109 protein-coding genes, 3 tRNA genes and 2 pseudogenes (1 of these 114 only partly in view) are annotated in these 112,905 nt (G+C 66.1%); 55 read left to right on the forward strand and 59 right to left on the reverse strand.

The genetic code is table 11. The features are described from left to right. A pseudogene (locus DVK07_RS23580) lies at positions 1–235 on the forward strand (IS6 family transposase); the annotation flags it as partial. Between the two features lie 319 nt (positions 236–554). Here the strand turns inward: DVK07_RS23580 and gfcR are convergent. Further along, on the reverse strand, positions 555–1,187 hold the full coding sequence (gene gfcR, locus DVK07_RS05810; RefSeq protein ID WP_121596184.1) for a transcriptional regulator GfcR: 633 nt from the start codon (positions 1,185–1,187) through the stop codon (positions 555–557). Further along, entirely contained in the window at positions 1,174–2,244 is a 1,071-nt protein-coding gene (locus DVK07_RS05815) for a glucose 1-dehydrogenase (RefSeq protein ID WP_121596185.1), read from the reverse strand. The genes gfcR and DVK07_RS05815 overlap by 14 nt, the downstream gene beginning before the upstream one ends. Positions 2,245–2,349: 105 nt before the next feature. On the opposite strand from DVK07_RS05815, the gene DVK07_RS05820 reads away from it, so the two are divergent. The 4 genes from DVK07_RS05820 to DVK07_RS05835 all read left to right on the forward strand — a co-directional run bounded on the left by DVK07_RS05820 (position 2,350) and on the right by DVK07_RS05835 (position 4,971). After that, on the forward strand, positions 2,350–3,129 hold the full coding sequence (locus DVK07_RS05820) for an NRDE family protein (RefSeq protein WP_121596186.1): 780 nt from the start codon (positions 2,350–2,352) through the stop codon (positions 3,127–3,129). Between the two features lie 124 nt (positions 3,130–3,253). After that, on the forward strand, positions 3,254–4,138 hold the full coding sequence (locus DVK07_RS05825) for a metallophosphoesterase (protein ID WP_121596187.1): 885 nt from the start codon (positions 3,254–3,256) through the stop codon (positions 4,136–4,138). Positions 4,139–4,211: 73 nt separating this feature from the next. Beyond that, positions 4,212–4,565 carry a hypothetical protein gene (locus tag DVK07_RS05830; protein ID WP_004598213.1) on the forward strand — a complete coding sequence of 118 codons (354 nt, stop codon included), beginning with the start codon at positions 4,212–4,214 and terminating at the stop codon, positions 4,563–4,565. Between the two features lie 49 nt (positions 4,566–4,614). After that, positions 4,615–4,971, forward strand: coding sequence for a hypothetical protein (locus DVK07_RS05835; RefSeq protein ID WP_121596188.1), 357 nt, complete (start codon positions 4,615–4,617; stop codon positions 4,969–4,971). A 53-nt stretch (positions 4,972–5,024) separates the two neighbouring features. Here DVK07_RS05835 and DVK07_RS05840 read toward each other — a convergent pair whose 3' ends face one another. From DVK07_RS05840 to DVK07_RS05900, 13 genes are all read right to left on the reverse strand, one after another. Beyond that, positions 5,025–6,803 (reverse strand): Na(+)/H(+) antiporter subunit D, encoded by a 1,779-nt coding sequence (locus DVK07_RS05840; RefSeq protein WP_121596189.1) that lies wholly within the window; start codon positions 6,801–6,803, stop codon positions 5,025–5,027. Beyond that, positions 6,800–8,926: a proton-conducting transporter membrane subunit gene (locus tag DVK07_RS05845; protein ID WP_121596190.1), complete on the reverse strand. Its 2,127-nt coding sequence runs from the start codon at positions 8,924–8,926 to the stop codon at positions 6,800–6,802. Before DVK07_RS05845 ends, DVK07_RS05840 begins: the two co-directional genes overlap by 4 nt. Then, positions 8,923–10,572 carry a proton-conducting transporter membrane subunit gene (locus DVK07_RS05850; protein ID WP_121596191.1) on the reverse strand — a complete coding sequence of 550 codons (1,650 nt, stop codon included), beginning with the start codon at positions 10,570–10,572 and terminating at the stop codon, positions 8,923–8,925. The genes DVK07_RS05845 and DVK07_RS05850 overlap by 4 nt, the downstream gene beginning before the upstream one ends. Then, positions 10,565–11,116 (reverse strand): cation:proton antiporter subunit C, encoded by a 552-nt coding sequence (locus tag DVK07_RS05855; protein ID WP_121596192.1) that lies wholly within the window; start codon positions 11,114–11,116, stop codon positions 10,565–10,567. Before DVK07_RS05855 ends, DVK07_RS05850 begins: the two co-directional genes overlap by 8 nt. Continuing rightward, the gene (locus DVK07_RS05860; protein ID WP_121596193.1) at positions 11,116–11,859 is read right to left on the reverse strand and encodes an MnhB domain-containing protein; all 744 of its coding nucleotides are present in this window, start codon (positions 11,857–11,859) and stop codon (positions 11,116–11,118) included. Before DVK07_RS05860 ends, DVK07_RS05855 begins: the two co-directional genes overlap by 1 nt. After that, positions 11,856–12,446 carry a DUF4040 domain-containing protein gene (locus DVK07_RS05865; protein ID WP_121596194.1) on the reverse strand — a complete coding sequence of 197 codons (591 nt, stop codon included), beginning with the start codon at positions 12,444–12,446 and terminating at the stop codon, positions 11,856–11,858. The genes DVK07_RS05860 and DVK07_RS05865 overlap by 4 nt, the downstream gene beginning before the upstream one ends. Then, complete coding sequence (gene mnhG, locus DVK07_RS05870) at positions 12,443–12,775, reverse strand: monovalent cation/H(+) antiporter subunit G (protein WP_121596195.1); 333 nt, start codon at positions 12,773–12,775, stop codon at positions 12,443–12,445. The genes DVK07_RS05865 and mnhG overlap by 4 nt, the downstream gene beginning before the upstream one ends. Continuing rightward, complete coding sequence (locus DVK07_RS05875) at positions 12,772–13,077, reverse strand: cation:proton antiporter (protein WP_121596196.1); 306 nt, start codon at positions 13,075–13,077, stop codon at positions 12,772–12,774. The genes mnhG and DVK07_RS05875 overlap by 4 nt, the downstream gene beginning before the upstream one ends. Then, positions 13,074–14,354 (reverse strand): monovalent cation/H+ antiporter subunit E, encoded by a 1,281-nt coding sequence (locus DVK07_RS05880; protein ID WP_121596197.1) that lies wholly within the window; start codon positions 14,352–14,354, stop codon positions 13,074–13,076. Before DVK07_RS05880 ends, DVK07_RS05875 begins: the two co-directional genes overlap by 4 nt. A 220-nt stretch (positions 14,355–14,574) precedes the next feature. Further along, positions 14,575–15,744: a bifunctional phosphopantothenoylcysteine decarboxylase/phosphopantothenate--cysteine ligase CoaBC gene (gene coaBC, locus DVK07_RS05885; RefSeq protein ID WP_121596198.1), complete on the reverse strand. Its 1,170-nt coding sequence runs from the start codon at positions 15,742–15,744 to the stop codon at positions 14,575–14,577. 541 nt (positions 15,745–16,285) lie between these two features. Continuing rightward, on the reverse strand, positions 16,286–17,443 hold the full coding sequence (locus DVK07_RS05890) for a DUF63 family protein (RefSeq protein WP_121596199.1): 1,158 nt from the start codon (positions 17,441–17,443) through the stop codon (positions 16,286–16,288). 101 nt (positions 17,444–17,544) lie between these two features. Continuing rightward, complete coding sequence (locus DVK07_RS05895; RefSeq protein ID WP_004598227.1) at positions 17,545–17,994, reverse strand: Lrp/AsnC family transcriptional regulator; 450 nt, start codon at positions 17,992–17,994, stop codon at positions 17,545–17,547. Positions 17,995–18,049: 55 nt separating this feature from the next. Then, the gene (locus DVK07_RS05900) at positions 18,050–18,814 is read right to left on the reverse strand and encodes a 4-phosphopantoate--beta-alanine ligase (protein ID WP_121596200.1); all 765 of its coding nucleotides are present in this window, start codon (positions 18,812–18,814) and stop codon (positions 18,050–18,052) included. A gap of 165 nt (positions 18,815–18,979) precedes the next feature. On the opposite strand from DVK07_RS05900, the gene DVK07_RS05905 reads away from it, so the two are divergent. Next, positions 18,980–19,216: a hypothetical protein gene (locus tag DVK07_RS05905; RefSeq protein ID WP_121596201.1), complete on the forward strand. Its 237-nt coding sequence runs from the start codon at positions 18,980–18,982 to the stop codon at positions 19,214–19,216. A gap of 48 nt (positions 19,217–19,264) precedes the next feature. On the opposite strand, the gene DVK07_RS05910 is transcribed toward DVK07_RS05905, so the two are convergent. The 16 genes from DVK07_RS05910 to ribH form a co-directional block, all read right to left on the reverse strand. Then, positions 19,265–20,965 (reverse strand): methylmalonyl-CoA mutase, encoded by a 1,701-nt coding sequence (locus tag DVK07_RS05910; protein WP_121596202.1) that lies wholly within the window; start codon positions 20,963–20,965, stop codon positions 19,265–19,267. Positions 20,966–21,046: 81 nt separating this feature from the next. Then, positions 21,047–21,919: a universal stress protein gene (locus DVK07_RS05915; protein ID WP_233565383.1), complete on the reverse strand. Its 873-nt coding sequence runs from the start codon at positions 21,917–21,919 to the stop codon at positions 21,047–21,049. Between the two features lie 56 nt (positions 21,920–21,975). Beyond that, entirely contained in the window at positions 21,976–22,425 is a 450-nt protein-coding gene (locus tag DVK07_RS05920; RefSeq protein WP_121596203.1) for a universal stress protein, read from the reverse strand. Between the two features lie 70 nt (positions 22,426–22,495). Continuing rightward, positions 22,496–24,034: a TrkH family potassium uptake protein gene (locus DVK07_RS05925; RefSeq protein ID WP_121596204.1), complete on the reverse strand. Its 1,539-nt coding sequence runs from the start codon at positions 24,032–24,034 to the stop codon at positions 22,496–22,498. Between the two features lie 610 nt (positions 24,035–24,644). Next, positions 24,645–26,147 (reverse strand): TrkH family potassium uptake protein, encoded by a 1,503-nt coding sequence (locus DVK07_RS05930; RefSeq protein ID WP_004598234.1) that lies wholly within the window; start codon positions 26,145–26,147, stop codon positions 24,645–24,647. Between the two features lie 7 nt (positions 26,148–26,154). Continuing rightward, positions 26,155–27,492 (reverse strand): Trk system potassium transporter TrkA, encoded by a 1,338-nt coding sequence (trkA, locus tag DVK07_RS05935; protein ID WP_121596205.1) that lies wholly within the window; start codon positions 27,490–27,492, stop codon positions 26,155–26,157. Positions 27,493–27,597: 105 nt separating this feature from the next. Beyond that, a complete protein-coding gene (locus tag DVK07_RS05940; RefSeq protein WP_121596206.1) occupies positions 27,598–28,491 on the reverse strand; it encodes a mechanosensitive ion channel family protein in 894 nt (297 codons plus the stop codon). Further along, positions 28,491–28,736: a YhbY family RNA-binding protein gene (locus DVK07_RS05945; RefSeq protein WP_121596207.1), complete on the reverse strand. Its 246-nt coding sequence runs from the start codon at positions 28,734–28,736 to the stop codon at positions 28,491–28,493. Before DVK07_RS05945 ends, DVK07_RS05940 begins: the two co-directional genes overlap by 1 nt. An 81-nt stretch (positions 28,737–28,817) precedes the next feature. Then, on the reverse strand, positions 28,818–29,261 hold the full coding sequence (locus tag DVK07_RS05950) for an SHOCT domain-containing protein (RefSeq protein WP_121596208.1): 444 nt from the start codon (positions 29,259–29,261) through the stop codon (positions 28,818–28,820). 78 nt (positions 29,262–29,339) lie between these two features. Beyond that, positions 29,340–29,846 (reverse strand): DUF5797 family protein, encoded by a 507-nt coding sequence (locus tag DVK07_RS05955; protein WP_121596209.1) that lies wholly within the window; start codon positions 29,844–29,846, stop codon positions 29,340–29,342. Beyond that, positions 29,843–31,147, reverse strand: coding sequence for an Asp-tRNA(Asn)/Glu-tRNA(Gln) amidotransferase subunit GatA (gatA, locus tag DVK07_RS05960; RefSeq protein WP_121596210.1), 1,305 nt, complete (start codon positions 31,145–31,147; stop codon positions 29,843–29,845). Before gatA ends, DVK07_RS05955 begins: the two co-directional genes overlap by 4 nt. Beyond that, complete coding sequence (gene gatC / locus DVK07_RS05965) at positions 31,148–31,450, reverse strand: Asp-tRNA(Asn)/Glu-tRNA(Gln) amidotransferase subunit GatC (RefSeq protein WP_121596211.1); 303 nt, start codon at positions 31,448–31,450, stop codon at positions 31,148–31,150. Between the two features lie 75 nt (positions 31,451–31,525). After that, positions 31,526–31,954, reverse strand: a complete 429-nt coding sequence (locus DVK07_RS05970) for a DUF5788 family protein (protein WP_121596212.1) — start codon at positions 31,952–31,954, stop codon at positions 31,526–31,528. A gap of 163 nt (positions 31,955–32,117) precedes the next feature. Next, on the reverse strand, positions 32,118–32,642 hold the full coding sequence (locus DVK07_RS05975; RefSeq protein ID WP_121596213.1) for a universal stress protein: 525 nt from the start codon (positions 32,640–32,642) through the stop codon (positions 32,118–32,120). 102 nt (positions 32,643–32,744) lie between these two features. After that, complete coding sequence (locus tag DVK07_RS05980; protein WP_121596214.1) at positions 32,745–33,899, reverse strand: pyridoxal phosphate-dependent aminotransferase; 1,155 nt, start codon at positions 33,897–33,899, stop codon at positions 32,745–32,747. A gap of 29 nt (positions 33,900–33,928) precedes the next feature. Then, positions 33,929–34,333, reverse strand: a complete 405-nt coding sequence (gene ribH, locus DVK07_RS05985) for a 6,7-dimethyl-8-ribityllumazine synthase (RefSeq protein ID WP_121596215.1) — start codon at positions 34,331–34,333, stop codon at positions 33,929–33,931. Between the two features lie 592 nt (positions 34,334–34,925). Here ribH and msrA point away from each other — a divergent pair. Together msrA and DVK07_RS05995 are read left to right on the forward strand one after the other, a co-directional pair. Then, entirely contained in the window at positions 34,926–35,465 is a 540-nt protein-coding gene (msrA, locus tag DVK07_RS05990; RefSeq protein WP_121596216.1) for a peptide-methionine (S)-S-oxide reductase MsrA, read from the forward strand. A gap of 471 nt (positions 35,466–35,936) precedes the next feature. Next, entirely contained in the window at positions 35,937–36,617 is a 681-nt protein-coding gene (locus DVK07_RS05995; protein WP_121596217.1) for a metallophosphoesterase, read from the forward strand. On the opposite strand, the gene DVK07_RS06000 is transcribed toward DVK07_RS05995, so the two are convergent. Further along, on the reverse strand, positions 36,618–38,789 hold the full coding sequence (locus DVK07_RS06000) for a prolyl oligopeptidase family protein (protein ID WP_121596218.1): 2,172 nt from the start codon (positions 38,787–38,789) through the stop codon (positions 36,618–36,620). A gap of 81 nt (positions 38,790–38,870) precedes the next feature. Beyond that, positions 38,871–39,188: a hypothetical protein gene (locus tag DVK07_RS06005; protein WP_121596219.1), complete on the reverse strand. Its 318-nt coding sequence runs from the start codon at positions 39,186–39,188 to the stop codon at positions 38,871–38,873. A gap of 251 nt (positions 39,189–39,439) precedes the next feature. On the opposite strand from DVK07_RS06005, the gene DVK07_RS06010 reads away from it, so the two are divergent. Together DVK07_RS06010 and DVK07_RS06015 are read left to right on the forward strand one after the other, a co-directional pair. After that, complete coding sequence (locus tag DVK07_RS06010) at positions 39,440–40,489, forward strand: OmpH family outer membrane protein (protein WP_121596220.1); 1,050 nt, start codon at positions 39,440–39,442, stop codon at positions 40,487–40,489. 108 nt (positions 40,490–40,597) lie between these two features. After that, complete coding sequence (locus DVK07_RS06015) at positions 40,598–41,674, forward strand: NAD(P)/FAD-dependent oxidoreductase (protein ID WP_121596221.1); 1,077 nt, start codon at positions 40,598–40,600, stop codon at positions 41,672–41,674. 279 nt (positions 41,675–41,953) lie between these two features. Here DVK07_RS06015 and DVK07_RS06020 read toward each other — a convergent pair. Continuing rightward, positions 41,954–42,024: transfer RNA gene (locus DVK07_RS06020), tRNA-Gly, on the reverse strand. 218 nt (positions 42,025–42,242) lie between these two features. Between DVK07_RS06020 and DVK07_RS06025 the strand changes: the two genes are divergently transcribed. Both DVK07_RS06025 and DVK07_RS06030 read left to right on the forward strand, forming a co-directional pair. After that, complete coding sequence (locus tag DVK07_RS06025; protein WP_121596372.1) at positions 42,243–42,767, forward strand: DoxX family protein; 525 nt, start codon at positions 42,243–42,245, stop codon at positions 42,765–42,767. A 13-nt stretch (positions 42,768–42,780) separates the two neighbouring features. Then, positions 42,781–43,065, forward strand: coding sequence for a hypothetical protein (locus DVK07_RS06030; RefSeq protein WP_121596222.1), 285 nt, complete (start codon positions 42,781–42,783; stop codon positions 43,063–43,065). A gap of 62 nt (positions 43,066–43,127) precedes the next feature. Here DVK07_RS06030 and DVK07_RS06035 read toward each other — a convergent pair whose 3' ends face one another. Genes DVK07_RS06035 through DVK07_RS06050 form a run of 4 tightly spaced genes read right to left on the reverse strand, consistent with a single transcriptional unit; the run spans position 43,128 to position 50,231 of the window. Beyond that, positions 43,128–45,596, reverse strand: coding sequence for a methyl-accepting chemotaxis protein (locus DVK07_RS06035; RefSeq protein ID WP_121596223.1), 2,469 nt, complete (start codon positions 45,594–45,596; stop codon positions 43,128–43,130). A 60-nt stretch (positions 45,597–45,656) separates the two neighbouring features. Further along, entirely contained in the window at positions 45,657–46,307 is a 651-nt protein-coding gene (locus tag DVK07_RS06040) for a class I SAM-dependent methyltransferase (RefSeq protein ID WP_121596224.1), read from the reverse strand. Between the two features lie 40 nt (positions 46,308–46,347). Next, positions 46,348–48,525 (reverse strand): type II secretion system F family protein, encoded by a 2,178-nt coding sequence (locus DVK07_RS06045; RefSeq protein WP_121596225.1) that lies wholly within the window; start codon positions 48,523–48,525, stop codon positions 46,348–46,350. Beyond that, positions 48,522–50,231 carry a type II/IV secretion system ATPase subunit gene (locus DVK07_RS06050; protein WP_121596226.1) on the reverse strand — a complete coding sequence of 570 codons (1,710 nt, stop codon included), beginning with the start codon at positions 50,229–50,231 and terminating at the stop codon, positions 48,522–48,524. Before DVK07_RS06050 ends, DVK07_RS06045 begins: the two co-directional genes overlap by 4 nt. A gap of 213 nt (positions 50,232–50,444) precedes the next feature. On the opposite strand from DVK07_RS06050, the gene DVK07_RS06055 reads away from it, so the two are divergent. Continuing rightward, the gene (locus tag DVK07_RS06055) at positions 50,445–50,936 is read left to right on the forward strand and encodes a DUF5793 family protein (protein WP_017342773.1); all 492 of its coding nucleotides are present in this window, start codon (positions 50,445–50,447) and stop codon (positions 50,934–50,936) included. A gap of 140 nt (positions 50,937–51,076) precedes the next feature. Further along, positions 51,077–51,403 (forward strand): HalOD1 output domain-containing protein, encoded by a 327-nt coding sequence (locus DVK07_RS06060; protein WP_158603128.1) that lies wholly within the window; start codon positions 51,077–51,079, stop codon positions 51,401–51,403. 23 nt (positions 51,404–51,426) lie between these two features. Here DVK07_RS06060 and DVK07_RS06065 read toward each other — a convergent pair whose 3' ends face one another. From DVK07_RS06065 to DVK07_RS06075, 3 genes are all read right to left on the reverse strand, one after another. Continuing rightward, a complete protein-coding gene (locus tag DVK07_RS06065; RefSeq protein ID WP_086220703.1) occupies positions 51,427–52,155 on the reverse strand; it encodes a bacterio-opsin activator domain-containing protein in 729 nt (242 codons plus the stop codon). 110 nt (positions 52,156–52,265) lie between these two features. Continuing rightward, entirely contained in the window at positions 52,266–53,141 is an 876-nt protein-coding gene (locus DVK07_RS06070; RefSeq protein WP_121596227.1) for an S-adenosyl-l-methionine hydroxide adenosyltransferase family protein, read from the reverse strand. 672 nt (positions 53,142–53,813) lie between these two features. Then, positions 53,814–54,344 carry a nicotinamide-nucleotide adenylyltransferase gene (locus DVK07_RS06075; RefSeq protein WP_121596228.1) on the reverse strand — a complete coding sequence of 177 codons (531 nt, stop codon included), beginning with the start codon at positions 54,342–54,344 and terminating at the stop codon, positions 53,814–53,816. A 170-nt stretch (positions 54,345–54,514) separates the two neighbouring features. Here DVK07_RS06075 and lonB point away from each other — a divergent pair, with 170 nt between their 5' ends. The 8 genes and pseudogenes from lonB to DVK07_RS06105 all read left to right on the forward strand — a co-directional run bounded on the left by lonB (position 54,515) and on the right by DVK07_RS06105 (position 67,585). After that, a complete protein-coding gene (gene lonB / locus DVK07_RS06080; RefSeq protein WP_121596229.1) occupies positions 54,515–56,803 on the forward strand; it encodes an ATP-dependent protease LonB in 2,289 nt (762 codons plus the stop codon). A gap of 128 nt (positions 56,804–56,931) precedes the next feature. After that, positions 56,932–57,714, forward strand: a complete 783-nt coding sequence (locus tag DVK07_RS06085; RefSeq protein WP_121596230.1) for a CBS domain-containing protein — start codon at positions 56,932–56,934, stop codon at positions 57,712–57,714. A gap of 120 nt (positions 57,715–57,834) precedes the next feature. Then, a complete protein-coding gene (locus DVK07_RS06090) occupies positions 57,835–58,068 on the forward strand; it encodes a glycine zipper domain-containing protein (RefSeq protein WP_121596231.1) in 234 nt (77 codons plus the stop codon). 87 nt (positions 58,069–58,155) lie between these two features. After that, positions 58,156–58,506 (forward strand): annotated as a pseudogene (locus DVK07_RS06095) (nucleolar); the annotation flags it as partial. Positions 58,507–58,780: 274 nt separating this feature from the next. Beyond that, positions 58,781–61,000, forward strand: coding sequence for a DrmE family protein (locus tag DVK07_RS22040; protein ID WP_147441080.1), 2,220 nt, complete (start codon positions 58,781–58,783; stop codon positions 60,998–61,000). A gap of 114 nt (positions 61,001–61,114) precedes the next feature. Further along, positions 61,115–64,708 (forward strand): DEAD/DEAH box helicase family protein, encoded by a 3,594-nt coding sequence (locus DVK07_RS06100; protein WP_121596232.1) that lies wholly within the window; start codon positions 61,115–61,117, stop codon positions 64,706–64,708. Continuing rightward, positions 64,708–66,717, forward strand: a complete 2,010-nt coding sequence (locus DVK07_RS22045) for a hypothetical protein (RefSeq protein ID WP_147441081.1) — start codon at positions 64,708–64,710, stop codon at positions 66,715–66,717. Before DVK07_RS06100 ends, DVK07_RS22045 begins: the two co-directional genes overlap by 1 nt. Position 66,718: 1 nt before the next feature. Beyond that, on the forward strand, positions 66,719–67,585 hold the full coding sequence (locus DVK07_RS06105) for a phospholipase D-like domain-containing protein (protein ID WP_121596233.1): 867 nt from the start codon (positions 66,719–66,721) through the stop codon (positions 67,583–67,585). 7 nt (positions 67,586–67,592) lie between these two features. Here DVK07_RS06105 and DVK07_RS06110 read toward each other — a convergent pair whose 3' ends face one another. The 3 genes from DVK07_RS06110 to DVK07_RS06120 all read right to left on the reverse strand — a co-directional run bounded on the left by DVK07_RS06110 (position 67,593) and on the right by DVK07_RS06120 (position 71,743). Further along, a complete protein-coding gene (locus DVK07_RS06110; protein ID WP_255410467.1) occupies positions 67,593–69,587 on the reverse strand; it encodes a DNA cytosine methyltransferase in 1,995 nt (664 codons plus the stop codon). Between the two features lie 147 nt (positions 69,588–69,734). Next, positions 69,735–70,907 carry a hypothetical protein gene (locus tag DVK07_RS06115; RefSeq protein ID WP_121596235.1) on the reverse strand — a complete coding sequence of 391 codons (1,173 nt, stop codon included), beginning with the start codon at positions 70,905–70,907 and terminating at the stop codon, positions 69,735–69,737. Further along, a complete protein-coding gene (locus DVK07_RS06120; RefSeq protein ID WP_121596236.1) occupies positions 70,904–71,743 on the reverse strand; it encodes a hypothetical protein in 840 nt (279 codons plus the stop codon). The genes DVK07_RS06115 and DVK07_RS06120 overlap by 4 nt, the downstream gene beginning before the upstream one ends. Positions 71,744–72,458: 715 nt before the next feature. On the opposite strand from DVK07_RS06120, the gene DVK07_RS06125 reads away from it, so the two are divergent. The 6 genes from DVK07_RS06125 to DVK07_RS06145 all read left to right on the forward strand — a co-directional run bounded on the left by DVK07_RS06125 (position 72,459) and on the right by DVK07_RS06145 (position 75,357). Next, positions 72,459–72,668 carry a hypothetical protein gene (locus tag DVK07_RS06125; RefSeq protein ID WP_121596237.1) on the forward strand — a complete coding sequence of 70 codons (210 nt, stop codon included), beginning with the start codon at positions 72,459–72,461 and terminating at the stop codon, positions 72,666–72,668. Continuing rightward, positions 72,668–72,892, forward strand: coding sequence for a hypothetical protein (locus DVK07_RS22050; RefSeq protein ID WP_147441082.1), 225 nt, complete (start codon positions 72,668–72,670; stop codon positions 72,890–72,892). The genes DVK07_RS06125 and DVK07_RS22050 overlap by 1 nt, the downstream gene beginning before the upstream one ends. A 121-nt stretch (positions 72,893–73,013) precedes the next feature. Then, the gene (locus DVK07_RS06130) at positions 73,014–73,238 is read left to right on the forward strand and encodes a hypothetical protein (protein WP_121596373.1); all 225 of its coding nucleotides are present in this window, start codon (positions 73,014–73,016) and stop codon (positions 73,236–73,238) included. Positions 73,239–73,290: 52 nt separating this feature from the next. Beyond that, the gene (locus DVK07_RS06135; protein WP_121596238.1) at positions 73,291–73,752 is read left to right on the forward strand and encodes a hypothetical protein; all 462 of its coding nucleotides are present in this window, start codon (positions 73,291–73,293) and stop codon (positions 73,750–73,752) included. A gap of 53 nt (positions 73,753–73,805) precedes the next feature. Beyond that, complete coding sequence (locus tag DVK07_RS06140; RefSeq protein WP_147441083.1) at positions 73,806–74,261, forward strand: hypothetical protein; 456 nt, start codon at positions 73,806–73,808, stop codon at positions 74,259–74,261. A gap of 4 nt (positions 74,262–74,265) precedes the next feature. Further along, the gene (locus DVK07_RS06145) at positions 74,266–75,357 is read left to right on the forward strand and encodes a site-specific integrase (RefSeq protein ID WP_121596240.1); all 1,092 of its coding nucleotides are present in this window, start codon (positions 74,266–74,268) and stop codon (positions 75,355–75,357) included. 201 nt (positions 75,358–75,558) lie between these two features. On the opposite strand, the gene DVK07_RS06150 is transcribed toward DVK07_RS06145, so the two are convergent. The 4 genes from DVK07_RS06150 to DVK07_RS06165 all read right to left on the reverse strand — a co-directional run bounded on the left by DVK07_RS06150 (position 75,559) and on the right by DVK07_RS06165 (position 80,690). Continuing rightward, entirely contained in the window at positions 75,559–76,026 is a 468-nt protein-coding gene (locus tag DVK07_RS06150; RefSeq protein WP_121596241.1) for a hypothetical protein, read from the reverse strand. Positions 76,027–76,201: 175 nt separating this feature from the next. Then, on the reverse strand, positions 76,202–76,960 hold the full coding sequence (locus DVK07_RS06155; RefSeq protein WP_233565385.1) for a GIY-YIG nuclease family protein: 759 nt from the start codon (positions 76,958–76,960) through the stop codon (positions 76,202–76,204). A 173-nt stretch (positions 76,961–77,133) separates the two neighbouring features. Beyond that, positions 77,134–78,516, reverse strand: a complete 1,383-nt coding sequence (locus DVK07_RS06160; protein ID WP_121596242.1) for a hypothetical protein — start codon at positions 78,514–78,516, stop codon at positions 77,134–77,136. A gap of 2 nt (positions 78,517–78,518) precedes the next feature. Continuing rightward, positions 78,519–80,690, reverse strand: a complete 2,172-nt coding sequence (locus tag DVK07_RS06165; RefSeq protein WP_233565386.1) for an AAA family ATPase — start codon at positions 80,688–80,690, stop codon at positions 78,519–78,521. A gap of 388 nt (positions 80,691–81,078) precedes the next feature. On the opposite strand from DVK07_RS06165, the gene DVK07_RS22055 reads away from it, so the two are divergent. The 3 genes from DVK07_RS22055 to DVK07_RS06175 all read left to right on the forward strand — a co-directional run bounded on the left by DVK07_RS22055 (position 81,079) and on the right by DVK07_RS06175 (position 84,290). Further along, the gene (locus DVK07_RS22055; RefSeq protein ID WP_147441084.1) at positions 81,079–82,452 is read left to right on the forward strand and encodes a hypothetical protein; all 1,374 of its coding nucleotides are present in this window, start codon (positions 81,079–81,081) and stop codon (positions 82,450–82,452) included. A gap of 307 nt (positions 82,453–82,759) precedes the next feature. Continuing rightward, positions 82,760–83,659, forward strand: a complete 900-nt coding sequence (locus DVK07_RS06170; RefSeq protein ID WP_121596244.1) for an NOP5/NOP56 family protein — start codon at positions 82,760–82,762, stop codon at positions 83,657–83,659. Then, positions 83,652–84,290: a fibrillarin-like rRNA/tRNA 2'-O-methyltransferase gene (locus DVK07_RS06175; protein WP_121596245.1), complete on the forward strand. Its 639-nt coding sequence runs from the start codon at positions 83,652–83,654 to the stop codon at positions 84,288–84,290. The genes DVK07_RS06170 and DVK07_RS06175 overlap by 8 nt, the downstream gene beginning before the upstream one ends. Here the strand turns inward: DVK07_RS06175 and DVK07_RS06180 are convergent, their stop codons facing one another. From DVK07_RS06180 to DVK07_RS06190, 3 genes are all read right to left on the reverse strand, one after another. Beyond that, complete coding sequence (locus tag DVK07_RS06180) at positions 84,291–84,485, reverse strand: helix-turn-helix transcriptional regulator (protein ID WP_008365549.1); 195 nt, start codon at positions 84,483–84,485, stop codon at positions 84,291–84,293. Between the two features lie 7 nt (positions 84,486–84,492). Then, positions 84,493–84,909: a DUF2178 domain-containing protein gene (locus DVK07_RS06185; protein WP_121596246.1), complete on the reverse strand. Its 417-nt coding sequence runs from the start codon at positions 84,907–84,909 to the stop codon at positions 84,493–84,495. Positions 84,910–85,052: 143 nt separating this feature from the next. Then, positions 85,053–85,361, reverse strand: coding sequence for a transcription initiation factor IIB family protein (locus tag DVK07_RS06190; RefSeq protein WP_121596247.1), 309 nt, complete (start codon positions 85,359–85,361; stop codon positions 85,053–85,055). Positions 85,362–85,485: 124 nt separating this feature from the next. Between DVK07_RS06190 and nth the strand changes: the two genes are divergently transcribed. From nth to DVK07_RS06210, 4 genes are all read left to right on the forward strand, one after another. Further along, positions 85,486–86,187 carry an endonuclease III gene (gene nth, locus DVK07_RS06195; RefSeq protein WP_121596248.1) on the forward strand — a complete coding sequence of 234 codons (702 nt, stop codon included), beginning with the start codon at positions 85,486–85,488 and terminating at the stop codon, positions 86,185–86,187. A 42-nt stretch (positions 86,188–86,229) separates the two neighbouring features. Further along, entirely contained in the window at positions 86,230–86,802 is a 573-nt protein-coding gene (locus DVK07_RS06200; protein WP_121596249.1) for a phosphatase PAP2 family protein, read from the forward strand. A 69-nt stretch (positions 86,803–86,871) separates the two neighbouring features. Continuing rightward, a tRNA-Leu gene (locus DVK07_RS06205) sits at positions 86,872–86,956 on the forward strand. Between the two features lie 236 nt (positions 86,957–87,192). After that, a complete protein-coding gene (locus tag DVK07_RS06210) occupies positions 87,193–88,479 on the forward strand; it encodes a sulfatase-like hydrolase/transferase (protein WP_121596250.1) in 1,287 nt (428 codons plus the stop codon). 9 nt (positions 88,480–88,488) lie between these two features. Here DVK07_RS06210 and DVK07_RS06215 read toward each other — a convergent pair whose 3' ends face one another. From DVK07_RS06215 to DVK07_RS06225, 3 genes are all read right to left on the reverse strand, one after another. Next, positions 88,489–88,971: a hydrolase gene (locus DVK07_RS06215; protein WP_121596251.1), complete on the reverse strand. Its 483-nt coding sequence runs from the start codon at positions 88,969–88,971 to the stop codon at positions 88,489–88,491. Positions 88,972–89,061: 90 nt separating this feature from the next. After that, a complete protein-coding gene (locus DVK07_RS06220) occupies positions 89,062–90,084 on the reverse strand; it encodes an NADP-dependent oxidoreductase (RefSeq protein WP_121596252.1) in 1,023 nt (340 codons plus the stop codon). Between the two features lie 160 nt (positions 90,085–90,244). Next, positions 90,245–90,445 carry a hypothetical protein gene (locus DVK07_RS06225; RefSeq protein WP_121596253.1) on the reverse strand — a complete coding sequence of 67 codons (201 nt, stop codon included), beginning with the start codon at positions 90,443–90,445 and terminating at the stop codon, positions 90,245–90,247. Positions 90,446–90,650: 205 nt separating this feature from the next. Here DVK07_RS06225 and DVK07_RS06230 point away from each other — a divergent pair, with 205 nt between their 5' ends. Together DVK07_RS06230 and DVK07_RS06235 are read left to right on the forward strand one after the other, a co-directional pair. Further along, positions 90,651–91,760, forward strand: coding sequence for a GTP-binding protein (locus DVK07_RS06230; protein ID WP_121596254.1), 1,110 nt, complete (start codon positions 90,651–90,653; stop codon positions 91,758–91,760). A 538-nt stretch (positions 91,761–92,298) separates the two neighbouring features. Further along, on the forward strand, positions 92,299–93,486 hold the full coding sequence (locus tag DVK07_RS06235) for a redox-regulated ATPase YchF (RefSeq protein ID WP_121596255.1): 1,188 nt from the start codon (positions 92,299–92,301) through the stop codon (positions 93,484–93,486). A 79-nt stretch (positions 93,487–93,565) separates the two neighbouring features. On the opposite strand, the gene DVK07_RS06240 is transcribed toward DVK07_RS06235, so the two are convergent. Then, positions 93,566–94,033: a GNAT family N-acetyltransferase gene (locus tag DVK07_RS06240; RefSeq protein ID WP_017342746.1), complete on the reverse strand. Its 468-nt coding sequence runs from the start codon at positions 94,031–94,033 to the stop codon at positions 93,566–93,568. 145 nt (positions 94,034–94,178) lie between these two features. Here DVK07_RS06240 and DVK07_RS06245 point away from each other — a divergent pair, with 145 nt between their 5' ends. From DVK07_RS06245 to DVK07_RS06285, 9 genes are all read left to right on the forward strand, one after another. Continuing rightward, positions 94,179–95,009: an amidohydrolase family protein gene (locus DVK07_RS06245; RefSeq protein WP_017342745.1), complete on the forward strand. Its 831-nt coding sequence runs from the start codon at positions 94,179–94,181 to the stop codon at positions 95,007–95,009. A gap of 79 nt (positions 95,010–95,088) precedes the next feature. After that, positions 95,089–95,574 carry a DUF371 domain-containing protein gene (locus DVK07_RS06250; protein WP_121596256.1) on the forward strand — a complete coding sequence of 162 codons (486 nt, stop codon included), beginning with the start codon at positions 95,089–95,091 and terminating at the stop codon, positions 95,572–95,574. Positions 95,575–95,687: 113 nt separating this feature from the next. Next, positions 95,688–95,945: an MTH865 family protein gene (locus DVK07_RS06255; protein ID WP_004598292.1), complete on the forward strand. Its 258-nt coding sequence runs from the start codon at positions 95,688–95,690 to the stop codon at positions 95,943–95,945. Positions 95,946–96,050: 105 nt separating this feature from the next. Beyond that, entirely contained in the window at positions 96,051–96,821 is a 771-nt protein-coding gene (locus DVK07_RS06260; RefSeq protein ID WP_121596257.1) for a J domain-containing protein, read from the forward strand. Continuing rightward, on the forward strand, positions 96,818–97,591 hold the full coding sequence (locus DVK07_RS06265) for a metallophosphoesterase (RefSeq protein ID WP_121596258.1): 774 nt from the start codon (positions 96,818–96,820) through the stop codon (positions 97,589–97,591). Before DVK07_RS06260 ends, DVK07_RS06265 begins: the two co-directional genes overlap by 4 nt. 98 nt (positions 97,592–97,689) lie before the next feature. Continuing rightward, positions 97,690–98,730 (forward strand): NAD(P)-dependent alcohol dehydrogenase, encoded by a 1,041-nt coding sequence (locus DVK07_RS06270; protein WP_121596259.1) that lies wholly within the window; start codon positions 97,690–97,692, stop codon positions 98,728–98,730. Between the two features lie 63 nt (positions 98,731–98,793). After that, the gene (locus tag DVK07_RS06275) at positions 98,794–99,276 is read left to right on the forward strand and encodes a hypothetical protein (protein ID WP_121596260.1); all 483 of its coding nucleotides are present in this window, start codon (positions 98,794–98,796) and stop codon (positions 99,274–99,276) included. Positions 99,277–99,298: 22 nt separating this feature from the next. Next, positions 99,299–100,459 (forward strand): thiamine pyrophosphate-dependent dehydrogenase E1 component subunit alpha, encoded by a 1,161-nt coding sequence (locus tag DVK07_RS06280; protein WP_121596261.1) that lies wholly within the window; start codon positions 99,299–99,301, stop codon positions 100,457–100,459. A gap of 74 nt (positions 100,460–100,533) precedes the next feature. Next, complete coding sequence (locus DVK07_RS06285) at positions 100,534–100,716, forward strand: hypothetical protein (protein ID WP_121596262.1); 183 nt, start codon at positions 100,534–100,536, stop codon at positions 100,714–100,716. Between the two features lie 31 nt (positions 100,717–100,747). Here the strand turns inward: DVK07_RS06285 and DVK07_RS06290 are convergent, their stop codons facing one another. Beyond that, positions 100,748–102,070 (reverse strand): NAD(P)/FAD-dependent oxidoreductase, encoded by a 1,323-nt coding sequence (locus DVK07_RS06290; protein WP_121596263.1) that lies wholly within the window; start codon positions 102,068–102,070, stop codon positions 100,748–100,750. Between the two features lie 98 nt (positions 102,071–102,168). Between DVK07_RS06290 and DVK07_RS06295 the strand changes: the two genes are divergently transcribed. Continuing rightward, positions 102,169–102,735: a hypothetical protein gene (locus DVK07_RS06295; protein WP_121596264.1), complete on the forward strand. Its 567-nt coding sequence runs from the start codon at positions 102,169–102,171 to the stop codon at positions 102,733–102,735. 473 nt (positions 102,736–103,208) lie between these two features. Beyond that, positions 103,209–104,456 carry a pyridoxal-phosphate dependent enzyme gene (locus tag DVK07_RS06300; RefSeq protein ID WP_121596265.1) on the forward strand — a complete coding sequence of 416 codons (1,248 nt, stop codon included), beginning with the start codon at positions 103,209–103,211 and terminating at the stop codon, positions 104,454–104,456. A 48-nt stretch (positions 104,457–104,504) separates the two neighbouring features. Here DVK07_RS06300 and DVK07_RS06305 read toward each other — a convergent pair whose 3' ends face one another. Beyond that, positions 104,505–105,770 (reverse strand): PGF-CTERM-anchored ABC transporter substrate-binding protein, encoded by a 1,266-nt coding sequence (locus tag DVK07_RS06305; protein ID WP_121596266.1) that lies wholly within the window; start codon positions 105,768–105,770, stop codon positions 104,505–104,507. A gap of 62 nt (positions 105,771–105,832) precedes the next feature. Here DVK07_RS06305 and btuC point away from each other — a divergent pair, with 62 nt between their 5' ends. The 7 genes from btuC to DVK07_RS06340 all read left to right on the forward strand — a co-directional run bounded on the left by btuC (position 105,833) and on the right by DVK07_RS06340 (position 111,044). Beyond that, the gene (gene btuC, locus DVK07_RS06310; RefSeq protein ID WP_121596267.1) at positions 105,833–106,999 is read left to right on the forward strand and encodes a vitamin B12 ABC transporter permease BtuC; all 1,167 of its coding nucleotides are present in this window, start codon (positions 105,833–105,835) and stop codon (positions 106,997–106,999) included. Further along, a complete protein-coding gene (locus tag DVK07_RS06315; RefSeq protein ID WP_121596268.1) occupies positions 106,996–108,255 on the forward strand; it encodes an ATP-binding cassette domain-containing protein in 1,260 nt (419 codons plus the stop codon). Before btuC ends, DVK07_RS06315 begins: the two co-directional genes overlap by 4 nt. 64 nt (positions 108,256–108,319) lie before the next feature. Further along, on the forward strand, positions 108,320–109,315 hold the full coding sequence (locus tag DVK07_RS06320) for a class I SAM-dependent methyltransferase family protein (RefSeq protein WP_121596269.1): 996 nt from the start codon (positions 108,320–108,322) through the stop codon (positions 109,313–109,315). Between the two features lie 83 nt (positions 109,316–109,398). Beyond that, entirely contained in the window at positions 109,399–109,620 is a 222-nt protein-coding gene (locus DVK07_RS06325) for a hypothetical protein (protein ID WP_121596270.1), read from the forward strand. Next, positions 109,607–109,996, forward strand: coding sequence for a peptide ABC transporter ATP-binding protein (locus tag DVK07_RS06330; RefSeq protein ID WP_121596271.1), 390 nt, complete (start codon positions 109,607–109,609; stop codon positions 109,994–109,996). The genes DVK07_RS06325 and DVK07_RS06330 overlap by 14 nt, the downstream gene beginning before the upstream one ends. Before the next feature lie 569 nt (positions 109,997–110,565). Next, a tRNA-Thr gene (locus tag DVK07_RS06335) sits at positions 110,566–110,638 on the forward strand. Between the two features lie 274 nt (positions 110,639–110,912). Continuing rightward, a complete protein-coding gene (locus DVK07_RS06340; RefSeq protein WP_121596272.1) occupies positions 110,913–111,044 on the forward strand; it encodes a rubrerythrin-like domain-containing protein in 132 nt (43 codons plus the stop codon). 42 nt (positions 111,045–111,086) lie between these two features. On the opposite strand, the gene DVK07_RS06345 is transcribed toward DVK07_RS06340, so the two are convergent. Both DVK07_RS06345 and DVK07_RS06350 read right to left on the reverse strand, forming a co-directional pair. After that, complete coding sequence (locus tag DVK07_RS06345; protein ID WP_121596273.1) at positions 111,087–112,331, reverse strand: hypothetical protein; 1,245 nt, start codon at positions 112,329–112,331, stop codon at positions 111,087–111,089. A 106-nt stretch (positions 112,332–112,437) separates the two neighbouring features. Next, a protein-coding gene (locus DVK07_RS06350; RefSeq protein WP_121596274.1) for a hypothetical protein crosses the window boundary here: on the reverse strand, positions 112,438–112,905 show its 3' portion. The gene runs 789 nt beyond the window's last position; 468 of the gene's 1,257 nt are visible here — the last part of the coding sequence; the start codon falls outside the window, past its right edge; it ends in the stop codon at positions 112,438–112,440.

Below are 112,905 nucleotides of genomic sequence, written 5' to 3' on the forward strand. Positions count from 1 at the left end.
CGATAACGTCGAATTTCTCGTCGATGACGCAGACTATCTCGGATCAGTTCTCGCTGAGGACGGCTATCGATTTCAAGTCATTCGTCATGGAAATCGGAATGCCATCGAACGTGTCTTTTGGGAAATAAAACGACGAACATCATCGTTTGCGAATAGTTTCAGCAATGTCGCGCTCGAGACAGCTCAAGATTGGCTCGAAGCCGTCGCCGTCTACCACAACTCACGCCAAACTTAACGCGACCGATCGACGACGGACGCCTCCAAAGCCCCAGTCGCGAGGCGGGCGCACGCTCGCTGCGCGCTTCAGTCGCTCGCGTTGCTCGCTCCTTCCAGTGCTTACTTCGCCTGCGCCCGCCTCGCGACTGCCCCTTTGAGTCCCGCCCGCACAGCAACCGCGCCTCACGCCTCCCCAGCCTCGTCGGCCTCCCTACGGTCGGCCGACTCCCTCGCGCGTGCGGTTCGCGGCCCTGCGGGCCGCTCACCGGCGCACGCCGTTGTGCGGAGTCGTCCGGCAGGTCTGTATTTATAAATAGGCGACCGCACTTGTTGCGGTCTTACTCGTCGCGGTCGACGCGGACGACGTCGACGAGCGAGTAGACGGGGACGCCGTCGATGTCGTCGTACCCCATCTTGTCGACGAGGACGACGCACGCGACGGGCTCGCCGCCCTGCTCGCGGATCGCGTCGATCGACTCCCGCATCGTCGTCCCCGAGGTGATGATGTCGTCGACGACGTAGCAGTCGCGGTTCCGGATCGCGGCGAAGTTCCGCGAGAAGCCGCCGCCGTGCTCGTCGATGTCCCCCTCCTCCCACTGGTGTTTCGCGGGCGCGTACGTACCGAGGTCGGTGTCGAGCCGGTCCGCGACGGCGGTCGCGAGCGGCGCGCCGGCCTTCTCGATGCCGACCGTCAGGTCGACCTCCTCGCCCTGCTTGGCGAGCAGGTCCGCCATCGCGCTGGCCGCGTAGCCGAGGCGGGTCGAGTCGCGCCCGAGCGCCGACCAGTCGACGTGGATGTCGGCGGAGGCGGTCGCGTCCGCGGCCTCCGGGCTCTCCGCCCCGCCGCCGCGCTCGACCAGCCAGCTCGCCGTCTCGCGGGAGACGTTCAGCTCGTCCGCGATTTCGCCCTTCGAGAGCCCCCGCTCCGCGAGCTCGGCCGCGCTGTCGATGAGGTCGTCAACGTTCTTCATATGCGCCGAATTCGACCGCCGTTTTAATAGTCGTGTCGTCATCCGCGAACGCGGCCTCGAACTCGTCGAGCCCGTGGACGCCCGTCACGAGATCGCCGAGGAACGACTCCGAGAGCCCCGCGAGCGACTCGACGGCGGACTCGAAGTGGCCGTACCCGGAGTTGACGCTGCCGACGAGCGCCTTGTTGTGGAGGACGAACTCGCGGTGGAGCCGGCCGCCGTCGATCTCGAACTCCCAGTCGCCCGGGACGCCGAGGAGCGCGCCGACGCCGTTGGGCGCGAGCGCCTCGATCGTCTCGAAGGCGTGCGGCGCGTAGCCGGTCGCCTCGAAGACGAAGTCCATCGGCTCGTACGCCTCGGGGACCTCGGGGACCGCCGTCTCGTTCGAGTTCACGTACGTCGCCCCCAGCGACTCGATGATATCGATCGTCGGGTCGGGGCGCTCGCGGCGCCCGAGACAGTAGATCCGGTCGAACTCCTCGTCGAGGGTCGCGACCGTCAACAGGCCGAGCGAGCCGTTGCCCAGCACGAGCGCCGACTCGGGCTCCCAGTGGAACGCCGACCGGCTGGCGTACGCGTGGTCGATCGCCTTCTCCGCGATCGAGACCGGCTCGACGAGGAACCCCCACTCGGCGAGTTCCGACGGGATCTCGACCAAGAACTCCGCCGGGCTGGTGAAGTACTCGGCCATAAACCCGTGCGCGCCGACGATGCCGCGCTCGTGGTACTCGCCCTCCGGCGCCATGTCGGGCTCGCCGCGGGCGAAGTACTCGTTGGCGCCGTTGGGCGGGCGACGCACCGTCGGGACGACGACGTCGCCGACCTCGAACGGCGTGTCGTTCGGGTCCTCGATCACGCCGACGGCCTCGTGGCCGAGGACGAGGTGGTCCTCGCCCGCGGGCGCCCCGCCGTGCCCCCCGGCGATGACCTCGTGGTCGGTCCCGTCCACGCCGACCCGCAGGGTCCGGACCAAGGCCTCGCCCGGCGCGGGCTCCGGTCGCGGCTTCGCTGTCACGACCGGTTCGTCGGCTCCCTCGTAGACGGCTATCGCGTTCATATCCGGACCAAAGCGGTCAGTCACCAAAAGATTTCTTTTGTTGCGAGTAAACGCGTGCGGCGGATCCCCCGTGGAGTTTTCAGTCGCTCGGGCGTACTCGAGCGCGTGTGTACCCTGACCCTCGCGTGGCGGGCGTTCGGCGACGCCCCCGTCGCGCTCGCGGCCACCCGCGACGAGGCGCTCGACCGCCCGAGCGAACCGCCGGCGCTCCGAACGGACGACGGCGACGAAGTCCGGTACGTCGCCCCGCGCGACGCCGAGGCCGGCGGGACGTGGATCGGCGTCTCCGAGGGCGGCCTCGTCGTCGCGGTCACGAATCTCTGGCTCGACGCCGACCGCGAGGGCGACCGCTCGCGCGGGCTGCTCGTTCGCGACTGCCTGACGGCCGCCTCCGCCGAGGACGCGGTGCGAGCGGTCGAGCGCGAACTCGACGAGCGCGCGTACGACGGCTTCAACCTCGTGCTGGCCGACGAGCGGGCGGCGTTCCTCCTGACGCACGACGGCGGCCTCGCCGTGACCCGACTCGACCCGGGCGTCCACGTCGTCGGCAACGTCGGCGGCGTGGTCAACGGCGCGGAGCGGTTCGCGATCCCGGAGCGGCGACACGAGTTCGGCGAGGAGCGCGCGGACAGCGCGAGGCGGATCGCGGCCGCGCTCGTCCCGGAGCCGGGCGAGACGGGCGCGTTGTGGCTCGACCGCGCGAGCGGCGTCCTCGCCGACCACGACTACGGTGCCTGCCTCCACGGCGACGAGTTCGGCACCCGGTCGTTCACCCGGATCCGGACCGGCGACGACCCCGCGGTCGCGTACGCCGACGGGCCGCCCTGCGAGACGCCGACGGAGGCGGTGTCGCTTCCCCCCAACTTCGCGGTCGGCGACGCCTGACCGGGAATCCCCGGCCCGCGACGCGATTCCGTGCGGGATCGGTGCCTCCGAGAGACGGAACGAGGATGAGCCGCGGTACCGAGCCGCCCGGAACGTTTTCCCCACGGGCGCGAACGTGAGGACGATGCGGCTCCTCGTCTGCGGCGACCTCCACCTGAAGCCCGCGGCCAGCGACTACGACCTCGACGCGGTGTCGCCGCCCGAGGACGTCGACGCCGCCTTGGTCGTCGGCGACCTCACGCACCGCGCTGGCGACGACGACGCCGACCTGGCGCGTCGGTTCGTCGAGCGGCTCGCGCCGGACGTTCCGGTCGTCTACGTGCCGGGGAACCACGACCCCGATCCGATGCCGGCCGAGGTGGTGTCCCCCGTCCCCGGCGCCACCGCGGAACACCTGAGCACCCGGACGCTCGGCGAACTCATAGTCGTCGGCTGGGGGTGCGAGCGCCGATCGCTCACCCCGCCGCTTCCGCAGACCGAGTTCGACGCGCTCGACTCCCGAACGGCCCCCCGCGAGGACCGCCGGTACGAAGCCGACCGGACCGCCGACGACCTGCTCGACGCGTGTCACCGCGTCGTCAGTGGATCGGCGTCGGTTGAGGACGCCGCGGCGTCGCTGGGGATCGCGGACGACGAGGCGGCCGCGTTCCACCGGGGCGTCGAGGCGATCGAGGCGACGTACGACCGGTTATCGGACCGCCTGCGCGGTCGCTCCGACGCGCTGCTCGCGACCCACCAACCGCCGTTCGGCGCGTCGTTCGACCGCCACCACGCGGTCGGCACGCGCGAGACGGACCGCGAGCGTCTCCACACCGGGTCGATCGCGCTCGCCCTCGCGATCCGGGACCACGACGTGTTCGCCGCGTTCAGCGGCCACTCGCACGCGTTCGGATACGACACCGGCGAGGGGAGAGACGGCCGACCGCACCTGCTCAACCTCGGCTTCCGCGGCGTCGGGGTCGTGACGGTCGATCCGGATCGCGGGGAGTTCGCGTTCGCCCGCCGGTAAGACGACGGCCGTGCGGCCGCGAGGCGTGCGACCGGAAAGCCAGTTTTAAGCGATTCGGGAGGCGTGAGAGTGTATGAGCGCGTCCGAAATCGAGTCCGACCTGTCGGCGGACGAGCGCGCCGGCCTCGAACTCATCCGCGAGACCGGCGGCATCCACCAGAGCGACTTCTGGAAGGAACTCGACGTCTCCTCGCGGAAGGGGAGCCGCATCGCCGAGTCGTTGGAGGAGGCCGGGGTCATCCAGCGGGAAGACACCGTCTACGACGGCCACAACACCTACTACTTGGAGCCCGCGCCGCGCGACCTCGATTTCTCGCTTTTAATGGCCGACGACATGCTCTCGCCGTTCATCGGCGAGGAGGAGGTCGACGCGCAGGCCGACGCCTTCTCGCAGTGGATGATGAATCTCGCCTACGAGGAGTACTGAGCGGCGACCGCTCGCGGCTTTTATCAGTCTTCTCGCGCATCGGGCGTTCGTGAACCGCGCCCTTCCGCTCGCGGCCGGCGTCGGCCTCCTCGCCGCGCTGGGCGTCTACCAGCTCGTCCCGTACCTCCCGACCGCCCTCGGCACGGCGGCCGTCTACGCCGGAGCCGCCTACTTCCACCTCGCGTTCGACGTGTCCCTGCTCGCGGAAGCCCCCCGGTTCGAGGACCGGACCGACCGGATCGGGTACGGACTGGGCCTCTTCGGCCTGAGCGTCACGCCGCTTCTGTTCGGCCACTACGTCGGCGGAGACGCCGCATTCTTCGGATTCGTGGTCGCGTTCTTCGGCGCGGTCGCATTCCTCACGCTCAGCGAGCAGGCCCGACGACTCGGCAACGAGACGGGGTGACGACGGAGAGACCGAGTGGTCCGGCGCGGGCGCGGGACAACCGCGCCGCGGAGTCAGACCAGCAGGAAGGCGAACAGCGCGACTCCGGCCGCGAGCGTCAGGAACAGCACGCTCCGACCGATGCCGGCGCGGATCTCCACGTCGACTCCGGCCCGCGAGAGCGCCTCGCGCGGGTGACTCGCGGTCCGCATCGTCGCGCCCGCCAGCGCCATCGTCGCGCGGTCGACCGCGGCCCACAGCTCCGTGACGCCCCACACCGAGCCGCGCCCGAGGTAGAACGCGGCCGGGAAGATGACGCGGTCGACGTCCGGCATCCGGTGGGCGAGCCAGCCGAGCGGGCGCTTCAGCGAGAAGAACCCGACGAACCCGGCGATCAGCAGCGCCGCGCTCTCGACCAGGTGACTCCGACTGTACGGCTTGAAGTAGACCTCGTCGCTGAGGATGAGGTCGGTGAACGGCATCAGCTCGATCAGCTGGGTGTAGAAGACGCCGAAGAAGACGCACGCGCCGGCCGCAAGCACCATCCCGACCGTCTGGAACGGCGTGGCGTCGTCGGGCGTCAGCGTCGCCGAGCCGTGGAAGAACACGTAGTAGCCGAGCTTGATGAACGACATGAACGTCCCCACGCCGCCGAGGACGAGCAGCCACCAGAGCAGCCCGCTGTCGAGGAGCAGGACGTAGTTGTGCACCTCGTGGGCCGAGTCGAGCACCATCCCCTTCGAGATGAACCCGTTGAACCCCGGCACCGCCGTAATCGAGGCCGCGCCGACGAGGTAGACGAGGAAGGTGACCGGCATCACCCGCCACAGCCCGCCCATCTCGCGGATGTCCTCGACGCCGGTCCGGTACACGACGACGCCGACCGCCATGAACAGGAGGCTCTTGTAGAGGACGTTGTTGAACAGGTGCGCGAACCCGCCGACGACGGCGAACTCCCCGACCGCGGTCGCCAGCCCGAACCCGGCGAGCATGTAGCCGAGCTGGGCCTGGATGTGGTACGACAGCAGCCGACGCGGGTCGTACTGGAGCAGCGCGAAAAAGGCGCCGTAGACGGCCATGAACCCGCCGAGGTAGGCGAGCCACATGCCGCCCTCGGGGAACGCGCGGTACATCACGTACGCCGCGGTCTTCGTCGTGAACACCGAGAGGAACACCGACGCCGCGACGTGCGGGCGCGGGTAGGTGTCGGGGAGCCAGCTGTGTAGGAAAATGAACCCGCAGTTGATCCCGATGCCGATCGCCGCGAGCACCGTCGCGGCCGGGTCGATGCCGGTCGTCTCCGAGAACAGGAACGTCCCGGCGTTGGCGAAGTGGACGACGACCGCGGCGAGCAGGAGGGTCCCGCCGGTGCCGTGGAACAGCGCGTAGCGGTAGCCCGCCCGCACCGCCTCCCCGCCGTGCTGCCAGACGAGCAGCGTGGAGGTGACCGCCGTCAGCTCCCAGAAGAAGACCAGCGTGAGCCAGTCGCCGGCGTAGATCGTCCCGAGGGTCGTGGCGACGTAGGTCAGCGCGAACGCCGTCACCCACGTCGGCGCCTCGCTGCCGTAGGCGTACAGCACCGCCGCGGTCGCGAGGAAGCCGACGACGACCCCCATCAGAAGCGAGAACTGGTCGACGTTGAAGAACACCACGTCGAAGCCGAGGAATGTCGTCGCGAGGTGCGCGCCCGTCCCGCCGTCGCCGAGCAGCACCGCCTGCGCGAACGTGAACGCCGTCGCCAGCGCGGCGACCGCGTGCCCCGGCCGCCGCGGCAGCGCCAGCACCGCGAGCGCCGCGAACGCGAGCAGGACGTACGGCGGAACCGCCGTGAGGAGGCTCGTGGGCACCGTCACGGGCGCACCACCCCCTCGGGGAGCCGCGTGTCGACGATGAGCTCGATCAGCTCTAAGAAGCCCATCTCGTAGGGGATGACTCCGAGCAGCACCGCGAGCGTCATCGACGCGAGGATCGGGCCGAGCGTGAACCACGTCGACTCGCGCCCGCGGAGCGCGTCGAGCCCGGCGATATGCTCCCAGCCGCCCGTCGGCGGCCCGCCGTGGTGGCCGTCGTCGTGCGTGTCCGCGTCGTGTCCGCCGTGCGGCTCGTCGTCGTGGTCGCCGTGCGGGTCGTCGGGGCCGCGACCCTCGGCGGCAGCGAGGTCCGCGTCGCCCTCGCTGACCCCCTCGTCATCGGCTGCGTCGCTGTGTTCCGTGGCGCCGCGCCCGGGACCGAACGGCACGTCGGCGTCGGACGGGCGCTGGTCGACCGCGTAGTCGCCGGTGTCGACGCGCTCGGCCGGCTCGGAGAAGTCGCGCTCGCTCGCCGCGAAGTCCGGCCGGACGACGCCCTCCTCGTCGGTCGGGAGGTCGTCGAGGTCGGCGTCGGGCACCTCGGACTCGTCGACGCCGTCGGCGGCGTCGGGCGACGAGTCCTCCGCGTCGCCCGCGTTCGCGACGATGTCGTCGACCGACTCCTCGTCACCCTCGCTCTCGTCACTATCGTCACCTGTCCGACCGCCGTCGGTCGCCGCCACGATCGACCGCGACTCGCCGCCGAGCGGGAAGTCGACGAGCGGCTTCGCGTCGTGGGCGTCCTCCGCCTCGAAGAAGGCGGTGTAGATCACCGGCCAGAAGTATGCGATGTTGAGCACGCCCGACAAGAGGAGCGCGCCGGCGAGGTAGTACGCGACCGGGGTGAAGTTCATCCCCATCCGCACCCCGCCGATCAGCATGTAGTACTTGCTGACGAAGCCGGCGAGCAGCGGGATCCCCGCCATTCCCAGCGAGGCTATCGTGAACGCGCCCATCGTCAGGGGCATCCGCTTGCCGATCCCCGCCATCTGGGAGATGTAGTCGGTGTGGGTCGAGACGTGGATGTTGCCCGCACAGAAGAACAGGGTGAGCTTCATGAACGCGTGCGCCGGGATGTGGAGGAGCGCGCCCACGAGCCCGTACCAGCCGAAGAGGCCGAGCCCGAGGATGATGTAGCTCAGCTGGCTGATCGTCGAGTAGGCGAGCCGGCGCTTCAGGTGGTCCTTCCGGAGGGCGATCAGCGAGGCCGCGGTGAGCGTGATCGCGCCGATCGTCGAGAGGACGAGGCCGGCGGAGAACCCGAAGGGTAGCGAGAGATTGTAGACGAGCTCGGGGCCGAACACGTCGAGGACGACCCGCGAGACGCCGAACGCGCCGGACTTGACGACCGCGACCGCGTGAAGCAGTCCGGAGACCGGCGTCGGCGCCACCATCGCCTCGGGGAGCCACTGGTGGAGCGGCATGATCCCGGCCTTCACGCCGAACCCGATCGCGAGCAGGAAGAAGGCGAGCATCGCCAGCCCGGGGTCGGCGTTCGCGAGTTCGGCGATCCCGCCCGCGGTGAAGTCGACGGAGCCGGCGAGCAGGTAGACGAGCGCGGTGCCGGCGAGCACGAGGACGCCGCCGCCGAACATCGTGTACGCGAGGTACTTGCGGCCGGCCGAGCGCGCCTCGGCCGTCTCGTCGTGCGCGACGAGCGGGTACGTCGCGATCGAGAGGATCTCGTAGAAGACGAAGATCGTCACGAGGTTCCCGGCGAACGCGATCCCCATCGTCGCGGCCAGCGACACCGCGAACGCGGCGAAGTACCGGGTCTGGTTCGGCTCGTCGAGCCCGCGCATGTAGCCGATGCTGTAGAAGGAGGTGATTATCCACAGCCCGCTCGCGAGGAACGCGAACAGCATGCCGAGCGCGTCCGCGCGGAGCGCGAACTCGATCGGCGCGCCGATCCCGGGGAGGAACGCCCCGGCCGACCACTCGAACACCGCGCCGTCGAGGACGGCCGGCAGCATCGACGCGACGATCCCGAACTTCGCGAGCGACGCGACGAGGGTCCACCCCTCGCGGACGTTCGGCGAGCGGTACGACGCGACGATGAGGAACGCCGCGACGAACGAGACGAGGACCGCCAGCAGAGGACGTATGTCGGGTGTAGCTTCTATCATGCGAAGGCCTCCGTGAGGAACGGACCGAACCACTCAGCGAGCGCGAAGCCGCCGAAGCCGAGCGCGACCGTCGCCAGCGCCGCCAGCCCGAGCGCGAGCAGCGGCGCCGTCGGCACTCGGTCGGGAACGAGCGAGGAGCGCGGCGCGCCCTCGACGGGCGCGGGGAGACCGTCGGCGGTCTTCGCGGGGGACGACTCTCCGCCGTCCGTCGCCGCGTCATCGCCTGCGCGGCCACCGTCGGTCGCGGTCGCGTCGGCCGCACCGTCACCGCCGCCTCCGGGTACCTCGCCGTGGTCGCCCGGGAGTCCCGCGCCGGCGAAGTAGAACCGCTCTAGCAGCCGCGCGACGTACGACAGCGTGAACAGCGTGCTGACGAAGATCGCGGCCGCGACCGCGATCCCGACCGCGCCGCCCCCGTCGAGGCCGGCGTCGACCGCGCCGACGCCGATGTACCACTTGCCGAGGAAGCCGATCGAGGGCGGGATCCCGACGAGGGCGAGCCCGAGGACCGCGATCGCGCCCGACGTGTACGGTGCCGCCCGCGCGGCGCTCGCGAGGTCGGCGAACTCCCGCGTCCCGTAGCCGAGCGCCAACAGTCCGATACCGAGGAACAGCCCGAACTTCATCACGCCGTGGCCGATCAGGTGGACGATCCCGCCCAGCAGCGCCGTCTCGTTCGCGAGCGCGACGGCCGCGCCGATCATCCCGAACTGCGCGACCGAGGAGTACGCGAACATCCGCTTGAGGTTGGACTGCATCGCGGCGAGCGCGGAGCCGGCGACGATCGAGACGGTCGAGACGACGAGCAGCGCGGTCGCGATCCCCTCGTTGGCCGCGAGGAACTCGACCGTGAACACGGTGTAGGTCACGCGGATCAGCGCGTAGGCGCTCGCCGTCGAGACCAGCGCCGCGACGATCGTCGTCACCGAGTCCGGCGCCCGCTGGTAGGCGTCCGGCTGCCACGAGTGGACCGGGAAGATGGCGATCTTCAGGGCGAGCCCGGTCACGATGAACGCGTAGCTCGCGCGGACGAGCGGGTCGCCGTAGCCGGCCTGCGCGACGATCTGCTCTTGGACGGCGATCATGTTCAGCGTCCCCGTCGCGAGGAAGACGTAGCCGACGCCGAGCAGGTACAGCGAGGCGCCGACGGTGCCGACGACGAGGTACTTCAGCGAGGCGTACGCGCTCGCTCCCGACCGGTCCGAGGCGATGAGCGCGTACGTCGTCAGCCCGGTGATCTCCAGGAAGACGAACAGGTTGAACAGGTCCCCGGTGAGCGTCATCCCCACGAGGCCGCCGACGAGCAGGAGGTAGGCGCTGTAGAACGGGTTCCCCCGCGGCCCGGCGACGCGCGCGAACGCGAGCGTCGCGACCGAGACCGCGGCCACGAGCAGCAGCACCGCCACCGAGAGCCGGTCGGCGACGAGCTCGATCCCCACCGGCGGGAGGAACCCGCCGAGCGCGTGGTCGAACGGGCCGTTGACGACCACCTCCGCGGCGATCGCGGCCGCGATCCCGGCCACGGCCGTCGTGCCGACCGCGGCGATCGGCCAGCCGACGCGGTCGTACCGGAGGCCGAGCGCCAGCGGCAGCGTCGCCGCCACGATGGGGACGACGACCGCGAGCGGCAGGAGGACGTCAGTCATCCGCCTCACCCCCCGCGCGGGACGCGTCGGTCGCCCGCTCGGCGTCCGGCGTCCCCGACGCCCCGTCGGTGCCCGACGCCTCCGCCGACCGCCGCGACGGGATCGACCCCTCGTCGCGGAGCAGCTCGCGGAGCGTGTCGGTCCGGAGCGTGCCGTACTCGTCGTAGATCCGGATGCACAGCGCGAGCCCGACCGCGGTGAGGCTCACGCCGACGACGATGGCCGTCAGCACGAGCACGTGCGGCAGCGGGCTGACGTAGAGCCCGCCCTCCGGCCCGCCGGTCGGGACGATCGGAATCGATCCGCCCTCGACGTACGCCGAGGCGATGAACAGCAGGAAGATCGCCGTCTGGAACAGGTTGAGACCGATGATCTTCTTCACGAGGTTCTTGTTCGCGATCATCATGTAGAGGCCGATGCACAGCAGCAGCGCGAACGCGACGTACGCGTGTCTCGTCGCGAGGATCTCGACGGCGCCGACGGTCGATGCGGGCGCCGAACCAGCGGTTCCGGCGAGGTCAGCCGCGCCGGTGAGCGCGGACACTACCGCTCACCCCCGTCGGTCGCGGCCGGACCGGGCGTTCCCGGTTCGGTCGCCTCGTCGTCGGTCGCCTCGTCGCCTTCCTCGGTGCCGGGACCTTCGCCGACCTCGTCGTCGAAGGCGTCCGCGTCGGCGAACCCGCCCGCGTCGCTGAACCCCTTCGCGAGGACGAGGAACAGCCCGATGAGGACGCCGGCGACGATGGTGCCGATGCCGAGGATCTCGACGCCCTCCATCCCGTACTTGACCGGGTCCGGGATCGGGAGCAGCTCGTACTGGAGGAACGCGCCGCCGAGCGCGATCGGGACGAGTCCGATGCCGGCGAACACGAGCGCGCCGCCGACGGCGAGCGCGACGACGACGGTGTTCGCGAGCCACTGCCGGGTGGCCTCGATGCCGAACGCGAACGCGATCATGAACACCACGGCGGCCACGATCGCGCCGCCCTGGAACCCGCCGCCGGGCGAGCCGGCGCCGTGGAAGGTGACGAACAGCCCGTAGGTGAACGCGAACGGCGCGACGATCTTCACCGTCGGCATGATCACCTGGCTCTCCGTGTACGGGGAGCCCTGCGGGCTGTCGGAGTCGAGGCGGCCGTCGCTGCGCGGCGGTCGGTCGCGGCCGAACCCGCCGCCGGAGGCGAACTCGGAACCGCCGGTGTCGCCGGCTTCTGCTGCGTCGGTGTCGGCAGCGGCGCCCGTGTCTGAACCGGCGTCGACGTCAACACCGGGGTCTGTGCCGCTCATGCGAACACCTCCCGGTGGAGGACGATGAGGGCGGCGATCCCGGCCGCGAACACGACGACCGCCTCGCCGAACGTGTCGAACCCGCGGAACGCCGCCAGCACGGCCATCACCGTGTTCTCGACGCCCGTCTCCGCGTACGTCTCCGCGATGTACCACTGGGTCACGTCCGGGTTCGACCAGATCGGCGCGTCCTCGGAGCCGACCGCCGGGATGTCGCCCATCGTGAGCATCAGCCCGGCGAACAGCAGCCCGGCCGCGCCCGCCGCGGGCAGGTTCACCGACTCGAAGGCCGCCTCGTGGTCGAGACGGGTCGTCTTCGCGAGCGTGAGGAGCAGCAGGACGGTCGTCACGCCGGCGGAGATGGCGGCCTCCGTCATCGCCACGTCGGGCGCGCGGTAGAACGTGTACAGCGCGGCCATCCCGAGGCTGTAGGCGCCGAAGATGATCACCGCCGCGAGCACGTCGCGCGCCAAGGCGGTGAACAGCGCCGTCAGCACGACGAAGGCGAACAGGCTCGCCTCGACGGCGGTGATCTGCGCCACCACCGGCGCGCCGAGGGGACCGACGGACGCGAGCGCGCCCGTCATCGGCGGTCGTCCCCCTCGATCCACGGCACGATTCCCTCCTCGAACGCGGCCCGGGCGATCGCGTGGGCCGCGGTCGGATTCGTCACGAAGATGAAGAACAGCAGGAGCACCGACTTGAAGCCGGCCCCCGCTAACCCGACGGTGAGCGCGACGGCCGCGAGCCCGAAGCCGGCCCCCAGCGTGTCGGCCTGCGAGGCGGTGTGCGCCCGCGAGTAGACGTCCGGCAGCCGGAGCACGCCCACCATCGAGACGAACGAGAAGAACAGCCCGAGCAGCGTGAGCGCGACCACGAGCCAGACGCGGGCCGTCTCTATCGGGGCGGCGGTCACAGCACGCCACCCCGCTCGACGGTGAACTTCGAGATGGCGATGGCCATCAGGAAGTTGAGCAGCGCGTACACCAGGGCGATGTCGAGGAACGTCGGCTCGCCGAGCGCCGCGCCGAGGATCGCGAGGATGACGACGGTGTTCGTCCCGAGGACGTTCACCGCCAGCACGCGGTCTTGCATCGTCGGCCCGACGACCGCGCGGTACAGCATGCCGACCGCGAGGACGGCGAAGCCGGCGGCCGCGACGAGCAGGAAGTCGCCGAGGGTGTAGCCGACTGCGAGCGGTGCGTCCACGAGGCTCATCGGTCGGTCACCTCGTCGGCGTCGGTCGGGTCGGCAGTCGACTCGGCCTCGACGCTCGCGCCGTCACCCGACTCGGACTCGACGCCCGATCCCGGGTCGCCGCCGTCCGCGGCGGCGATCGGCAGCTCCTCGGTGGCGTCGTCGCCCTGGAGGATCGCGACGTCGTCGCGCTCGCGCGGGGACGGGAGCCGCGCCGCCCGGCGGCCGTAGTAGACGAAACGCGTCCACCGCTCGAGGGGGCCGTCGAACAGCCCCTCGCGGGCCCACGGGACGAGCGAGTGGACGTAGAGGTCGCTGTCGCGGGCGCGGACGGTGAGGGTCCCGGGCGTCAGCGTGATCGAGTTCGCGAGCGTCATCAGCGGGAGGCCGCTCCCGACGATCACCCGCATCCGGTTCAGCGTCGGATCGATCGGGAGCCGCGGGTCGAGGATGACGCGGGCGACGACGAGGTTCGCCTTCACGATCTCGAACAGCAGCACGGGGACGTATATCACCCCCCGGACGATCCGCATCGGCGTCCGCGGGAACGCGGGGTTCGAGTCGAGGCTCACCCGGGAGAGGGTGATCGAGACGACCGCGGCGGTCGCGACGCCAGTCACGACGTCGAACCAGTAGGTCGGGTCGCCCAACAGGAGATAGAATGCCAAAGACAGCCCGAACAGCGCCACGAACCGGCCGGTGGTGGCCTCGGTTCGGAACCGCTCGCGTCGCGTCGGCCGGTCGACCGGCGCGGTCTCGACCGACAGCGACGTGTTCGAGAGCCCGAACTCCAGCGGCTGGAGCAGCGTCGTGTTCCCCACCGGGGTGTACTCGGGGTCCAAGACGACGCGGTCGGCGCCGTTGGCCTCCGCGTACTCCGCGAGGACGCGGACGTAGTCGTCGGCGCCGAACAGGTAGCCGTCGGCGCCGAGCACCGCCGTGACGACCTCGACGTCCGCGGCGCCGGGCGCCTCGGAGTCGTCGAGGTCGGCGTTCGCCCACGCCGCCGCGCGTTCGAGCACGCGCTCGGCGGCGGCGGCCCGCTCGTCGCTCTCCGGGTCTCCGTTCCGCCACGAGGCGATCTCGACGAGGTGGATCGCGGCGGCGCCGTCGGCCGCGGCGGCCTCCGCGACGTGGGCGATCGTCGAGCGCAGCGTGGAGCTCGGCTCGACCGGAACGATGACCGCGCCGGCCGACGCCGATTCGGTCGCGGCGTCCGCGTCCGACGCCGCGGCGGCGTCGGGTGACCCGTCCGCGTCGGGGTCGTCGTCGCCGGACGGCGGGCCGGCGTCAGCCACCCACCACACCTCCCACGGAGCCGTGCGTGACCGTCTCGTTACACATGTGTTTCTCTACCCGTTTGGTCAGCCTACCGCCTCAAAACAGTTTGTATCCGCGGAGACCCTGCCGGAGGCGGGCGATACCGTCCGCGCGGTTCGCGGGCGTCGCAGGCGGGATCACGGGGGTGTCGCGGGGACGCCACTGGAACGTCGCGGCGGCGACCGGGCCGGCCGCCGCTCACCCGCTCACGTCGAGCGCCGTTGCGAGCCGGTCGGCGATGCGCCCGGCGACCGCGTCCTTCGACCCCGCCGCCTCCTCGGGCTCGGTCCCGTCCTCGCCGACCAGCAGGACGCGCGTCTCGTCGTCGCCCATCACGCTCGCGTCGTTCGCGACGACGAACGCCAGCCCCACCCGGTCGCGGATGCGCTCCGCCTCGGCGACCATCGCCGCGTCGTCGCCCGACGTCTCGGCTTTGAAGCCGACGATCGGGAGGTCGGGGTACGCCTCGCGCACCGAGTCGATGAGCTTCGGCGTCGGCTCCAAGTCGACCGACAGCGGCGACCCGGACCGGATCTTCTCGTCGACGGCGTCGGCGGTGAAGTCGGAGATGGCCGCCGCGGAGACCAGCGCGTCCGCGGTCGCCGCGGTCCGCCGGCAGGCCGCCATCATCTCGTCGGCCGTCTCCACCGCGACCACGTCGGCGTACGGCACCTCGGGCCCGTCCTGAACGAGCGTCACCCGCGCGCCGCGGACGTACAGCGCCCGCGCGACCGCCCGCCCGGTCTTCCCGGACGCGCGGTTCGTCAAGATGCGGATCGGGTCGATCCGCTCCTTCGTCGCGCCCGCGGTGACGACGACGTGTGCCCCGGAGAGCGTCTGCGGCGTCGTCGCGCGGGCGACCTCGGTGACGATGTCCGCCTCGGCCGCGATCTTCGCCTTCCCCTCCTCGATCCGCGGGTCGGCGAAGCGGACGCCCCACGACTCCAGTTTGTCGAGCGCGTCGAGCACCCCCGGGTGGTCGTACATCGGCTCGTGCATCGCGGGCGCCATCACGACGGGCACGTCGGCGCCCAGGGCCGTCGTCGCGCAGGTGGTGACGGGGGTGTCGTCGACCGCCGACGCTATCTTCCCGGCGGTGTTCGCGGTCGCAGGCGCGAGCAGGAGTACGTCGGCCCACCCCTCGCGGCCGCAGAGCTCGACGTGTTCCACGTCGCCCGTTATCTCCGTGACGACGGGCTCGTCGGTCGCGAAGTCGACCGCCCAGGGGTGGACGATGTTCGTCGCCGCCGGGGACATGACGGCGCGGACGCTCGCGCCGTGGCGGCGCAGTTCGTGCGCGAGTTCGACGACCTTCACCGCCGCGATGCTCCCCGAGACGCCGAGCGCGACGTTGACCCCGTCCAGCATTATCGAGACCGTTCCGCCCGCGACGGCTTATAAGATGCCGTTGCGGAACGGCGTCGAATGACCAACCCCGGCGCGTTCTCCTGAAAACTGCTTATAAATGGTCGGCGGTGGCGCGTGCCGGTGAGCGGCCGATAGGCCGCGAACCGCACGCGCGAGGGAGTCGCGAGCGACGTGGGCGACCGGAGGGAGCCCCAAGCGAGCGACGAGGCTGGGGAGGCGTGAGGTGCGGTCGCTGTGCGGGGGCGGGACTCAAAGGGGCAGCCGTGAGGCAGGCGCAGGTGACGCAAGGACCGCAGGGAGCGAGTAGCGCGAGCGACTGAGGACCGCAGCGAGCGTGCGCCTGCCTCACGGCTGGGGCTTTGGAGGTGTTCGCCATCGCTCCGTGGTCGACTATTTATAACCAAGCGGCTGGGGCTTTGGAGGTGTTCGCCGGCGCTCTACAGTCACCTACTTATAAACAAGCGACTGCGGCTTCGGACGTGTTCGCAACGCCACCCACGAGAATCGCTTATAAATAACAAACCGAAGCCGAATCGGCTACTTAAACCCCGAACGTCGCGCGCAGCATGTCCCGCGTTCCGGGCCCCAACCCGACCGCCAGCACCGTGATAAGCAGCAGCAGCGTGTACCGCGGCGACTCCTCGTACATCTCGCCGTTGAACACCCAGACGACGAACGTCGCGGCCGCGAGTTTCACGAGGAGGAACGGCCACGCGTCGCCGGTGACGGAGACGATCGACTCGGGCAGCAGTCGCCCCGTCCAGTCGACGATCAGCGCGTTGACGACGTGTTTCGGGACGAGGTTCGCGGTCCCGGTCAGCGCGGGCATCCAGTTGAGCCCGATCACGTTCGCGACGCCGTCTATCGCGTGCCCCCAGATGATCACGATACCCGCCGCGCCGGTCCCCTGCCGGATCGTCGAGATGGACCGGGTCGCCAACGCCCACGTGACCCCGGTCGCGACGGTCGCGATGACGAGCGTGGGCACGAGCACCTGCGGGTAGAACGTGACGTAGCCGGTCGTGGCCGCGAGATACGAGAGGTAGCCGACCGCGAGCGCGAGCCCCGCGGCGCCCGACGCGAACAGCGGGCGGGCGTAGTCGTCGACGACGCCGCGGCGTTCGAGCCCGAACGCCCCCAGCACGCACGCGAGCGTGAACAGGAACACCGTGAAGTAGATGAACGGGCTGATCAGGACCGCGCTCGCCGGGAACGGGATCAGCGGTTCGACGCCGGCCGCGGTCGCGGCGACGCCCGCGTCCTCGACCGTCCGCATCGCCCCGCCGAACAGCATGAACGGGAACAGCGCGTAGAAGAAGCGGAGCTCCGTCGCGATGTCGAGCCGGCGGAGGAGGAAGACGACGCCGATCAGCATCGCCAGCAGGATCACCACGTAGCTCACCGTCGAGAAGGTGGTGTACCCCGGCGCCGCGACGACCTCGCCGGCGCTCCGCGCCGACTGGCACGCCGCGGTGCTCCCCAGCAGCTCCGTGGTGCCGCCCGCCTCGCGGACCGCGCACTGCGCGCCCTCGCCGTCGGCGACCACCGGCCCCCAGAAGTAGCGCCAGAGGAAGCGGTCGTAGACGACGCGGGGGAAGACGACCGATCCGACCGCCAAGAGCGCCGTGACGCCGCCGACGACCGCCGCCCACGCGCGTTCCGGCGACGGGTCGAACCCGTCGGCCACTCCTGTGCTCATGGTCTCCGTTCGGGGAGGTCCCGAGTTGAGCGTTCCGGTCCCGTAGCGCGGGCGGCGCCGCCAGACTGCGAGCGGTCCCGCCGGCCGCGCCGCGCGTCCGCCTACAGCGGCGGCCCGGGCTGCTCGTAGTCGGTGCCGAGGATGACCATCGTCTGCGAGCGCGAGAACCCCTCGGTCTCCGCGATCCGCTCGAACATCAGCTCCCGGAGCCGGTCGGTGTCGGCCGCGACGACCCGGAGGATGACGTCCCACTCGCCGGTGGTGAGGTGGATCTCGCGGACGCCGTCGATGCCGCGGAGGCGTTCGAGCGCGTCCTCCTCGCGGCCCTGCTCGACGCGCAGGCCGACGAACGCGCCGACGCCGTACCCGACCGCCTTCGGGTCGATATCGGCGTGGTACCCCCGGATGACGCCCGCCTCTTCGAGTCGGCTGACGCGGTCGTGGACGGTCGCGCTGGACATGTCGATCCGACGCGCGACCTCCGAGAACGGGGTCCGCGCGTCCTCCTGGAGGATCCGCAGGATCGCCCGGTCCGTCTCGTCGAGTTCCATACCCACCCGTACGGGCGGCGTACGCTTTTGTGTTCCGGCGGGAGCAACGGTCCGGCTACGCCGCGTCCGCGTCCGCGAACGACCCCTCGCGGATCGCCCCCTCGGCCGCGTCGAGCGCGGCGTCGGCGTCGAACTCGTCGACGACCCGTTCCAGTTCCGCGGGCGTCGCGTCCGCGAGGTCCTCCGCGTGCGCCGTCACGTTCGGCACCGCGCGCAGGAGGTTGTCGACGATCGGCACGTCCGCCGTCCGCGGCGAGCGGCTCCCCGGGTTGAGGTCGACGACGATCTCGGTCTTCCCCATGGCGTCGAGCGCGGCGGCGCGGTCGCCGTCCTCCAAGGGGACCACGACGACGTCGGCCGCCTCGATCCCGTCGGCGTCGACGACGCCGCGCGCGTGGTCGAGCCCGGGGATCTCGCCGTCGCCGGCGAGCCCCTTCACCTCGTCGGCGCCGTGCTCGCGGAGGTGGTCTGCGATCCGGCGGACGCGCTCGTCGGTGTGGTTGAAGAGGTTCACCTCCAGCTCGGCGCCGACCGCCTCGGCGAGTTCCACCGTCTCGCCCGGCGCGAGCGCCGCGACGTTGCCGTTGACCGAGATCACGGGCCGGTCGGCGAGCAGGAGCGTCGCGGCCGCGGCGCGCGCGGCGTCGTCGGCGCTCGGGAGGGTGCGCTCGCCGAGGAGGTAGTCGAACGCCTCGCCGCGCCCCTGCGCGATCAGCCCCTGCTTCGAGGTGATCCCCCGCTCGACGCCCGCCTCGATCCGGTGGCGCGTCACGAGCGACGCGTACCGCGGGTGGTCCTCGGGGATCTCCGTCTCCGTCATACCCGAGCGAGGCGGCGCCCCGATTAAAATGGACCGTTCGCCGTCCGGTCGCGGCGGGCCGCGACCCGGCCTCGCGTCCCTGCCTGATCTCGACCCGGAAGAGTCGCCGCAGGCGGCCGTAAGGATGGCATAACTAAGTTTCGGGAACGCGAAACGCCTCCCGTGATGAACCGGACTGGCAAGTACACGGTCGTGGAAGCGTGCAACGACCACGGGGCGATCACGCTCCGCGAGTACCCGCGCAACGGGACGCTGTACGTCGTCGAGTACGACGACCCCGACGTGGAGGCCGAGCTGTCGTCGCTCGACGCGGGGTCGGTCGTCGAACTCGACCTTCGGCGAGCGGGCCGCCGGGGCAACGCGTGGCGCGCGGAGTCCGCTCGCCCGGTCGAGACGGCGTGACGCCGGCCGCTCCGTCCGTCTCCGTCTCCGCCTCTCGCGTTCGCTCGGTCAGGCGACGCCGATCCGCTCGCGGTAGCTCCCGTGTTCCGCCTCGAACACGTCCATGATCTCGCCCATCGTCGCGTACGCCTTCACGGCGGTGACGATCGCCGGCATGACGTTCTCGCCGGCCTGAACGGCGTCGCGGAGGTCGTCCAAGGCGGTCTCGACCGCCTCGTCGTCGCGCTCGTCTTTCACCGACTCCAACCGGTCGAGCTGTCGCTCGCGGGTCGTCTCGTCGACCTTCAGCAGGTCCGGGCGGGTGTCCTCGTCGATCTCGTAGGCGTTGACGCCGACGACCGTCTCCTCGCCCTCGTCGACGCGCTCCTGGTACTCGTAGGCCGACTCCTGGATCTCGCGGTGGAAGTACCCCTGCTCGATGCCGCGGAGGACGCCGTCGCGCACGGAGCCGTCGCCCATCTCTTTTATTTCCTCGATGTACGCCATCGCGTCGGCCTCCGTCTCGTCGGTGAGGCTCTCGACCGCGAAGGAGCCGCCGAGCGGGTCGACGATGTCGGCCGCGCCCGACTCCTCGGCGATGATCTGCTGGGTCCGGAGCGCGACGCGCACCGCCTGCTCGGACGGGAGCGCGAGCGCCTCGTCGAAGGAGTTGGTGTGGAGGCTCTGGGTGCCGCCCAGCACGCCCGCTAACGCCTGAACCGTGACGCGCGCGACGTTGTTCAGCGGCTGCTGAGCCGTCAGCGACTGCCCGGCGGTCTGGGTGTGGAATTTCAATTGCTTCGACGCCTCGGCCTCCGCGTCGTACCAGTCTTCCATGACGGTCGCGTAGATCCGGCGCGCGGCGCGGAACTTCGCGACCTCCTCGAACAGCGAGTTGTGCGAGTTGAAGAAGAAGGAGAGCTGCGGGGCGAACTCGTCGACGTCGAGCCCGCGGTCGAGGCAGGCCTCGACGTACGCGAACCCGTCCGCGAGCGTGAACGCGAGCTCCTGGACCGCCGTCGACCCCGCCTCGCGGATGTGGTAGCCGGACACGGAGATGGGCTTGAACTTGGGCGTCTCGTCGACCGCGAACTCGATCGTGTCCGTCACCAGATCGAGGGAGGGCTCCGGCGGGACCACCCACTCCTTCTGCGCGATGAACTCCTTGAGCATGTCGTTCTGGAGGGTACCCCGGAGCTCCTCGCGCGGAACCCCGCGCCGGTCCGCGAGCGCGACGTACATCGCGTAGATCACCGGCGCGCTCGGATTGATCGTGAAGGAGGTCGACACCTCGGCGAGGTCGATACCGTCGAACAGCACCTCCATGTCGCGCAGGGTGTCGACCGCGACGCCCTCCTTGCCCACCTCGCCGAGCGACATCTTGTCGTCGGAGTCGATCCCCATCAGCGAGGGCATGTCGAAGGCGGTCGAGAGCCCGGTCTGCCCCTCGTCGATGAGGTAGCGGAAGCGCTCGTTGGTCTCCTCGGCGGTGCCGAACCCGGCGAACTGCCGCATCGTCCACGTCCGGCCGCGGTACATCGTCGGGTAGACGCCGCGGGTGTAGGGCGCCTCGCCCGGGAATCCGAGGTCCTCGTCGTAGTCGAGGTCGGCGACGTCGTCGGGCGTGTAGATCCGGTCGACCTCCCGGTTCGACACCGTCGCGAACCGCTCGTTCCGCTCGCCGTGGCGGTCGAGGGTGGGGTCGAGCGTCTCCGCCTCCCACGACGCCTTCGCCTCGCGGATCTCGGAGAGCTCCTCGTCGTCGTACATACCGCCCGTTACCCGCCGGTCGCGTATAAATATTCATTATATTCTGAAAGGGGCGGGTGACAGTCGCAGCGTCCGCTCGCCTCAGCGCCCGCCGAACAGCCGCTCGCGGAGCGACCGCGGCGTGGGGCGCTCCGCGAGCAACACCGGCGTGTCGAGAGCCTCGACGGTCGCGAACGCGAGCGACCCGCGGACGATCCGGGAGAGGAGGCCGCGCTCCGTGGCGCCGACGATCACGAGGTCGTACCCCTCGCCGACGCGACCGATCGCCGCCTCGACGTCGCCGGTCTCGACGCGCAGGTCGGCGTCCCCGAGGCCGTGGCCGTCGGCCCAGCCCGCGAGGAACTCGCGCCCCGACGCCTCGTCGCCCTCGTCGACGACGTGGAGCAGCGACACGTCCGCGCCGCTGACGTCCCGGAGCGCCAGCGCGACCTCGGCCGAGAGGTCGGAGGAAGGGCCGCCCGCCGTCGGCACGAGCACGTCAGAGAGGTTCAGCTGCTGACCGTCCAACACGAGGAAGTCGCAGGGGAGGTCGCGGGCGAGCTCGTCGAGCGAGCCCTCGACGCGCCCGCCGGCGAACCGCGCTCCGCCGTAGCCCATCACGACGGCGTCGGCGTCGTTCCGCCGCGCGGCGTCGAACACCTCCTCGATCCCGCGGTGCGAGAGGACCGTCTTCGTCGCGACCGGCGCGTCGAATCCCTCTGCGTCGTCGACGGCGGCCGAGAGCAGCTCCGCGGAGGACTCGTCGAGCTTCGCCCTGTTCTCCGCGGCCTTCTCTAACGACGTCTGGTCGGGGACGGTGACGACGTGGACCGCGAGGAGGCGGCCCCCCCTATGCTCGGCCAAGGCGCCGGCGAGCGCGACGAGCGCCGCCTCGGTCCGCGGGTTCGAAAGCGCGACCATGACCGTCGGTCGTCCCCCGCTGCCCGGCGTCGGTCGGTCGTCGGTCGGAGCCATCGGTCGGGCCCCGAGTCAGCGCCCGTCTGAGCCGGCCCCACGAGGGCGGCGACGGCTCATTCGTCCGAATCCGCGCGGGGGAGCGCGACCACCGGCACCGGCGCGTCGGTCGCGAGCTCGGTCGACAGGTCGCCCGAGAGCAGTTGGACGAGCCGGTTCCCGCCGCGCGGCCGGTAGGCGATCGCGCTCGCGTCCTCCTCCGCCGCGGCGTCGAAGATCGCCTCGACCACGTCGCGTGCGTACGCGGTGTGTTCGCCCGCGTCCGGGAACACCGTCCGGACCGCCGCGTACGACTCGGCCGCGAGCTCCTCCGACTGCTCGACCGGGGTCTTGTCCGGGACGCCCTCGCCCTTCTCGACGACGTGGAGCGCGGTCACGCGCCCGGTCTCGTACGGTTCGAGCGCCCGCGCCGTCGCCAGCGCGTCCTCCTCGTTCGCGACCGGGAGGAGCACGTGAGCGAGCAGGTCCCGACCGCCGGTGTCGTCTGTCTCGTCGGTTCCGTTCATACGAGGTACTACGCCCGCCGCCGTTTAAGAAGGTGCCTCCCGCGACCGGGTCCGTAACACGGGCGCCCGCTCACCGCTCGTCGACGCCCGCGACGAACAGCGCGAGCACGGGGACGATCTCCAGCCGCCCGATCCACATCAGCCCGATCATCAGCAGCTTCGTCGCGTTCGGCAGGAACTCGTAGCTCCCGAAGGGCCCGAGCGGCCCGAGCCCCGGCCCGATGTTCCCGATGGTCGCGAGCGACGCCGCGAACGCCTGCGTCCCGGTGAGGCCCTCCCCGACCCGCGTCGTGTCGAGTTCGATGAACACCGCGGAGAGCGCGAACACGAGGAAGTACAGCAGCGTGAACACGAGGATGCCGCGGATCACGTCCTCGTCGACGACCTCGCCGCCGAGCCGCACCGGCCGGACGACGTCGGGGTTCGCCGTGGTGTACAGCTCGCGGTACAGCACCTTCAACAGGATGAGCCACCGGATGACCTTGATCCCGCCCCCGGTCGAGCCCGCGGAGCCGCCGACGAACATCACGAACAGCAGGAAGAACTTGGTCTGGGTGTCCCACTCCGCGAAGTTCGCGGTCGCGAACCCAGTCGAGTTCAAAAGCGACGCGATCTGGAAGGCACCGTGTCTGAGCGCGCTCTCTGTCACGCCCTCCGTAACCCCGCCGATACCCGTCTCGGGCGCGCCGCCGTAGAACAGCCCGACCGCGAGCACCGCGGCGAACCCGGTCACCAGCCCGAGGTACATGCGGAACTCGGTGTTTCCGAACATCTCTCGCGGGTCGTCGCGCAGCACGTACCAGAACAGCGCGAAGTTCACCCCGGCGATCACCATGAACGGGACGAACACCCACTGGACGACGGGCGAGAACGCCGCGATGCTCTCCGCCTGCGGGGAGAATCCTCCCGTCGGCAGCGTCGAGAAGCCGTGGGCGATCGCGTTGTACAGGTCCATGCTCGGCGCGAGCGGCGTGAGGCCGAGGCCGAACAGGATCGCGATCAGCGCGGCCGTGAACCCGGCGTAGATGAGCCAGAGCGCCCGCGCCGTCTCCGCGATCCGCGGCGTGAGCTTCTGGAGGCCCGGCCCCGGCGCCTCAGATTTCATCAGTTCCGCGCCGTTCACGGCGAGTTGGGGCAGGATCGCGACCATCAGCACGATGATCCCCATCCCGCCGAGCCACTGGGTGAGCTGCCGCCACATCAACACGGCGTGCGAGTGCCGCTCGAAGCTGATCTCCGCGGTCGCGGTCGCCCCGGTCGTGGTGAAGCCGCTCATCGACTCGAACAGCGCGTTCACCGGGTGTCCGAGCGCGGAGGGGGTACCGTAGCCCGCGATGACGTACGGGATCGCGCCGACGACCGCGGCCATGAGCCACGCCAGCGAGACGACCGCCAGCGCGTCTCTGGGGCCGAGGTCCGGTTCGTCGTCGAGCCGTTCCATTCCCGCGCCGACCGCGACCGCGATCGTCATCGAGACCGCGAACGTGAGCGCGTCCTCCCCGTAGATCAGCGCCACGACGAGCGGGACGCTCATCGACGCGGAGAGGAGCTTCACGATAGTCCCGGTGTAGCTGAGCGTCGCTCGTACGTCGACCGTCGTTCGTGTCACGAGTGTCCCTCAGAGGTTCCGATGTGCGTCGTAGCTTTCCGATGCGATAAGAAGCCGTCGGTAGGGGTCCGTGGATTCTTAAAAATCGTAAAAGACGGTGCGGTGGCGCGTGCCAGTGAGCGGCCGACAGGCCGCGAACCGCACGCGCGAGGGAGTCGATGGTCCGGAGCGAAGCGGAGGACCATCGACGAGGCTGGGGAGGCGTGAGGTGCGGTCGCCGTGCGGGGGTGGGACTCAAAGGGGCAGCCGGGAGGACGCCGCAGACGACGTAAGCACCGCAGCGAGCAACGCGAGCGAGGAGCGCAGCGAGTGTGCGGCGTCCTCCCGGCTGGGGCTTTGGAGGTGTTGGCGATCGATGAGCAGTTTATAAACTGTAGTGTCGTACAGCCGAGCGGCTGGGGCTTTGAAAATTGCCACCACAGAGCCGTCAGCAACTCATAAACCGCCAACAGCAGCACGGCTCGATTATTTATAAACGACCACTCCACAACTGTGTGATACCTACTCCCGGCATCGATCGCCTACAAGGCATTCGGTTTGAGAATCCAATTTAAAAATGAAGTTATATCGACGCCGACTCCGTCGCTCGAAACTCGGCCGCCGAGGGATGCTACGACGTCCAGAACGCCTTCGTGAACAGCACGAGGACGGGGATGATCTCGATCCGGCCGATCCACATCAGGACGACCATCACGGCGCGGGTGCTCAGCGGGAACGTCGCGAACGTCCCGTACGGACCCGCGTCGCCGAACGCCGGCCCGATGTTGAGGAACGTGGTCGCCGCGGCGCCGAGCGCCTCGAACTCCGTCACGGTGGCGTTCCCTCGCTCGGCGTCGACGACGATGACGATGGCGAGCAGAAAGAAGATCACGATGCTGAGGAGGAGGTACGCGTAGATGTCGCGGATCGCGCCCTCGTCGATCGGCTTCCCCGAGATCCGGACCGGCCGGACGGACTCCGGGTGGATCGCGGTGTAGAGGTTCCGGCGGAACGACTTCAGCGCGACCAGCCACCGCAGCGACTTGATCGAGCAGGTGGTCGACCCGACCATTCCCCCGACGAACATCCCCATGAACAGCATGTGCTTCGCGGCGGGCGCCCACTGCACGTAATCGGTGCTGGCGTACCCCGTCGTCGTCACGATGGAGGCGACGTTGAACACGGCGTGACGCACCGTTCCCTCGGCGCCGAAGGTCGTGCTGGGGTCGAGGAACAGGCCGAGCGCGACGACCGACGCGAGCGTCCCCATCGCGCCGAGGTAGAAGTGGAACTCCTCGTTTCGCAGCAGGCGCATCGGCTCGCCGTTGATGGCGAAGTAGATGAGCACGAAGCTGGTCGAGCCGATCACCATGAACGGGACGACCGCCCACTGGATGAGCGGGTGGAACGCGCCGACCGAGAGCGGCTCCGGCGAGAACCCGGCGGTCGCGACCGACGTGAACGCGTGGGCGACCGCGTTGTACAGGTCCATCTGCGGGTCGACGGCGAGCCCGAGCAGGAAGTAGACGGCGATCGCGAGCCCCGTGAGCCCGAAGTAGATCCCCCAGATCAGCTGCGCGGTCTGCGAGATCTTCGGCGTGAGCTTGTTGACGTCCTGCGTCTGCGACTCCGACTCCATCAGCTGCGCGCCACCCACCCCGATCTCGGAGAGGACCGCGGTCGCCAAGATCAGGATCCCCAGTCCGCCGAGCCACTGGATCACCTGCCGCCACATCATGACGGACTTCGCGTGGAGCGAGAAGTCGCGCAACACGGTCGCGCCGGTCGTCGTCAGCCCGCTCATCGCCTCGAACATGGCGTTCACCGGGTGCGCGACGGTGCCCACGCCCGCGACGACGAACGGGATCGCGCCGACCGCGGCGACGAGGAACCAGATCAGCGCCACCGCGAGGAACGCCTCCCGGGGCCCGAGGTTGACCGACGGGTCCTGGACCGACCGGAACGCCGCGCCGAGCGCGAGCGAGACGGCGATCGCCGCGACGAAGGGCAGCGGCGATTCCCCGTAGTAGAGCGCGATGAGGAGGGGGAAGGACAGGGGAACGGAGAGCGCGGCGAGGACGTCGCCGGTGAGCCCCACGCTCGCCCGCCACCCGACTCGGATCTTGGTGTTCACGAGTTTCTCAGGCCATCGACGCGATCTCGCCCACCGACTCCGACTCCACGAGGAGGATCACGTGGTCGCCCGCTTGAAGCACGGTGTCCCCGCGGGGGGTGACCAGCCGGTGGTCGCGCGTGATCGCGCCGATGACGAACCGCGCCTCGCTCTCGGCGACGACCTCCGAGATGGGTCGCCCGACGAGCCCGCACCCCTCGGTGAGTTCGAGCTCTAAGACCTCCGCCTGATCGTTTTCCAGCACCGCGATGTTCTCCGCGACGCTCTCGTAGGTGAACCGGGTGATCTCCTCGGCGGTCACGGTGCGGGGGTTGATCGCGATATCGATGCCGATCTCCTCGAAGACGGTGACGTAGTCCGGGCTGTCGACGACGGCGATCACGCGGTCGACGCCGAGGCGCTTGGCGAGCACGGAGATGAGGAGGTTCTTCTCGTCCGAGCGGAGCGCGGTGACGACGATGTCGGCCTCGTCGACGTGCTCCCGGGAGAGGAACTCGGTGTCGGTGGCGTCGTGTTCCATCACGACGGTGTTCGGGAGGTTCTCCGCGAGCCACCGCGCGCGGTCGGCGTCCCGCTCTATCAGCCGCGGCTTGAAGTCGCGCTCCTCCAGCAGTCGGGCGGTCTGATACCCGATCTCGCTGCCGCCGACGACGACGATCTCGTCGGCCCGGTCGGGGGTCGTCTCGGGCGCCACGTCGGTCGCGAACGACTGGACGCTCTCTGGGCTCCCGATCACCACCGCGCGGTCGCCGACGGCGATGTCGGTGTCCCCGCGCGGGATGGTCATCTCGCCGTCCCGGAACAGCCCGACGAACGTGAGCGACTCGAAGCGGTCGGCCTCCGAGACGGTCTGTCCGGCGACGGGGCTCCCCTCCGCGATCTCGAACTCCGCCATCTGGACGAGGCCGCCGGCGAACGGGTCGACGTCGACCGCGGCCGGGAGGCCGATGACGCGGACGATGTTCTCAGCGGTCAGGAGGTCGGTACACACCATGAAGTCGACGCCGAAGGCGCCCTCGTTGCCCTGCCAGGTGCGGAGGAAGTCGGTGCTTTTCACGCGGGCGATCGTGAACCCGTCGCCGAGCGTCTTCGCGGTGCCGCAGGCGACGAGGTTCGTCTGGTCGTCGTCGGTACAGGCGATGACCATGTCCGCGCGGTCGACCTCGGCTGCCGACTGGATCTCCGCGGACGTGCCGTCGCCGGCGATGGTGAGCACGTCGAGTTCGTACTTGAGCTGCTCCGCCCGGTCCGGGTCGACGTCGACGACGACGACCTCGTGGTCCGACGCGAGACTCGCGGCGATGCTCGTCCCGACCTCGCCGGCCCCGATGACGACCACGTGCATGGGCACACCCAGTTACCGAGCCCTCAAGTTCGTTACTATCGCCGCACGGACGACGCGGGCCGCGTCGGGGCGGCCGACGGCTCGCCGTCGGGCGCGGCCGATTCGTCAGTCGCCCCCGCCGAACGAGGACGGGTCCGTCCACTCGTTCCGTCCCGAGACGGTGCGCTGCGGGAACGGGATCGAGATGCCCTCCTCGTCGAAGCGCCCCTTAACGGCCTTCACGTAGTCGGCTCGGGCCTTCACGAAGTCGGCGCGCGAGGGGTCGTCGATCCAGATCCGCGACTGGAGGCCGACGTAGGAGTCGGCCAGCTCCGTGAGCCGGACCGAGGGCGCGGGGTCGGCTAAGATCGCGTCGCTCTTCTCGGCCTCCTCGACGATGATGTCCGTCGCCTTCTCGACGTCGTCCTCGTAGTCGATCCCGAAGACGAACTTCAGGCGCAGCGTCTTCTTCGCGACCGGGTTCTTCACCACGTCGCTCGTCAGGGCGTGGTTCGGCACCGTGAGCAGCTCGTTGTCGAACGTGCGGACGCGAGTGACCCGGAAGGAGATGTCCTCGACGACCCCCGAGTTCCCGTTCCACTCGATCCAGTCGCCGATGCGGAACGGCTTGTCCGTGTAAATGAAGACGCCCGCGACGAAGTTCTTGATCACGTCCTGTAAGGCGAAGCCGATCGCGAGCGTCGCCGCGGCCGCGATCGTCGCCAGCGAGCGCAGGAACCCCTGATAGCCCGCCGCGCCGAACGCGACCGTGACGCCCGCGAACAGCACGAGGAACGCCACGATCTTCTGGAGCGGACGCCGCGCGTGCTCGTCGAGCCCCTGCCTGTCGAACACCCGGCGGAGGAGCGACGTGATGACCGATTTATAAATGACGTACGTCGCGACGACGACGACGAGGAAGATCGCGGCGTCGACGACGATCCCGGTCACCGGGCCGAGGTACGGTTCCAGCGTCCCCGCGACGGCGACGGGACCGGCGGCCCCCGCGAGGGCGCTCATCAGTGGAGTACCGCCGTGTTCCCGCGGGTCTCGATCAGGTCGGCGTCGACCGCCTCGGCGAGCTCCGCCGCGAGCTCGTCGGTCGTGGTCCCGCCGCGGGCCGCCCGCAGGAACTTCACCTTCACCAGCTTGCGGTCGTCGAGCTGGTCGGCTAACTCGTCGACGACCGAGTCGATACCGTGCTTCCCGACCCAGACGGTGACGTCGAGGTCGTGCGCCTCCTTTCGGAGCTCTTGGTCGCTCATACGCGGTCGAGTCGGCCGCGCGCATTGAAGCTTGAGGTTCGGCCGCGCCGCCGGGAGACCGCCGCGAGCCCGATCGCCGCGTTACCGTTCGCGCTCGGCGTCGAGCTCGCGCTCGGCGGAGGGGTTACGCTGGGCCCACTCCGCGGCGTCCTCCGGCGTCTCGGTCTCCAGCAGCCGGTCGAGCTTCCGCTCGAACTGCTCGTCGGTGAGGTCGCCGTTCGCGTACCGGGTTCGCAGCCGCTCGAGGGCGTCCGTCGTGTCGTCGGTCGCCTCGTCGCGCTCCGCCGTCTCGCCGTGTTCGCCCCACAGCGGATCGGGGTCGTACTCCTCGTAGTCGGACTCCCCGTCCTCCTCGTCGAACAGCATCGAAACGACCGGGACGATCACGATGTACCCGAACAGCATGAACCCGAGCCACCAGTCGAACTCGAGCAGGAGGGCGGCGAGCCACGTGCCCGTCACCGTCGTGGCGGCGATGCCGCTGGCGTTGCGGCGGAACCGCTCGCGGAGGGTCTCGTCGGCCATCGGCGTGACGGTCTCCGTCGCGGTACAAAATCGTATCGACGAGCGGAGGCGTCGCGCTCGGCGGGACGCGGCCGCCGCCTACTCCCCGGTTTCGACCGTGATCTCGTCGCGGTCGACGGCGAGCCGGAACGTCGGCACGGTGCGGTAGACGACCTCGACGACGTTCTTGCGTTCGAGGCTGCGCAGCGCCCGGCGCACCGCGTCGACCTCCGGGTCGACGTCGTACGCCTCGCGGAGGGCGTTGAGCACGCTGACGACCGACTGCGAGCGCTCGTCGGGGCCGGCGAGGACGTCCACGACCTGCGACTCCAGCTCCGGAACGCGGATCGTCTCGGGGACACCGCCCTTCGCGACCGCGTCGGGCTCGATCCCGGGCTCGACGTCGACGAGGTCGTTCGCCTCCGCCGTCGCGCGGATCAGGCTGTCGTCGTCGCGGTAGTAGTACTCCTTCAGGTGGTTCTCCAGGTAGCCGTGGACCTCGCTGCCGCTCTCCATCTCCCAGGCGTCCTGCAGCTCGCCGTTCTTCGTCGGCTGGAGGCGGACCACGTCCGCGAGCCGCCCGCGTTCCTCGTCGGTGAGGCTCATCGCTCCTCGACCGCGCTCGCGGCGCGAACGATCGTCTCCTCGCCGAACTTCGGCCCGACGAGCTGGAGCCCGACCGGGAGCCCGTCGGCCTCGCCGGCGGGCACCGAGATCGCGGGCAGGTTCGCGAGGTTGACGGGGGTCGTGTTCGCGTCCGCGAGGTACATCCGCAGCGGGTCGTCGAGGCTCTCGCCGAGCTCGAAGGGGAGCACCGGCATCGTCGGCGACGCGATCACGTCGACGTCGGCGAACGCCTCCTCGAAATCCTGCCGGACCCACGCGCGGGCGTCCTGCGCCTTCTCGTAGTACTTGTCGTGGTAGCCGGCCGAGAGGGCGTACGTGCCGAGCAGGATCCGGCGTTTGACCTCCGCGCCGAAGCCCTCCTCGCGCGTCTCCGCGAACGACTCGTTCCAGTTGCCGTCCGACTCGGCGCGGTTCCCGTACCGCACGCCGTCGAAGCGCGCGAGGTTCGAGGAGGCCTCCGCCATCGCGATCACGTAGTACGCCTGAACGGCGTGTTCGACGGAGGGCAGCGAGATTTCGGTCGTCTCCGCGCCCTGCGCTTCGAGGTCGTCGAGCGCGGCCTCGACCGTCTCGACGACGCGCTCGTCGGCGCCCTCGAACAGCTCCGTGGGGACTCCCACAGTGAGACCATCCACGTCGCCGTCGGCGGCCGCGGCGTAGCTCGCGTCGGGGTCGGCGCCCTCGACTTCGGCGAGGTCGCGCGTCGTCCCGTCGTTGGGGTCGTCGCCCGCGATGACGTCGAGCACGGCGGCCGCGTCCTCGACGGTGCCCGCGATCGGCCCGATCTGTTCGAGGGAGTTCGCGTACGCGATGAACCCGTAGCGGGAGACGAGCCCGTAGGTGGGCTTGATCCCGACGACGCCGCAGAAGGCGGCCGGACAGCGCACCGACCCGCCGGTGTCGGAGCCGAGCGCGACGTCGGCCTCGCCCGCGGCGACCGCGGCCGCGGAGCCGCCCGAGGAGCCGCCCGGGACGCGGTCGGTGTCGACCGGATTTCTGGTGGGGCCGAACGCGGAGGTCTCCGTCGTCGTCCCCATCCCGAACTCGTCCATGTTCGTCTTTCCGACGACCGTCGCGCCCGCCTCGGTCAGGCGGTCGACGACGGTCGCGGAGTAGGGCGGGACGTAGTCGGCCAGCATCTCCGAGCCGCAGGTCGTCCGGATCCCCGCGGTGGAGATGTTGTCCTTCACCGCGACGGTCGCGTCCGCGAGGGGGCCCTCGGCGTCGGCGTCGCCCTCGATCCGCTCCTCGGTGACGAAGGCGTTGATGTCGGCCGCCATCTACGACACCTTCGGCCCGACGAAGAAGCCGTCTTCCGTCTCCTCGGCGTTCGCGAGCGCCTCCTCCTGGGAGAGCCCCTCCTCGACCTCGTCCGGGCGCATCACGTTGACGAGCTCCTCCTCGCGCTCCGTCTCCGGGACCTCGTCGAGCGCCGCGAAGTACTCCAGGATGTCGCCGAACTGCGCCGCGAACTCGTCGACCTCGTCGTCGGCGAGCCGCACCCGCGCGAGGTCGGCGACGTGTCTGACCTCCTCGGCGTCGACGGCGGTCTCGCCGTCGTCCGACGCTGCGGTGTCGCTCATACCCGAACGTACCACGCGGGCGGCGAGTAAGGGTTTCGGAAGGGGGCGGCGACGGAGACCGGAGAGGACGGCGGGTCACCGAACCTGATCGACGAAGGCGAGCCAGCGCTCGTGGCCCGCCACCGTGTCGGCGTGGTGTTCGTCGGCGAACCCCGGACGGCGGATCCCCTCTAAGGCGTTCAGCGCGCGATCGATACCGATGACCTGCTCGGCGAGCGCCTCCGCCGTCTCCCGGTCGATCGGCTCCGTCTCCAACCGGTCGAGCCGCCGCTCCCGCTCCGCGCGGAGGGCGTCGCGCGCGGCCGTCACCTTCCGGTCGAGCGCGGGCGGGACGGCGTCGACCTTCCGCGTCTCGACGATGAACGCGGAGAGGTCGAGCGCGGTCCCGTCGACCTCGATCTCGTCGGGGACGCTCGCGCCGACCGTGGCGCTCTGACTGGTCACGCGGTCGAGGAGGGTCTCACGAACGTCGTCGCCGATCGCCGTTCGCTCCGAATCGCTCATACGAGAGCGTGGTCGGCGAAGCCGGAAAAGCCGTCGCCCGGCGGGCCCGAACCGTCGGACCGAGCGTCGTGCGCCCGGGCCGCCGTCACTCGCCCTCGTCCGCTCGGACCGTCACTCGCCCTCGTCCGCTCGGACCGTCACTCGCCCTCGTCCGCTCGGACCGTCACTCGCCCTCGTCCGCCCGTACGGTCACCACCGGCACGTCCGCGAGCCGGACGACCTTCTCCGCGACGCTGCCGAGCAGGTACCGCTCGACGCCGGTCCGGCCGTGGGTCCCCATCACCACGAGGTCGGCGTCGTTCTCGTCGGCGTACTCCAAGATCGCCGAGTGCGGCGTGCCCGTTTCGACGGCGGTGACGGTCTCCGGCGGCGCCTCGCCGTCGCGGAGCGCCGCGGCCGCGGCCTCGACGATCTCCTCGCCGCGCTCGACGAGCGCCGACCGCGTCGCCGCCGCGTCGGTGCCCTCGCCGACCATGCCGCTGTCGTCGTCCGGGGCCGGATCGGCCCGGACGCCCGACCCCTCGTCGGTCAGGAAGGCGCCACTCAGTCCGTAGTTGGCGCCTCGCGCGTCGACGACGTACAGGACGTGGACGGTCGCGTCGAACGCGGCCGCGAGCTCCCGGACGTGGTCGGCGACGGCCGCCGATCCCTCGCTCCCGTCGGTCGGGTAGAGGATTGTCTGGTACATGGTGTGGTCCGTGCGGAATTCGCCGAGCTGACAAAAAACGTTGGCGGCGGAGCGAACCCCGCGGGACCGTCGGGCTCGGGGCCGCGCGGTCGACGCGACGAGCTACAACAGGTCGTTCGCGACGAGCCGGTCGACCGCCTCGCGCAGGCGCTCCTCGCTCGCGGCGTAGGAGATCCGCGCGAAGCCGTCCGCGTTGAACGCGCTGCCGGGGACGCAGGCGACCGACGCCTCCTCGATGGCGCGCTCGCACCACGCCTGGTCGTCGTCGTCGACCGGGATCATCATGTAGAAGGCGCCGTCGCCGACGTCGACGTCGACGCCGTGCTCGTCGAACAGGTCGACGAGGAGGTCGCGGCGGGACTCGAACGCCGCGCGCATCTCCTCGACCGACTCCTCGGTGTTCTCCAACGCCTCGATCCCCGCCCGCTGGACGAAGTTCGTCGCGCAGGAGACGGAGTGCGAGTGGAGCTTCCCCGCCTCGCCGACGAACTCCTCGGTGGCGTGGAGGTAGCCGAGCCGCCACCCGGTCATCGAGTACGCCTTCGAGAAGCCGTTGACGGTGACCGTGCGGTCGGCCATCCCGTCGAGGCTCGCGAGCGAGGTCGGCTCGACGCCGTACGTGATGCGCTCGTAGATCTCGTCGGAGATGACGGCGACGTCGTGTTCGACGGCGAGGTCGCGGACGCCCTCCAGCGCGGCCTCGGAGAACACCGCGCCCGTCGGGTTCGACGGGGAGTTGACGACGAGAAGCTCGGTGTCGTCGGAGACGGTCTCGGCGAGCTCGTCGAGCGCGGGCTCTAACTGGAAACCGTGCGGCGCGAGGTCGACGCGCGAGAGGTCGCCGCCCGCGAGCTTCGCCATCGCCTCGTAGGAGACCCACGCCGGGTCCAGCAGGACGACCTCGTCGCCGTCGCCGATCAGCGTCTGGAACGTCTCGTAGAGGGCCTGCTTGCCGCCGGGCGTGACGATCACCTCGTCGGCGTCGGCGTCGACGCCGTTGCCTCGGAGCTTCGCCGCGATGGCCTCCTTGAGCTCGGGGACCCCGTTCGAGGAGGTGTACCCCGTGTGTCCGGCGTCGAGGGCCTCCTTGCCGGCCTCGACGACGTTCTCCGGGGTGTCGAAGTCGGGCTCGCCGACCGAGAGGTCGACGATGTCCGCGCCCTCGGCCTCCTTTTCGGCCGCTAAGTTCGATATCGCCAGCGTCGCGCTGGGCTCTACGCGTCCGATCCGCTCCGAGAAGTCGTATGCGTCGCTCATGTGTGGTGTGTGTGGTCGGCTCGTAGCTGTCAGTCGAGTTCCTCCGCGAGGTCGACCGCGGCCGCGGCCGCGTCCGCGCCCTTGTCGATCCGCTCGCGCGCCTCCGCGCCGGACATCCCGGGGCCGCTCACGCCGAAGGTGACCGGCGTGTCCCGGTCGAGGCTCACCTGCGTGAGCTTCTCGGCGGTCGCGTTCGCGATGACGCGGTCGTGGTCGGTGTCGCCGGTGACGATGGCGCCGACGACCGCGACGGCGTCGACGTCCTCGCGCCGCGCGAGCCGGTCGGCGGCCAGCGGGCTGTCGTACGCGCCCGGCACGCTCAGTTCGTCGACGACGACGGCGTCGCGGTCGGCGGCCGCCTCCCGGGCGGCCTCGGCCATCGGCTCCGTGACGGAGTCGTTGAACCGCGCCACCACCAGTCCCAGCGAGACCATATCGGACCTGACGCGGGAGGCGGCAAAGGTCTACCGTTCGACCGCAGGGTTGCCGGGCGAACGCGTTCGGGAACAGGGCGCGAACGAGCGGACGCTTATTTATAAGTAGAACTGCGGTGGCGCGTGCCTGCGAGCGGCCGCCCTCGGCGGCCGCGAGGCAGCACGCGCGAGGGAGTCGCTGGCTCCCGAAGCGAAGCGGAGGGTGCCAGCGACAGGGCGAGAGCGAAGCTCTCGCTTGAAACCGGACGTAGTCCGGTGACGAGGCTGGGGAGGCGTGAGGCGCTGTGCGGTGCGGGGTGGGACTCGAAGGGGCAGCCGTGAGGCGGGCGCAGACGACGTAAGCACCGCAACGAGGGAGCGGAGCGACCGAGTGAGGAGCGCAGCGAGTGTGCGCCCGCCTCACGGCTGGGGCTTCGGTGGTGTTCGTGTCGATCAGTTGTTTATAGGGATCACTGTCGTATCGCCGAGCGGTTGGGGCTTTGGCGGTGTTCATCGACGCACCGACATCGACTGTTTATAAATAACCGAACAACTCGACGTTCACGTCTCGCGCCACGCGCCATTAATACGTCTCCGACGCTAACATGAGTCCATGACAGACACCGAGACCGCGACGGTCGGCGGCGGCTGCTTCTGGTGCGTCGAGGCGGCGTTCAAGGAGCTCGACGGCGTCGAGCGCGTCACCTCCGGCTACGCCGGCGGCCACGCCGACGACCCCACCTACCGCGAGGTGTGTACCGGCAACACCGGCCACGCGGAGGTCGTTCAGGTCGAGTACGACCCCGAGGCGCTCTCCTACGAGGAGGTCTTGGAGATCTTCTTCACCGTCCACGACCCGACGCAGCTGAACCGGCAGGGCCCGGACGTGGGGAGCCAGTACCGGTCGATCGTACTCTACCACGACGACGAGCAGCGGCAGGTCGTAGAGAACTACGTGGCGGCGCTCGACGAGGAGGGCGGCTACGACGACGAGGTCGTCACCGAGGTCGAGCCGCTGGAGACGTTCTATCGCGCCGAGGAGAAGCACCAGGACTACTTCGAGAAGAACCCGGCCGACGCCTACTGCACGATGCACGCGCAGCCGAAGGTGGAGAAGGTCCGCGAACGCTTCCGCGAGAAGGTCAAGGCGTAGGGATCGGTAGGGAACGCCTCCGAAGCCTCATTCGTTTGTTTATAAGTAATTGAATACGGACCGCCGGTGAACACCGCCGAAGCCCCAGCCGCTCGTTTATAAACGGCTGACTACGTCTCGACAGGGAACGCCACCGAAGCCCCAGCCGCGAGGCCGCAGTACGCTCGTTGCGCTCCTCGCTCGCTCCGCTCGCTGCGGTGCTTACGTCGCCTACTGCGGCCTCGCGGCTGCCCCTTCGATTCCCACCCCGCACAGCACCTCACACCTCCCCAGCCTCGTCGATGGTCCTCCGCTTCGCTCCGGACCATCGACTCCCTCGCGCGTGCGGTTCGCGCCGCGGTGCGGCGCTCACCGGCACGCGCCACCGCGGATCCCTATTTAAATACTGCTCGAAACAACAGACGTCCGCCACCCGTCCAACGAACCCTCTCGCCGCAACCTATTCCCTGCCGCCGATCGAATCCCCTCGCGATGAAGATCGGCCTCATCTCGGACGTCCACGCGAACCTCCCCGCGCTGGAGACGGTGCTCGACGACATGCCCGCCGTCGACCGGATCTACTGCGCCGGCGACGTGGTCGGCTACAACCCCTGGCCCGCCGAGTGCGTCGAGCGCGTGCGCGACGTCGCGGCCGCGACGGTCAGGGGGAACCACGACCGCACCGTCGAGAGCCCGGAGCGCTACGCCGCCAACCGGATGGCCGAGGCGGGCCTCGAACACGCGAAGGCCTCGCTCTCGGACGACCAGCGCGACTGGATCGGCGCCCTCCCCCGCGCGGAGACGTTCGCGGGCGACCGGTACCTGCTCGTCCACTCCCACCCGGCCGCCGAGCGCGAGGACGCCTACGTCTATCCGGAGGAGTTCCCGAACCTCGACCGCCACATGGGCGAGTACGAGGGAATAATTCTCGGCCACACCCACGTTCAGGGAGTCCGGGGGGTGGCCGGCGGGTTCGTCCTCAATCCGGGCAGCGTCGGCCAGCCGCGCGACGGCGACCCGCGGGCCGGCTACGCGGTCCTCGACACGACGGCCGACGGGACCGACGCCGTCGAAACCCACCGCGTCGAGTACGACGTCGACCGCGTCGCCGAGGCGGTCCGCGAGGCTGACCTCCCAGAGACGACCGCGGAGCGCCTCTACGAAGGCAAGTAGTCAGTCGTCGTCGCGGTCGACGTCACCGCCGGAGTCGCGGTCGCCGATCTCCACGCCCAACCGCTCGTAGAGGAACGCCCACGAGTCCGTCTGCTCGTCGACGATCATCGACGCGGGCTTGCCGACGCCGTGCCCGGTGGCCGACTTCGTCCGCAGCAGGAACGGGCCGCCCTCGGCCTCGTTCTGGAGCCGCGCGGTCATTTTCCGGGCGTGCGAGGGGTGGACGCGCGTGTCGCTCGCGGCGGTGGTGAAGTAGACGGGCGGGTACGTCTCCCCCGACTCGACGTTGTGGTACGGCGAGTATTCGCGGAGGTACTCGAACGCCTCCGGGTCCTCCGGGTGGCCGTACTCCGTCGTCCACGACTCGCCGAGCAGGAACCGGTGGAACCGCAGCATGTCGAGCAGGGGGACCGCGCACTGCGCGGCCGCCCACAGGTCCGGCCGCTGGGTGACGACCGCGCCGACCGAGAGCCCGCCGTTCGACCCGCCGGCGACCGCGAGGCGGTCGGTGTCGGTCAGCCCGGACGCACAGAGCGCCTCGCCCGCCGCGACGAAGTCGTCGAAGGTGTGCTGCTTGTCGGCTAACATTCCGGCCTCGTGCCACGGCTCGCCGTACTCGTACCCGCCGCGGGCGCACACCGCCGCGAACGCGCCGCCGTCCGCGAGGAACGGCAGCCGGAACCGCCCGAACGAGGGCGTGATGCTGTTCCGGAACCCGCCGTAGCCGTACAGAAGCGTCGGGCGCGCCCCGTCGACCTCCACGTCCTCGCGGTAGCAGACGAACACCGGCACCTCGGCGCCGTCCGTCGAGTCGACGAACCGCTGTTCGACGACGAGGTCGTCGGGGACCGGGAGGTCGACCGAATCGATCTCGGTGGATACCGCCGCGTCATCGCCGGACGCGTCGTCGAGGTCGAGCCCGCGGACCGCCGGCGGGCGGTCGAAGCCGGTGAGCCCGAAGAACGCCTCGGGCGCGTCGCGGTTCCCGGAGACCCACGTGACGGAGCAGTACGGCGGCAGCGACACGTCGCGCAGGTGCGTCCCGTCGCGGTCGTGGACGGAGAGCCGGGAGTGCGCGTCCCGCTGCCGATGAACGAGGAGGCGCTCGGGGGTCGGCACCGCGGACCGAAGGATCCCCTCGCCCTCGGGAAGCACCTCTCGGCACTCCTCGAACGAGAGGTCGCCCTCGCGGAAGCGGTCGACGGAGCAGGCGAGCAGCCGCCGCCGGGGCGCGCCGTGGTCGGTCGAAATGAACGCCGTCCCGCCGTGGAACCGGACCGAGGTCTCGGCGTCGGTGTCGGTCAGGACCGGTCGGAGCTCGTCGTCGACGTGGACGTACCACTCGGTGCCGCCGACCATCTCGGAGAAGGCGACCGCGAGCAGCGCCGAATCGGGGTCGACGGTCACCCGCGGCCAGACGTGCTGATCGTCATGTTCGAGCAGGACGTCCTCCTCGTCCGGGCCGTCTGCCAGCCGGAAGCGGCGGATCTCCTTGTCCATCTGGGCGCCGTCGGCCGCGCCGCCGGTGGCGACGTAGACGAACCCGTCGCCGTCCGCCTCCCACGCCAGGCTCCCGGCGTTGACCCGGCCGCGCTCGGGGAGGACCGCGACCTCCTCGACGCCGGGACCGTAGCCGTCACCGCCCGAGGCTTCGGGCGCGGAACCGCTCGGATCGGGCACCGACAGCACCCGCACGTCGTAGTTCTCGTCACCGCCCTCGGTGACGCCGACCGCGACGCGCTCGCCGTCGTGGGAGGGGACGTACCACGCCATCGACCGCGGCGGTGCGTCCTCGTCCCGGTTCGCCGCCCACGCGTTCGGGTCGACGAGGACGTGATCCTCGCCGTCGGGCGCGTCGCGGACGACGAGGCGGGCGTGGTCGGCGCCCGGTTCGCGGACCGTCGCGAAGTACCGCCCCTGGCGGACGGCTATCGGCCCGTAGTCGGCCACCTCGACGAGGTCATCGAAGCGGGGGCGGAGCCGGTCCCGCAGGTCGTCGTCGAGCGCGGCGTCGACGTGGGCGTTCTGCGCGTCGACCCACTCGCGGACCGCCTCGTCGTCGCCTTCGAGCCACCGGTACGGGTCCTCGACGTCGACCCCGTGGAGCGTCTCCGTGACGACCTCGCGCCTTGTCTCCGGCGGGGACGGCACCGGGGCGGACTGTCGTGACATACGAACGAGTGTCACCGACGAGGCAAAACCGCTGGGGTCGCGGTCGGCGCTCAGCGCTTCCCGCGGCCGGCGGTCAGGATCTCACGGCCACAGGCCCGCGACGAACAGGAGGTTCCGCGCGGCGACCGCGAGCGAGAGGACGCCGACGCCCGCGCACATCAGGGTCGCGACGAACCGCCGCGTCCCGCCCGCGACGGCGACCGGAACCCCGATAACCGCCATGCCGACCACTTTCGTGAGGAGCATCCCGCCGAGGAGGCCGAACCGGGAGATGAACAGCCGGCCGACGGGCGACCCCTCGACGTACTCGCTCCCGGTGAGGGCGACGTACGTCGTTCCCACGTCGGCCGCGATGCCAACGAGCAGGAGGCCGACGGCGAGGGCGAGACGGGAAGGCACTGACCGGGCGGACGCGACACGCAGACATAAATCTCCGGACACGCGACCGCCCCGAAGCTATTGACGGGGCGGAGCTGGTGTTGAGCTCGATCGGTTGCGGTCAGGCCGTCCATCGGAACCGAAGTGAAACGGCGCGAAGCGTCTGCGTTGGTCGTCCCCGTCCGAAGTCCGCAGCTTCGAACGTGCTCCCGACCGCCGGACTCCCGTGATGTTTTTAGTATGACTATTTGTAGACGGGAGTATTCACGAAGATGAGCCACGGCCGCATCTGGGTCAGTTCGATCGTCGAGCAAGTCCGGCAGGTCGTCGATAGCCCGGTACTCGCCTCGATACTGGGCATCGGATGGATACCGATCGCACTGACCGTCGCTGCGATCGACGTCTCGGAGGCGACGCCGCTGTTCGTCGTCACGCAGTCGCTCGCGGCGCTGATGGTCGTGTTCGGGCCGTTCGACGTGTGGTACTACGACGAGCGGCTCTTGCCCGGATTTTTCGATCGAGCATCCGAGATCGTCGCTCCCGGACAAGACGAGCTGCTACGGGAGATGGCGACCAAGTACGAGCGACGGTTCGCGAGGTACTGGTGGGTCGTCGTGGTTCCGTGGACCGCCCTCGTCTTGATGGTGTTTTTCGTTTCGGACGGGTATCTCGCCAGTCAGGGGATCACGAGCCCAGTCGCCTACTGGTCGTACTTCGGCTTCTTCACCTACTGGGGAATTTTCTCCGGACTGGGTTTCCACGGCGGTATCACGACCGTATTGGCTATTCGAGAGTTCGCCGAGACGGTCGAACTGTCGATCGATCCGCTCCACCCGGACGGGCTCGGCGGGCTCAGTCAGATCGGGCACTTCGCGATTCGAACGACCTTGATCCTCTCGACGGGCGCGCTGGCCCTGCCGCTCTCGTTTCAGCTCGCGGCGGAAATCGGGCTTTCCGAGCCGGTGTACCTCGGCGTGGGGCTGTACGTCGTCCTGATCGCGGGGATATTCCTGTACCCGACGTTCAGGGTGAATCAGCGCGCACAGGCATTGCGTGAGTCGATTTTAGACGAGTATCGAACCCGCATTCGCGAGATGGAGTCGCGCCTCGACGACCAGATGGAAGAGGTAGAGAGCGACGCCGCGTTACGGGAGAACCAGACACTACAGATGGAGATACAGCGGGTCAGACGGGAGTTCGGCGATTACCGGAACGTACAGTTGTATCCGCTCTCTATCGGGATTCTGATTCAGTTACTGAGTTCATTACTGTTACCGATACTCTTCATCCTCTTCGAGATGATGCTCGCACAGTATCTCTGAACGCACCGCGGGAACCGATCGGATACCGCGTTCCCGAACACCCGTGGCTGGTCGCCCGCCGCGCACAGCACGGGGTCATTTAAACCGACGGGACGCGTGTATCCGGTAATGAGTTCGTCCGACGACGAGTACGAGATCGCGGTGGTCGGCGGCGGGCCGGCCGGGCTGACGACCGCGCTGTACGGGGCCCGACTGGGCCACGAGACGGTGCTGATCGACCGGGGCGGCGGGCGCGCGGCGATGATGGCCGACACGCACAACGTGATCGGGGTCACCGAGGAGGTCTCCGGCAACGAGTTCCTCGCGACCGGCCGCGAGCAGGTTGAGTCGTACGGCGGGACGTTCGAGCGCGGCTTCGTCACCGACGTCGAGCGCACCGACGACGACCGGTTCCGACTCTCGACGAACGACGCCGAGATCCTCGCGGACCGCGTCGTCCTCGGGACCGGCTTCTCCGACGAGCGCCCGGACCCGCCGCTCCCGCGGACGGGAAAGGGGCTCCACTACTGCCTCCACTGCGACGCCTACATGTTCGTCGACGAGCCGGTGTACGTGATGGGTCACGGCGAGGCCGCCGCCCACGTCGCGATGATCATGCTGAACATGACCGACGACGTGGACCTGCTGACCCGCGGCGCGGAGCCGACGTGGAGCGAGGAGACGGCCGCGCAGCTGGAGGCGCACCCGGTCGACGTCGTCCACGAAGAGGTGTCGGGCGTCGAGAACGACCCCGACTCCGGCTGGCTGGCGGCGCTGGAGTTCGAGGACGGGACCCGCCGCGAGTACCGCGGGGGGTTCCCGATGTACGGCTCCGACTACAACACCGCGCTCGCGGAGGGGCTCGGCTGCGAGCTGACAGAGAGCGGCGAGATCGACGTCGACGACCACGGCCGCACCAGCGAGGACGGCGTCTTCGCGGTCGGCGACATCACGCCCGGCCACAACCAGGTCCCGGTCGCGATGGGACAGGGCGCGAAGGCCGGCCTCGCGATCCACAAGGAGATCCGAGAGTTCCCGCGCTCGACCGAGGAGATCGCGCGCGACGGGCCCGTCGGCGACGACGAGGTGCCCGCCATCCCGCCGCACCTCATGGCGACCGCCGTCGCCCACGAGGGGCACGCGGGCGGGCCGCGTGAGGCCGCCGAGGCCGAAGAGGCCGAGGCGCCGGCAACCGACGACGACTGATCGACGACAGGCTTTCAGCGGAAACTCCCGCTAGCTTTTTTTATAAGGCTCGCTGCGCGGGCTGCGACTTCCAGGGTTCAAACCCGGCGGCGATTTCTCTCACTGCGCTCGAGAAATGCGCCGGCCGGGACTCCCGCGAGCGAACGAAGTGAGCGAGTGGGAGTACGGGCGGCGCACGACCGAAGGGAGTGCGCCGGCCGGGATTTGAACCACGGTCGCTCGCTGCGCTCGCTCTCTGATTCAAATCCCTCGGCGATTTCTCTCACTTCGTTCGAGAAATGCGCCGGCCGGGATTTGAACCCGGGCCATGAGCTTGGAAGGCTCAGGTCCTACCACTAGACCACCGGCGCTCGCGTCGGTCGATGACGCACCTACACGTAGGCGGAACGGCTTTCATAAGCGTTCCGTGTTCTGACGGGACGAACCGCCGCGGCGTTCAGGAACTATACTTAAAGAACCACGATACTGCGGACGTCTCCCAGCGCGTTAGAACGCTTTTCAGCCGGTTAGAACACTGTTCGGGACCTATGTGTGTACCCACCCAACGTACACCCGTGAGGTGACACCGATGTCATACCAAACTAGCAATCCGCTGGTCGGCGAGACCGAGTTCGCGCTGGACGGGCCCTGGGCGACGTACTGGATCGCGTTCCTGCGCGTCGTCACCGGCTGGTGGTTCTTCCACGCCGGGATCACGAAGATCATCGAGAGCGGGTTCTCGTACACCTACGGGTCGGCGTACATGCAACAGATGAGCGGGACCGCCCTCGGCGGGATCCCGGTCTGGATGGGGAACAACCTCGCGTGGCTCATCGAGCCCGGGGTTCCCCTCTTCGAGACGCTGATCGGGCTCGCGCTGATGGCCGGAGCCCTGACCCGGTTCGCCGCGTTCGGCGGGGTCATCTTCATGGTCCTGTTCTGGATCGGCAACGCCGGGTTCGGCAACGGCGTCGTCAACAGCGACCTGATGGGACTGCTCCTGTTCCTGACGGTGATCGTGCTCGCGGCCGGTCGCTACTACGGCCTCGACGCGCTCATCGAGGAGACGGAGGTCGTCAAACAGAACCCCAAGCTGCGGTACCTGCTCGGCTGAGAGGTGAACGCAAATGACAGATACTATCGACACGGCGGCGCGGGCGCTGAGCGCGGGACTAATGTTGTTCGGCATCGTCGTCCTCGGGATCGTCGAGATCCTGGCCGGCGAGCCGTACAGTCCGGTCCCGATAACGAACGAGGCCGGTGACGTGGTCGCGACACCGCTGATCTCGCCGGAGATCCGCACGGCGTTCGTCTTGGCGGGCATCGCGGTGCTGGGCCTGTACGCGGCGTACCGGTTCGTGGCCCCGCTCCCGGACGACCGGGACGTCAGCCACGAGACGATGGCCGACTGAACCGCGCGGGAGTCACCGACCGCGACGCGACCGGCGGAACGCACCGTCGCGGACGACGACGGTCACTCTTCTGTTGAACGCGTGCTGTCGTCGAGCGACCGCTCCGACTCGGTTCCTCTCGCCGCACTCGGCTCGCTCACGTCGGTGTCGGTCCCGCCGTCCGTGCTCGCGGGGGCGGCGTCCGACGGGTCCTCGTCCGCGCCGAACGTGAACGCGGTGTCGGCGTCGGTCTCCTCGGTGTCGCCGACGTCGGCGATCGTCGCCCCGTCGCCGCGGGCGGCCTCGTCGACGTCGACGTCGAACTCCTCCGTCGTCTCCCGCAGGTCCCGGGCGCGCTCGTGGAGGTCATGGGCCTGCCCGGAGACCTCGCCGAGCGTGGCGGCCTGCTCTTCCGCCGCGGAGGCGACCGTGGTCGCCTCGGCGGTGGTCTGCTCGCTCACGCCCGCGAGCTCGTCGACCGCGCCGGTCACCTCGTTGACCGACGCCGCCTGCGCGTCCATCGCGCCGGAGATCTCCTGGACGCCGTCGTCGGCCTCGCTCACGCGCTCGCTGACGTCGGCGAGCGCGTCCTCCGCGTCCTCGACGACCTCGACGCCGTCGTCGACGCCGTCGCGGATCGCGGCCATCTCGTCGACGCTCTCGTCGGTGCGCTCGCGGAGGCTCTCGATCAACGCCTCCACCTCGGCGGCGGACTCCTGAGTCTCCTCTGCGAGCGACTTCACCTCCTCGGCGACGACCGCGAAGCCGGAGCCGGCCTCGCCCGCGCGGGCGGCCTCGATCGAGGCGTTCAAAGCGAGCAGGTTCGTCTGGTCGGCGATCTCCGAGATCGTCTCGACGATCGCGTCGACCTCCGCCATCTCGGCCTCGAGCCGCTCGACCGTCTCCGCGGCGGACTCGGAGCGCGCCTCGATACCGTGGAGCTCTTCGACCGCGTCGGCGGCCGCCTCGCGGCCCTCCGCCGTGAGCGCGTCGGCCTGCCGAGAGGTGGTCGCGACCTCGTCCGCGGAGGCGGCGACCTCCTCGACGGTCGCGGACATGTCCTCCATCTCGCCGGCGACCTCGGCCAGCTGGCGGCTCTGTCGCTCCGCGCCGGCGGAGATCTCGTCGACCGCGTCGCTCGTCTCCCGGCCGGCGGCCGCGGCCTCGTCGGTGCCGTCGGTGACCGCGTCGCTCCGCTCGGCCACCTCGACCGCGAACGCGTCGACCTCGGCGATCGCGGCCTCTAACTCGTCCATGGCGTCGTTGAACTCCGCGGCGATGTCACGGAGCGCCTCGGGGTCGTCCGGATCGGCGTCGAGCCGCGCGGTGAGGTCGCCGTCGGCGCAGACCGCCATCGTCTCGCCGAACTCGCTCGCCCGCGACTCCAGTCGCTCGGCGAACGCCTCGCTCTCCGCCTTCGCCGCCTCGGCGCGCTCCCGCTGCGTCTCCGCCGACCGGATCTGCTCGCGCAGCGAGTCGCGCATGGTCGCGAACGCGGCGGAGAGGTCGCCGAACTCGTCGCGCCGCTCCGTGTCGAAGTCGACGTCGAGGTCGCCCTCCGCCAGCGCCGACGCCCGTCCCCGGAGCTGGTTCAGCTCGGTGACGGTGCCGCGGCCGAGCGTCGCGCCGAGCAGCCCGAGCCCGACGATCGCGACGCCGACGATGAGCAGCAGGTTCCGTCCGATCATCCCCGAGAGGGCGTACGCCTCCGAGAGCGGGACGTGGACCGCGACGTACCAGGCCTCGGTCGGGACGGGGGCGTACGCGACGAAGTACCTGTCGCCGTCCGCGAGTCCGAGCCGCGTCGACGAGACGTGCCCGATCGGGTCCTGTCGGTCGAAGAGCTGCGAACGGACCGCCTCGTCGTACCGCTCGCCGGCGACGCCGTCGCGGTCGCTGGCGCCGATCTCGCCGTCAGTTTCCACGATCGTCGTGAACGCGCCGTCAGTCGGCTGCCGGAAGCCGCCGACGAGCGCGTCGAGCGAGACCTCCATCACCGCGTACTCTCGTTTCGGCGTTCCGGCCACGTAGGCGACCCGGCGCTCCCCGTCGACCTCGTACGTCGGCGTCGTCGTGACCGTGTCGCCGAGCAGGAGCCCGTCGTCGAACCACGGCTGGCTCGTGAGGGTCTCGGCCCGGTCGGCGTCTCCCCCCGCCTCGTCGGACGACGCGATCACCGATCCGTCGTCGGGGTCGACGTAGTGGAACGCCAGCACGCCGTCGCTCGCCCGGGACAGGTGCGAGGAGAGGTACGCCGCGACGGCGTCCGGGTTCTCGCTGTAGACGTCGTTGTCGGCGACCGCCGCGGCGGTCGCCCGGCGATCGCTGGTCCAGCCGCCGGCTTCGGTGGCGCTCAGCTCCGCGACGGCCGTGTAGTCGGCCTGCGCGTTCGATTCGAGCTGATCGGTCGTCTCCGCGTACGTGACGGCCCCGACGGCGCCGATCGCGATCACGACGACGACGAGGGCGACGAGGAACTTCGCGAGGTAGCTCCGGGCCAGCGCGCCGGGGGTCACCCGACGCAAGACCCGTTCGAGGACGGTGTCGGCCATTACTATCACGCGCTCGACAGGGGGTCTTTAATTCACCTCCGTCGGTATCGGTGGTGATAATCAGCGGGTTCGGGGAGTCACTTCTGCGTAGCAGTTCCCGCTCGAAACCGTCGCGTGCCGCGGTTCGAGGTCGCTCGCCGCGAGGTCCGCCTCGAACTCCGCGGGCGAGTAGATGTGATAGTACCGCGGGACCGTCTCGCCGCCCGGCAGCGTCCAGCCGACGGTCGTGTCGAACCCCTCGTCGCGGTCGAACCGGTCGTGCGCCGTGCTCCACGCGCTGACGAGCGCGACCCCGTCGGGCGCGAGGACGCGCGCCAGCTCGTTCAGGCTCTCGACGCGGGTCGCCCGCGGCGAGAGGTGGTGGAGCGTGGCGACGTAGACGGCGAGGTCGACCGCGTCGTCGCGCACCGGGAGCGCGGCCGCGTCCCCGTGAACGAACGCGGCCGCGTCCGCGAACCCCCGGTCACGGGCGCGGGCGACCGCCTCGTCGAGCAGGCCGCGGCTGAGGTCGACGCCGACAGCCCTGTCGGCGCGCTCCGCGAGCGCCTCCGTATGGCGGCCGTTCCCGCAGCCGACGTCGAGCGCGACGCTCCCCGACCGGCCCTCCAGGAACGACTCGACCTCGGGCCACGCGTACTCCCGCGTCTTCGAGAAGTGGCTCGCGATGCGGTCGTACGTCGACTGCGGATCGCCGGTCGGCTGCGGGTCCATACCGGGGCCTCGGTCGCGACGGATAAATGCCGACCGACCGTCACACGGCGCCGATCGCGACGAACGCGACGAGCGTGAGCGCGAGCAGCACCACGACGTGTTTCACGCCGTCGCGCACCGACCCCTCCCCGAGCTGGCCGGCGACGAGCCCGGAGCAGACCGCCTGAATCGACGCGGCGTGGAAGAACAGCTGCTCGTAGGCGTCGACGTCGATGTCGCCGATCCCGTCCGCGATCCCTCCCGGGCCGCCGGGGACGCCGCCCCCCGCGTCCGGGAGGCTCCCGCCCGTCCCCGGGACGCCGGCCGACTCGATGGCGGGGATGAAAGAGACGGACAGCGCCGCGATGATCCCGAGGAAGACGAGGAAGGAGATGTAGATGACGATGAGGTACGTGAGCATTACCTGTCGGCGCTCGCGCCGGAGCGACCACGTCGCGCGCGACTCGTCGGCGGCGATCCGGAGGACCGGCCCGACGTCCCCGCTCGCCCGGATCGCGTTGGTGACGAGCGCGACCGCGCGGGACATCATCGGCGATCGAACGCGGCGTTCGAGGCGGCGCAGCGCGGTCGAGACGTCCGCGCCCCAGTCGACGTCGCGTCGGGTCCGCCGGAGGTCCTCGGTCAGCGCCTCGAGGTTCGAGTCGGCGACGCGGCGGACGCTGCCGACCACGGCGGTCCCCGCCTCGTTGACGCTGGCGAGCCGGTCGAGGAAGTCGGGCACCGCGGACTCGATGCGTCGGACCCGACGCTTCCCGAACTCGTAGGCGACCGCGTACGCCGCGAGGACGAACGCCGTCGCGGCGACGATCGGCCCGTCGATCTGGCCGACCATCTCCACGGGCGTCCCGAGCGTGACCGGGAACGCGAAGACGAGCAGCCCGACGACCGCGACCGGGACCGCGACGAGCAGGACCGTTTGCGGGGAGGCCAGCACCGTCTCGGCCGGCGACGCGATCAGCCGCCGCACCCAGCGGAGGCGGTCGTAGACGCGGAGCCGCTCGCGGCTCTCGGTCCAGCGGTCGGCCGGGGGAGGGTTCGCGCTCCCTTCGGCCGCCGCGCCGCCGTCGAACCGGGCGGTATCCCCTCTGTCCCCGGGCTCGTCCGTCGCGTGGCGCACGCCGGTGACCGAGGGGGTGTCCGGGTCGTCGAGCGACGACGCCGCGACGGTCTCGGTGCCGCCGACGCCCTGCGTCACGCTGTCGACGTAGACGACGAAGCCGAAGGTGGCGAGCGGCACGCCGAGGTAGACGACGACGCGGAGGAGCGGCATCGTGTCCTGCAAGACGAGGCCGATGACGACGAGGATGGTGATGAAGAACAGCGGGCCGGCGACCAACGCCGTCACGTACGCCTCGGCGAACGTCGAGAGCAGTTCGAGGTACTGCTCCTGTTTCGCCTCCGCCTCCGCCTGATAGCGCTCGTACTGGTCGTCGAGGAACGCCGACACCGACTGCCCGGTGCCGAGGACGGAGGCGAGGTTCTCCGAGAAGTCCGCCAAGTCGTCGCTGGGCGTCCGCCGCGAGATCCGCTGGAGCGCGGTGAGCGCGTCGGTGCCGAAGGCGTTCATGTCGCGGACCGCGACCGAAAGCTCCGTGGCGGCCTCGCCGTACACCGACTCGTTCTCCGCGAGCGTGTCCATCACGCGCGGGAACGCCATTCCCGAGCGCGAGAGCGCGTACATGAACGCGACCGTCCGCGGCAGGGTGGCGTCGATCTCGGCCGCGCGGGCGTAGGCCCGCTGATCGAGCAGCCGCCAGCGAGCCACGTACGCGCCGAGCGCGAGCCCGGAGCCGACGGTCGCGGAGACGACCGCGAGCAGGACGAACAGCCTGCCGAGCCCGAGGTCGGCGAGCCGCGCGACGACGGCGACGAACTCGACGGAGGCCGGGAGCGCCTCGCGGATCGCCGCCTCGCCGACGTCGAGCGCCGCGAGCAGCCCCGCGGCCGCGTACACGCCGATGACGCTGCCGGCGACGCCGAGGACCGCGGCGTACAGCAGGGTCCGCGAGGCGTACACGCGGTGCGTGGTGCCGGCGACGTGGGCCGCGCGCATCCGGTCGCGCTGCGCGCGGCGTCGCGCCTCGTCCTCGCCGACGTAGTCGCCGAACGCCGACAGCGCGACGCGGGTGACGAACAGGTCCGCGCGGTCGTCGACGAGCGGGAGCGCGAGCGCGAGGCAGACCGCGACCGCGACGGCGAGGGGGAGGTACTCGATCATCGGTCCGCGGCGTCGACCGTCGGGTCCCCCGCGACGGTTCGGCCGTCGCCGACCTCCTCGCCGCCGATGTCGCCGGCGTCGACGCCCTCGGCCGCGTCGGCGCGCTCGTCGAGCTTCTCCATCACCCGGTCGGCGTCGGCGTAGTACTCGTTGACGAGGGCGGTGAACGTGCGGTAGTCGTCGATGCCGAGCGCGGAGAGCAGTTGGAGGAAGCGCTCGCGGCGCCGGACCTCGCGGAGCAGCTCCGACCGGGACCAGCCGCGCTCGTCGGCGATCTCCTCCAACAGCGACGAGTCGTTTCGCCTGAAGGTGTCGGAGTCGGGCACCCACTCGAACGCCGAGGAGTAGTCGAGCTCGCCGGTGCGCTGGTCGATGCCGCCGATCTCGCCGATCGTCTTCGCGCGGCGGACCCGCTCGTCGTCGGAGCGCGTGAGCGTCTGGACCGAGAGCATGTCGAGCGACTGGACCATCGCCCGCGGGACGTTGATCGGCTCGTTCTCCAGCCGGTTGATCACCGTCTCGATCGAGTCGGCGTGCATCGTCGAGAACGTGGTGTGGCCGGTGTTCATCGCCTGGAACAGCGTGATCGCCTCCTCGCCGCGCACCTCGCCGACGACGATGTACTCGGGGCGGTGGCGCAGCGCGGAGCGCAGCAGGTCGTACATGTCGATGTCGGTCCCCTCGTAACGCCGCTCGCGGGTGACCGCCGAGAGCCAGTTGTCGTGGTACAAGGAGAGCTCGCGGGTGTCCTCGATGGTGAGCACCTTCGCGCGCGGCGGGACGAACATCGACACCGCGTTCATCGAGGTGGTCTTCCCGGAGGCGGTCCCGCCCGCGAAGATGAGGCTCTTGTTGTGCTCGATACAGAGCCAGAAGTACGCCATCTGCTCGATCGAGAAGGTGCCGTACTCCACGAGGTCGACGGGCGTGAACGGGTCCTCCGCGTACTGGCGGATGGTGAACGCCGAGCCGCGCGGGGTCACCTCCTCGCCGAGGGCCAGCTCCGCGCGCGACCCGTCGGGCAGCGTCGTCTCGACGATGGGGTCGCCGACGGAGACGTGGCGCCCGGACTGCTGGGCGAGCCGGATCACGTAGCTGTCGAGCGCCTCCTGTCCGAACGAGACGTTCGTCTCGACGTCGGTGTACTCGTCGTGGTAGACGAAGATCGGGAGGTCGTAGCCGTCACAGGAGACGTCCTCGATGTGGCGGTCGTTGAGGAGGGGATCGACCTTCCCGTAGCCGCGGAAGTCGCGGTAGAGGTAGTACGCGAGCGCGTGGAACGTGTCCATCTCGGCCTCGACGCCGTACCCCTCCAGCAGCGTCTCCAGCTCCGACTTGAGCGTCTCCTCGTCCGTCTTGCCGGTCCCCTCGCGGTAGAGGAGCGGGTCGCGGATGTCGTCGACGACGCGGTCGAGGAGCTCGCGCTCGAACGCGTCCAGCTCGGGCTCGACCGCGTAGTACCGGTGTTCGCTCTCGACCTCGTCGTAGGTGATGACGACGTACGCGTACGGGGCGTTCACCCAGTACCGGTCGACCTCGCGCTCGTCGTCGGGGACGACGAACGACGCGAGCGGGCCGTCCTCGCCCGGGCGGAACGGGCGGACGTCGAGCGTCGACCCCTGAAGCAGCTCCCACGTTCGCGAGAGGCGCCGCTGGAGGGCCTCGATCCGGTCGCCGAGGTCGCTCCCGCCGGCGTCACTCGCCATGGATACGGGGACGTAATGGCGGGGGGAAGTTAAACTACCCCCGACGATTATCACGAGCGAGGCCGGGCCCCACGGCCGCGGCGCCGACGCGGCGCGGACGACTGAGGGTACGACGCGGACGCCGGGTGCGCCGTCGACGCGGCGCTGTCGGCTCCGCGCCGCCGATCCGCCCGTTACGTTGATACGGCCGGACCGCAAAGCGTTCGATAGGAAATGCGGCGTGACTACTTCGATCTGACCGTCGAGGGCGTCGACGAGGGCGCCGGCTCCCGATCGCCCCCGCTGGTGCGGATCGACTTCCACGGGCCGGAGGAACTGCTCCGCGAGCGGCTCTCCGGGGGCGAGAGCGACGACATCATCGTCGAAACGGACGGCGACGACCTGCTCACAGCAGACGAGATCGACGTCGCGTTCCGGCTCCGCGAGCCGCTGGACGAGGCGGACGACCCGGAGGGCGTCGTCGGCGTCACCAACCGGTACACCGGCGACTTCGTCCTCGAACTCAACGAGACGGCGACGGACGTCCTCCCCTTCATCCACGCCGCGCGCGACGCGACCGACGACGGCGACGCCCGGTACCGCGTCGAGATCGACGTCGACGGCGAGCGGCTCGTCGCCTACGACAAGGACACCTTCCTCGTGTACGACCACGAGGGGAACCTGCTCCGCAGCGAGAGCCTGATCCCCTCGGGCGTCGAGCTCTGACCGAGCGCGACAGTCACCACGCCGATTCTCCCGTCGTCCGGGGCGCCGAAAGCGGACCGCGACCCTTCACAGATAGGGACCGGGCATAAGGCAGCTTCCCGGCTCCGTCCTAGCGGACGGCAGCGAACCCCTGTGAACCCATGACCCAACGTGACTACGCCCCGCGAGAAGCCGAGGACCCACACACCGATGTCGCGTCAACAGCGGACGCCTCGAAGGCGACCGGTGAGTTCGACGCGTCCCCTTCCGTCTGCGTCGTCGAGACGGTCGCGGACGCTCTCGGAACGGAGCCGAACGATCTGCGGCCGCTCTACGACGTCATCGATCCCGATGCGCTCGACCTGTTCTTCGAATCGCCACACCGGCCCACCAGCGGCCGCGTGACGTTCACGTTCGAGGGGTGTACCGTCGCCGTCGACGCGGACGGACGGGTCGCGGCGTCGCCCGGAGCGGACGACGAGGAGTGACTATCGACGTACCGCCACCGCGGTCACGTCCCGCCGGTCGGACCGGTCTCGTCGGCGGTTTCGAACAGGAACGCGAGGATCTTGCGCTCGGCCGCGAAGACGTGTTCCGAGAACGTGGCGGGTGTGATCCCGAGTTCGTCGGCGACGTCCTGACCCGTACAGGCGCGCGGCCACTCGTAATATCCCATCTCGAACGCGGTCCGGAGGACTTCCCCCTGCCTCTCGGTCAGGTCGTCGAGGACCGACTGCTGGAGCGTGGCGGGGCTCAACATGGACCCGTGCGTGTCCTTCGTCCGTTTCGCTCTCAGTTCGAAATCGGGGTACTCCTCCAGGAACTGTCCCGTGACCGTCGGCGGGTCGTGTCGCATCGGGATCTCGGCGACGATACGCCCCCGACCGTCGACGCCTTCGACGGTTTTCGGGAGCGCTCCGAGTTCGGCGAGACGATACGCCGGGCAGTTCCCCGACACGACGAATTCGAACAGACCGCCGTCGTCGTACTCGCTGAGCAGCGAGGTCTCGACGGTCTCGTACCCCTCCGTGTGCCGCAAGATCCGGTCGGGAGGCGCGCCCACGACGTTGAAGAACTCCGCGTACTTCGCTTCCGGGCGGGGGACGATATTCGCGAGCTCGAACCGGCAGCGCTCTTCTCCCGACACGCCGACGAACGGATACGCCGGTTTTCGAACGGTGAGCTCGATCTCGACCACGGAGTCGGTTCGGTTGTCGCGCTGGGACCCTACTTTGCTCATTGCGCACGATATTTAATGACAGTTAATATAAGTTGTGAGAAACGTATCCCGACTGACATTCCGGCGGTTCGCTGCGTTACACTGCGGTTCCCGAGGCGACAGCCGCGCTACTACAGGCTGACGCTGTCGGGCACGAACCGCACCGAGTCCCCCGGCCGGAGGTCGAACGCGCCGTCCCCGCGTCCGTCGTTGACGTCGCACTCCGCGTAGCCGTGGCTCCCGACCGTGACGAGGCGCTCGCCGGGCTCGACGGCGCCGAACGTCTCCGCGACGGGCGTGAGGTCCCCGTTCACGCGGACCCAGTCGCGGCCGCGGATCAGCTCGCCGGGAACGTTGGTGATCACGTTGCCGAACCGGTCGATCGCGAGCACCTCGCCGTCGACGGCGACCAGGTCACCGTCGCTCTCTTCGCCGTCGCCACCCCCTCCGCCGTCGGCGTCGTCGCGCTCGACCGTCGGCTCCGTGAAGCGGATGTCGACGGGGTCGCTCGCGGGGGTGAGGTCGTCCATCGCCGAGAGCGTCTCGGCGACCGCGTCGGCGTCGGGAGAGCCGTTCGACGTCCCCGAAACCTCGTCGAGCGCCGCTCGGATCCGGGCCGCGGCCGGGGCGAACACGTCGCGGCCGTGGAACGTCTCGCTCGCGGGGTCGTCGACCGCGACGGTCCACGCCTCGACGTCCGACTCCGCGTCCGCCAGCGCCCGCGCCGGCGGCATCGCGAGGCCGTTGTCGGGCGCGACGAGGACGTGCGCCCCGGCGCGAACGACGAGGGCGTCCCGGTCGGTGCCGACGCCGGGGTCGATCACGGCGCAGTGGACCGCAGGCGGGAACTCCGGGAGGACGAATCGGAGCCAGAAGGCGGCCGCGCGCGGGTCCCCGCGCGGCAGGTCGTGCGCGACGTCGATCAGTTCGGCGTCCGTGTGCCGGCGGATCACGCCCTTCATCGCGGCGGGGTACGGCGAGCCGAAGTCCGAGGCGAGCGTTATCATATCCGAACCCGCGGTCGGCGCAGATTTAAAAGGAACGGGCGGTCGCGCCATTCACTCCACCAACTGCGGTGGCGCGTGCCGAGGAGCGCCCGGAGGGCGCGAGTCGCACGCGCGAGGGACGCGGTGAGTGACGGGTGACCGAAGGGAACCCGGAGCGAACCGCGAGGCTGGGGAGGTATGAGGTGCGGTCGCTGTGCGGGGTGGGACTCAAAGGGGCAGCCGCGAGGGCGCCGTAGGCGACGCAAGCACTGGAAGGAGCGAGCAACGCGAGCGACTGAAGCGCACAGCGAGCGTACGGCGTCCTCGCGGCTGGGGCTTTGGAGGTGTCCGCCACCGATCTACGGTCAGTTATTTATATGTAAGCGGCTGGAGCTTTAGCGGTGTTCGCCGCCGGTCCGCTAGCAGCCATTTATAATTGAGCAGCTGAGGCTTTGGCGGTGCTCACCGCCGATCCGCTAACAGCCATTTATAAACGAGTAGTTGGGGCTTTGGCGGTGTCCACCGCCGATCCGTAATCGACTATTTATGACTGAGCAACTGAGGCTTTGAACATGGACACCGTCGATCTGCTGACACTCGTTTATAAACGACCGAAGCCGTCGAAAACCCCTCCGTCAGTCCGTGACAGGCGATTCGCGGCAAACGAACTCCCACACGGTCGTACTCTTCGCCCTATTGATCCGAGGGTTCGTCGTCTAACGAGTCGGTCTCGGCGATCCGGCGGATGCGCTCGACGCCGTCGACCTCGCGGATCACGTCGACGACGGCGTCCGGGACGAGGTCCGCCCAGTCGCGGCCGCGGATCATCCGCTCGCGGAGCTCGGTGCCCTCCAGCACGTCGCGGCGGAACATCGGCGACTGGCGCACCTCGACGCCCGCCTCCTCGAAGAGGCGGACGACGAGCGGGTTGTTCGAGTACGCGACGTCGAACCGCGGGGTCATGCTCTGGACGTGGCTCACCCAGACGGAGTTGCGGTCGAGGTCCTCGATGGGGACGACGTAGGTGGTGGCGTCCAACTCCTCGACGGCCTTCGTCACCATCATCACGCGCTCGCCGGCCGTGAAGGGGTTCCGCGTGGTGTGGGAGTCGCCGGCGGAGCCGATCCCCAAGACGAGCTCGTCGACCTCCGCCGCGATCTCTTCCACCATGTGCCGGTGGCCGTCGTGGAACGGCTGATACCGGCCGATGTAGAACCCCCGCATGAGTCTACGTACCGTCGGCGTCATTTATAAACCCCGTGGGAACGCTTGGACGCCGAGATCGGCGGAAATACGGCTTCAAAACGGCGTTTGCTTCCCTCGGACCGGTGCCTCCGGGGGGAGAAAGTATATCAGTAGCCGACCCGTCCTTTTCGATAGCGACACCCGATTCTATGAGCAACGAGAAGGACACGAACGACCCGACGGCCGACGACCCCGACGAACCGCCTCGCGGCGGCGTCGACGACTCGAGTCCGGCGGGGAACGGCGAGGACGCCGAGCGAGGCGACCCCGAGCCCGACGACGGTCCGGCGAACGAGCCCGGCGCCGACGAGGACCCGGTCACAGACTCCCGCGGGGAGTCGGCCGCGGACCCCGACGACGAGGACGACCCCTGGGACGACGGGGTCGTCGTCGACGACGGAGACGGGTTCGACGACGCCGACGTCGTCGGGGAGGGTCCCGACGGCGGCCGGAACGGCGACGCCGCCGAGCCGGCCGACGACGGCGACATCGACGAGCTCGGCAGCACCGTCGAGGTCGAGGGCGCCGAGATCGAGGAGGACCCGGACGAGGACGACCTCCTCGGCGGGCTGAAGATCGACACGACGGCCGAGATCGAGATTCCCGACCGGCTCGTCGACCAGGTCATCGGGCAGGAGCACGCCCGCGACGTGATCATCAAGGCGGCCAAGCAGCGCCGCCACGTGATGATGATCGGCTCGCCCGGGACCGGGAAGTCGATGCTCGCGAAGGCGATGTCCGAGCTCCTCCCCAAAGAGGAGCTACAGGACGTCTTGGTGTATCACAACCCCGACGACGGCAACAAGCCGAAGGTGCGGACGGTGCCGGCCGGTAAGGGCGACCAGATCGTCGAGGCGCACCGCGAGGAGGCGCGCAAGCGCAACCAGATGCGGTCGCTCCTCATGTGGATCATCATCGCCGTCGTGCTGGGCTACGCGCTCATCATCGTCGGCCAGATCCTCGTCGGCATCATCGCCGCCGGGGTCGTCTACCTCGTCTTCCGCTACCTCAACCGCGGGTCGGACGCGATGATCCCGAACCTGCTGGTGAACAACGGCGACACGAAGACCGCGCCGTTCCGCGACGCGACCGGCGCGCACGCCGGCGCACTGCTCGGCGACGTCCGGCACGACCCGTTCCAGTCCGGTGGGATGGAGACGCCCAGCCACGACCGCGTCGAGGCCGGCGCCATCCACAAGGCGAACAAGGGCGTGCTGTTCATCGACGAGATCAACACGCTCGACATCCGCAGCCAGCAGCACCTCATGACGGCGATCCAGGAGGGCGAGTTCTCGATCACGGGCCAGTCCGAGCGCTCCTCGGGCGCGATGGTCCAGACCGAGCCCGTCCCGACCGACTTCGTCATGATCGCGGCCGGGAACCTCGACGCGATGGAGAACATGCACCCGGCGCTGCGCAGCCGTATCAAGGGGTACGGCTACGAGGTGTACATGGAGGACACCATCGAGGACACCCCGGAGATGCGGCGGAAGTACGTCCGCTTCATCGCCCAGGAGGTCGCGAAGGACGGCCGCCTGCCGGAGTTCTCCGCGGAGGCCGTCGAGGAGATCATCCTCGAGGCCAAGCGGCGCTCCGGCCGGAAGGGCCACCTCACGCTGAAGATGCGGAACCTCGGCGGGATGGTCCGCGTCGCGGGCGACATCGCCCGGGGCGAGGACGCCGAGATGACGACCCGCGAGCACGTCCTTCAGGCGAAGGGCCGCTCGCGGTCCATCGAACAGCAGCTCGCGGACGACTACATCGAGCGCCGGAAGGACTACGAGCTCCAGGTCTCCGACGGCTACGTCGTCGGCCGCGTCAACGGCCTCGCCGTGATGGGCGAGGACTCGGGGATCATGCTCCCGGTGATGGCCGAGGTGACGCCGACTCAGAGCGGCGGGCAGGTGATCGCCACCGGCCAGCTCAAGGAGATGGCCGAGGAGTCGGTCCAGAACGTCTCGGCGATCATCAAGAAGTTCTCCGACGAGAACATCTCCGAGAAGGACATCCACATCCAGTTCATCCAGACGGGCCAACAGGGCGTCGACGGGGACAGCGCGTCCATCACGGTCGCGACCGCCGTCATCTCCGCCTTAGAGGACGTCGGCGTCGACCAGAGCCTCGCGATGACCGGCTCGCTGTCGGTCCGCGGCGACGTGCTCCCCGTCGGCGGGGTCACCCACAAGATCGAGGCGGCCGCGAAGGCCGGCTGCGACCGGGTTATCATCCCCGCGGCCAACGAGCAGGACGTGATGATCGAAGACGAGTACGAGGAGATGATCGAGGTCATCCCGGTCTCGCACATCAGCGAGGTCCTCGACATCGCCCTCGAGGGCGAGGCCGAGAAGGACTCGCTCGTCGCCCGGCTGAAGTCGATCACCGGGTCGGCGCTGAAGGACGGCAACGTCTCCGGCCCGTCCAGTCCGAGCCCGCAGTAAGCGGTTCCGAGGCCTCTCTATCCGCCGTTTCTTCCCTTTTCGCGATCCGGCAGCGAGCGGCCGCTCCGTCTCGTCTCCGGCGAGCCGTCGCCCCGCCCCTTTTATTCCGTGAGCGTGTACGGCGGACGATGACCGGGAAACCGACGGTCGGGGAGTACATGACCCGCGAGGTGGAGACGGTCAGCCCGGACGAGACCGTGGCGACCGTCGCGCGTCGCATGGCCGACAGCGACGGGCACAACGGGTTCCCCGTCACCCAGGGCCGCACCGTCGAGGGGTTCGTCTCGGCCGGGGACCTGCTGCTCGCGGACGACGACGCCCCCGTGTTCACGGTGATGACGGAGGACCTGATCGTCGCGCACCCCGACATGAAGGTGACCGACGCCGCCCGCGTAATCTTACGCTCCGGCATCCAGCGGCTCCCGGTCGTCGACGACGCCGACAACCTCGTCGGGATCATCTCGAACACCGACGTGGTCCGCTCGCAGATCGAGCGCGCGACGCCGGGCAAGGTCGGGAAGCTGATGCGAACCCTCTCGCAGATCCACGGCGTCGAGCTCGACGAGGAGCGCCGCGAGGTGGCGATCGCGGACCTGACGCCGACGCAGGCGCGGGTGTACGCCGACGAGCTTGAGGGCCGACAGTACGAGCTCGAACACGGGCTCGCGGAGCCGCTCGTCGTCATCGACAACGGCGGCACCCTCTACCTCGCCGACGGCCACCACCGGGCGATGGCCGCGCGCGAGGCCGGCATCGAGACGATGGACGCGTACGTGATCGTCCCGCGGACCCCGGTCGACCTCGGAATGGCGAAGACCGCCGAGAAGGAGGGGCTCCGCGTCGTCGGCGACATCGAGGTCGTCGACTACGCTCGCCACCCCCTCGTGGAGACGACGAAGCGGCTTCAGTAAGCGGGAGCGACGGCGATCGCATCATTCGGATCCCGCACATCGATCGGGCTACCGGCGTCGATCGCACTAATTCGTGGTTTTCGCAGACACATTTTTATGAGCAGACAAGAAAGAGGGAGTATGGGATCCCGAATCCGAACGGCGTTGAGCAGGGCGAAGTACGCGGCCGTCGGCGCCGCGGTGGGCGCCGCGGTCGGCGGGCTGTGGAGCCGGAACGCGGCCAGCACCGGCGGCGCGCTCGGCGGGCTGGCGGGCGCGACCCTCGCCGAACTGAAGTCGGGCGCCGGCGGGGTGTTCGCGGACAAGGAGGACGACGAAGCCGACGAGGCCGAAGAGGCCGACGCGGCGGCGTGAGCGGCGCGCCGCGGCGCGACCCGTAGGGCGAGCGGCCGCGGGTCGCATCGGGAACGTCTATACCGCCGGGGCGAGTAGCCGCCGGCAATGAGCGACACCGACGCCGAACCGGACGCGAGCGCCGCGTCCGACGGCGGGGACGGCTGGTTCGAGGCGCTGCCGTCGGACGCGACCGGCAATATCGATACCGAGGCCGAGAGCGACGACGCCGCGACCGCTGCGGCCGCGGCGCGGGTGCGCGACGGGAGCGCCGCGACGCCCGCCGACTGGCCCGCGCGCGCCGTCGAGTCCGGGTTCGCGGACGACGCCGACGACTACTACGACCGGCTCAAGGCCGCGACGACGCGCGCGACCCGCGAGGCGGTCCGGGAGCGGGAGCGCGCCGACGACGCGCAGCTGATCCACGCGATTCGAGCGATGGACGACATGGCCAGAATACTAGTGTAAATTGTCCCCCAATAATCAGCCATATACATCATACATAACAGTATCTTGAGCAGATGTAGGGAACAAAATCATTATGTAATTCGGAATTAAATAGGTGCTAAATACTTAATGATTGTCGACACTATCTCAGCATGGATCGATGGATCCTGAAAATATTGGATCCCTCGCGAGTGAGTGCTACTCTCGTGGGGCTCTAGCTGGCTTTCAGGCTGGAAGTATCCGAGTTGACGGTGATCGGTTTACACTCTCCCCTGTGGAAGCTGCAGTGACAGAGCGTGCAGTCAGAAGAGTCGAGTCTGAGGGGAGTATCCTGATCGAAACTTCATTCCCGTCGAATTCAATCCCTGTTGGACTGGCAGTTGCTCTTGCTTTTGATGAGCATCCAAATCGCGGCGGTGCCAACACCCCTGTTCTCCTCTTTCCCCGCCAAGGGTATACAACCGTTTTTGACCGGTTCCACTATCGGGATACGACAAACCCAACGTACAAGCAGGGGAGTGATCCCATTCCTCGTTATCCGGTGAATTCCTTATCAGAAATGGAAGATAAGTGGGGAATTTTCACCGCGAATAGCCAATTCAATTTCGATATCGAATCAGGGGCAACCCTTCCAGCAGGAATAATCATCGACCTACGAGCTCCGCGGTGGCATGACACATATGCACGCCAATTAGTAGAGCTGTTCGCGGCCGCAGGGAAAGGACGGGTTGCATTTATTGGAGATTCCGACGGCTACGGAATGGGATATGACTTAGCTCGGACTCACTCTGACGAGCAGATTCAGATACGTCCGACTCACCTAGAGTCCTCTCCGATAGAGTCGATCCCCGTCGATCTAGACACCAAATTAGCTATTATTGAGAATCTTCTTGCTGTGGGTGATGTTTCATATGATTACTATAGCATCATCGCTGAGGAAGTAGACCAACTCCATCAACAGTTCGCTGCCAAGAAAATCGAACTACAAGAGCGAGATATTGCTCCCAAAATTGTTGGCGGACTATATAACCGGTTAACGCAATTACCAGTCAAGCCGAAATACTGGAATCGCGTGAGTAAGTCCAACGGATATTTTGACTCCATCCCTCAGCAAGTCGACCGTCTGAACTTAATCGCAGAACAAATTAGTCACGGTGGGGGTCGAATACGTAACTTCACTGAGACAGCTACCCAGTTAGAAGCGACCCTAAACGACGAGCAACCACTTCAAAACTATCTCCTGAATGCAGTGGAGCGGGCACGAGAACTAGACAATCCAACGCGGTTTGTATTCAGCAATAAACGCGTCCAGGAAGCGTTCATCCTAGCGGCGGAGGAGCGGGATCTCACGGTTGGAGAATCCGAGAATATTGTCTTGACAACGAAATCAGACATAGATCCAGTCAAAGACAGTCGGACTGTCTACGCTGGGGTGGCTCCTCGGGATTCGAACCATTATGAGTTCCCGAGGAGTGAGGCTGTTGCATTTGTACACCACGCAATTCTGAATCAGTATATTATTCAGCGAGCTAGGGGTCTTGCTGGGAAGTCTATCTCCCATGAAGAGCACACTGTTGGTGACGGTAGCTTGGACAGAGAGCCTATCGATCTGGATGACATAGAATCTGAAGTGACGAGTGTGGGCCCTGTTACATCTAACTCTACGAATGGAGGTAACGCAAGCGAGTTGATGAGTAGTTCCTCTTTGTGGGATGCCGGCAATGGTTCGGAGGATTCTACTGACGTATCGCCCGTTAATAACTCTACTAATACAGACAGCGACGACGAATCGGAGCCGTCGGAACGACTGAAACTCATATTCGAGGAGGACCACGAACCAATTACGCTTACGCCACTCTCTCGGGTTACGAAATATTCGCCTGCTGAAGGAGATATCGTCCGAACACGAGCGAAGAGCCTGGAAAGTGGCGATACGATCCTTCTTATTGACGATCTCGCAGATGACATCTATGATATCGTCGTTGACCATGCCCGAGAACGTGAAAGCATTCGTGAGGACACTGATCTTGTTGAAGGTTGGAGGGACCAACTAAACCGAACCTTAGAGCAAGAGAATTGGACGGTCAAGGAATTTCAACAACAGCTACAGGATATGGGATCGGATATCACCTCTCCGGTCACGATTAGTCTCTGGCGGTACGGAAACACAATCGCACCTGATGATCCAGAGGATATCAAGCGAGTCTATCAACTGTGCCGGCCTGGCGTCGATGGCAGTATGTTCGAAACTCTAGCCGCTGAAGTCAATAAAGCGGCACAGCGGATTCGCGACCGTCACAACAAGATAGGTCAACGAATTCGACCGCTTATTGAGCATGAGTTGGATGCAACAACGGATAGCTCACAGTCCCAATATTATGATGAGGCAACTCGGCGGCGAATTCGCGAAGATACTAAACGGCTTACCATCAGAGGTATCGATCAACTGGAAACATCCTCTAAACCAAATGGGAACCAACAGGCATCCGAATCAACAAGCGATTAAACACAAAATATAATGTCAACCTTCACAGGCGGGAACACGGCTGAACGATCGATTGGGACTGCATTAGCGGAACGGACACTGCAGCAAGTTCGGGGTCACCATCAACCATATTGTGTGTCCGAAGAGCCCAAACGGGCTTACTATATTTCGAACCTCACTCCCCCGAGTGACCACGAGGAATCTACAAAGAGTGCAGAAATAAAGCCGAATTCCATCGGGCTCGATTTTCAGCCTGTTGCTGAGCAGTACCCGATCTCACTTGAATTTGAAGTCTACTATCAAACCTATCCGACCTACTCTGAATATCGAGACCTAACAGCAACGGAGGAAGAGGGCGAGGATACTGCCGAACGGGAGAACAGAAGCGCGAATTCGTATGCGTTTGATGACCCATTTTACCGACGGGTAGATGTTGCATTTGAGACTGAACTCAGTCTCGAATCGCTTCAAGCCGATGCAGCCCAGATAACTCAGCAACTACATGATGAACTCGAAGATGCACTTGAGGAAGCGAGTACAATCACACAACCGACAATCACGACTTTAGACCCTGAGGAGAGTGATTTAGATCTTCACAACCTCTCCGAATCCGGTTATGAGGATGCAGTTGACCGACTGCGACACCACCCAATCGGTGATCTCACATGGCCGATTGAGTTCACAGCGGAGAAATCCGAAGACCAACTTCGGCTGCGGTTGGAACTCAACTCATTTGGAGATCGATTCAGTATCCCGCATAGAGGTGAGGGAGCACCCGAATTGATTTGGGATCCTGGTGCAGATACACGCGAACCGAAAGAGGAGTGCGTATTTAACCCAATTATCGAGGTTGCTGGCCCAGTAGTAGCGTACGAACTTGATCTTGTGCCGGAGGACTACCGGTTTAGTCAGGAGGTCTGGTCAAAGGGCCACAACTGTTCTGTCGATACTCAGTCTATCGGGGATTCGTCAGAGTTGGATGTTGATCCGGATGAACCGGTGGGACGGTACAAACTTCAAACGACGGCTGTCCCTACAGCAAGCGTCTATGAGTTCGATTTCAGATCCACACATGATACCCGGTTCCTAACGTTAGCTGGCACTACCGGTGGCGGGACGATCGAAGCGCTCCGATCAATTGCTCGCGGGATGCGAAGCTACCACGACGAGTGGACGGGCACCCGGAAAACAGAATTCGAGGAAACACATTCACCTGAAGAAGTTGGGGCATTTGAGGAGGATGCCGAGGCATTCCGTGAGGTAGAAATTGATCGCTTTGAGGCCGGTATTGAGATGCTGGCTGATGATAACGAGGCGAAAAGAGCATTCCAGCTCATGAATCGAGTTAACCATCGAGTCCACAGTGAACTTGCAACTGATGAAGGATTCGATGGATGGCGACTCTTCCAACTCGTTTATATTGTCTCTAATCTCCCAGATATTGTCGCTCGTGATCCTGCAGATCGCCGAGATAGGTACGAAACGGACTTCAGCGATGATGCTGACGTACTGTGGTTCCCGACTGGGGGCGGGAAAACAGAGGCATACCTCGGGATTGTCCTTACTACCCTTTTCTTTGACCGTATTCGAGGGAAGGACCGCGGTGTTTCTGCCTGGATTCGGTTCCCCCTTCGATTACTTTCTTCACAGCAGAAATCACGGTTCCTAAAGGCTCTCCTGGTCGCAGAAGAATTCCGCCGAGCAGATGGGGGCCCAAATTCTGAAGAGTTTGGATTGAACGGAAGCGGTGATGAATTCTCTCTTGGGTTCTTCGTCGGTGGTCAAGATACTCCTAATTCTATCGGTGATGACAAAAGAGAACTATACCTTTCTCGGCAGCAGGCTGTCGAAAATGATTGTCAAGTTGTGTCAACTTGTCCCCTCTGTGACTCTGAGGTCAGAGTAGAGTTTGATGAAGCAAGAAATCTAGTAGAACACTTCTGTACAGGAGAAGATTGCGTTGGTCGCCTCCCACTCTATGTCGTCGACCATGACGTGTATCGTTATCTGCCGTCAGTTCTGCTTGGATCTCTGGATAAGGTCTCTGTGATGGGGTTCCAGCCCCGTTTTACGAATATTTTCGGCAATATGACTACTCAGTGTTCTGCTCACGGCCCAGGTTACAGCGATAGATGTCCAGAAAAAGATGTTTGTGAAGAATCGGACAATCTGTCAGAATTAGATCCTGGAACACGAGCAGACCGGGATGCCACATACTTTGACCCAATTCCGTCTCTTCACCTCGTTGACGAGGTACACCTCCTGAATGAAGAACTCGGAACATTTGCTGGCCACTACGAAACGGCATACCTGGAATTCTGTAAGCTGGCCAGTGCCTGGCAAGACCAAGATGAGCCAGGCATTGAGGGCGGTATTGAGCCGAAAGTTCTCACCTCAACAGCGACGATCTCGAAATACAAACGCCAGATACAAAATCTGTTCCAGAAGGACGCGATTCGATTCCCTCAGGACGGGCCTAAACTTCGAGAAACGTACTATGGTGAGCTTAGCGAAAGCGAGGTCGAGCGAGAATTCGGTGGTGTCACACCGAACAATCGGACCCACCTCTATGCTGTTCTTGACTTTATCAAGCAGTACCACGAGAATATCCGTGATTACCAGGATGCGACTTCAGAGGAGGTAGTTCGAGATACGATAAAAACGTCATACAGCCTTCGTTCAGGAACATCGAAGTCTGAGATTGCAGAATCGGACATCGATCGACTCATCGACGAAGCTGGTTGGACGGACTCATTTGATGCTGAAATACAGACCGATATTCTGGATAAATACGAGACATCGCTTGTATACTTCACAAATAAACGAGAGAAGGACACATATCGGAATAGCATCGGAAAGCAAATCGCCGACGAGATGGCTTCAGAGGGTTACAACCGGCCTCTCAATACCCAACAATTGACCGCTGATACGCAGGGGACAGGAGTACTTGATACCCTCCTTGATCCTCCTGAAGAGTTCGAAAACCGGACTGATACAATTCCGTGTACGTCATTCGTCGGTCACGGTATCGATAATCCACGGTTTAATTTCATGGTCTTCTTTGGATATCCGTCACAGACGTTCCAGTATATCCAAGCCTCTTCTCGTGTCGGACGCTCCAGTGGGACCCCTGGATTTGTCATTGATTTCTTTAGGCCGTTCGACCAGCGAGATCGCCATCGATACAAATACTTTGAGATACTTCATGAGCACCTTGACCGCTCTGTTGAGCCTGTTGCAATCGACCGATGGGCCAAATTTGGTGCGGAACAGACCTTCCCAGGCATTCTCAAGAGTGTCCTCCTACAATACTATCGTCCAAAATACTACTGGCATTCGACTGGTGGAGAGCAATCAATGTTTGTCAATGAAGATGGCGAAGAAGAACGATTGAATGTACAGACTGCGGATCATTTCTATGAGATAATGAATCGTGATGCCAAATATCCAGATGTTACCAAGGAAGAAATGATTGAGATGGTTGAACGACTCTATGGAACTGATACGGCATCACGATCTATTGAGCATATTCGGACGTATCTAGAATCGGAAACACGGCGTCTGTGGGCAATCTGGAATAACGAACTCGGAAGTGAGATGAACACTCCTGGGTTCCCGCGCGATGAAGGTCCTATGCGTAACCTCCGGGACATTGGCGATCAAGGATCTGTTCGACCGTTCGATGACACAGATGATTTCCTTGACGCACTCGTTCGAGGTGGTCAATAATGGTCGAGGAAATGGATCGGTCTCTCTCTAAATTCCTTTATGAGTTTCTTCCAGGAAACACGCTGAACCACGCCCATATTCAGGCAAGTGGACGAATCAGGAGTGTAAATCAACGAACAAAAGCGGGACAATATGTTGAACTCGAAGCTCCAGAAGATTTCCTCATTGGGCGAGTAAAGGAACATCTCTATAGATGGCCAAATTCAGAAGAGTTACTCGACATCGATCTCTACGATGATGTCGATATTGTTGTTCCTGGAGGGGCGGTCTACCATACCTATCCGAGAACGTTTGAGTGTCCACAGTGTGGTATGTTCATTCGGTTTGATTACGAAGATGAGCGCGAAATTGCGAGTCTAGACTCTGATAGCCTCTTTTCATGTGATAACTGTGACGCCAAATTGTCTGTCACAGATCAGCTTCCATTCGTCGCGATCTGTGAATGTGGGGCAATAGACCAACTCTGGGCCCCGACACACTCACATGATGGGACAGAGCTCAATATGAAATTGGACCGTCCCACCACTCGGATGTCTAGCTGGGAATGGCACTGTGTCCACCCTGGCTGTTCAGAGTCAAGACCATTCATGGCCACTCCGGTGAGTTGTCCGGATCCAGCCTGTGATAATGACGATCTAATGATCACGAACCACACTGACTCGAGTGCTTTCTATCCCCAATCTGAAGACTTTGTGAATGCGCAGGAGGGACTAGAGAACATTGATCGAACTCGGTATCGTGCGAAGGTTATCAGTGACTATGTGCTTGCGACAGATATCCAATATCCGAGTGAAAGTGAAATCAAGAAAAAAGCAGCTGAACTCTTAGGAGGGACTGAAGAGTTCATGCTGGCTGATGAGGATGAAGAACGTCGTGCACGAGAGCAAGCAAAAACAGCACTCCTTCCAGATAGAGAAGAGCATCGCAGGCACATCAAGGATTGGTTAGAGAATAGATCTGGTTTCGATGATCGACAAAAAGCCAGTCTCACGCAGGAATGTTATGAATATCTGAGTCTGACTAAAAATGACGAATACCGGCCAACGGGTGATTACACCGCGAATTCGATTCAGGAATTGATTGAATCTCCGGAGAAGACTCACCTCACAGAATCGACATTATCGTCATATCGTGATATTCTCAACTCACTCAATATCGAGGAGCTTCACTTGATCGAAGATATTCCACTGACAACAGTCACTTATGGATACACACGGGTCAAATCTGAGCCTCAAAATGTGAGAGATGCTATTGACACTGAGGCAAGTCCTGCTCAGAATGACGATCCTGATATGGCTAATCCGTCTGATCCTGAGCAAGTCGACCTACAGCTCAACACATTTACGACACAGAGTGATCCGTTCCCGACGTTCTATGCCCAAGAAATGAAAGCAGAGGGCGTCTTGGTCAAATTAGATCCTGAGTTCATATTAGACTGGTTAGTCGAAAACAACGTCATTACAGATAAAAATCGTCCGAGCCCAGACGATGCTCGAATGTGGTTCGTGGATCGTATAGCCGCTCCTAGTCGATATGAGAGCTTAGTGGATGAGCAAGATAAAACTCACTTACGGACTAATGAGAGACAATGTATCTCGCGGCACGTCTATTCGTTGATCAACACCTATGCTCACGTATTCATGAACACAATGGGGAGCTTGTCGGGACACCAGCGTGAAAGCTTGGTTGAGCGGCTTATGCCACACACCCTTTCGTTCCTCGTCTACAAACGCCCAGACACAGATCAAGCCCTCGGCACTGTGTTAACGCTATTTGAAGAGCGATTTGAGCAGTTCTATACGCAGCTTCAGGAACAAGCGACCTGCCCTCTTGATCGGGTCTGCTATGCGGATGAAAATGGAGCTTGTGAGCATTGTCTCTACCTACCAACAATGTCGACAGATAATACGAATCACAACCTTGGACGGGCAACCCTCTTCGGTGGTCGGTTTGACGAAGGGAAACCCGGGCTCAACGAGCAGGAGATAAACGGCTATCTCTCTCTTTGACATGGTCGACTATAACGGATCAATAGAGAGAGAACTACTTGTTGAGACAGCGTCAATATTCCTGAATCTGTCTGGATCGTACGACTACGAGGTTGTTGGAACTACTCTCCGATATCTTCAACAGCAGAATACGGGGGTGAATATCGGTAGTCTGCGCAACGAACTTGAAATCAAGGCGCCTAATCACGAAATAGAACAGTTGCTCGAGCACCTCCGTTATCATAGATACATTGGTTCAGACGCAGTTCGTACCCGAACACGTACCCTCCCGACAGTAGGGTATACCGCGGAGCTGCTCCAGCAGCGTCAAGAAATCTCACCCCCAGTCGATCTGTTGGGGACCTTTCCTGACGATGATGCACTTGCCACAGACGGGTTCAATGACCTACTTACAGGAGTGCTAGACATAATCAAGAATGCATCCTCGCACGTCTGGATTGTCAGCCCGTTTCTTTCTGATGAAGCTTTTGAGCGGTTACGGCCTGCATTGTTATCAGCAGCCGACCGTGGCAGTTCGATATCCCTAGTAACGCGATATCTCACCTATGGTGGGGAAGATGGAGAGTTCAACCGGGAGTTCACACACCATTTGCTAGATTCTCCTTGTGGTAACAGTGTCAGACTATATGAATATATCAACGATGAGAGCTGGTCAACCTTCCATGCCAAGGTTGTGGCTACCGATCAGGAGGAGGCTTATCTCGGAACTGCAAACGTAACCGGGCAAGGTTTTCTTTCAAATCTAGAGCTAGGAGTCAGATTCGAAAGAGCTGCTGCCAGGGAACTAATTACATTGCTCGAATCGCTTCGAGGATCAGACCATTTCCACCAAGTTGAACGAGTAGCCGGCAGATTCGATCGTAAGTAGAGATCTTCTAGTTGTGATTAGCCTGAGAGGTTAGCAAATCCTTCTGAATGTGGTTCCGAACCTCTGTCAACTCGGCATCTATATCGAATGGTGAGGCGGAAACCAAGTTCGGAAATGGATATGTACAGAGGATCTCCGGGGCACCAGATTCAGAATTTTGAATGTTAGTGTGAGTAGAGGGAGTTCTGATGTCGTATCGAAGTTCCCGGAGTCTTTCCAACGTACTTACCAGCGCTGGCCGCGGTATACCCGTACTATTCGCGATTTCACTAATGGAGAAGTATCGATTACAATGGTCTTCATTTGAGAAGAATTCTACAGCCCTGCGTAGTGGGCTTTCAGATATCTCCGTGAACGAGATCTGGGTTGAGAAATTGCTAGGAGCACATGAATAGTGCCCGACAACACTCATTAGTTGCTCATAATCGGTGCGTGCCCTGATGTCTTCTATCAGAACCCCCCAAATCGAAAATAGATCTGGCACTCGGACACCCTCAGCTACCACTTCGATTTCGGCAGCCTCAATCGCAGGTAATAGATAACCCTCGTCGGATACTAGCTCGAGTTCAATCGTTCCTCCGGCGGTATCATTCCCACCAATTATATTCACTGAGAGGGTTCCATCGGTCACTCGAGACTCTACTAGATACTGACGTTCTCGTAACTCTTCGTAAAAGCATCCCCCCTCAAGTAGTTCGATTATGTTCCCCAAATCGAATTCATACTCTCGAGGGGTAATCCGTTCTGGATCAACCTCTTCATCAACTTCCGCTCGGTCACCGAGCCGCTTCTGAGCTCGCTGAGTGCGCACCCTCAACGGAGTCCGCTTCCTGCTCCGGAAGTTTAGTTCGGCATCATCGGAAAGTTCCTCAGGAACAGCCTGTTCAGACAGGGTCTGGTACGGAAGGAAGGGACTTTCCCATTCCATTTCCGGAATCCAGTCAAACAGTTGCGCAGCCATACTGCGTGCGAGGACGCACGCCATCCTTGGCGGGACCGAATTGCCAATCTGCCTAACTACCTTCGAGTAGCTGCCAGCCAGCTGGTAATCATCGGGGAAGGACTGTAGTCGTTTCAATTCCGACTCGGTGAAGCGCCTGTTGTCCCAATGGAACGGTCCATTTGCTCCCCCGGGTTGAGCTTTTAGTGTTCTAACCGGCTCACCCGGAATCGCCTTGTAGAGGAAGTCTGAAAACCGCGACCTCCAAGCGAACCTTGGATTAGGATGGCCCAGTTTCTCAGTGAAGAAGCTGTAATTGAGGCCTGGAGGAACTTCCGGCAATAAATCGGCATATTTCGAATTCATGGAGTACTTATCACCACTTACATCAACTGAGAGGTCAGACAACGCGTCCCCGGCAGTGTTTAGCGTAGGGCCCCCGCCAGATTCTGGGCCATGTGTTGGCTTCGGAAAGTGGAATCCGTGGTTAGTTTCCTTTCTAACCCCGACTATGAACGTTCTTATCCGGTGTTGAGGAACGCCATAATCGGCAGTATCCAGAGTTTTGGGCTTTACTTTGTAACCCGCATCTTTGAAGGCTTGCTTGATTGGTTCCCAATCCTCATCATTTGAGGTTATTCCGTAGACGTTCTCGAAGAGAAACGCAGAGGGTTCCCATTCCTCCAGTAAATCGCAGTAGGCCAGAAACAATTGTCCCTCCTCACTCTCTGTACCGTTTGTGCCCCCCGTTCTGCGAGCAGCTGCAGAAAACGGTTGGCAAGGTGGACCACCGACGAGAATGTCAGGGTCTACATCGAGGTTTTCGTCGGCAGTCCCTTCTTGAAGTTGTTTAACAAACTCTACGATGTCCCGGTCAACGATAGTCGCTTTTGTATCGAACCAATCCTCCTTGTTCTCGCGAAGTGTTCTGATCGCAGTCGAGTCATTATCGAGGTGAAATACAGTTTGAAATATTGGGGGCAGGGCGAAACCTAAGTCGAGCCCTCCTGCTCCTGAAAACACGCTTGCTACTCGAAATTTCGAATTAGCGGGTAACGTCACCGTTGTTGTAGACTCTGGACACGTGCCAATAGTTGTTACTCTCCTCAGATCCATTCATTCAGGGAAGGCAGACGCCTAGTTAGAGTCGATGATTGTGAGGGCAGACTCGAGTTCGTCCGTGTCTGGTATACTTGAGAGACAAATGCCTCAGGTTTGATCCCAGAAGCCCGCGTCGCCGTACTCGACTCGGACTACGTCCTGACGCCCTTCGACTTCCGCCTCAATCTGTTCTCGATCGTCTCCGGTGATACCCTCGATTTCGGTGGTAGTGACTGGGCCGTATTCGCCGACGAGCTGGTTGAGAGTCGATGAGCCGCCGACAGGCAAGACGTCGTTGTCGAGCAAGACGCTATAAACATGACCGTATTCGAGGTGACCGCTCCACGAGATCTCGTGGTCTCCAACCGTTGCCTGTATGATCGGCATCGTCTCGAACTCACCTATATCGTCGATATCCCCGTACCAGTTTTCGTCGAACTCGTCGGTGTCGAATCCGACATCGCCTGCGAGTTCGATGAGCAGGTCACGATCTTCGATATTTCGACCTTCGACTAACGCGGCGATCCGGAGACGGCGAAGGTAATCCCGAAAGATATCCTGGTCCAGTTCTTGGGCGACGTGAAGCGCACTCGTTGATAGCTTTGTGTCGTCGGGAAGTTCGACGACCTGAGTGTAGGGCATGTCGTACCGGGAAGACCCCCAGTCGTTGCTGTCGAGTTCACGTGGTGTGAAGAGCTTGTAGGAGAGGTCGAAACTCAGGCCGAAGTCCTGTTCCAACTTCTTGAGGACGGGTTCGATACCCCAGCCTGTTGCGTCCCAGGCGTCGGTGTAGATGACCAGTTCGGCTTCCTGGGGCTCCTGGTCGTCATCTTCCTCCTCTTCCTCATCGACGTCCTGTTGATCCCCTTCCTCCGATCTCTCAGGTTGCTCTGGTTCCGGGGGTTCGTGTTCTGCTTCAGGCTCGGTGTCCTCAGGTGGTTCTGATTCGTTAGTCTCGTCGCCCCCCGATTCTTTCTCTTCCTCTTCGGTCTCTTCTGGGTCTTTCGTCTCCCCGCTGGAGGATCCTCCGCCTGCTGCGCCTCCGCCTGTTGCGGCAGCCCCACCGACTGCTGCTCCCCCGCCTCCAGAGGCGGCACCACCGCCACCTACAGCAGCGCCGGCAGCTTCTCCCGCTGCGCCAGCCCCACTGGAGTTATCATCGGAGGACCCCTCGTCCACCGACTGATCCCCGATCGTGGTCTGTTCCGGAGGGATCCCTTCGTCGTCATCGTCGCCGTCGTCCGTGTCGTTGCTACTGCCGCTACCGCCTATTCCCATCATTGTTGAGTCACCGTGGGTTTGTCAAGTAGAGTCGTCTCGAGGTCATCCCTCCAGTCGACGAACTGATCTTCAACGAACTGCCCGTCTACCTTACATTCCTTCGCGAACTGTACGATCCCGCACGTGCCCGTGACCTGCGGTGGGAACCGCTCCAAGTGGTTCTCGCTCAACCGGGCGATCATGAAGATATTCTCGGCACCGATTACGTCGATGAGGTTCTGTAAGTGGTTGAGGAGTTTCCGGATGTAGTTCCCGTTGTTCGTGTACTGCTTGGTGTAGAACGCGAAGTTCGTGAACCCGTGTCGCTCGTAGCAGTCACGAAGGTCTTCGTAGTGCCATCGGTACATCCCCTTTGCGAGTGGGAGGACCGAGACATCCCAGTCGTGCTCCGCGATGGTGTCAATCACCCAGTCGAGGCGACGGATGAACGCCTGAATCCCGTGTCGTTGGGAATTTTCGGAGCGATCCCAGTAGACGGTCCCTGCGTCGGGAATGTAAATCGCCGGCTGGATGTGTTCCAGCAAATGACGGATGTCGTCACGCTGCCGGGAGTAAATGTCTATGTCGGGGTCTGTTGCGGTAACGATCGGAACTTGCCAATCCTCTAAAACAGCATGTATTGTCCCATGGTCTCGGATAATCTTCTCTGCGTCCGTGACGTTGAACACGACGTATTGGACGTAGACATTCCCGGCGAGGAACGCTCTGAACGCGTCAGTTGACTCGTAACGGAGAGTAACGCCTTCGGGGAACGTGTCTACCAGCTGCGTAACAGTGGCAGTGTACAGGGTTTGCTGGACTCTACCGTCGCTCTGGGGCGCTAAATGCGAGCTCACTTGACCACCTCATGTTCCCGGCTGGCTTTCTGTCGGGGAACAGAAACTAGTTGGTCAGCATCTTACATAAAAGTGCCGGAGGTGTAGAAACCGAATCAGCGGGTTCGTTGGTCAAAGCGTCCCGGAATCAGAGGGAGTATCGATTAAAATCGAAAATCAACACCCATCAAACCAAATTATCAGCCGACTACTTGAGAGGTCGCTAGAATCAAGTAACAAGCAGTTACGCAGCTATTGGATAATAGATAGAATGCCGAGATAATCCACGTACTCCGGTGTAACGACTTGTTACTTCTCCATGAGAGGCAGACTCAAGGGCTACTCCATTTCGATGAAAGTTCTGATAGTATTACGAAGTGAGTAGAGGGACATGTGAGAAATATGAGATCGAGTACAATCTCATATTGTCCACGATCTGGGAGAGATCAATCTTGAACGCAGATATTCATTCTCACATACTGTCGAGGAAACTAGCCAATACCCCGACGTTGTCCACTGATTCCAGCAAATTGTTAGTCCCGTAATCCCGTTACCAATTCCACCCGCAGAACATCCAGAGTGAATGGTAATGATATTCAGATAGTAAAGTAATTCCTGCCAGAAAATCAAATACATGCGATAATATGCGCATGACATTTACTGAATTGGTGATTGAAGGTCCACCAACCGCCAATTCGCACTAATCTATTTTTACACCACTACCCAGGTGACAAGCGTGGAGACAAGACCGACAAAGGCGGTCGCCACCCGAATTGACGTTTCAGAGGCAGCACAGCTCGAAGACGCACTTGAGGAAACAGACTGGACAAAGTCCGATTTCGTTCGACGAGCGATTCAGTACTACATCGAACAAAATCCGGATGATCTCCGAGCGTTCTACGCGGAGGGGTCGCTGGAGCAGTTCGTTACGGAGTTGGTCGAATAATGGCGACAAACTTGATCCCGGCAATTGTCCGTGAGAATCCAGAAGGTCGAACAGCACGTATCTCACGCGACGCGAAGGGTGATCCTATTGGCGTCGCAGTATTCCTCACGTCAGAAGAAATCGAATCGTTGGGAGTCAACACAGCTGCAGCGGATGCAGTAGAGCTCCAAATCAGGGATGATGGAGCTCACTTCCTCCCGATTAGCTGGAAAGACGATGAGTAGTGGGAAAGGCAGTTCCAGGCCAGTATGGGGAACCATATGTGGTAACATAACCGCATGCGGTTATTTTATCATGGAAGAACCACATATGGTAAGGTACATGGCGATAACTGGCTTCCCACCAATGGCAGACGAACGCAGGGGTCTGTTGACTACACGGGAGCGTGAGATTATCTCAGGCGATGCGGACGTAAACGACGAGTACTACTACTCAGTCGTAAGTCGGGTCCGGCGAAAAATCGACAATCTCGCTCAGGACGCAGCACTTCTTCAGGAACACCATCCGGAGCTCGGTGAAGAACTTCGAGAGGCTGTCTCGGGCGACGACAGTGAGGAAGACGATGAGTAACTTCTACAGAACCACCATCGCGCACCTGCTTCAGTTACCCCACAGATAGACGATGGGGGACGACTACAAACAGGCCGCGACCTACCCATCTGAGGAGCAATACGACCGATGGGAAAGTCAGTGCGAAGAACTCGGGATGCGGTCAATGTCAGAGTTCATGGAGGCGATGGTCGAAGCCGGACTGAAGAAGTTCGACACCAGCAGTGTAGAACCAGACGAAACAAATCGGGAACTACGTCAGCAACGGAACGAACTGAAGGCCGAACTGGACCGAGCCCGTGAGAGAATTGGCGATTTGGAGGAGGCAGTCTACAACAGCGAGCGGAGAGAAGTCAAGGAATACGTTGCTGAGAATCCGGGAGCAACCTACGACGAAATTATCCAACACCTAGTCGAGACAGTCCCCGCCCGAGTTACGACCCACTTGGATGAGATGGAGGGTGATGACCTCCGCGTAGAAAATGAACAGTACTATCTCCGAGATGAGATCGCCCGAGACTTCGAGGAAGCATAGTCATGACTACACCAAAGAATCGTCCCAGACTTTCGAACGACGTACGCCAGCGTATGGGCGTTTACAAGGATATTGATAGCGTCCCGACGAAATATCGTCTCCAAAACCACGAACCTGCCTATACAGGTCGGGATGTGTGGGCGGACTACTTCGAAGAGAAGACTGCGGTATTCAACGCCAAATCTACTCGGGACCGCTACGAGAAAGCTGGTCGGTACCTCCAGAACTTCATGCGGGAGGCTGGGCGACATCACGCGTTGGCCGCTCCCGAACATATCGAGCGATATCTGACTGGCCTACGCGACGGAGATATTGGGAGGCGGAATCAATCTCGTAAGCTCCAGACAGTGTATTTCGAGTACTTCCAGCCGCTGGAAGGGTTCTACACCTGGCTCCAGTGGCATACCGAACACCCACACGTGTACCATCCCGTGTTGATGGCCGTCGTAGAAGGCGGGTTCACTCGTGAGGTGTGGGATCGAAAGTTAGAGCAAAACGATAAGCGTTGAATCCATGTCCGAAAACGACCGCCAAGCACTAGCAGACGCCTTCGACCGAGAGATAGACCCATTAGCAGACCACGCTTCGACGTTCGATCACGTCGATGTCGACGTGTTCGGCCTGTTCATTGAGGACGTACTAAGACCAAAGGATCCCGCAGAGGGTACGATAGTCTCCTATGAGCGAACGATCGAGGAATGGAGCGAGTTCATGCGAGGGGAAGGTCGCCACCCTGCCTGTCCCCATGAGGACCACGTGAAGCGATTCGTTCGTCGGGAACTGAATGAGAAAGGGAACACACGACGGACGGCGAAGAAGAAGCTCTGGGAACTGAACAAGATCTACAAGTACTGGCAGAACGGGGCCGAGTTTCCGCATCCAGTGGACTACAACCCGTTCATGATCGCGAAAAAGAAACTGTCTCTCTCAACTCGGCGGGTGAAGGAACCGCCCCGAATTCCGGTTGAGGACTTACGGGATGTAGTCCGAGACGTGAAGCACATTCGAGACCGCGCGTTCATCGTAACGCAGCTCAAACTGGGTCTGCGCGCTAGCGAGATGGCGAATATCAAGATTAGCGAACTGAACATCACCAACAGAGAGGTGGCCGATCATTACCCGGAGATGGGAACCTCACCGCATGTCTCTCGCTTTGAAAACGCTGTCTACATCCCCCACGATCGCGAGGGGAACAAGTCAAAGCGTCCGCGTATTCTCCCCGTCGACGAAGAACTCCGGCGACTCTGGATGAACTATCTGCTGATCCGACCAGATAATGAGGAATCCTGGCTGTTCTTATCTCGGACGAGCCATACACAGATCGACGATGAAGCGATTAACCTCGCTTGGAAGCGTCACTTCCATCCAGAGTATGAGGAAACACAGCAGCACAGAGCTGTGACATCCCATTACGGTCGCCACCGATTTACTACGTTCTGGCGTGTTGAGCAGGACCTGAATCGGGAGCTGATCAAATATATGCGTGGGGACACTTCAGCTGGTGGAACTACCGATCCCGCAGGAGGGATTGACCACTATATCCATAGCTACTATGAAGACATTGAACCGCTCTACCGAGAGCAGATCTACAAACTCGGAATATAGACAAACTAACCTCTGTTGGAATCCTCTAAACCTAATACAAACGGCATGCTGGATATAGGGCGCTTATCGGTCGTCCGTTTTCCAGCCACTGATGTGGAGGCAGACCAGTAGAATCAGGTGTTCTCGCATTTTTTAGACGGTCTATACAACAGCAGAGCCTCCATTACAACTCCAACAAACAGATTACGAGTCTCATTCAGATCACGGTGAAACACCAATCAGCCAGATCGGTAAATCGATCACAGATCGATATTTACTGATTTCCTGTTTTGCCCATCCTCTCGTCTTAAACCAAGATTTCCCACCCCAATCTGACTTGTTCTCCGGAACGATGAGAATTGCCTCGTTAATGTACCCCTGTTCATACTCCACTTGGAGCGTTAAGAGATTAGTCAGGACAGCTGTTCTCTTGGATCCAATATCAATTTCTATCGGAGTACCATCAAAATAGACATCGACCCGTTTATTCGGGAGGGTCTTTGGACGAACCTCAGTCGGATGGCCTCTATCACGGAACGCGCGTTGAATCGGCTTTGAGAGCGATCTATCACCTCGATCGGAGGTGTCCAAATTGATCGAAATGTCCTTCTGGAGTATACCTCTCACTCTTCCTTTCACTTCTTCATCACGAACACCGCCGCCAAGGCTCGTTTCTTCTTTAATCTCCATTATCTGTAGTCAGTGTATCAGTTAGGATACGGGCCCAGGATAAAAATGAGTGCTGTGTTCAGTCCCTATATTAGCACGAGATCTGAGATATATTAGCTCCGGAGGATTTCAACAGAGCCGAGTGGGCTAGTTCTTGTTCGCAATCTTTCACTGAGGAGAACAGTAGATTTCTTTCTCAAAACTGATCTCGCGGCGCCGAGTCAGCCGCCAACCAGTGCGCGCCGATCAGGTCAGTCTCGATTTGCTCGCGTTTGTGTTTCACGTCGCCCTCGCCGATGAGCGCGTAGCTGAACACGAGATCCTCGTCACGGTTCCGCCGGTGCTGATACAGCCGGTTCTTCAGGTTCCCACTCTGTCCGATGTACTCTAGCGGCTCTGGCTCCTCCCGGTCCCAGATCCGATACACGCCCGGTTCAGTCGGGAGTCCGTACGCGTTCGCAAGTGGCTCCGGTTCAGTCCAGTTGAGTCCCATCCACGAGGGACTTGTCGGCTCCTCGGCGTCCGTCCACAGGAGTGGCCCAGCGCCGGGTTCCGTGTTCGGTTCGGTCTCTCCCTCAACGAGCTTCCCACCCGTGAACCCGTTCTCGCGCCGGCTCGACCGCTTGTAGCCCTCGATGATGCGCCCGAAGTTTGCCGTCGTGTTCTCGCCCGACTCACGGCGGTACACCGCGATCAGCGCCTCCTCAATCGCGAGGCGTCGCCGTCGTTGGTCAACGTCAATAGGCTCGGTGACCGACACCTGAAAATCAGGCCCGTACTCCTGTCGCACCGCCCAGAGGCTCGGCGCCGCGACGTGCGGGTCCGTGTACGGCATTTCCTCGTCGTAGCAGCCCGCGAGGGCACGGAGGCGACCGCGGAGGCTGCGGCCCGTCTGTCCGATGTACGAGAGCCCGTCGCGGTCGGGATGTCGAACGCGGTAGAGTCCGGGATTCATGGAAATCTCCGAGAGTTCGCCGTCGGCTGGGTTCAGACTCCGCCACGGTGACCACTCGAAACCCATCCAGTCCGGTGCGGTATAATCGCTGACGTTGACCCGTTCCATTTAATGCTCTTACTTCTCAGTCGTTCCTGAAAACGACTACTGTTTGATTATTTTGGTTTCTACACTCAGAGATCGGGAGAATCCGGGTACTCCACTAGCCGGATACTGTCAGAAGTCTCCCCGGTCTCGTGATCGAGGTCGTCTGTGAACAAGAGCCCTCGAACAGCGACCGATTCGAGGATGTGTTCCGTCTCTTCAACGTATTCTCCGTTCTCATCGGCGTGCCTGACGAACGCCATATATTCCAGTAGTTCTCGTAGTCCACTGGCTGCGTACTGGACGTCTTGTGTGTATTTGACCTCCCCAATGAGGACGTCGTCAAGCATCCACTCTCGGTCCCCGTCCTGCTCGAAACGCTCCAAGACGATATCCGGACGACCACCCCAAAGCGAGTCGCTTTGCTCTCGTCCGAACAACTCCTCCGAGAGCGAACTCCACTCCTCGAGGACCTTGCTAAGCCGGTACAGATACCCGTCTGGTTTGATCGTTTCGCCCTCGATTCGTTCGCGGAACGTGAGCGCTTCACCAGTCGAATTGTGAGACAGTACGTATCTGGACCCGTCCTGCTCCCACTCCGCAACTGCCGACGGACGATCACGCCAGTCTGCTAACACCCGATACCGAGCGGAATCAAATTCGTTCAACACGCTGAAAACCCAATAGAGTTCGAACAGTTCCTCTGCCTTCTCCGGGGCGATCAGGGTGTGGTTCAGAATCTCTCGTGCTTCTTCCGTATCGAGTTCGTGACGCATTAACTGCCGGTACCGACTCAGTAGCTCCGCTGCTTCCCGGTAGAAGGCTGACCGCGACCGCTTTACTGACTCGATCATACGCTCCGTCACTGCGTCCTCTTCAATATCGATCCGCTGGAGATACACATTTCGCTCGTAGACACGCTCTAAGACCTTCGTCGCAGGTTCCGCACTACGATCAGGATCCTCGATTGATGACGTCCATGCCGACAACCAGTCGTACCCTTCCGGATTCTCTAATGCGTATTCGAGGTTCCCGGTCACGATCTCATGAATCACGGTCAGAAGCCGTTTGAGAACCAGATTCTCGTCGATGTTGTAGTGTTCCTCCGGCTCAGAACACACGAACACCGGTTCATCCAATCGCCCCTTTCGTGCCCGGGATTTCACAGTTTTTTGCCAATCGATGCGTCCGCGAACCTCTCCACGATATTCCTGTGACTGCGGAGCCGTCGTGGTCTTCATCCTTCGGATCCGGTCCTCCAACTGTCGCACGAAATCCACAACACCGACTTCTCCGTCCTCTCTCGTCTCTGTTAACACAAAATGAATACGCAACAGTGTCTCAAGATCATCAATATTCAGCTCAGCATGCGCTGAACCGATGACTTGATCGAAGCGTACACCGCGCCGTAGATAGGTATGAAAGTCGGCCGCAACCGCATCGAGCAATTCCTCCGTACTAGCTTTCGCCACGGTCAGCCACTCTCGCGTTGTAACTCCACTTGGAAGAAGTCCCTCGCGACCGCCCACAGTTCGTCCGTGTTGTCCTCGAGGGCTGCGTCAAGATCCCGAAGCACCTGCTCCAGCCCATCGTGACGTAAACCCTCCAGTTGGGGAAACACGTACATGATGATCGGAGACACGAGATCAGGCTCGCTTTCCGTCGGTGTCCCGCTAACGTAGTCATACACGTCTTCAACGATCGCGGGGCCGACAGCCCTGGATCTGTTCACTGCCCGCCAGACCCGACCAATCGCCTCGTACAATTCGTCGTTTTCCGGCGCTTTTCCTTGATTCCATACAGTGACGTACTGCTCGACGAGGTCCGCTAACTCTTCACCGTCACCTTCCACGTCGGGTGGGAAGTCTGGAACCCCGACTGGGATAAATGCCCACCGGCGCATGAACGCGTAACTCATCTCGTATAGGGACGTCTTGTCTAGCGTGTTCATGGTCGCGAGCATCCGCCAATCTTCCGGGATGAAAAACTTGTCCGGTGCGACCTCTACATCTCCCCGTGATGAATCTAGGATCTCTATGGGGTCCCCGTCTGACCCATCGAACGGCAACGTCACACTCTCGCCTGTCAGCGCCGAGAACAACGACCCGAACGCCTTGTCGATGTCCGCGCGATTCAGTTCATCAATGATCAGCCACTCGTTCGACGGAGTTCCTTGTTCATCCTTCTGGAACCTGTCTAAGACGATCCCTGGCTGAAATTCCAGTCTGTTCTCAGTAGTGGTTTGATATCCACCGACTGTATCAAATGTCGACCAGTCCGCCGAGGCAGTCACCAGCTCAAACTGATCAGAACCGACTGTCTCCTCACAGACCTTTCGAGCTAATTTGGTCTTCCCGGTTCCTGGCGGTCCGAATAGGAGTACGTGATTTCCCGAGATCAGTGCCTCTCTGATCCGGGTGCGGATCCGATTCCATTCCTCATTTGGAAAGTGTAGACCGCTTTGTTTGACAGTTACATCAGAGTCAGGAACCGAGAGTTCTTCTCCGTAATCCGAATATCGCGATTGTTTATCGTTGCCGCCAGGTGAATCTGGATACGTATTCAGCAGATAGTTTGCGGCCTCAGGTGTGAGATTACTGAGATACGATGACTGAATTCCGGTTGCGTTGATCGGGTATTTTCCCTTGCCTTGTTTAATCTCATCTCGACGTAGAATCGGGGCGACTACGTCGATATCCCGGGGGAGATCGAACACCTCCATGTCAACGTCCACCCGCCAGTACGTCTCATCATCCTCCGCATTCTCTAACTCTGAACCAGATACCTCATACGCCTCTGTTTGAACCACAGAATGCGCACGGACGGCGCTATCCCAGTAATGAAAGAGAACATCTCCCGGTTCGAGTTTCGTTAGATCCCGTGTCCAGTAGGTGTCAGGGGAGCGAAGGTACCCTTTGTTCCTCTCAGCCGGGTCGTTTTGACTCACCCAATAGTAGTTCGTACTGGTTATATCGTTACTCTCGACCCAATTGAAGAAGCTATCAAGGTGTCTAAAATTCGGTTCGAACGAATACATGTCGCGCACTTCGTAGAAGCGGTCTACCTCGTCTAGATACCCTGAAAGTCGACCGGACATCTCGTAGTCGAAAATATTCTGCATTCCTGTACGCGAGCGGTCATTGCTGATTGGGTATTTTGTCGGATGTAGGAAGTAGAGAATCGGTGACAGAATTCCATTTTGAATTCCTTCAATTCCCTGAGCAGCAAAGTCTTCGATCGCAGCGTCGATTTTGTTACGATCGTCAGACTCGATCGCTGTCGATAGTAAGTCGAAAGCAACCTCTTCATGTCCTTGGATAGGAACAGTATACTTCCCTTTGCCGACTATTCCAGTACCGTCTTCAATTCGATCCTCGATCGCTTCTTTGGCGGCGTCATCGATATTGAGGTCCTCTATTCTCTCTCGCTTGTTTTCCGGTGAAAAGGCATCGTCATTCTGGCACAGATTGTAGATAGTTCGCATGTCATCTTCATCAATAGAGCCGGTATCAACGAGACCGCGAACAAGACGACGGACAGCTCTCGAGGTGTTTTGAACGTGAGCCTTGTCCTCCTCCCAATCGTGTTCCTTCAGATAGCGTTCGACCAATCCGTCCAAATCAGTCGACGAAGGGAGTTCATCCATACTATCTGTTACCATCAGAGTGGGATAATAAAATCATACCGGAGGGCTAGTTGCCAGCGACCACTGTCGTGGGGAGACACCTACTCATCAAAACGCGCTCTTCGAGGCGCTCGAGGTTTTTGAATTAGGATACTGGCAACGACAAACTATGTCTCGACTCGTCCGCTTCACAAATCCAAGTGTCTAATATGAGATATACACCAGAAAAACGCATTAGTTTCGTAGCTTCAAGTGATACCAGCCTGAGACTGAGACGACGCGTGCCCACCGAAGCCCACTTTATAAGGACTATGGCTCACCCTGTTGGCCGTCTCATCATAAAGCGTTAGGCGTCGTGTGAAGATGGGTCCATATGACGATTATCTATCGGTTTCGTTCAATGGAAAATTTGGTCCACGAACACAGTGAGCTTGAGAATCAGGAACTCGTTCTTTCCTCACCACGATACTTTAACGACCCACTTGAGGGATATCAAGATGTTTTTTGGGAAGGAGATGAGGTCCTGTGGGAGAACCTTCTCCGACATTATTTATTGAACCTACATCAGGCAGCCATTGTCTGTGCGTTATCTGAGGATGACGAAGCTCTTGAGGAATATGCTATAGACCCTAAACTCACCCGTAGTGATCTTAGCACGGATAAACTTCGCCAACAATTTGATTCCATCTGTCAGTCTTTTTTTGAGGAGAGAGGATTCGAGAAAATCCCATCAAGTCTAGCTTCCCTGCCAAAGCCGCTGAAGAGGAACAATCTCCAACAAATTTTGTCGACTATCCACAACTCGGCACTTGAGTCTGTATTGGAGAAGATGAGGACCACGGGAATGGTGTCCGGGTGGCCAGAGGCTACGACTTCAGGAGATCTTGAAACCGTTGATGATCTGCTGGTGGCTCTTTCTGGCGCTATGGACAATGGGAATGAAGAACTGTTAGAACCTGCGGCATCGCTAGTCGGCCCCCTCGAATCGCACATGTACTTAGAGCAGATGGTTCAGACGGAAGCAGAGCAGTTTGAACTTCCCCATAAGAAACATCACCTACTATACAAGTCGTTCCCCAGCCGGTATATTAGAGAGATAACTACTTCGCTAATTCACACAAATTGGCACACATTGTGTTTCGCAAAGGAATGCGCAAGTCCTCCGATGTGGGCCACGTATGCAGACGAACATAGAGGGGCCGCATTAATGTTCCGCGCAGACTGCCAAACTGACGAATCATGGGGCGAAATAACGGTCAATGGGAGAACGGGTTGGAACGGTACGGAGCCTATATTTGGGGACATAACAGCATCATTACATTGTGTTGACTATGAATCCCCGCCGCCAGAAGTGAACTTTTTCCGTTTTTTAAGTACGATCCCACTCCCAAAGCTTGAGTCCGCGTGGCATTCCACTCCAGATGGAAAAACTAGTGAGATCATAGATGAAATTATAGAAGATCAGGATGCTTGGAGAGAAGATCTTTGGGACCATTTCCACAGCATGTCAACGAGGAAGCTAGGCCAATGGGAACATGAACAGGAAGTTCGCATGGTACTACCCGACCTCTCGGGCTTAGAGGACTCCCACCGGAAGGTCACATATGATATATCTCAGCTTGAAGGAGTTGTATTTGGCCTACGTACCAAGCTGGAGGATCGTTTTGAGGTAATGCGAATTATCTCCGAAAATAATCAAGGAATCGATTCTTCGCCTGTCGATTTTTACCAGATGATTTTCGATGGAACCGAATTTAAGAAGGTGAAACTGAACATCGCATAGTTATGTTATATACTAGGCCAGCAAAGCGGTTAAAAATATCAATTATATTTGTCCGCCTCGATTGATTCGATACCAGATCCAGCCAAAGCCAGATCGTATGTAAAGAGGCATTCTGCCAAACCCATCTGCTATATTTCACAGGCAGTTTTTGATAGATATGAGAGAAGCCAAACTCCACCGTGATAAGTAAGCCAGCTGTATTGAGCGATCCCTGACTACTGATAATTTGTTGAGATAAGGTTTCAGTTCGGTTTCAGAGGCAAGAACACCGGGATACATATACGAATTCGAATCCAGCGTTTTGTATATGAGTAACACCGATGCCAATTCAGGTTGGTTTGAATCGGTCCCACCTGACAATCTTGAGGCTGCTCGGAAAGCCATCGAGAAAGGAAGCGCAGAATCGCCAAAGGATTGGCCCAAAAAGGCTGTTGAGGCTGGATTCGTGGAAGACAAAGAGAAATACTATGATAAACTCCACGAAGCAGCAAATTACGCTGCCCGAGAAGCCGTCAAAGAACGGGAAAGGGCAGATGATCAACAATTAAAGCATAGTATTCGTGCTATGGACGACGCCGAGCGCGTCGCCAACGAGCTCGCCGAGCGCGCCGTCGAGTGGGCTGGGAGCCTCTTCGACGACGTCGGCTCCGGCGTCGACGGCGCCCGGGCAATCGCGGCGCGCGAGCCGGAGAGCGAGGTCGAGCACCGGGCGGTCTCCCTCGCTGAGCGCGCCGCCGAACTCGACGACGAGCGCGCCGAACTCGCCGACACGATCGGCCGGATCGCGCCCGCGGTCGCCCCGAACCTCGCCGAGATGGCCGGGCCCGAGCTCGCCGCGCGCCTGATCGCGCTCGCGGGCGGGTTAGAGTCGCTCGCGAAGAAGCCGTCCGGCACGGTTCAGGTGCTCGGCGCCGAGGACGCGCTGTTCGCGCACCTCTCCGGGCGCGCGCCCTCGCCGAAACACGGGATCATCTACACCCACGAGTTCGTCCGCGGCACGCGACCCGAGGACCGCGGCTCCGCGGCGCGGGCGCTCGCCGGGAAGCTGACGCTCGCGGCGCGCGCCGACCACTACGCCGGCGAGCGGCGGGCGCGACTCCACGACGACCTCCGCGAGCGGATGGCGACGATCCGGGCGCGGGCGGACGATGAGGGGGCGGGCGACGGCGAGGGAGCGGCGACCGACGGGGGGTCCGCCGATGAGTGACTCTGCCCTCCCCGACGGCGTCGAGCGCCGCGAGTTCGACGGCGAGGAGCGCTTGGCGACCCGCGGCGAGCCGGTGTACGGCGAGCCGACCGCCGACGGCTGGCGCGCGTGGGACCCCGAGCGGTCGAAGCTCGGCGGGATGCTCGAACTCGGGTTCGAGACGGGCCTGTCGGGCGGCGAGACGGTGCTCTACCTCGGCGCCGCGAGCGGCACCACGGTCAGTCACGTCGCCGACTTCTCGGGTCCTACCTACGCGGTCGAGTTCGCTCCGCGGCCGGCGCGGGACCTGCTCGACGCGGCGGCGCCCCGCGAGCGGCTGTTCCCGCTGCTCAAGGACGCGCGGAAACCGGAGACGTACGCCCACGTGGTCGAGAGCGACGTGGACGCGGTCGTTCAGGACGTGGCCACTCGGGGACAGGCCGAGGTGGCCGTGCGCAACGCGGAGTTTTTGGCCGAGGGCGGGCGGCTCCTGTTGGCGATCAAGGCGCGCAGCGAGGACGTGACGGCGGCGCCGGAGGCGATGTTCGAGGGCGCGCTCGACCGGCTCCGAGACGCGTACGAGGTGCTTGAGACCCGGCGACTGGACCGGTTCCACGAGGACCACCTCGGCGTCGTCGCGACGCCGAAGTGATCACTCGTCCGGGTCGAAGATGTCCTCGATCCGGCAGTCGAAGTGATCCGCGAGCGCGAACGCCAGCTCCAGCGACGGGTCGTAGCGCTCGCGTTCGATCGCATTGATCGTCTGGCGGGTAACCTCGACCGCGGCGGCGAGGTCGGCCTGGCTCTCGTCGGTCTCGTCGCGCCTGTCGGGGATATCGTTCCTCATGTGCGGTTCACAGCCGGTACTTGTGGTAGATCACGAACGCGCCGTACGCGACGAAGACCGCGAACAGGGTCCACATCGCGCCGTAGAACTCGCCCGGAAGCGTGACAAGGCCGCTCTCCTCCAGCACCAGTCCGCCGGGGGTACCGAAGATGAACACGTACGCGAACAGCTTCATCGTGTAGTGGCCGGCCTCTCGTTCGATGGTCGTGTCGCGCTCGTCGTACAGCTCGACGGGGCTGAACCGCTGGACGAGTCCCATGCCGAGACCGCCGGTCCAGTACAGGGCGACGCCGAGGACGAAGCGGTCGACCGCGATGCCGACCCACAGCGCGAGGATGCCGGCGCCGAGCAGTCCGTAGGCGATTCGCTTGTACCGTTTTCGGGTGGAGGGCCGAGTCGTCGCGGAGGTCGTGTGTTCGCTCATGGTGGAGGGTAAAGCGAGCGCGCGTTGTGTGTAAAGCCCGCTTTACAGTAAAGGACACTTTACATTTACTAATAAAACTATCGCCGGCGAGGATTCTGGCGGAAAATCGCGCGAGAGCCGTTCGTACGCCGTGTTTCCCGGGATCACCACGACGGCGGTGAGAAGCCGGCGTCTTCGAGGATGGGCTTCCACCGCTTCTGGACCGAGAGCCGGGAGACGTCCATCGCGTCGGCGACGGCGGACTGCGAGCGCTCCTCGCCGCGGATCAGGCCGGCGGCGTAGAGGCTGGCCGCGGCCGCGACGCGCTTCCCGCGGTCGTCCTCGGGGGCTCGCGAGAGGAAGAGGTCGACCGCGGTCGAGCGCGTCTCCTCGTCGAGGTCGAGCGAGACGCACGCCTCCTCGACCAGCTCGATCCACGCCTCGTTGTCGACCCGGTCGCTCGCACGGTACACGCGCCGGAGTAGTCGAGGGAGGGATATAAACGGTCCCGTCCGTCATCGCGGAATCACCCGCAGTCACAGCCCCGGATCCGCGCGCGGTCGCCGCCCTCAAGTCGCCCGCTCCCGTAGCGCGCGTATGTCGACACAGCAGTGGGACGAGACGCGGGTCGGGGCGCTTCACGACGACCTCGTCGAGCTGTACGAGCCGGTCGATCGGGTGGCGGAACACGGTGCGGACCCGACGGCCGAGCCGGGCGAGGGCGTCCGCCAGCTGGTGACGACGATCCTCTCGCAGAACGTCGCCGACGAGAACACGCGGCGCGCCTCGGAGGCGTTGTTCGAGCGCTACGACGACTTCGCGGCGATCGAGGCCGCCGACCACGAGGAGCTGAAGGAGACGATCCGCGTGGCGGGCCTCCCGGACCAGAAGGCCGCGCGGATCCAGCGCGCGCTGACCGCGATCCGCGAGGAGACGGGCGGCGCGTACTCGCTGGCGTTCCTCGACGCGATGCCGACCGACGAGGCGAAAGGCTGGCTCACCGAGATCAAGGGCGTGGGCCCGAAGACCGCCAGCGTCGTGTTGAACTTCCACTTCGGGAAGCCGACGATGGCGGTCGACACGCACGTCGAGCGCGTCTCGAAGCGGTTCGGCCTCGTCCCGGAGTCGGCGTCGAACGAGCGCGCTCACGAGGTGTTAGACGAGCTGGTCCCCGACGAGCTGATCTACCCGCTTCACGTCCTCCTGATCCGGCACGGTCGGGAGCGCTGCTCGGCCCGCGGCGCCGACTGCGACAACCCCGTTTGCGACGCGTACTGCGACTGCGAGTTCTGCCGGTGAGCGCGGCCTCTATGGTCGTCGCGTCGATAGGATCGGTCACGCATGTTCGCGCTTCTCGGAGCGGTTCTGAACGCCGTCCAGACGGTCGACCATCTCGCCGTTGAGTTCGTCAGCGCGATCCGCACGTCGCTTCTGACCGTGATGATGACCTCGATGACCGGGCTCGGCTCCGTCACGGCCGGAGTCGTGTTCGTCGGGCTGTTCTACCTCGCCGGCTGGCGCGAGGAGTTCGTCAAAAGCGTCGTCGCGCTGTCGCTGCTCGGCGTCGTCGTCTGGGGGCTGATGTCGCTCGTCGAACGCCCGTTCCCGCCGAATCCGATCTGTATCACCGAGGGGGACACCGGCGTGACGAGCTCGTTCCCCTCGGGACACGCGGCCGCCGTGACGGCGTACGCGGCGATCGCGCGCAACTCCGACGAACTGCCGTTCGCGATCGCCGCGGGCTTCGCCGGGCTGATCTCCTTCTCGCGGATCTACCTCGGGACGCACTATCTCTCTGACACCCTCTTCGGGATGGGGCTCGGGGTCGCCGCGGTGCTGTTCGCGGAGCGGCTCCTCGGTCGGGTCGGTGAGGACGCGGTGCTCGACCTGTTGCCGTTCGAGACCGACATCTGAGCGGAGAAGCGGGTGGCCGCGGGTCGGTAGCGACAACTATTTTTGAACCACTCGGGTACGGTAACTCGCGCGCGGGTTGCCGAGCCAGGCCAAAGGCGTAGCGCTTAGGACGCTATCCCGTAGGGGTCCGCCGGTTCAAATCCGGTCCCGCGCACTGAACGGAAGCCGACGAGCGAAGCGAGTCGGCTGGAGTGAGGGAGCAGGAGCGGATTTGAGCCCAGCGAGAAAGGCGCAGCGAACGGAGTGAGCGAGCATTTCTCGCCTCGGTTCGAATCCGGTCCCGCGCATTTTGCGGCGAACAACTCTTGAGCCGCAAATGCGTGCTGAGGATTCGAACCAGGGAACGAGGCAACAACAATTATAACCTCAGTCACGGCGTAACGCAGGCAGATGCCACGCCCTCCGAACGTCTTTCTCCTGTCCGCCGACGCGCTCAGAGCGGATCACGCGACCGAACTCGTCGAGGCGGTCGCGGAACGGACGGGCGGAACCCGGTTCTCGAACGCGGTCGCGCCGGCCTCGCACACGGCCAGTTCGATCCCGGCGCTCGCGACCGGGAAGTTCATCGACGAGGAGGGGGCGGTCGACGACCCGCTGCTCCCGTCGTCGCTCTCGGCCGACGGCTACCGCACCCAGCTGTTTACCGACAACCCCCTCGCCGCCGACGCGCTGACCGAGCGGTCCGTCGGGGAGGCCGGCGGGCTGAGCAACCTGTTGGACGACCTGCTTCCGCGCGGGGTGACCCGACCGGTCGAGCAGGCGTATTTCCGGCGACTCTGGCCGACTTTGCGCCGCCTCGGGCTCGCTGACCCCTACTACCGGCCGGCGGCGCGGCTCCACGAGCGCGCGCTGGAGGCGCTGTCAGGGGAGACCGACCCGGTGTTCTGCTGGCTCCACTACATGGACACCCACAGTCCCTACTACGTCCCGAGCGACGGCGGGGCGGCCGGGTCGCTCGACCCGGACCGGGCGGCCGCGATGAGTCGGAGTCTCACGATAGGAGACGCCGCGGACGTGGACCGGGCCGAGGCCGAGACGGTCGCGCGGCTGTACCGGCGGGCCTGCGAACACCTCGGCGGGTCGGTCGTCGAGTTCGTGAGCGAACTCCGGGAACGGGGGCTGTACGAGCCCGACCGAGACGTGCTCGCGGTGACGGCCGACCACGGGGAGTGCCTCGACCCCGAGCGGGGAGTGTTCGGCCACCTGCCGCCGGCCTCGTGGGAGTCGCTGGTCCACGTCCCGCTCGTCGTCGCGCGGCCCGACTGGCCGGAGACGACCGTGGACGAGCAGGTCTCGCTCGTCGACCTACCCGCCATGCTCCGGCCCGAGCCGGGAGCGGCGGCTCCGCCGACGGCGTTCGGCCGGGAGTACGTCGAGACGGTCGCGGGGACGCTCACGGCCGCGGGGGTCGTCCGCGGGGTCCGCCGGGCGGACGGGGAGAAGCTGTTCGGGCGGCGGACGGCGGACGGCACCGACGCGGTCCACGCCCGCTACGAGGTCGGCGACCCGGCCGCGGAGACCGTCGTCCGGGAGCCGTACGGCGACGGCGCGACGGCGACGAGCGTCCCCGAGGGGCTGCTCGAACGGGCGGCCGAGGCGGGCGGTCTCGTCGGCGACGAGCAGTACCTGTCGGGCGTCGACGAGTCGCACCTGCGGGCGCTCGGATACGTCGAGTAGGGGGACGCGTCACGCGCCGACCTCAGGCGGGCCGTCGCGCAACAGGAGCGCGCCGGCGAACAGCCAGATCGCGACCTCGACGTAGAACGACGGCGTCCAGAGGTACTGGAGCGCGAACGACCCGGGACCGGCCCCGATGGAGTTCCAGCTCCGAACGACCGGCCAGAGGAGGAACACCGTGTTCTCCGGTCGGCCGTTGATGGTGATGTGGGCGGCGTCCGCGACGAGGTGCGTCGCCCAGCCGACGCCGACCGCCGGAAGGGCGGCGAGAACCGCCGCCGCCTCGTACCGACGGGCCGCCAGCCACCCGGCGCCGAGGACGCCCGCGAACAGCGCGGAGTGGACGACGGAGTGATAGGTGGGCACGAGCCCGGCCATCGCCAGCGGCTTGTCGACGACGTCCGGGAGCGCCGCGCCCGCGACGACCCACGCCACCGGGAAGCGGTTCCGCGCGACGAGCGCGCCGATGAGGAGGTGGGTCGCGAACAGCATGGGCGTGCTACGCGCTATCGGGATTTCTGCGTTGCGCTCCGATCGGCGCGCGTCTTACCGCCGCGGAGGGGGGACACCGAATCGGAGCCGCTACTCCGCGTCCGCCGCCGACACCCGCACCACCTGCTTGCCGATGTTGTCGCCGGAGAACAGTCCGAGGAAGGCGTCGGGGGCGTTCTCCAAGCCCTCCACGACCGTCTCGCGGTGTTTCAGGTCGCCGCTCGCGACCCACTGCCCTAAGCGCTCGCTCGCCTCGCCGAACCGGGTGGCGAAGTCGCCGACGAGCAGGCCCTGGACCTTCGCTCGCACCGGGATCAGCTGCGGGAGCTTGCGCGGGCCGGTCGGGACCTCCTCGTCGTTGTAGTGGGCGATCTGGCCGCAGACGGCGACGCGCGCGTCGAGGTTCAGCCGCGTGAACACGGCGTCCGTGATGGGGCCGCCGACGTTGTCGAAGTACACGTCGACGCCGTCGGGCGCCGCCTCGTCGAGCGCGGCGCGGTAGTCGTCCGTGGTCTTGTAGTTGATCGCGGCGTCGAAGCCGAGGTCGTCGGTGAGCCAGTCGGTCTTCTCGTCGCTGCCCGCGAAGCCGACCACGCGGCAGCCGTTCCGCTTCGCGATCTGACCGACGACCGAGCCGACCGCGCCCGCCGCGCCGGAGACGACGACCGTGTCGCCGGGCTTCGGCTCGCCGACGTCGAGGAGCCCGAAGTAGGCGGTCCGCCCCGGCATCCCGAGGACGCCGAGGTACGCCTCGGGATCCGCGACGCTCGGGTCGACCGGCGCGACGTCGTCGGCGTCGAGGGTCGCGTAGTCGGCCCACGTCCCCTCGCCGGTCACGAGGTCGCCCGCGTCGTACGCGTCGCTCTCGCTTTCGACCACCTCGCCGACGACGCCGCCCCTGAGCGCGTCACCCACGTCCCACGGTTCCGCGTACGACTCGGCGTCGCGCATCCGGCCGCGCATGTACGGGTCGACCGAGAGGAACCGGGTGCGGACGAGGAGTTCACCCGGTGCGGGGGCGGGGACGTCCGTCTCGCGCAGTTCGAAGCTGTCCAAGTCGGGCTCGCCGGTCGGCCGCTCGGCGAGAAGCCACTCGCGGTTGGTGTTCGTCACGGTCGTCGTTGGCGGATGGAACGCAATAGGGTTTTGACGCGGGCAGGCGCCGTGGGGATCCGGAAGTCGGGGCCCGCGCGACGACGGCGGCCCCGCGAGGGCTCTCCGTCGCGCGGCGGGACCGACACGCGACCGCCGGGCCGCCCGCCGACGGAGCGCCTCACGCGACGGCGACGCCGTTGCGGGTGAGGTAGTCGCTCGCGGCTTTGATCTCGACCGGACTGCCGATGATCCGGTACTGTTCGGCCGTCTCGACGACGGTGACGGTGAACCGGGCTTCGAGGCACTCTCGGTGTCCGTCGAGCGCGCGGCGCGGGAGGACGATCTGCGTGCTGTCACGGAGGCTCGACGGGTCTGGCATTCGGCGTGAGCGAGAATTATTCGGCGCCGATATAACCGTGTCGAAGTATCGGCGTTCCAACCACTCCTACGGCGACGATCCGTCGGTTCGCGGAGCGCGGTCGGGCGGTTCTGTCCGCGCCGCCGAGCGTGCGGTTCGGTCCGCGCCGCCGGGCGGGCGGTTCGAAGGAACACCTTTAACGAGCCGACCGGCCGAGAGACGGGTAATGGGACTGGAGGAGGAGATCGAGGACCTCCGCGAGGAGATCGCCGAGACGCCCTACAACAAGTCAACGGAGGCTCACATCGGGCGCCTGAAGGCGAAGCTCGCGGAGAAGAAGGAGAAGCTGGAGAACCAGTCCTCCGCCGGCGGCGGCCACGGCTACGCGGTCGAGAAGCACGGCGACGCCACGGTCGCGTTGGTCGGGTTCCCGAGCGTCGGCAAGTCCACCCTCATCAACGCCCTCACCAACGCCGACAGCGAGGTGGGCTCCTACGAGTTCACCACCCTCGACGTCAACCCGGGCATGCTGCAGTACCGCGGCGCGAACATTCAGATCCTCGACGTGCCGGGGCTGATCGAGGGGGCCGCGGGCGGTCGCGGCGGCGGGAAGGAGGTCCTCTCGGTCGTCCGGACCGCGGACCTGGTCGTGTTCATGCTCTCCGTCTTCGAGATCGAGCAGTACGACCGCCTTCGCGAGGAGCTGTACGCGACGAACATCCGCCTCGACACCGAGCCCCCGAACATCAACATCCGGAAGACGCACAAGGACGGGCTCGGCGTGACGATGAGCGACGACGTGAGCCTCGACGAGGAGACGGTCAAGCAGGTCCTCCGCGAGTACGGCTACGTCAACGCGAAGGTAACCATCCCCCACGACCTCACCATCGACGAGCTCGTCGACGCCGTGATGGACAACCGCGAGTACCTCCCCTCGATGGTCTCGGTCAACAAGGCGGACCTCATCGACAAGAGCTACCTCCCGACCGTGAAGGAGGAGCTTCGCGAGCGCGATCTGGACCCCGACGACGTGATCTTCATCTCCGCCGAGGAGGGGCTCGGCCTCGACGGGCTCAAAGAGCGGCTCTGGGAGGAGCTGGGCGTGATTCGCATTTATATGGACAAGCCCGGTCGGGGGGTGGACTACGAGGAGCCCCTCATCCTGTTCGAGGGCGACACCGTCGGCGACGCCTGTTCGAAGCTCGGCGGCGAGTTCGACGAGCGATTTAAATTCGCGCGGGTGTCGGGCGACAGCGCGAAACACGACGACCAGCAGGTCGGGAAGAGCCACGAGCTGGCCGACGAGGACGTGTTGCGGATCGTCGCTCGGAAGTAGACTTTTAAATAGACGTTGGCAGCCCTATCGCCTCAGGCGCTCCCTCCGTTCGCTTATAAGTAGCTCCCAGTCGATCGGTGGTGGCCACCTACAAAGCCCCAGCAGCTCGGCTCTAAGCAAGTATTACTGGGCCGATTACCGCGTTCTGGCCAGCCGTTCTCTTATAAATACCTGACAGTGGATCGGCGGCGACCACCGCCAAAGCCCCAGCCGTGAGGACTCGATGCGCTCGTTGCGGTCCTCGGCGCTCACTTCGTTCGCGCCTGCGGTCCTTAACGTCGCGCGTCTTCGTCCTCACGGCTGCCCCTTTGAGTCCCGCCCCGCACCGCTCCGCCCCGCACCTCAGGCCTCCCCAGCCTCGCGGCTCGCTCGGGGCTCCCTCCGGTCGCCCCTCGCTCACCGCTCCCTCGCACGCGCTCCTCGCGCCCTCCGGGCGCTCGGAGGCGCGCGCCACCGAATCCTCGGACTCCATTTATACCAATACCACGTCCCCGCGCCCGACCGAAAGGCGCTTTTCGCGGGGCCGCGACCGTCGGGTATGCTCACGGTCGCGCTCGCGGGCAAGCCGAACGCCGGCAAGTCCACCTTCTACACCGCCGCCACGATGGCCGACGTCGACGTCGCCAACTACCCGTTCACGACGGTCGACCCGAACCGAGGCGTGACCTACGTCCGCACCGAATGCCCCTGCCTCGACCGCGAGGAGCGCTGCGGGGCGGAGAACTGCCGCGACGGGAAGCGCTACGTCCCGGTCGAACTGCTCGACGTGGCCGGACTGGTCCCCGGCGCCCACGAGGGGAAGGGGCTCGGCAACCAGTTCCTCGACGAGCTGACGAACGCGGACGTGGTGTTGAACGTCGTCGACGCTTCGGGGGCGACGAACGCCGAGGGCGAGCCCGTCGAGGTCGGGAGCCACGACCCCCTCGACGACGTGGACTTCGTCGAGGAGGAGATGGACCTGTGGCTCGCCGGCATCGTCGACCGCAACTGGGAGGGCGTCGAGCGCCAGTCGCGCTCGCCGGACTTCGACCTCGAAGCCGCGCTGTCGGACATGCTCACGGGGTTCGGCGCGACCGAGCGCGACGTGACCGCGGTCCTCCGCGGGCTGGAGTACCCCGACGATCCGAAGGCGTGGACCGACGACGACCGCGAGGCGCTCGCGCGGGCGGTCCGCCGCCGCACCAAGCCCATCGTCGTCGTCGCGAACAAGGTCGACGCGGCGCCCGACGGCGCGGTCGACCGCATCCGCGAGGGGACCGACAAGCCCGTGATCCCCGCGACCGCGGACGGCGAGCTCGCCCTGCGCCGCGCCGCGGAGGCAGGCGTCGTCGACTACGACCCGGGCGACGAGTCGTTCGAGGTCGTCGGCGACGTCTCCGAGAGCCAGCGCGCCGGTCTCGACGCGCTCCGCGAGTCGATGGCGGCCCACGAGGGGACGGGCGTTCAGACCGCGCTGAACGCGGCCGTCTACGACCTGCTCGACCGGATCACGGCCTACCCGGTCCAGGACGCCGGCAAGTGGACCGACGGGACCGGGAACGTCCTCCCGGACGCGTTCCTCCTGCCCGCGGGCTCGACCCCGCGGGACCTCGCGTACGCGGTCCACTCCGACATCGGCGAGGGGTACCTCCACGCGGTCGACGCGCGCGCCTCGCGACGGATCGGCGAGGACCACGAACTCACCGAGGGCGACGTAGTGAAGATCGTCTCGACCGCGGGCCCCTGATCGGGGCGGATCGACGCCCTCTCGGTCCTGCCGGGTCCTGCCGGGCTCCGCCGCGTCCCGCTCCGAGCCCCGCCGCCGCTCACTCCAGCGAGCGCGCGTACGTCACCTGTTTGGGCTCGAACCCCGCGTCCCGGTAGAACCGCCGCGCGCCGTCGTTGCCCCACTCGCAGGAGACGGTGACGTAGTCGCGGTCGGCCTCGCGAGCCATCTCCGTCACCCGGTCGACGACCGCCGTGCCGTACCCTTCGTTCCGGTGTTCCGGGTCGATTTCGAGGTTCACGACGTCGAGGTACCGGCCGCGCTCTCGGGAGGGTCGGTCACCCGTTTCCAGGGTGACGAACCCGACCGTCTCGCCGTCGACGACGACGAGGTAATCGGTCGTCGCGTCGTCGTCGAGGTGCGCGCGGAAGCCGTCGTCCGGGACCTCCGTCGCGTCCGAGTAGACGATTTCGTTCAGCGCCGAGTACGGCTCCATCGCCGTCGCGAGGTCGTACCACCGTTCGACGAGGGCGTCGAGGTCATCCTCGCCGGCTTCCACGAGTTCCATGTCGGTCCACGAGGGCGGACGGCCCCTTCAGCGTTCGTCTGGCGTGGGTCGCCGTCGCGTCCGGGGCGCCGAGGCGGGCCGAGCGCGCGCCGTGCGACCGACAGGCACATGCGGGTCGCCCGAGACGGTCCGACAGAGAGCGGCCATGCTCGGGCTCGAACACGACTTCCGGATCGTCGACACCCGCGCGACCCTCGACCCCGACGAGTCGTCGGTCGCCACCCACGGACGAGACATCTCGCCGGAGCGGCTGGAACGCGAGATGCTCCAGGCGGGGATCGTCCGCGCGGTCGCGAGCCCCGGCCAGCGCGCCGCCGGGCGGAGCTACCTCCGGGCGAACAACGCGGTCGCGCGCCTGTCGATCGACCGCCCGTTCGTCGCGTTCGCCCGCCTCAACGGCCCCCGCGACCCGGGAACTGGCGCGGTGTCGGTCGTCCGGAACCTCCGCGCCGAGCGCGACGACCACCACACCCGACCGGACGACGTCGAGCAGTACTCCTACGACGACCGCTTCCACGGGTTCACGCTGGCGCCCCACGTCGACGGCCTCCCGAACGAGGACGTGCTGGCTCGGCTGGAGGACGCCGACCTCCCCCTCTTCGTCCACGCGGGCCGGGAGTTCCCGCCCGAGGCCGTCGAGACGGAGCTGCTCGGCTACGACCTCCCGGTCGTGTTAGGGAGCTTCGGGGGCTACCCCTTAGACGCCGAGCTGATGAACGAGACGCTCGACCTGCTCGACGAGTACGACCGGCTGTACGTCGACACGAGCGCGGTGCGGTACCGCGAGGTGCTCGAACGCGGCGTGTTGGAACACCCCGACCGCGTCCTCTTCGGCTCCGGCGCGCCCGACGTCCACCCCAACGTCGGCGTGATGGAGGTGCTCACCCTCGACGTCTCCGAGGACCTGATGGCCCGCGTGCTGGCGAAGAACCCCGCCCGCCTCGTCCCCGCGCTCGCCGAGGGTGCGGACGTCTGACGGCGGTGACCGCCGCCCGCGAACCGCCTCTCGGCGCCGAAGCGACGGCCACTTGTCGCGTCGCCGCCGACCGCCAGCAATGAGCGACGAGGACGCAGACGCCCCGCGGACCGGCGCCGACGACCCCCACGCCGAGGTCGTCCGCGCGGTCGGCCACGAGAACGTCACCGCCGAACACGCGAGCACGTTCGAACTCACGACCGACGACTGGCTCACCCCCGCCGGCGACTGTATCGTCGGCGTCGAGGCCGACCGGACCCCGCGAGACTTCACCCCCGAGTTCCGCGAGGCGTGCCGGGACGCGGACGCGACGATCGAGGCGACGCTCGTCGTCGACGCCGGCGACGAGACGTTCGAGGAGACGGTCACCGGCCGCGGCGATCCCGACCTCGCGCTGCTCGACGACCGTTCGATGGTCGGCCGGACGAGCGACTACACGGACGACGAGCGCACGATACTCGTCGACGGCGACGGCGCGGCCGCCGACCTCGACGGCGACCTCGTCGCCGCGCTGGCCGACGGTGCGGACCTCACGCTCCGGTTGGCGGTCGAGCCCGGCGAGTAACTGCCACGGCGGAACCGCCTCAGTCGCCAACCGCCGTCACGAAATCTTACAACCCTAAATGAGTTCATCGTTGTTCCGCAACCCTTTTGCGGGGCTCGCGGGATGAACTGTGTATGAGCGACGTGAAAGCGGAACTCCGCGAACAGTTCTTAGAGGCGTTCGGCGGCGCAGACTTCCCCGTCGAGAACCAGATGGACCTCGTCCCCGCGCTGCCGGACGGCCCGGCGACGAAGTTCGAGGCCGGCGACGTGAGCTTCACCGCGATGGAGATGGCGGCGAAGCTCGGCAGCGAACAGGAGTTCCCCTACGACACCGCCGAGGAGCTCGTCGACGACATCCTCGACGGGCTCGAAGCGAAGGGAATGATCTGAGACGGTCGACCGATACGAGACTTTTCTGTCGACGCTCCGCGCTTTTCGGTTCCGCAGCCGACGCGCCGGCGGGAGGTTGATTACCGCGGAGCCGCTACGGCGGGTGTGTTCGCCGAGCTCACGACGCTGGTGCCGCGGTGGGTCCTCTGGGGGATCGGCCTCGGGATCGCCGCCACCGGGGTGGTCGCGCTCGCCTTCTACCTCGGCGACCGGTTCGTGCCGGCTCCGGCCGCGTCGGCCGGTCGCCGCGGCGCCGCCGGCGACGAGCGCCGCCGCCGCGAGATCCGGACGTACCTGACCGCGGCCGGCGAGCGGTTCGCGGAGGACCACGCCTTCGACGACGTCTCCGTTCCCTTCTACCTCCCGGAGCGCGGCGTCGCCATCACCTTCGACGCGCACGACTACTTCCGCTTAGAGGGCGAGGGCGTCTACACCGTCCTCTGCGAACACGAGATGCCGGGCCGCGGGCTCGGCCGCCGGCTCCCGTTCGACGTCGACGAGCCCGACTGGGCGACCGACGAGTCCGGTTCGGGGGGCGACCGCACCGGTCGGTTCGGCGGCGGCCACTTCGGCGGTGCCCGCTCCGCCACCGGCCGCTCGACCGGCCCCTCACGGCCGGGCGGCCGCGCCGGCCGCGCCGACCCCGTCGGCGACGCCTTCGACGAGCTCGGCGTCTCGCGCGACGCAGACCTCGACGCGGTGAAGGGCGCCTACCGCGAGCGCGTCAAGGAGACGCACCCCGATCAGGGCGGCGACGAGGAGTCGTTCCGGCGCGTCCGCGAGGCGTACGCGACCGCCCGCAACCACGTCGACGGCGGTCCGGCCGACCGGGACGCGGACCGCCGCCGCGAGCGCTCGACCGGGTACGGGCGGTGACGAGAGTGGGCGCCGACGTCGAGGCCGACGACGGGACCGGGTTCTCCGACGTCTCGTTCGCGGAGCGCGCCGTGTACCTCTCGGACGCCGACGCGCTCGTCGTCGCCGACCTCCACGCGGGCCGGGGCGAGGCCTCCGCCGTCTCGCTCCCGCTCGGCGAGCGCGCCGACCTCGTCGACCGGCTCGGGGCGCTCCTCGACCGGTTCGACCCCGGAACGGTCGTCGTCGCCGGCGACGCGGCCCACACCTTCGACCGGGTCACCGACCGGGCGCTCGGGACCCTGAACGCGCTCCGCGACCGCTGCGAGGCGAGCGGCGCCGCCCTCGAACTCGCCGCTGGGAACCACGACGCCGCGCTCGCGAACGCGTGGGACGGTCCGGTCCGCGAGGAACTGGTCCTGAACGAGGGCGACGGCTCCGACGACGACGCCGCCGGCCGGCCGCGGACCGTCGTCTGCCACGGCCACGAGGCGCCGTCGACGGCGGCGGACCGGTACGTGATCGGCCACGTCCACCCGACGATCGAGATCGAGGGCGACCGCCGCCCCTGCGTCCTCCGCGGCGAGGGGACCTACCGCGGCGCCGACCTCCTCGTGTTGCCCGCGTTCACCCGGCTCGCCGCCGGCGTCCCGGTCAACGACGCGGCGACCGCGGGCCTCGACACGCCGCTCGTCACCGACGCGGCCGCGCTCGCCCCGACCGTGTACGACCCGGATCGCGGGGAACCGCTCCGGTTCCCGCCGCTGGGCGCGTTCGACCGGCTGCTGTGACCCTCTCTCTCGGGACCGACTCGCGGCTCCGGTATTCGCGGCCCGACGACGGAGTTCGTAACGAACGTTTATGTGAATTCCGCGCGAGTCTCTCACACATGCGAGCAGCCAGACTCCACGAGTACACCGACGACATGAGCGAGGGGCTCACCATCGACGAGGTAGACCGGCCGGCGGCGACGGGGCCGGACGACGTGATAGTCGAGGTCGAGGGCGCGGGGTGGTGTCAGACTGACAACCACATCATCGAGGGGATGTGGGCCGAGTACGTCCCGCAGGAGCTCCCGATGACCTTGGGCCACGAGAACGCCGGCACCGTCGTCGAGACCGGCGATAACGTGGATCTGGTCTCGCCCGGCGACCCGGTGATCTGTCACCCGGTCCAGACCTGCGGCACGTGTCGCCCCTGCCGGCTCGGCGAGACGATGTACTGCGAGAACGACGCGTTCAACGGGCTCACCACCGACGGCGGCTTCGCCGAGTACCTCCACACCAGCGAGCGCTCGGTGATCCCGCTCCCGTCCGGGGTCGAGCCGATCGACATCGCGCCCCACGCGGACGCCGGCATCACCGCCTACCACGCCGCGAAGAAGGCGGTCGCCGACCTGAACCCCGGCGACCACGCGGTCGTCATCGGCGTCGGCGGCCTCGGGCACATCGGCCTCCAGTGTCTCGACGCGATGAGCGCGGCCCGGGTCACCGCGGTCGACCTGAAGGAGTCGGCGCTGAATCTGGCCGACGGCTACGGCGCCGACCACCTGATCAATCCCGGCGAGGACGACGTCGCGGAAGAGATCGAGGCGATCACGGACGGCACGGGCGCGGCGCAGGTGCTCGACTTCGTCGGCGAGGACGTGACGACCTCGTACGCCCCCGATATCACCGCCGTCGGCGGCGACCACCACATCATCGGCTACGGCGGCCACGTCCACGAGCCGTCGCAGGCGCTGGTGAACGGCGAGTTCTCCTTCGTCGGCAACATCGTCGGCCGGTACGCCGAGCTCCAGGAGCTCGTCGCGCTCGTCGAGCAGGGCGACGTCGACCTCCACACCAGCCGGTACGATCTCGGCGAGATCAACGCGGTCGCCGAGAAGCTCGAACACCGCGAGATCGACGGACGCGCCGTCATCACGCCCTGAGAAGGGACAAGCCGGCGTTTCACCCACGGCAAGAGCTTTAGCCGGCGTGGGTGATGTCGGGGTATGGACAGTTCTCCCCCGTCCGCGACCGGTGCGCGCTCTTCTCGACGCTGGTCGCTCTTCGCCGGCGCCTACGCGTTCTGTTGTGCCGCGTTCACCGCCTCCCTGCTCTCCACCGTGCTCGACCTCTTCGGCGAGGTGATCGGCCTTCCGACCGCGCTCGTCGTGCCGATCCTCGCGGCCCCGGCGCTGTTCGCCGGCGCCATCGTCTGGTGGGCGCTCGTCGAGCGCCGCGGGACGGTCACGTACCTCCGGGGGGCCGCGTTCGGCCTGCTCACGGCGCTCGTCACCGGAATCCTCTGGACCGCCCGGTTCGTCTCCGTCTGGAGCCCGGAGATGCTCGCGGCGGGTCCCGTGCGGCTGCTCGTCGGGTTCGTGTTCGCCGCGGTCGCCGTCGCGGGCGCCGTCGTCGGCCTCCCGATCACGTACGTCCGCCGGCGGAGCCGAGGGGCGTCCGACGGCCCCGCGACCGCTAACTCCTTGTGACGCCGGCCCACATCCTTCGCCCATGGACGAGAACGGCGCCGACGCCGACGCGTCCGGCCGCGACGACGCGACCGATCCCCTCGCCGACGAGGACGTCTACCGCGTTCTGGGACCGGACGGCACTCCCCTGCCGGACGCGACGGTCCCGGACCTGTCGGACGAACGGTTCCGCGCGATCTACCGCGACTTGGTCACCACGCGGCGGTTCGACGAGCGCGCGGTGAGCCTCCAGCGACAGGGGCGGATCGGGACGTACGCGCCCTGCGCGGGCCAAGAAGGGTCGGCGGTCGGTTCGACGCACGCGCTCGCGGCCGACGACCTGATCAGCTACCAGTACCGCGAGCACGGGGCGGTCGTCGTCCGCGATCTGCTCTCGGAGTACCTCCCGTACTGGATGGGCCACGAGTCCGGGACGGAGGCGATCGCCGAGGGCAACGTCTTCCCGTTGAACATCGGGATCGCGGCGCACCTCCCGCACGCGGTCGGCGCCGCGTGGGCGTTCGACTACCGCGACGAGGACCGGGTCGTCGCCTGTCACTTCGGCGACGGCGCGACGAGCGAGGGCGACTTCCACGAGGCGATGAACTTCGCGGGCGTCTTCGACACGCCGACGATATTCTGCTGTCACAACAACGGCTGGGCCATCTCGATTCCGAGGGAGCGACAGACCGCGAGCGCGACGTTCGCCCAGAAGGCGAGCGCCTACGGCTTCGACGGCGTCCGCGTCGACGGGATGGACCCGCTCGCGAGCTACGCGGTCACGCGGGAATCGGCCGAGCGCGCGCGGGGTCCCAGTTCTGAGACCGACACCGATCACCCCCGCCCCGTCCTCATCGAGTTCGTCGAGTACCGCTTCGGCGCGCACACGACCGCCGACGACCCGACCGCCTACCGCGACCCCGACGACGTGGACCCGTGGCGCGCGCTCGACCCGCTCGACCGGATGGAGGCGTTCCTCCGCGAGACCGGGCGGATCGACGACGAGGGGGTCGCGGCGATTCGCGACGAGGCGGACGACGTCGTCGCCGACGCGATCGATTTCGCGGAGTCGATCGAGGCCGAGCCGAGCGACATGTTCGAGCACGCGTACGCCGAGCTCCCGTCCGAGGTCCGCCGCCAGCGCGACGACCTGCTCGCGGCCGTCGAGGAGCACGGCGAGGACGCGTTCCTCCGCGAGGAGTAGCGTCGACCGCGAGGCGGTGCCGCCCGCGGTCCGAGGACCAGCACGCCTATTGGTCCGCCGGGAAGTGTGCCCGCATGAACGACGCCGCCCTCCGGAGCCGCCTCGACGCGATCCTCCTCCTGCTGGCGACGAACGCGCTCCTCCTGTTCGGGATCGGGTTCCGGTACGCGAGGGAGATCACGGTGGGGGTCGCCGTCCTCGCCGCGCTCCTCGGGTACGGGTTCGTCCGGGGACGGCGGTCCGGCGCGCCGCCGTGAGACGCGCACGGCACGGTGCGGCCCGTTCCGGTTACAGGTGGTCGGCCGCCGCGTCGGCCGCCTTCCGTCCGCTCTCTAGGGCGCCCTGAATCGACGACCACTCCGTGTAGTCGCCGGCGAGCGTCACCGGTCCGTCGGGGTCGTCGACGTCCGGGAGATCGGCGTGAATCCCGGGCGGCTGCGCGAACTGCGCGAACCGGATACGGTGGACGTCGAGCGTCTCCAGCCCGGAGAAGTCGCGCTCGGGGAACCACGCGTCGAGGGCGTCGCGGACGTCGTCGCGGAGGGCCTCGGCGTTGCGGTCGAGCGCGTCCTCGCCGAGGAACGTCGCCGCGAGCAGCGCGCGGTCGTCCGGAGCGTACTCTGGCGCGACCTCGGACATCGGGACCACGGCGTTGGGCGACTCGCTCGCGGCGTTGAGCAGGATGCGCTCGCCCGTCTCGAACGACTCGCCCGCGGGGAGCGCGTACCAGCCGGTGACGTTCGGGACGCCCTCCGTGGGAACCGACTCGACGCCCGTGAGTCGCCGGGCCTCGGGCGGGGAGGCCGCGACGACGACGGCGTCCGTCTCGCGGGTCGAGCCGTCCGCGAGTTCGACGGTGGCGCCGTCGGCGTCGGCGGAGCCGGACCGGAAGGGGATCCGGCCCTGTCCCGCGATCCGGACGGCCTCCACGTCCTCGCCGGTGTGGATTTCGACCCCGGCCTCGCGGGCGCGGTCGGCGAGCGCGGCGGGGAGCGCGGCCATCCCCTCGGCGGGGACGCCGATCGACCCGCGGCCCATCGCGCGGAACGTGTACTCGAAGACGTGCTTCGAGGTCGACAGGGTTCGATCAAGGGTGATCCCGCCGTAGAACGGCTCGACGAAGTTCTCGACGTAGTCGTCGGCGAACCCCCAGTCGCGGAGGTACTCGCGGATCGAGGCGTCGGGGCCGACGAAGAACTCGTCCTCGTCGCGGTTCGCGAGGTCGTACCGGAGCGCGAGCGTCCGGAGCTTGTCGGAGAAGGAGACCCCGTCGTTCAGGAGTGAGGGGAGCGCGGACAGCGGGTCGCGGAGCGGGTCCCCGAGCGTCGAGCGCGAGCCCGGTCGGCAGATCGTTGCACCGGGCGCGAACGTCCGGAGGTCGAGGGCGTCGAGCCCGTCGGCGCCCAGTTCGCGCGCGACGGCGGGGTAGCTGGAGAAGAGGACCTGGAAGCCGCGGTCGAGGGTGAAGCCGTCGACCGTCTCCGTCCGCACGCGCCCGCCGACCTCGGGGCGTCGCTCGTACAGCGTCACGTCCGCGCCCGCCTCGGCGAGCCGCGTCGCCGCGACCAGCCCCGCCAGTCCGCCGCCGACGACCGTGGCGTCTCCGTTCATACGTCGAGTATCGGGTCGCGGGTTTATAAGCGGCCGCGGGATCGGCTCGCGGACGTCGCGGTGACCACGCTTTTGCCGGGGCCGCGCGAGTTTTACGCGTGGATCGAGTCGCGTTCGGTCGGTGGCTGTCCCTCGCCCTCGTCCCGCTCGGCGTCTGGCTGTCCGTCGACGGGTCGAACGCGGGCGCGAGCGCCGCGCTCGGCGTGCCGGTCGTCCTGTTCGGACTGGCCGGATTCGGGCTGTCGGACCGGCTGTTCGACCCGGACGCCACGCGGTCCGAGGGCGTTCTCGACGCGCGCGCTCCCGACCTCGCGCAACTCGGGGCGGCGCTGCTCGCGTTCGCGGTCTTGGCCGTCGTCTCGGGCCGAGTCGAGTCTCTCTCGACTGTCGGCGCGTCCCTCCGGTCCCCGGGTACGTCCGTTCTCGTCGCCGTCGTCGCCGGGGCGCTGCTCGGCGGCGGGATGACGGTTCTCACGTACCGATGGGGTCGGCTTCGAGCCGTGAGTCAGACGGGCTGGTTCCGAGCGATCGGCGGGACCGTCACGTTCGGGACGTACCTCGCGCTCCTCGTCGCGGCGCCCTCGTCTGCGTTCCTGTACGCCGCGGTGTACGCGGTCAGTCGGTTGATCGCGCTCTTCCGACTGCCACCCTCCTCGCAGTGGTGAAATTCCGGAGCCGGTGAGCGGTCCGGATTCAACTGTGTCGCGGTGTCGAACTCAGGCGTTTATAAATCGCGAAGCGACGCGAACGCCACCGAAGCCCCAGCCGCTCGGCCGTACGTAGTCGCTTATAAACCGACGGCCGACACGAACGCCATCGAAGCCCCAGCCGGGAGGCGGGCGCACGCTCGCTGCGCTCCTCACTCGGTCGCTCACTGCGTTCGCTCCCGCGTTGCGGTGCTTGCGTCGCCTGCGCCCGCCTCCCGGCTGCCCCTTCGAGTCCCGCCCCGCACAGCACCGCGGCCTCACGCCTCCCCAGCCTCGTCGGCCTCCCTCCGGTCGGCCGACTCCCTCGCGCGTGCGACTCGCGCCCTGTCGGGCGCTCGTCGGCACGCGCCACCGCATGATTCGGGGTGTCAGTCAACGGTGATCCGTCGCCGAGTGCGAAGCGATTAGTCGCCGCCGCCGCAACGTTCGGTATGGCTGATTTCGAGACCACGCCGGCGTTTCGGGGTTTAAAAAGTCGGGCGTCGGGACGCGTCCACGAGACCGCCGACGCGGCCGCGATCGACGCCGACGAGCGGGCGCGCGGCCTCGATCCGGTGTACGACTACGACGCGGTCGACCCGGACGACCTGTTCGACCCCGCGGCCCGGGGCGGAAGCGGCGACGCCCGGAGCGCGCCCGCGACCGCCCGCGGCCACTGGCGCTTCGACGCGCTCCTCCCCTTCCCGGCCGAAGACGCGCTCACCGCGGGCGAGGGCGGGACGCCGCTCGTGGCCACCGAGCGGCTCGCCGAGGAGCTCGACGTCGACGCGGTCTACGTCAAAGACGAGGGCCGGAACCCCACGGGGACCGTCCTCGACCGCGGCCTCTCGCTCGCCGTGACCGCGACCGCGAAGCGGGCCGCGGACGGCGCCGACGTGGAGCCGCTCGTCTGCGCGAGCCCGGGCAACGCCGGCCAGTCGATGGCGGCGTACGCGGGCCGGGCGGACCTGCGCTCGTACGCGTTCGTCCCCTCGCGGTGCGCCTTCTCGAACAAGTCGATGACGAACGTCCACGGCGGCGAGATGCGCGTGGTCGGCGGGCGCTTCCCGGACGCGGCCGCGGCGGTCGACGAGCAGCTTGAGACCGACTACACCGACCTCGGCGAGTTCGCGACGCCGTACCGCCACGAGGGCGCGAAGACGGTCGCCTTCGAGCTCGTCGCCGACCTCGGCGACGCCCCCGACGTCGTCGTCGTCCCGACCGGCTCCGGCGAGGTCGTCGCCGGCGTTTATAAGGGATTCTCGGAGCTGGAGCGGGTCGGCGCGATCGACGGCACCCCGAAGGTGGTCGCCGCGCAGGCGTCGGGCTGCGCCCCGATCGCGGCCGCGGTCGAGCGCGGGCTCGACGAACCGGAGCCGTGGGAGACGCCCGACACCATCTGCGGCGAGCTGGAGATCCCCGACCCCGCGGGCGGCGCCGCTGCTGTCGAGGCGGTGACCGAGAGCGGCGGGACCGCGGTCGGCGTCGACGACGACGACATCTTGGCGAGCGCGGTCGCCGTGGCGCAGAACGAGGTCGTCGAGATGGGCGCGGCGGGCGGCGCGGCCCCCGCCGGCGCGTGGGCGCTCTCCGAGGAGGACTTCTTCGACGGCGACGAGACCGTCGTCCTGCTCAACAGCGACGCCGGCCTGAAGACGCCGGACATCCTGCGCAGCCACCTGATGGGCCAGGGTATTTAAAAGGAAACCGCCGATCCGGGCCGGGGTCGAATCCGAGACGGGGTCGACTCAGTCGCGCCGCGCGAGCAGCCCGGTCGCGAGCAGCGCGAGCGCGGCCGCGACGACGCCGAACCCGGGCGCCGAGTCGCCCGTGTTCTCGTCGCTTCCGTCGCCGTCGCTCGCGTTCCCGTCCGCGCCGTCGGTCGACGAGCCGTCGTCGGAACCGTCGGACGTGTCGTCCTCCGACGACTCCCCGTCTCCCGACGAGTCGCCGTCCTCCGAGGAGTCGCCGTCGGTCGAGCCGTCGCCCGCGCCCCCTGTCGACTCGCTGCCCTCCTCCTGTAGCTCGACCACCGCGTTCGACAGCGTCGTCGTCGACTCGATCACGCTGCGCGGCGCCGGCTGGTTGAGGTAGTCCGCGTTCATCACCACGTAGCTGTCCTCGGCGCCCGCCGTCGTGCTGGCGTACGGCTCCTGTTCGAGGATCGCGGCCTCGGGGTCGGTGACCAGGATCAGCTCGGGGTCCGTCTGGAGGGTCACCTCGTCGGAGAGCTGCGGGTACGCCCGGTACTCCGCGGCGGCGTTGTCGGTCCCGCTCGCGGTCATGATCGCGTCGATGAAGGTGTCGTTCGCCGCTACGTAGCCGCCGCCGAGCGGGTAGAGGGCGGTCGGCCGGTCGACGCCGCTCGTCCGCTCCTCGGCCGCCGCGACCGCGTCGTTCATCTCCTCGTTGGTCTCCGCGGCGGCGCCGCACGCGCCGACGAGCCGACCGATCGTCTCCGTCTTCTCGGCGATGTCGTCGATGCTCGTCGCCGCCGGGAAGTGGTAGACGGTCAGCCCCTGCTCGCGGAGCGGCTCGACGTCGGCCGCCGAGGAGTTCGGCGCCAGCACGAGGTCGGGCTCGGTGTCGACGACGCGCTCGACGCTCGCGCCGAACGAGGCGGAGACGTTCGCGCGCTCCTCGGCGCCGTCGAGATAGAAGGCGAACCGGCTCACGCCGACGACGCGGTCCTGCTCGCCGAGCTCCCACAGCGTCTGCGCGGCGGACGGACTGATCGTCGTGATCCGGTCGGGCCGCTCCTCCAGCGTCACCGTCTCTCCGGTGGCGTCGGTCGCGTTGAACGGGAACCCGCAGGCGCCGTCGGTCTGTGCGGGTCCGGTCCCCGTCGCGCTCGCGGCGCCGACCGCCGGCCCCGCGCCCGCCGTCGATTGCGCGCCCGCGGTCGGTCCGTCGGTCGATATCGTCGGCTGTGCGCCCGCCGCGGTCCCGGCGACGCCGCCGATCAGGGCGGTCGTCACCAGCACGGCCGTCGCGATCGCGAAGCTGTTTCGCATCGCATCGACGACCGTCTTCGTCCAATAAGTATTTACCTACTACAAGTTGTGTTGGAGTACGCATGCGGCCATGGGTTCGGTCGGCGGCGTGGTCGGCGGCGGGAGCCGCGCTGCTCGCTGTCGTCGTCGTCGGCAGCGCCGCGATCGGACCGGTTCGAATCCCGCCGGAGACAGTGATGAAGTCGGTGTTGAACGCGGTCGCGGTGCCGGCGGGGATCGAGACGAGCGCGGGCGGCGTCGGCCCGCTGCCGATACCCGGCGTCGGCCCCCTCACGATCCCGGGCGTCGACCTCGCGTTCGCGTCGCCGTTCTCGTTCCCCGTCGACTCCGTCCACCAGCAGATCGTGGTGGGCGTGCGGCTCCCGCGGATCCTGCTCGCCGCGCTCGTCGGGTTCGCGCTCGCGGCCGCCGGCACGGTGATGCAGGGCTTCTTCCGCAACCCGATGGCGGACCCGTCGATCATCGGCGTCTCCTCGGGGGCGGCGGTCGGCGCGGTCGCGTTCATCGTCTTCCCCGCCGCGCTCTCGACGACGGTCGCCCTCCCCCTCCTCGGCCCCGTCGAGGTCGCGCTCTCGCGCGGCGCGGGGACGAGCCTCTTCGCGTTCGTCGGCGCGCTCGTCGCCGCCTTCGGCGTGTACGCGATCGCGACGCGCGGCGGGCGGACCCCGGTCGCCACCCTCCTCCTCGCCGGCGTCGCGGTCCAGACGTTCCTCGGCGCGGTCGTCTCGTACCTCCAGCTCCAGGCCGGCGAGTCGCTCCGCCAGATCGTCGCGTGGCTGATGGGCCACCTCTCCGGCGCCGCGTGGAGCGAGGTCGCCGTCACCGCCGCCGTCGTGCCGCCGCTCTTCGCCGTGCTGCTCGCGTACGCCCGCGACCTCAACGTCCTCCTGCTCGGCGAGGAGGAGGCCCGCGGGCTCGGCATCGCGGTCGAGCGCACGAAGCGCGTGCTGCTCGCGGCCTCGGCGCTCGTCACGGCCGCCGGCGTCGCGTTCGCCGGCGTGATCGGGTTCGTCGGGCTCATCGTCCCGCACATGCTCCGGCTCGTCGTCGGCCCGGACCACCGGGTGCTGCTCCCGACCGCGGCGCTCGCCGGCGGCACCTTCCTCGTCGCGGCCGACACGGTCGCGCGCTCGGCGCCCGCGGAGTACCCGGTCGGGATCATCACCGCCGCGGTCGGCGCGCCGTTCTTCGTCTACCTGCTCGTGACCCGGGAGGTGACAGAGCTGTGAGCGCCGACCGCTCTTCCCCCTCGTCGCTCCCCGACACGGCACTCTCGTTCGGCGACGCGCCGCTCCTGTCGGCCTCGAACGTGGCCGTCTCGTTCGGCGACCTCGACGTCGTCTCCGGGGTCGACCTCCGCGTCGAGCCCGGCTCGCTCGTCGGCCTCGTCGGCCCGAACGGCGCCGGCAAGACCACCGTGTTGCGCGCGGTGACCGGTGCCGTCGAGCCGGACGCGGGGACCGTCGAGATCGGCGGCGACCCGGCCGCGTCGCTGTCGGCCAAGGAAGTCGGGCGCCGCGTCGCGAGCGTCCCGCAGGCGACGAACCTCGCGTTCGACTTCCGCGTGCGCCACGTCGTCGAGATGGGCCGGACGCCGCACCTCGGCCGCTTCGACGCGCACGGCGTCGAGGACGACGCCGCGGTCGACGCCGCGATGGCCGCGGCCGACGTCGAGCGCTTCGCGGACCGGTCGATCACCGAGGTCTCGGGCGGGGAGCGCCAGCGCGTCCTGCTCGCGCGGGCGCTGGCGCAGGCGGCCCCGCTCCTCCTCCTCGACGAGCCGACCGCGAGCCTCGACGTGAACCACGCGGTCGAGACGCTCGAACTGGTCCGCGCGTTCGTCGACGACGGCGACCGGGGCGCGATCGCCGCGATCCACGACCTCGACGCCGCGGCCCGGTACTGCGACGAGGTCGTCGTCCTCGCGAACGGCGGGGTCCGGGCCGCCGGCCCTCCCGACTCGGTGCTGTCCGCGTCGACCGTCGGCGCCGCCTTCGACGCGGAGGCGTTCGTCGGCCGCGACCCGGCGACCGGGACGCCCGCGGTGACGGCGTTCCCGCACAGCGACGTCGAGAGTCGGCGCGTCCACGTGATCGGAAGGGGGCGGCCGACCGCGCGCGTCGTCGCCCGGCTGGCCGCCGCGGGCCACGAGCCCTCGGTCGGCGTGGTCCCCGAGGGCGACGCGGTCGCCGGCGCCGCCGCGGACGCGGGCGCGACCGCCGTGACGGCCCCGCCGTTCGAGGCGCCCTCCGAGGCGACGCTCGCGGCGGCCCGCGAGCTCGCGGCCGACGCGGACGCGACGCTCGCGGTCGGCGCCGAGCGCTCGGGCGACGGGGCAGATGGGCCGACCGCGGACGGGCCGACCGCGGACGGGCCGAACGCCGAGGTGGCGGCGGCCGCGGACCGGGTCGTTCCGGTCTCGTCCGACATCGGCGGTCGGGAACTGCTCGACGCGGTCGCGGCCGCGACCGCGGACGGGGAGTGAGCCCTCGCCGTTCCGCCGCCCGCGAAGCGTCACCGTTTATTCACTCGCCCGCGTCTCCCCGACGATGAGCGTCCCCTGCGTCGCCGTCGACCGCGAGCGCGGCGAGACCGTCCGGAGCCGGCTCGCCGACGCCGACGCCCTCGACGGCGACCATCAGATCGCGGTCGAGGACGAGACGATCTACATCCCCGTCTCCGGCCGCGACCGAGTGCCCGCCGACCTCGCGGACCGGATCGTCGAGCGCGACGCGGAAGCGCGGGACCGACCCACGACGCCCGCGGATATCCTCGGCTACGAGCCTTCCCTGGAGCGGCTCGGCGACATCGTCATCGTCGACGAGGACGACGACGAGCGCGCCCGCGAGATAGCCGACGCCGTGATGGCCTCCGACGTTCCCTGCGACACCGTCCTCAACCGCGCGTCGCCGATCGAGGGCGAACTCCGGGTGCGGCGGTGGGACGTGCTGGCCGGGAACGGCACCGAGACGGTCCACCGCGAGTACGGCCACGAGTTCGCGCTCGACGTCGCCGCGGTGTACTTCTCGCCGCGGCTCGCGACCGAGCGCCACCGCGTCGTCGAGCAGGCGGCGGCCGGCGAGTCGGCGATCGACATGTTCGCCGGCGTGGGGCCGTACGCGGTCCCATTGGCGTCCCGCGGCGCCGACGTGGTCGCCTGCGACCTCAACGAGCGCGCCGTCGAGTACCTCCGCGAGAACGCCGAGCGCAACGGCGTCGCGGATAGGGTGACCGCGATCGCGGGCGACGTGCGGGAGCTCGCCGACGAGTACGCCGACACGGCCGACCGCCTCGTGATGAACCTCCCGCACTCCGCCGACGAGTTCCTCGACGCCGCGGTCGCGCTCGCGGGCGACGACTGCGTCGTTCACTACTACGACATCCAGCACGAGGACGACCCGTTCGGCCCGGGGCGCCGCGCGGTCGAGGCCGCGGCCGGCGACGCCTACGCGGTCGACGTCGAGACGGAGCGCGTCGTCCGGTCGTACGCCCCGCACGAGTACAACGTCTGCCTCGACGTCCGGCTGACGCGCGTCGACGGCTGAGCCCGCGGGCGCGCCGCCACTTATAAACGCATAGATACGTCAGGCAGTTCACTTATGTGTGATACTACCTAACACGAAGAGGCATGAGCGACGCCGCAGATCCCGACGAGCGCATCGACGAGACGACCACCTGGCCGGACCTGGCGATCGGACTGTACGACCGACTGACCGGGCGCAACGCCGAGATACACTATCAGTTCGACGATATGACCGTCGAGGTGCCGAGCGGCACGGGCGACGACGCCGAGCACGCCGAGTGGCGCATCGACGGCGGCGTCCGGGTCACGACGAGTGAATCGGAGTGAGTCGGAACCGCGGCTCTCGGTCGAGACCGAGGACCTGACGCTGTCGGTAGACGGGGTCGACGCCGCGGTCCACGCGACGGACCGCCGGGTGTTCGTCGAGGTCGACAGCGTCAGCGACGCCCTCCGGATCGCCCGTCGGCTGCCGGAGGAGTCCGTCTCGAACCGCGCGGTCGCGGAGCTGGTGCGAGGCGGCCTCACCGCCGAGGTCAGGGTCCGGGGTCGCACGGTCGCGGTCGCGGGCGCCGACGCGCGCCCCGGCCCGCTCTCGCACCGCCTCGGCGTCGCCCCCGCGGAGGTACGGCTCTCGGGAATCGCCGGCGCCGGCTACGCCGGGCTCTCCGCGGCGGTGCGTCGAGCGCGACGGCTGTTCGTGTAGCGTCGAGCGGCGGAGAGGCCGGCGGCACCGCTCGCGAGGAGCGGTCGAGACAGCGAGAACGCCGCGCCGCCCCGAGGGGGGTCGGGGGCGGCGCGGCCGGGGCCCGTCACATGACAAGCTGCCGCGGCGGCGGTCTCGGACCAGAGGCGATTCTGCGCTTGGCGCGTCGGAGACGCGTTTCACACGGTAGCCGCGACGGAACGCTGGTGGGGATGACGGCCGCGCCGAGTCGCCGTGGGGGTGACGACCGGCGAGGCTATCGCCGCCCGGTACGGGCTTCGACCGGGCACGCACCGCCGGGGGATTCGATCCCCGCCGTCTCGGCGCGCGGGCGGTGTCATCACACTCAGATTGAAGCCCGAACACGTATTTAGTCTTTTTCCTTATACACTTGTATTGTGTCCCGATTTCTTGCGCATCTCAAAACAGAATGCGAGTAGATTCGAGACGCACGTCCGGTTATTATCGGAGCAGTTCGTCGGTTTCACCGCGCGGCTCGGCGCGGCGGATCGCCGCCCCGTCCCCGTTTCGGAACCCTTATTTTTCCGTCCGGGAATTGAAGCATGCGTGCCGGAGTAGCTCAGCTGGCAGAGCGATTCCTTCGTAAGGAATAGGTCGGGGGTTCAAATCCCCCCTCCGGCTTCCTGCTGTGAACAACGTGAGCAGCGGAAGCCAAGGCGGGATTTGAACGAGACCGGACGAGCGCGAGCGAGTCCGGACGTGGTTCACAATCCCCCCCTCCGGCTCTTCTGACGGAACGCCGCGAACCGGAGAGCCCCGCCCGCCGCTTCGTCGCTACTTCCGATCCCCCGATCGACAGATTTCGATCGTTCGGTCACCGCTCTCACCAACGGACATATATTATCCAAACAATATTAGGCGTGTGATTATCTATCACGGGCACGTATCGACCTGTATGCGACCAAAATACGACTGTGACGGCGAAGAAGTGTACGAGTGTTTCGAATGCGGTCGCCGGACGGACTCGGCGGGCGAGTGCGAGTGCGGAGGCGAACTGCTACACATCGGCCGCTCGCGGGACCTGTGACCCGGGTCGAAGCGAACTCGCCGCAACGCGTCGTCGGTCCGGTCAGGCGCCGTCGGTAGCGTCGCGCTCGTCGCTCTCGCTTGTCCCGCCGCGCTCCTCGGCCCCGTCGGTCTCGTCCCCGCCGTTCCCGTCGTCTCCGCTCGAATCCGAATCCGCCTCGGGGTCGTAGTCGGGGAGCGAGAGGACGTTCTCGCGGCCCAGCCGGAAGCCGTCGAGGTCGCCCTCGTCGCGCAGTCCGGTCACCACCTGACTCGTCTTCGCGGCGGTCCAGTCTAACTCCTCGGCCACCCGCTTCTGTTTCATCCGCCCGCCCTCCGACTCGATCAGCCGGAGCACCTGCTCCTCGTTGCTCAACAGGTCGCTGTCGACGGGCGCCGCCTCCTCCGACCCGCTCTCCGATCCCGACGCATCGCCGTCGCCGTCTGCCGGTTCCGGCGCCGAGCCGCCGGCAGCCGCCGTCGCCGCCGCGCCCGACGCCGCCGCGGTCGCGTCGCTCTCGGTCGCGGTGTCTCCGCCACCGCTCGCGCCGACTCCCGCTTCCTCGCCGTCCCCGTCGTCCCGCCGACGGTAGGCGACGGCGCCGCCGGCGACGACGAGGACGGCGAAGAGCGCGGCGATGCCGGCCGTCGAGAGCCCGGAGAGCGGCCCCGCGGGCGCGACCGAGATCCGCGGCTGGCCGGCCGAGAAGTCGACCGGCCCGTTCCAGACGACGGACCGGTCGCGAACCTCGCTCGGGTCCGGCGTCGTCTCAGCGAGGCGGTACCCCTCCGGCCACGAGACGATGAGCGACGAGGAGTCGTCTAAGAACAGCCCGTCGACCGCGTCGCCGACGCGCAGTCGGTCCCCGTCGACGGCGGCGAAGTTCGTCCACTCGAACCGGTAGGTCAACACGCCGTACGCCTGCGGGAGCTCGCGCCGCTCGGCGGTGACGGTCGCGTTCGACACCGTCATGTTGCGGCCCGTCGTCGACTCGGCGGTCGCCGCGGTCGAGGCCATCCGGTCGCGGAACCGACTGGTGTACGCCTCGGTGTCGTTCTCCACGTCCGCGCGGAGCTGTTCGAACGCGCGCTCCTCCTCGTCGGTCGCGAGCCGGACCCGGTACTCGACGGTCCACTCGGCGTCGCCGTCCGGCTGGACCGCGACCTCCAGCGACACGTCGTCCGGTTCGACGTCCATCTGGGCGAAGCCGCCCTCGAACGGGACCGCGCCAGCGCCGCCGGCGCCGAGCGCGAGGCCGACGGCTCCGAAGAGGGCGAGGACCGCGAGGAGGATCGGCGCTCGCTGCACGGGCTATTTCATACCGACGGCCGGTAAATTCCTTCCCATCCGGAACTGGGTCGGCCCGCCGCCACGAGTCGGACGAGAGCGGTCCGCGGTCCCGTTGCGCCGCCGCTCACGCATCGAGGTGCGAAGGGCTTCCGACGACCGTCCGCGAAGCGTCCGCTGCGTCGCCGACAGACGGGGCGTTCGCGCCATCGCTCGATCCGTTCCCGTCGGGGCCGCCGCTCGGGCCGGCTCCGCCCGGACCGCCGCCGCTGCCGGACCCGTTTCCGGAGCCGGCAGGCGGGCCGGTCGGCGCGTTGCCGGGTCCGCCGTCGGTCGCGTTCCCCGACCCCGGCGGGCCGTCCTGAGCCGACCCGTTCGCGGCGCCGGTCTCGGACCCGTTCGCGCCTCCCGCTTCCGGCGGGCCGGCGGACCCGTTACCGGGACCACCGACCGGTCCGTTCCCGGGACCCGCTCCGGGGGCTCCCATCGAGCCGTTCCCGGGACCCGCTCCGGGGGCTCCCATCGAGCCGTTCCCGGGACCCGTTCCCGGCGGGCCGACCGAGCCGTTTCCCGGGCCGCCGCCGAGCGGCCCATC

The organism is Halorubrum sp. Atlit-26R, assembly GCF_003666015.1.
Taxonomy (GTDB): Archaea; Halobacteriota; Halobacteria; order Halobacteriales; family Haloferacaceae; genus Halorubrum.

What these genes read in the sequence shown, in the direction of transcription:
- gfcR (WP_121596184.1), bottom strand. Translation starts at nt 1,187, where the DNA reads ATGAAGAACGTTGACGACCTCATCGACAGCGCGGCCGAGCTCGCGGAG.
- DVK07_RS05815 (WP_121596185.1), bottom strand. Translation starts at nt 2,244, where the DNA reads ATGAACGCGATAGCCGTCTACGAGGGAGCCGACGAACCGGTCGTGACA.
- DVK07_RS05825 (WP_121596187.1), top strand. Translation starts at nt 3,254, where the DNA reads ATGCGGCTCCTCGTCTGCGGCGACCTCCACCTGAAGCCCGCGGCCAGC.
- DVK07_RS05830 (WP_004598213.1), top strand. Translation starts at nt 4,212, where the DNA reads ATGAGCGCGTCCGAAATCGAGTCCGACCTGTCGGCGGACGAGCGCGCC.
- DVK07_RS05845 (WP_121596190.1), bottom strand. Translation starts at nt 8,926, where the DNA reads ATGATAGAAGCTACACCCGACATACGTCCTCTGCTGGCGGTCCTCGTC.
- DVK07_RS05850 (WP_121596191.1), bottom strand. Translation starts at nt 10,572, where the DNA reads ATGACTGACGTCCTCCTGCCGCTCGCGGTCGTCGTCCCCATCGTGGCG.
- DVK07_RS05860 (WP_121596193.1), bottom strand. Translation starts at nt 11,859, where the DNA reads ATGAGCGGCACAGACCCCGGTGTTGACGTCGACGCCGGTTCAGACACG.
- DVK07_RS05865 (WP_121596194.1), bottom strand. Translation starts at nt 12,446, where the DNA reads ATGACGGGCGCGCTCGCGTCCGTCGGTCCCCTCGGCGCGCCGGTGGTG.
- DVK07_RS05875 (WP_121596196.1), bottom strand. Translation starts at nt 13,077, where the DNA reads ATGAGCCTCGTGGACGCACCGCTCGCAGTCGGCTACACCCTCGGCGAC.
- coaBC (WP_121596198.1), bottom strand. Translation starts at nt 15,744, where the DNA reads ATGCTGGACGGGGTCAACGTCGCGCTCGGCGTCTCGGGGAGCATCGCG.
- DVK07_RS05890 (WP_121596199.1), bottom strand. Translation starts at nt 17,443, where the DNA reads ATGAGCACAGGAGTGGCCGACGGGTTCGACCCGTCGCCGGAACGCGCG.
- DVK07_RS05895 (WP_004598227.1), bottom strand. Translation starts at nt 17,994, where the DNA reads ATGGAACTCGACGAGACGGACCGGGCGATCCTGCGGATCCTCCAGGAG.
- DVK07_RS05900 (WP_121596200.1), bottom strand. Translation starts at nt 18,814, where the DNA reads ATGACGGAGACGGAGATCCCCGAGGACCACCCGCGGTACGCGTCGCTC.
- DVK07_RS05905 (WP_121596201.1), top strand. Translation starts at nt 18,980, where the DNA reads ATGAACCGGACTGGCAAGTACACGGTCGTGGAAGCGTGCAACGACCAC.
- DVK07_RS05910 (WP_121596202.1), bottom strand. Translation starts at nt 20,965, where the DNA reads ATGTACGACGACGAGGAGCTCTCCGAGATCCGCGAGGCGAAGGCGTCG.
- DVK07_RS05915 (WP_233565383.1), bottom strand. Translation starts at nt 21,919, where the DNA reads ATGGCTCCGACCGACGACCGACCGACGCCGGGCAGCGGGGGACGACCG.
- DVK07_RS05920 (WP_121596203.1), bottom strand. Translation starts at nt 22,425, where the DNA reads ATGAACGGAACCGACGAGACAGACGACACCGGCGGTCGGGACCTGCTC.
- trkA (WP_121596205.1), bottom strand. Translation starts at nt 27,492, where the DNA reads ATGCACGTGGTCGTCATCGGGGCCGGCGAGGTCGGGACGAGCATCGCC.
- DVK07_RS05940 (WP_121596206.1), bottom strand. Translation starts at nt 28,491, where the DNA reads ATGAGCGCCCTCGCGGGGGCCGCCGGTCCCGTCGCCGTCGCGGGGACG.
- DVK07_RS05945 (WP_121596207.1), bottom strand. Translation starts at nt 28,736, where the DNA reads ATGAGCGACCAAGAGCTCCGAAAGGAGGCGCACGACCTCGACGTCACC.
- DVK07_RS05950 (WP_121596208.1), bottom strand. Translation starts at nt 29,261, where the DNA reads ATGGCCGACGAGACCCTCCGCGAGCGGTTCCGCCGCAACGCCAGCGGC.
- DVK07_RS05955 (WP_121596209.1), bottom strand. Translation starts at nt 29,846, where the DNA reads ATGAGCCTCACCGACGAGGAACGCGGGCGGCTCGCGGACGTGGTCCGC.
- gatA (WP_121596210.1), bottom strand. Translation starts at nt 31,147, where the DNA reads ATGGCGGCCGACATCAACGCCTTCGTCACCGAGGAGCGGATCGAGGGC.
- gatC (WP_121596211.1), bottom strand. Translation starts at nt 31,450, where the DNA reads ATGAGCGACACCGCAGCGTCGGACGACGGCGAGACCGCCGTCGACGCC.
- DVK07_RS05970 (WP_121596212.1), bottom strand. Translation starts at nt 31,954, where the DNA reads ATGAGCGATTCGGAGCGAACGGCGATCGGCGACGACGTTCGTGAGACC.
- DVK07_RS05975 (WP_121596213.1), bottom strand. Translation starts at nt 32,642, where the DNA reads ATGTACCAGACAATCCTCTACCCGACCGACGGGAGCGAGGGATCGGCG.
- DVK07_RS05980 (WP_121596214.1), bottom strand. Translation starts at nt 33,899, where the DNA reads ATGAGCGACGCATACGACTTCTCGGAGCGGATCGGACGCGTAGAGCCC.
- ribH (WP_121596215.1), bottom strand. Translation starts at nt 34,333, where the DNA reads ATGGTCTCGCTGGGACTGGTGGTGGCGCGGTTCAACGACTCCGTCACG.
- msrA (WP_121596216.1), top strand. Translation starts at nt 34,926, where the DNA reads ATGACAGACACCGAGACCGCGACGGTCGGCGGCGGCTGCTTCTGGTGC.
- DVK07_RS05995 (WP_121596217.1), top strand. Translation starts at nt 35,937, where the DNA reads ATGAAGATCGGCCTCATCTCGGACGTCCACGCGAACCTCCCCGCGCTG.
- DVK07_RS06000 (WP_121596218.1), bottom strand. Translation starts at nt 38,789, where the DNA reads ATGTCACGACAGTCCGCCCCGGTGCCGTCCCCGCCGGAGACAAGGCGC.
- DVK07_RS06010 (WP_121596220.1), top strand. Translation starts at nt 39,440, where the DNA reads ATGAGCCACGGCCGCATCTGGGTCAGTTCGATCGTCGAGCAAGTCCGG.
- DVK07_RS06015 (WP_121596221.1), top strand. Translation starts at nt 40,598, where the DNA reads ATGAGTTCGTCCGACGACGAGTACGAGATCGCGGTGGTCGGCGGCGGG.
- DVK07_RS06025 (WP_121596372.1), top strand. Translation starts at nt 42,243, where the DNA reads ATGTCATACCAAACTAGCAATCCGCTGGTCGGCGAGACCGAGTTCGCG.
- DVK07_RS06030 (WP_121596222.1), top strand. Translation starts at nt 42,781, where the DNA reads ATGACAGATACTATCGACACGGCGGCGCGGGCGCTGAGCGCGGGACTA.
- DVK07_RS06035 (WP_121596223.1), bottom strand. Translation starts at nt 45,596, where the DNA reads ATGGCCGACACCGTCCTCGAACGGGTCTTGCGTCGGGTGACCCCCGGC.
- DVK07_RS06040 (WP_121596224.1), bottom strand. Translation starts at nt 46,307, where the DNA reads ATGGACCCGCAGCCGACCGGCGATCCGCAGTCGACGTACGACCGCATC.
- DVK07_RS06045 (WP_121596225.1), bottom strand. Translation starts at nt 48,525, where the DNA reads ATGATCGAGTACCTCCCCCTCGCCGTCGCGGTCGCGGTCTGCCTCGCG.
- DVK07_RS06050 (WP_121596226.1), bottom strand. Translation starts at nt 50,231, where the DNA reads ATGGCGAGTGACGCCGGCGGGAGCGACCTCGGCGACCGGATCGAGGCC.
- DVK07_RS06055 (WP_017342773.1), top strand. Translation starts at nt 50,445, where the DNA reads ATGCGGCGTGACTACTTCGATCTGACCGTCGAGGGCGTCGACGAGGGC.
- DVK07_RS06060 (WP_158603128.1), top strand. Translation starts at nt 51,077, where the DNA reads ATGACCCAACGTGACTACGCCCCGCGAGAAGCCGAGGACCCACACACC.
- DVK07_RS06065 (WP_086220703.1), bottom strand. Translation starts at nt 52,155, where the DNA reads ATGAGCAAAGTAGGGTCCCAGCGCGACAACCGAACCGACTCCGTGGTC.
- DVK07_RS06070 (WP_121596227.1), bottom strand. Translation starts at nt 53,141, where the DNA reads ATGATAACGCTCGCCTCGGACTTCGGCTCGCCGTACCCCGCCGCGATG.
- DVK07_RS06075 (WP_121596228.1), bottom strand. Translation starts at nt 54,344, where the DNA reads ATGCGGGGGTTCTACATCGGCCGGTATCAGCCGTTCCACGACGGCCAC.
- lonB (WP_121596229.1), top strand. Translation starts at nt 54,515, where the DNA reads ATGAGCAACGAGAAGGACACGAACGACCCGACGGCCGACGACCCCGAC.
- DVK07_RS06085 (WP_121596230.1), top strand. Translation starts at nt 56,932, where the DNA reads ATGACCGGGAAACCGACGGTCGGGGAGTACATGACCCGCGAGGTGGAG.
- DVK07_RS06090 (WP_121596231.1), top strand. Translation starts at nt 57,835, where the DNA reads ATGGGATCCCGAATCCGAACGGCGTTGAGCAGGGCGAAGTACGCGGCC.
- DVK07_RS22045 (WP_147441081.1), top strand. Translation starts at nt 64,708, where the DNA reads ATGGTCGAGGAAATGGATCGGTCTCTCTCTAAATTCCTTTATGAGTTT.
- DVK07_RS06105 (WP_121596233.1), top strand. Translation starts at nt 66,719, where the DNA reads ATGGTCGACTATAACGGATCAATAGAGAGAGAACTACTTGTTGAGACA.
- DVK07_RS06115 (WP_121596235.1), bottom strand. Translation starts at nt 70,907, where the DNA reads ATGATGGGAATAGGCGGTAGCGGCAGTAGCAACGACACGGACGACGGC.
- DVK07_RS22050 (WP_147441082.1), top strand. Translation starts at nt 72,668, where the DNA reads ATGGCGACAAACTTGATCCCGGCAATTGTCCGTGAGAATCCAGAAGGT.
- DVK07_RS06130 (WP_121596373.1), top strand. Translation starts at nt 73,014, where the DNA reads ATGGCAGACGAACGCAGGGGTCTGTTGACTACACGGGAGCGTGAGATT.
- DVK07_RS06135 (WP_121596238.1), top strand. Translation starts at nt 73,291, where the DNA reads ATGGGGGACGACTACAAACAGGCCGCGACCTACCCATCTGAGGAGCAA.
- DVK07_RS06140 (WP_147441083.1), top strand. Translation starts at nt 73,806, where the DNA reads ATGGGCGTTTACAAGGATATTGATAGCGTCCCGACGAAATATCGTCTC.
- DVK07_RS06145 (WP_121596240.1), top strand. Translation starts at nt 74,266, where the DNA reads ATGTCCGAAAACGACCGCCAAGCACTAGCAGACGCCTTCGACCGAGAG.
- DVK07_RS06150 (WP_121596241.1), bottom strand. Translation starts at nt 76,026, where the DNA reads ATGGAGATTAAAGAAGAAACGAGCCTTGGCGGCGGTGTTCGTGATGAA.
- DVK07_RS06155 (WP_233565385.1), bottom strand. Translation starts at nt 76,960, where the DNA reads ATGAATCCCGGACTCTACCGCGTTCGACATCCCGACCGCGACGGGCTC.
- DVK07_RS06165 (WP_233565386.1), bottom strand. Translation starts at nt 80,690, where the DNA reads ATGGATGAACTCCCTTCGTCGACTGATTTGGACGGATTGGTCGAACGC.
- DVK07_RS06170 (WP_121596244.1), top strand. Translation starts at nt 82,760, where the DNA reads ATGAGTAACACCGATGCCAATTCAGGTTGGTTTGAATCGGTCCCACCT.
- DVK07_RS06175 (WP_121596245.1), top strand. Translation starts at nt 83,652, where the DNA reads ATGAGTGACTCTGCCCTCCCCGACGGCGTCGAGCGCCGCGAGTTCGAC.
- DVK07_RS06180 (WP_008365549.1), bottom strand. Translation starts at nt 84,485, where the DNA reads ATGAGGAACGATATCCCCGACAGGCGCGACGAGACCGACGAGAGCCAG.
- DVK07_RS06185 (WP_121596246.1), bottom strand. Translation starts at nt 84,909, where the DNA reads ATGAGCGAACACACGACCTCCGCGACGACTCGGCCCTCCACCCGAAAA.
- nth (WP_121596248.1), top strand. Translation starts at nt 85,486, where the DNA reads ATGTCGACACAGCAGTGGGACGAGACGCGGGTCGGGGCGCTTCACGAC.
- DVK07_RS06200 (WP_121596249.1), top strand. Translation starts at nt 86,230, where the DNA reads ATGTTCGCGCTTCTCGGAGCGGTTCTGAACGCCGTCCAGACGGTCGAC.
- DVK07_RS06210 (WP_121596250.1), top strand. Translation starts at nt 87,193, where the DNA reads ATGCCACGCCCTCCGAACGTCTTTCTCCTGTCCGCCGACGCGCTCAGA.
- DVK07_RS06215 (WP_121596251.1), bottom strand. Translation starts at nt 88,971, where the DNA reads ATGCTGTTCGCGACCCACCTCCTCATCGGCGCGCTCGTCGCGCGGAAC.
- DVK07_RS06225 (WP_121596253.1), bottom strand. Translation starts at nt 90,445, where the DNA reads ATGCCAGACCCGTCGAGCCTCCGTGACAGCACGCAGATCGTCCTCCCG.
- DVK07_RS06230 (WP_121596254.1), top strand. Translation starts at nt 90,651, where the DNA reads ATGGGACTGGAGGAGGAGATCGAGGACCTCCGCGAGGAGATCGCCGAG.
- DVK07_RS06235 (WP_121596255.1), top strand. Translation starts at nt 92,299, where the DNA reads ATGCTCACGGTCGCGCTCGCGGGCAAGCCGAACGCCGGCAAGTCCACC.
- DVK07_RS06240 (WP_017342746.1), bottom strand. Translation starts at nt 94,033, where the DNA reads ATGGAACTCGTGGAAGCCGGCGAGGATGACCTCGACGCCCTCGTCGAA.
- DVK07_RS06245 (WP_017342745.1), top strand. Translation starts at nt 94,179, where the DNA reads ATGCTCGGGCTCGAACACGACTTCCGGATCGTCGACACCCGCGCGACC.
- DVK07_RS06250 (WP_121596256.1), top strand. Translation starts at nt 95,089, where the DNA reads ATGAGCGACGAGGACGCAGACGCCCCGCGGACCGGCGCCGACGACCCC.
- DVK07_RS06255 (WP_004598292.1), top strand. Translation starts at nt 95,688, where the DNA reads ATGAGCGACGTGAAAGCGGAACTCCGCGAACAGTTCTTAGAGGCGTTC.
- DVK07_RS06270 (WP_121596259.1), top strand. Translation starts at nt 97,690, where the DNA reads ATGCGAGCAGCCAGACTCCACGAGTACACCGACGACATGAGCGAGGGG.
- DVK07_RS06275 (WP_121596260.1), top strand. Translation starts at nt 98,794, where the DNA reads ATGGACAGTTCTCCCCCGTCCGCGACCGGTGCGCGCTCTTCTCGACGC.
- DVK07_RS06280 (WP_121596261.1), top strand. Translation starts at nt 99,299, where the DNA reads ATGGACGAGAACGGCGCCGACGCCGACGCGTCCGGCCGCGACGACGCG.
- DVK07_RS06285 (WP_121596262.1), top strand. Translation starts at nt 100,534, where the DNA reads ATGAACGACGCCGCCCTCCGGAGCCGCCTCGACGCGATCCTCCTCCTG.
- DVK07_RS06290 (WP_121596263.1), bottom strand. Translation starts at nt 102,070, where the DNA reads ATGAACGGAGACGCCACGGTCGTCGGCGGCGGACTGGCGGGGCTGGTC.
- DVK07_RS06300 (WP_121596265.1), top strand. Translation starts at nt 103,209, where the DNA reads ATGGCTGATTTCGAGACCACGCCGGCGTTTCGGGGTTTAAAAAGTCGG.
- DVK07_RS06305 (WP_121596266.1), bottom strand. Translation starts at nt 105,770, where the DNA reads ATGCGAAACAGCTTCGCGATCGCGACGGCCGTGCTGGTGACGACCGCC.
- btuC (WP_121596267.1), top strand. Translation starts at nt 105,833, where the DNA reads ATGCGGCCATGGGTTCGGTCGGCGGCGTGGTCGGCGGCGGGAGCCGCG.
- DVK07_RS06320 (WP_121596269.1), top strand. Translation starts at nt 108,320, where the DNA reads ATGAGCGTCCCCTGCGTCGCCGTCGACCGCGAGCGCGGCGAGACCGTC.
- DVK07_RS06325 (WP_121596270.1), top strand. Translation starts at nt 109,399, where the DNA reads ATGAGCGACGCCGCAGATCCCGACGAGCGCATCGACGAGACGACCACC.
- DVK07_RS06340 (WP_121596272.1), top strand. Translation starts at nt 110,913, where the DNA reads ATGCGACCAAAATACGACTGTGACGGCGAAGAAGTGTACGAGTGTTTC.